Below are 115,343 nucleotides of genomic sequence, written 5' to 3'. Positions count from 1 at the left end.
CAGGCACTCCACAGAGTTCGCAGTCGATTGGTGACGCAGAGAACGGCGGTCATCAATCAAATCCGAGGCTTTTTGCTTGAGCGAGGGCTACCAGTGCGGCAGGGAGCGGCAGCACTCCGATTGGCGCTCCCCCAAATCCTATCAACATCTTCGGAAAGCCTGTCACCTCGGGTGGTTCGGCTCATCCAGGACTTGGCCGAGGACTGGCGTTATCTCGACCGTCGCGTCGCGTTAGTCACCAAGGAGATCAACGAGATCGCGGAGCAAGATGCGCATTGTCGCCGCCTGATGAGTGCGCCAGGCGTCGGGCCGATCATCTCAAGCGCGATGATCGCCGCGATCGGAACTGGTGATGCGTTCCAGAAGGGCCGCGACTTTGCGGCATGGCTTGGTCTGGTACCGAAACAAATCTCGACCGGCGATCGAACCATTCTCGGTCGCATATCAAGACGCGGCAACCGTTATCTACGGACACTGTTCATTCAGGGAGCCAGAGCCGTACTGCTGCAGCGCCAAACCTGGGCCAGGCACGGCTTCGGAGCCTGGCTGGACGCAGCATCGAAGCGGCTCCACTCGAATGTATTGGTTGTTGCCTTGGCCGCAAAACTCGCGCGGATGGCCTGGAGCATGCTCGCAAAAGGCCGTGACTACGAAGCGAGTTTCCTGGGCCACGCTGCGTAGGACGTCCGACCCGGGAAGGGGAAGGAGGGAAGATCCACGATCCGATCGGGGAATAGATAGCGCACTATCCCGCCGAGGTTTGCGAGACGGAAAGGACGAATGGAGAAACGGTTCCACCGACACTTCTGAAGCCTGGTTCACGCCATGGCCCTCCTTGAGGCCGGCGAGTTATTGAGGACAGAAGTGAGCGGATATCCATAATGGCTCGGGGCGACAGCCTCACATCGAAGCCGGATAGATTGGCGCAAACCGCATCATCCCTTTGTTGATTCCTCTTGCAACGCGGGCGTGGTCCATAGATCGGTGTGAAGGCCTCCATCGTCACCAACAACCGCCAGGCCCCCGGCGGCCTGTTCGTGCTGCACGCCAGCGCGATGCCCGACAACCCGTACGACGGTCACACCTTGCGCGGCGTTATCGATCGCACCGAGACACTCACTGGCTGTCCGATCGAGCGGGCCTATGTCGACAAGGGGTACCGCGGCCACGACGCTCAAAATCCACGTCGCGTCTTCATCTCCGGCCAGAAACGCGGCGTCTTCGGCGTCATCAAGCGCGAGCTGCGCCGCCGCTCCGCCATCGAGCCCATCATCGGACACATGAAAGCAGAAGGTCATCTCGGCCGCTGTTACCTCAAAGGCCGTGCCGGCGATGCCGCCAACGTCATCCTCTCAGCCGTTGGCCACAACTTGCGCCGCATCCTCGCCTGGCTCAGGGAGTTCTTGCGCCTACTCCTATGGCGAACGCTCGCCTGTCCCGCAAAGCTCAATCCGGCTTCTTAACGAACGACTATTTATCGCTACGAGACTGGCACGGCCAACGTGATTGGCGCTGCGATTGGCCAACAGTCCCGGCCTAATCTTCGCTGAGCTGGTGTTGCTGTTGCTGTTGTGGCTTAGTCCTGAACGCTTTGCTCGGCTAGTCGTTACCCCAACCCGCACTTATAACCGAAGACCGTCGTTGCCGGACGTTGGAAGTCATCCCTCCCGTTCGGGAGGCATATTAGTCCTGACAACGCATGTTGATGGAGCCACCCCTCGAACTCGCAGACGTATTGGACCGGCGCGTCATTATATCACAGTTCCAATCGGCCATTTTCCGCGAGCGTCCGTAGCGATCTCGTGCACAGCCTTGCATGCAGCTTATCCAATCTCGCTAATCCCTCCTCAATCAAATTCGTCGAAAGGTAGCTAAAGCAAAGGCGTATATGTTGGCCACTTCGTGGGCCATAATGACGGCCGTGCACAAGGTGCACGTCGTGCTCGCAGCGCGCAGCCTCAATGAAAGCTTCAGCCTCAATTCCAGGGGCGAGCCGTACCCAAAACGAGAAACCGCCGCTTGGAAGGAGATAGTCTGGCTCGCAAAACCGGCTATCCTGCAGCAACGTGTTCAAGCTGTCGCGCTTGGCACGATAATGCTGGCGTAGTCGTACAATGTGCGTATCAAGTGCGTCGGACTGTAGCAACGACAAAACGATATTGCTGACAATAGGGCTGACCCCGCCGTCGCATTTGAGGCGTGCCAACCTCGTGATGACATGCGAGTCTGCAAGGACCCAACCCACTCGCAATCCCGGTCCAGCTAGCTTGGAGATGCTGTGGATATTTATGACGTTGCCGCCCGGCGGCAGCCAATCAGCTGCACCATTGTACGGTAACTCCGAATAGACGAGATCCTGTACCAAGGCCACGCCATGCTGGGCCAACATTGCTGAAACTCGGGCCATGTGGGTGCGCGATATCTGGCGCCCAGTCGGGTTATGAAATGCTGGCGACGTGTAGAAAAGTTTCACGCGGGCATTGCGGCGCAAGGTCGATTCAAGCTCGTTCAGATCGACGCCATCGGCGCTCATCCCAAGCTGGAGGATGGTTGCCCCCGCGATCGAAAAGATGCGCAGTGCACCCAGGTAAGACGGGTCCTCGGTCAGGACCATATCGCCCGGGTCGAGCCAGGTATCGCCGATCAGTTGCAGAGCCTGTGAAGCACCAGCGGTAAGGATAACCTCCTGATGCTGCACATTATAACGCTGTGCGAGCCTTGTTCGGAGCTTGGGCAAACCGACCGCATCCGTATATTGAAGCAGATCAGCGGTGGCGACGCCAGTATTTTGGCTTAATGCGTCCGGCCAGGCCAACTCTGAGAACATCGCCGGATCGGGGAGCCCATATCCGAAATTGATCGCGTGCTTCGCACTTGAATAGTTGAACGGCGCAAAGCCCTGAGCGAGGGAGCTGCGCGTCGAGACAGGCGAGTTCATGGCTTGCTCATTCATATCCTGCTATCTTACTTAGCTGGCGCCTGCGAAAACGCTCATTGTACGCTGCGATGAAATGCGTGGGTACCGCGGCGCTGAGGCGTGGGAAGTCTATCTTTGGTGGCAGGCCAGCTTTCGCTGCCAGCTTCCCGAAGGACGGCTGCCATGCTGCACCGAAGAAATGCCGGCCATATCGGATCGAAAGCTCGGGTACCACAGGGTACAGTAGGCTCAGGAACAGCGAGATCTCCATGGCATTCCACATGCCGCTGTTGTCACGCGCAAAATCGGCTACCTCGAAGTACCCATCGACGATATCAAGCGCATCCCAAAATCGGAGGTCCTCGATTGCATCCGCGTAACGCTGAGCCAGGATGCGCAAACGAGATCTCAGACGTCTGCTGTCCAATGTGCGTGCCTTGCTGGCATATTGGCGCAATGCATCTTCCCAGACCCGAAGGTGTGATGCAGCCGTGACCAGGCTCTCAACATTAAACTCGTTCTCGTCTCTGCCGAATGGCCGCGCAATTCGAGCGAGCGCGTACCTAAGTACATTGGGGTCCACCTCGCGCGCCACTTCGTCAGCCCAAAGCGCATGGTCGCGACTGGTCGAAAACTTTTCCCCCTCGAGCTTATAGAAATCCTGTATCGAGTGGTTTGCGGGAATTGGATAGCCACGCGCGAGCAGGGCGCCCGTCACACCTATCGTGTAGTAGAAGCGATTGTCCTGGCCCATGAAAAACACAAGCCGCGTGCTAGCGTCCTGCATGGTTGATTTGGCGTCCAGAAAATCATTGGCGCATTGCTCACGAATTCCAGTGTCGTAGCACCACAAACCTTCGAACCATGTGAGCAGCGTTTGGCCGAACAAAGCGTCAGGCTGCACTAACTCAACACCATGACTGAAGTGGCGCGACATCGGCAAAACATGCATATCGCTGGTGAGCCAATCGCGCGCCTTCTCCCGCACGGCCTCGGGCCATGCGCTTTGTCCAATGGCTGCGTCCAGCGCCTGGGCGAGGCGAGGCGTATCGAACACGGCCTGCTCAACGGGCCTTAGTACAAGATTGTGGCCGCAGGTGGTGTGCCGGGCATTGCATAATGTGTCGTGGCGAATTGCCAGACCACAGTTCTCACACAAGTTACTGTCGGTCGCTGAACCGCAGGCTGGACAATTTCCAACGGCCAGCGAGTCCGCGACAAATTCGTCGCAATGCTCGCAATAGAGTTGAACACCATTGCGGACTTCGACGTAACCAGCCTCTTGCAGCTCGCGGAAAATCGCGAGCGCGTTCTCCTTATGTATCTCGCTGGACGTGCGAACGAAAACATCGGGCGTGATGTGAACCGCACGCAGGCACTGCAGGATCTCGTCAATGTGCTTTTGCGCGACATCGCTAACGGGCTGCCCGAACTTTCGCGCCTTCACGAGCGTATATGTACCATGCTCATCCGCGCCCGTGATGTAGTGCGCGCGATGCCCGGCCATACGCTGAAAACGCACGAAGATGTTGGCGAGCAAGTATACGCCGCCGACGTGACCGAGATGCAATTTGCCGTTAGGGCAGGGGGGAGCCGGACATACGAAATAGGTGCGCATGTCAATCCCACCAGATGGAGAGGAATTTCAGAGTATTCTCCTGGCTGAGATTGCGGATGGCATGGGTCTGGTGCGGGGGCATGTAGAACAAAGTTACGTCCTTCACCGACCGGATCTGCCCGCCGGCCACGAACTCTCCCTCACCGGAAATCAGCACCCATAATTCGTGCTCGTGGTGCGCGTGCAGATCGACCGCGCCACCGGGGGTGACCTCAACGACCGAGGCACCGAACTCGGGGCTGAGATCATCCGGCAAATGCTCCAGCAAGCGACAAACCAGCACACCATATTCGGTTCGCATCAGGGAGCGATCGATCTGCTTCGTGTACACGTCGTCTTTCCTTAGGCGTTGCGATCACTCGCGATAAAAGATGCCGTTAGGCGTCTTTAGATCTTGGAGGTCAGCTACCTTGCCCTCCGGTGGGTTATAGGCACGCTTCATCCGATTGTATTCGGCACGATCAGGACCGGCAGTGGATGCCCGCTGGAACACCAAATAGAGCATGCGGCGAGAGCGATCGCTCTTGTTCGGGAGTGAGTAGTGGGGCGCGTAGTCGTCGAAAATGAACACGTCGCCGGCTTTCCAGGGCACCGGTTCCCATTCAAAGCCCTCGGCCACTTCCGGGTTGATGACACCGCCGGCATCCATGGGAAATACTCCCTCCTTGTGGCGCCCCGGAGTGAAGAACAGACCTCCATTGTCAGGAGCCGAATCGTCGATCGCAACGGCTGCAATGGCATGCACCATTCGATCCGGGAGCTTGTGGGGGATGTGATATATGTCCTGATGTGGGCGGTACCCGCCGCTATCGGGGTACTTGAAGATCAGCAGCTCCTTGAGCATCCGCGTGGCTTCATCGAGTAGCTTCTCTATCGCGGTGCAAATGCGACCGTCGGCCAGCAGCGTCTGGCGTAGCGCATCATGGTAGTCGAGGAAGTTCTCGACCTTTGAGATGATCTTGCGATCATCTGTGGTCTTCTCGAACCACATCATCCATTTATCGATGCTTACCTCCCAGCGCGCGACGTCCTCCACGAAACCAGAGATCCTGTCGCGCGTAGGTGCATCAAAGAAGCCTTCAAGCCGAAGATATCCATCCTGATGCCATTTCGCCTTTTGTGCGTCGGTCAGCATTTCGCGAGCTCCTTTCTCATGTTACAGAGAGCCAATTGTTGCCTTTGGGCGGAGTGCGATTGCGAGCACTCCATTAAAGGCGGTCGCACCCAATAGCGTGAGCAACATCGCATCGGGGCCAAATTCGCGGATCAACTGCCCCCCAAGGAACGGAAAGCCGAACAACCCGAGAAAATAGGCTAAGGTGAAGATCTGCGAGGTAACCGGGACGGAGAGCCCACGCTCGCCAGCGAGATTGACGGCCATTCCGTTAAGGATGGAATAGCAGAGCCCGTAGCCTGTGGCGAAGATTGCGGCGGCCAGGATATAGAGCAGATCGTCGCCTTCATTGACAATGAACAACGCCAATGAGGCGCCGGTCGCGATAAAGAGCGTGAGCGCAAGCCGGTGTACGGGCACTCGGTCCAGCGTATGGGCGACAGAAAAGCGAAGCGCCACGCTGGTAATGGTGAATACCAGGAAAAAGAGGTCGGGATTGAGGTCACGTGATGCTGCATAGGCACTCTGATAGGTCGATAGCCCCGAGAAGATGCAGGCCGCAACCGTGATCATGAGGATCGGTGCGGCCGTCGCGTGTCGAAGCAGGGCGAGCGTCGTGGTGAGGGTGATCTCGATGTGAGGCATCGGCACCGAGGGGATGCTCAACATGGCATTTCGTGCGACGCCTATGCAGATGGCCGCGACTGCGCAGGCCATGGCGAACAGCGCGTACATGATCGCCATTGACCCCGTGTAGTCTGCCAGAAAGTGGCCGAGCGGAGCCGCTAGGCCAAGCCCGGCCATCTGTGCGCCAGACAAGATCGTCAGATGTTGGATACGGGCTGTGGGGCGTAGATGGCGGATGATCTGCAGCGGCGACAGGATGAACAACCCAGACCATCCCACACCGACGAGCATGCCGCCTAAATACGCTATTCGCGTGTCGAACACTGCGGCGGCAAAGGCTGCCATGGCCAGCGCCATCACGACCGAGGCGGCAGCCATCGTCGGCAGAATGCCAATACGTTGAGCCAGGCGGCCTGCCAGGCAGCAACACACGATGGTCGCAACCATGCCACTTGAGATCATGGAGCCCGCGACATCGCGCTCCATACCGAGGGTTTCCACATATTCCGGCAGTACGAAGCTCGTGCCATAGGCTGCAGCGATGACACCAGATGCGAGCAAAAATGGTCCGAAGGCGCGGTAGGACAGTCTGCTAGCGAGGCGATCCGCAGCTCCAGGGGGCACATCGACAATACGCAAGATAGAGGACCGTGCCGCGTTCATGTGATCGCGCTCATGTTTTCTGCCGATGTCATTGCATCCGATAGGTCGTTCAGTTCTGCATCGTCTGGGCTCTCGTAACCACCCAGGAGTTGCCCAGATTGATCGAGGTAAAACGGCTGCCCGAGGAGGCTGTTGATAATGAGGCTGTTGCGGTACGCCACCAGCGACAGATTTGCGCTCTGCAATCCGTGCTGCAGACGGCTTTGATTCTGCAAATAGACCGGTCCTGGCATTTGCTGCATGAAGCTGACCGCGTAGTCCGGGCCGAGCACGGGCAGGTCGTCCTCCATGTGGGCGCTGCCTAGGAGCGACTGCAGAAAGCGGGGCGTGCGCGGTTGGAAGCCCGTCGCGAGCACGATGCGATCAACGACGATACTGTGAGGCTGCTGCCCGAAAAGACCGGTCAGATCGACCCGCCAGCGCTTGTCGAGAGGCGTGATGTGCTTCACGACGACACTGGAGAGTAACTGAAAGCTCTCAAGAAGCGCACCCTCCACGTCTCGTTCATACAAAATGTCGTAGAGGCGATTGCACAATTCGGCAGAAATGCCATCGCTGGTCAGCTTTTCGCGCTCTATGATGGCACGACGGTGCCGAAGCGGCAGGGTGTGAAAGCGCCGGCTGTAACCGGGCATATAGGCCTCGTTGACGAAACTGGTATCGTCCATCGCAAACAGGTTCGAGCGCGAAGTGACCCAGGTAATCCGGGGGGTATCGGGGCGAGTGAGCATGTGCTCGACAATCTCCGCGCCGCTTTGACCGCCTCCCACCACGAGCACATGCTCGTCCCTGCGTGGTGAGTCCCGGTCAAGATAGTCAGCCGCATGGTAGACAGTGTCGCAAATTAGAGGCTTAGCGCACCGGGGGATCTTTGGCTCGACGCCAACTGCGATCACCACGGCGCGCGCAAGGTATGTGGTTGTGCTCGTACTGACGCGATAGGCGTCCCTGAAGGGGGCGATGTCGACCACTTCCTCGTTGAAGCGGACCGTGCCGAGTTGACGGGCGACCCACTGGTAATAGTCAGTGAACTCCCGCCGAGAGGTCGAGGCGTTGCGTTTGTTGATGAAACTGTAGAGCCGCCCGTTTTGTGCGAGGTAATTCAGGAAAGAATAGGGACTGGTGGGGTTGACCAAGGTCACGCAATCCTTGAATGGCGACACTTGCAGGCGGCTGTTCGGCAGCGCTAGTCCCGGATGCCAGCAAAATGTGTCGCGCTTCTCCAGGAATAGTGCGCGTAGCGGGGTAGGTTCAATCAGCGCTGCCAGGCTGAGATTGAACGGACCGATCCCGACGCCAATGACATCCAGCGTATCCACGAAGCTCTCTCTCGTGCCTGTGTAAGGTCATCCCCGCTTGAGCAAGGCGGTCAGTTGCTGCGTATGGAAGCCTACAATCTGACACTGCGTGAGATACAAGTTGTTTTATGTCGCAGTGAACCGGATGCTTTGGAGTACGGCGCGTCTCCTCTCAGACCGAAAAGCGCGCTTATCCTGCGGAGCATTTTCATGGAAAGCGAAACGATGGAAAGACCGTGTAAAGCGCTGCCCGGATATAGGTTACGGTGGTGACCGGTCGTGTCCTAAGCGCGCGCCTCGGCTGTTGAAAGCGCGCTCTATGGGCGGCTGGCCGAACCAGATGGCCGAGAATGCGATACGATTTGCGATGTTGGGGATGCCGCCGCCTGATTGCGGCGGAGGCGTACGAGAGGAAAGCCCGCCGTCACGCTTGGAAATATTCTGCGAGCCGCAAAAAGTTTCTAAGCAGAGCCTCGCCCTGGTGGGTCAGTATTGATTCGGGATGGAACTGCACGCCGTAGGTAGGTTGATCGCGATGTGCAAGCGCCATGATCTCGCCCTCGTCCGAACGCGCCGTTACCATCAGATGCGACGCGTGTAACTGATCGATCTCCACAACGAGTGAATGGTAGCGCCCCACGCAAAGGGGCGAAGGAAGTCCTTCGAACAGCCCTCTGCCATCATGCGTAACGTATGAGGACCGACCGTGCATGGGGCGACGTGCACGTGCCACCGTTCCGCCGAAAACGCTGCCAATGCATTGATGCCCAAGGCAGATGCCCAAAATCGGGAGACGACCTGAAAGGTCGCGAACGACCGAGGTCGATAGTCCGGCTTCTATTGGAGTGCAGGGACCGGGGGAAATGACCACGGCGCGCGGCTTGAGAAGAACAATATCGTCGATGCAAATCGCGTCATTCCTGATCACTTCCGTTGCTTCACCGAGCCTACGGAAGTAGCGGGCAATGTTGAAGACGAAGGAGTCGTAGTTGTCGATGATGACAATCACGAATCACCAGAAGAATTGGCGCAAAATGCGTCAAACATTCGCTGTGCCTTGACGAGTGTCTCCTCGTATTCGGCCACTGGATCCGACATTGCTGTTATCCCGCCACCTGCGTGAAACACAGCGAAGCCGTCGTCAATGGTGACAGTGCGAATCGTAATATTCGTATCCATGTGGCCGCTGAACGCGATGAAGCCGATCGCTCCGCAATAGACCTCTCGTGCGACTCGCTCGATTTCCGCAATAATTTCCATCGATCGTACCTTCGGCGCCCCGGTAATGGAGCCGCCTGGAAAACACGCGCGAAGGAGGGTGACGGCGTCCTGGTCTCCTGCAAGCTCACCAGTTACGACCGACACGAGGTGGTGCACCGAGGCATAGGTTTCGAGATTGCACAGCGCAGGAACGTCGACCGAATGCGGAGTGCAAACACGTGAGAGATCATTCCGTAGGAGGTCGACGATCATGATGTTCTCGGCACGATCCTTGTCGGATGTGACCAGGATTTGAGCGCGACGCTGATCTTCCCTTGGATCAGTGGAGCGCGCGATCGTGCCTTTGATGGGGCGCGTTTCGACCTGTCGTCCGTCGAGTTTCAGGAATCGCTCCGGCGAGCTCGATGCAATGGTGAGATTGCCGTAATGTAGCAGCGCTGCGAACGGGGCGGGGTTCAGTGATCGCAGTTGGCAGTAGAAGGCAACAGGATCAAATGAGGTCGGCAAGCGCGCGCTAAAGCGCTGCGCAATGTTGGCTTGAAAGACGTCTCCAGCCAGAATCAGGTCAATAACACGCTGTACAGCCGCAATGTAGCCGGAGCGGCTGAAATTCGAGTGCCATGGTCCGACCGCGCCGTGGGCCTCATTTCGCGGCGAGGTTGAGTTGGCAAGGAGAGCTGCAAACTCGTCGGCTCGATGGCGTGCACGCGCGGCGCGGCGTGCGGGATCCTCTTCCGGCCAGCCTGTAGACACGATCCAGCATCTCTTCGCATGGTGATCGTAACTGACGACCACGTCATAAAAATGCAGATTGGATTGAGGCAAGCGGTGTCCGGAACTTGCTGGCACTGGCAATCGCTCCAGTGTCCTGTTTAGATCGTATCCAAAGAATCCGGCTGCTCCTCCCTGAAATGGCGGGAGATCCGGGTGATACTCTTGGGGATACTTTGCGAGCAGTGCGCGAAGGACTGCCCAGGGGTCGCCGTCAATGGCCTGTCCGTTCCAACTCGCCTGCCCGTCCGCGATTATGTAGGTGCCGAACGGGTCGCAGGTCAGATATGAGTAGCGCCCAAGGAGCTCGTGGCTTGCTGCGCTATCGAGAAATGTAAGATGAGGCCTCCGGGCGAGGCGCCGCATTGCCGTGACAGGGGCAATCCATTGCGTTTCGCAGACGTGCATCGGGCTATCAGTTGACCTGCGAGTGGCGCTTGCGCGCTTCCGGATATGACCTGCCAAAGGACCGCGGCCTTCGATCGGAAAATTGCAAGCTCGTGAGACCGATGGTCAGCTTAGCTTCAGCCGGCGGACACCGTGCGGCGAGTGATGAGCCGCACATCAGTCGATACACAGTAGTCTGCCGCGAACCGCAGCTCGCGCAGTGGCCGTACCCGCCTGATCGATTCTTGGTAGAGGTGATGCGCTTTGTAGGCTGCGAGTTCCGCCTCGTTCTCGAACTCACCATAGACAACAACATCGATGTCGTTGCCAAGCTGGTCGCTCTTACGGTTGCGAGCGACCTCGAGCCGGCGTGCATGCGGGATTTTCGTGAGAACCGATAGGCCTTCGATTATACGATCGATGTCGGCCTCATCTTTGGCACTGAACAAGACGATGTGACGAATCATGGGTAACTCTCGGAGTGCTATCAGAGATGGGGCGCATAACTAACCTGGGATCGAGCTCTCCGCAACGCTTCGCTGCTGCACCCCCGGTTGATGATAGATTGTGTGACTGTTGCACCTCGAAAGTCTGCAACTGAACTCCCAAGAGGCTCTGCCCGATCAGGACGTCGGAAGGGCCAGGCGTTCGATGGTTTGAATGTGACGCGCGAGCAGGTTACAGGCCTGATCAAAGTTGCGGCTTCGCAGGGCCTGCAAAATCAGGCGGTGATCTTGGTTGGACCGTGGACGCCAGCCGGCCGTCCGCGCCATCGCGAACACCAGCCGAGAATTTGCAAGCTGAAGTTCGTCAAGGCTTGCAAGCAGGCGCGGCATCGCACAGGGCGCTACCAGGGCGTAGTGAAAGGCCCGGTTGGCCATCTCAAACTCCTCAATCGTCTTGGCATTGTCTCCTTCAATCAGAGCAAGTTCAATGCGTGCCAGGTGGATCGATGAGAGCTTTGGAGCTGCATTGCGTAGCGCGACCACCTCGAGCGCCGCACGCATCTCGGCGATCTCTTTCACCGAATTGGTGTCGAGCGGAGCGACCCGCACGCCGCGGCGAGGTGCACTCACGACAAGATGTTGAGCCTCTAATTGTCGAAAAGCCTCTCGCACCGGGACGTGGCTCGAATTGAATTCCCGTGCGACATGATCCTGCCGGAGCGGCGAATCCGGCTGCAAAGCGCCGTTGATAATGCGCTCACCAATCGACTCTGCGATGCGTCCAGCAGTCGTCCTGTTCTCGCTCATCATAGATTATCTATCGGAAAAATGGGTGCGCCCCGATGGCACATCGATTAGCATCGATCCAATGTCGATGACGATAGATAATTTACATGATTATCTATGATTACGGGTTCAAGGACTATGGATCTTGCAGTTGGAGCTGACCGGAACAGAAGCTGCGAGCTCGCGCAGCTCGGCGAAAAATGGAAGCGTTGCGAGGCCGAAGCGCTCTATGGTCTGCCGTTCGCTGAGCTGATGTTTCGGGCGCAAAGCGTTCACCGCGATAACTTCGATCCAAATCACGTCGAAACGGCAAGTCTGCTCAGTATCAAGACGGGTGGCTGCCCGGAAGACTGCGGCTACTGCGCGCAGAGCGCACACTACGAGACGGGGGTGAAAGCGAGCCGCCTGATGGATCGCGCCGATGTGGTCGCCGCCGCGCAGCGTGCCAAGGAGGCTGGCGCAACCCGCTTCTGCATGGCTGCGGCCTGGCGCAGTCCGAAAGACCGTGATCTCGATCGGGTCTGCGAGATGGTCAGCGCCGTCAAAGATCTTGGCATGGAAACCTGCGTCACACTCGGCATGCTGACGCCGAAACAGGCAGGACAGCTTTCCGAGGCAGGGCTCGACTTCTACAATCACAATGTCGACACCTCGCCTGAGTTCTACGGCAGGATCATCACAACCCGCACGCTGCAGGACCGAATTGACACGCTTGAGCATGTGCGCGAGGCGGGCATCAAGATCTGCTGTGGCGGCATTGTCGGCATGGGCGAGCGCGTTGAGGACCGTCTCGACATGCTCGTCCTGCTCGCCAATCTCCGAAAGCCTCCGGAAAGCGTGCCGATCAATCTTTGGAACGAGGTCAAGGGGGTTCCAGTCAATGACAGCGCGGAGCGTCCGGATCCGATCGCGCTCGTACGTCTTGTCGCAACAGCCCGGATCATGATGCCGACGAGCGTCGTGCGGTTGTCCGCCGGACGGCATGACATGACCGACGAATTGCAAGCGCTGTGCTTTTTGGCCGGTGCAAATTCAATTTTTATCGGGGACGTGCTGTTGACCACCAAAAATCCGAAAGCCGATCACGACGCAAAGTTGCTGACCAGGCTCGGCATCACATCCGGACTTGCCTGAACAAAACACGGCGGCGAGCTGCAAACTCTTTGTGCTTAGGTGAGAAATGCAAGTTACCTTGATGAAAGGCAAAATTCACCGCGCCTCGGTGACCGAAGCCGATCTGCACTATGAAGGCTCTATTTCAGTCGATCGTACACTGCGGGAGGCGGCAGGGTTCCTGGTCAACGAGCGCGTCGAAATCTACAACATCGAAACCGGAGCGCGCTTCGCCACCTATGTGATCGAGGCGCCGCAGGGGTCGGGCATCATAGGCCTGAACGGTGCGGCTGCGCGACTAGCGCTGCCCGGAGACAAAATTATCATCGTTGCATATGCCTCCTTTGACGAGGCGGAAGCAAAAACATTCAGACCGCGCGTTGTGTTGGTTGATCGAGAAAATCGAATATCGCCGGTTTGATCGCCGAGCGGCCATTCGAAGCCGTTTTTCTGCGCGCATGGTGAGAACTTTGCGCGATTTCAATGCCCTCAGAGTGCAGAATGAATTCAATCCACGCGGGAAAAGCTGTCCGATATACCTCGGCGTTGAACGTCCTGAAAGAAGACCACCGGTTGCGTAGCCTCAATCCGCGTGCAGGAATCGATTTCACGTCGAACGACTATCTGGCGCTCGCGAGCGCGCCGCGCATGAAGAAGGCTGTGTTGGCAGCGATCGAGGCCGGCACACCGATCGGAGCCGGCGGGTCGCGGCTCCTGCGCGGCAATTGCGAGGAGCACGAAAGTCTGGAAGCTGAAGCTGCCAGGTTCTTTGGGGCCGAGACGGCGCTCTTCTTTGGCGGCGGCTATGTCGCAAATTTTGCAGTGCTGACGACGGTGCCGCAGAGGGGCGATCTACTCGTTCTCGATTCTCTGGTGCACGCGAGCATTCATGAAGGCGCGCGGGCCGGCCGCGCTGACTTTCGGATAAGCGCGCATAACGACCCGGAGTCGGTCGAAAGCACGATTCGCGACTGGCGGGCAAATGGCGGAGTGGGGCGAATCTGGATCGTCGCCGAAAGTCTCTACAGCATGGACGGCGATTTTGCGCCGCTCCAAGAGTTGGTTGCGCTCGCCGACCGGCATGATGCGTTCATCATGGTGGATGAGGCCCATGCCACGGGTGTTTACGGCGAGAAGGGACGGGGGCTGACCGCGCCTTACGAGGGCCGAGAAAATCTCCTGGTCGTTCATACTTGCGGCAAGGCGCTGGGCGCTGCGGGGGCGCTCGTTACTACCTCGGGCGTCCTGCGAGACTTCATGGTCAATCGGTGCCGTCCGTTCATCTTCGCCACCGCCCCCTCGCCTTTGACGGCCGTCGCCGTACGAGAGGCGATTCTGATCCTGCAGCAGGAACCCGAGCGTCAGCAGCGTCTCATCGACTTGGTCGCATTCACACATCGGCAGATGAAACAGCGCGGTTGGACAAGTCCTTCGGTCTCGCAGATCGTACCGTTCATCGTAGGCGATAACGCAGGTGCGATGCGGCTCGGCTCGGCGCTGCAGGCTCGCGGCTTCGACATCCGCGGTATTCGGCCGCCAACCGTGCCGGCGGGCACGGCCCGTTTGCGAGTTTCGCTAACGCTCAACGTCGGCGAGGATGACGTGCGCGCAATGCTCGATGCCTTGGCCGAGGAGAAAGAAGGTGTACTTCGATGAGTCCAAGGATCGTGGTGACGGGCACGGATACCGGAATCGGAAAGACGGTGTTTTCTGCGGGGCTCGCGAACCTTCTCGGCGCGAATTATTGGAAGCCGATTCAGGCCGGTCTCGATGGAGAGACCGACACCGAGACTGTCGCGCGGCTCGGCGGCTTGTCGGCCGACCGCATCTTGCCAGAGCGCTACCGCCTTCGAACACCAGCCTCGCCCCACTATTCCGCCGAGGTTGACGGAGTTCGCGTGGAGGCAGAGTCGCTCGATGTGCCAGATACCGGTGGGCGGCCATTGGTTATCGAGGGCGCGGGCGGGCTCATGGTGCCGCTGACCGGCGATACTCTTTACATTGATGTGTTCGAGCAATGGCGCCTTCCAGTCGTGCTTTGCGCGAGCACGAAGCTGGGCACCATCAATCACTCACTGCTGTCGATAGAGGCGCTCCGAAAGCGTGAGATCCCCATTCTCGGGATGGCCTTCATTGGCGAAAGAAATGCCGAGACTCAGACCGTCATCCGCGAGATGGGGCGGGTGCGTTGGCTGGGACGATTGCCATGGCTCTCGCCCCTCACCGCGGACACTCTGCAGGCTACATTCAAAACCTCTTTCCGGGCAGATAGTTTCAAGTTGTATGCCAAAGAATAAATCTCCGATCTGGCATCCGTTCACGCAACACGCCCTTCAAGACGAGATGACGCGGGTTGTTCGGGGCGAGGGTGCCTATCTCCACACTGCGGACGGTCGCCGTATCATCGATGCAATCTCATCCTGGTGGGTGGTGACGCATGGTCATTGTCATCCACATATCGTGCGCGCGATTCAGGAACAGGCAGCCAAGCTCAACCAGGTCATCTTTGCCGGGCATACCCACGATCCTGCAGAGCAAGTTGCGACACGACTCTTGAAGTGCGCGCCCCCTGGGCTTGAGCATGTCTTCTTTTCCGACAGCGGCTCGACCTGCGTGGAAGTCGCGCTAAAAATGGCACTCGGCTATTGGCATAATATCGGCAAGCAGCGAATACGCATTGTCGTGATGCAACATTCCTATCATGGCGACACGGTAGGCGGGATGTCAGTTGGTGCGCGGGGCGTGTTCAACGAGGCGTACGAGCCTTTGTTGTTTGACGTCACCTCAGTCCCGTTTCCCGCAACAGGTCGAGAGCAGGACACGCTCGACGCCCTTGAGTCTGCATGTCGAAACGAAATTCCGGCAGCCTTTATTGTGGAGCCTCTGATATTGGGGGCCGGCGGAATGCTGATGTATCCAGCCTGGGTGCTCAGAGAGATGAAACGGATCTGCGAGGCATCGGAGGTCCTGTTCATTGCCGACGAGGTCATGACGGGTTGGGGCCGCACTGGAACACTCTTCGCGTGTGAGCAGGCCAATGTCACACCGGATATCGTCTGTTATTCCAAGGGAATTACGGGCGGAGCGCTTCCCCTCGCGGTGACGCTCTGCCGCGCCGATATATTCGATGCCCACTATTCGAAGGATCGCACGCGCACGTTCTTTCATTCGAGCTCATATACCGCAAATCCCGTGGCCTGCGCGGCCGCAAGAGCCAACCTGGATCTTTGGCAAGATCCCGAAACCCGCCAACGCGTGGCGGCGATCGCCGCGATGCAAGAACAGGCAATTGAGCCATTCCGGGGCGATGCGCGCTTCGGAAACGTTCGTCAAACCGGCACCATTACAGCGCTCGATCTGAAGACGAACGATGCGGGCTATCTGGCGGACATCGGTCCGAAGCTTCACGCCTTCTTCAAGAATCGAAATCTGCTGCTACGGCCGCTCGGCAATACGATCTACGTGATGCCGCCTTACTGTGCGACAGCGGCGGATCTTGATGAAATCTATGCGGGCATCTGGGATGCCGCCGATGCGCTGGCTGAAAGGAACGCTCTGCGGGCATAGGCACTCGAGCGCCAACTTCTTCTTATTATTCCGACCGATGGGGCGAGTATCGCGCTTACCCGATCCTGAGTCCGCGGTGGGCTTTGACGAAGGAGCCGGTAGATGTTCGTCACGCTCGCAAGATTGAAAGGGGCGTCTGACTTATGGACAGCTCTCGTTTGTCCGTGGGGCGCGGCAACCGCCGCCCGGAAGCTAGTTGAGATCGCCGCTGGCATTGAGCCGGTTCAGCAGGGCGCGATCTACACCACACTGATGAACCCGCCGTTTCACTGGTCAGGCGGGTCTCCCGAGTGTCGAAGGGGGGCTGACTGTAAATCAGGCTTCGCAGGTTCGAGTCCTGCCTCCCCCACCATTGATTCCATGTTAAAATCTGGCGTTTCGGTTCGCTGTAGCGCCTCACTTCCGCCATCCGGGTAGCAGACAGGGTAACGGATTCCGTCCGACTTTTAGCTCCTGGCCAGCTGTTTTCGTAACGCAGAAAGAAACTCCTTCCGCCCCTCTCAAGGATGAAACAGGGGCTCGATTCCCCTAGGGAGCGCCAGCGGCCTCAGAAGCGCTGAGATTTCAAAAACATCGTGCAAATCAACATCTTGCTGCTCTTGACTGGTAGCAATTGTTGGTAGTTTTTGATGCGCACGATGCCTTATCTCATAACGAACAGTGCAGGTGTCTGGTGCGTCCAAAGGAAGGTGCCAGAGAAGCTGCAACGCGCCGTAGCCCGTGTGCTCGGCAGCAACAAACCAACACAGAAGTTCCTCAAGAAATCGCTTGGGACGAAGGACCGTCGCGAGGCCAATCGCAGGGCAACACACGCCCTTGTCGATCTGGAGCGCACTATGCGCGCGGCCGAAGCGCTTGCGAAGCAAGGTTCAGAGCAGCCCAAGGCCATCCTCCGCACCACTCTGAGGCACCTCGACAATGCGCGCGTTCCGAGCGATGGTCACGCCGTTCAATTTAGGGATTCGGATGACTGGCCGATTGAGCGCCTTTATTGCGTCGGAAATCGCTTTAACTGTTTCGGACGGAAAGATGGTTTGCGCCAGAGCGGGAAACCGAGCCGTACTGCGTGATGAGCACAAAGGCTATAGGCTCGGCAAACACCTTTCAGGACAGCTGCCTTACCACTATCGCCCAACTAAGGGGATTGCGGATGATTTCACTTCCGAGAATTCCGCTCTGGAAGCCATTTTAGACCTGGCCGCGACCGCGCCCACATCAACGACATTCCGAAACAGCCATTGCGGCGAAATTCTTGCGGCGCATTTTGTCGAGAGCCAACTCAAGTACCGGCGTCTCTACAGCAAGCTCACGCTGACAACGTCTCAGAATACTAATGTTCATAAGATGGACGGCTTGTTTGTGAAGACAACTCAGCCTCAGTTCGAATATCTGTTCGTGGAAGCAAAGACGAGCATACTTCCAACAGAGAAAACGCCGACGAAAAAGCACAAATCTGGAATACTGAGCCAGATGCTCACGTCGTTGAATGCATATGCTGCAGACGATCCGCGGTTCGAATTTGCGCGTATCAGAGACAATCTCACCGCAAACTTTTCCGAAGCTGACCAAAAGCAGATACGATCAGATCTTACTCCGCCGGGACCATCAAATCTCAAGCTGCTGGGCGTAAGCGTCACCAACGCGTCGACGATGAACCCGGACGATGACGACTTTATTCTTACGGCGTCATGCGCAGCGCACTTCGACTACTACGCGCTTGTCGTCAGCGACCTCGCCTCGCTCGCGGCCGAGAGCTATGGTTACTGGGATGCGGTAAAGGCGGCGCTCGCCTGATGTTCAGCGCAACAGAATTAACGAACTGTCTCAATCAACACTGGTTTCAGGATGGGTACCGTCAACTCGAGCGCAATCTACTGCTGGTTCGACTAGGATTGAGCAGTGAGCCTTTGACCACCCAACAGCGCGCCAACCTAAAGCGCTTTTCACAAGCCGTTATTGGTAGCGCCCCCGCCTGGGATAACCCGAGAGTGGGACCGGCGCGCCGCTTGTGCCAACTGGCTGCGGATATCGAAGCTTCGCTGTCTATTTCTGAGGGAAGCGACCACCAACAGTCTCACGCTGCTCTCTTTAAGGCGATTGTGTTGTATGACCTTGCCGGTCTTCCAGGAGCGAGCGCCTCCCTTGTGTCCCGTAATGGTTTTGACCCGCGCGTTCGTGAGTTCTTTAATCGTTCCCCTGAATCTCTTTGGGGCACGACGGCGCAGAACTCCGAAGCCGCTCTCGCACGCCTCCGTGCAGAGCCGAAACTTACGGGAGCTGAAGAAACGATTTTCGAGCAAGCGATAGGTGACTTGGTTCAAGAGGCTGCTCTTCGACTACAGCAACGCAACGACAAGAGCCTATCTGAATACTTCGAAGTCTTGATGCACGTAGCGGGGCACTATTCAGTCGGACTTTCGGGAGACGATCTGCAGGCTATCTCACGGCTGATAAAATTGCGGGAGGCAAACAGCTCGCTAACATTGGTACCGACGCTATCGCCCCTTGATCCGGCCGGCTTGCGCACGATCGGGCTTCCACTGGAGCTTTGGCCAGCTCAAGTTCGTGCGCTAAAAGAGGGTCTTTTAGATCAAAGATTTTCAAGTTTTGGCTTTGCTGCGCCAACCGGCACCGGAAAGACAGCTCTCACAAGGCTGCTTATAGCAGACGCATTCGCAAAAAATCCCCAAAGGAAGGTGCTTTACGTCTGTCCGAGTCGTGCGCTCGTTCATCAAGTTGGAGATGATCTTCAGGCGGCACTTGTAGGTCTCGGTCTAACGGTCCTGAAAGCCGGCGCCCACCTCGTAGCGCACGACCGAATTCCAATTTCGTCAGACGATGCGGATGTTATCGTATTTACGCCGGAACGAGCAGATTTGCTGCTTCGGATTGATCCGGTATTTCTTAAACGCGTTTGCCTAGTCATAGTTGATGAAGCCCATCACATCGAGCAGGGGCCGCGTGGAGTCCTCCTAGAATTTTATCTTTGGCGACTTAGAAAGATGATCTCCGACGATGCGAGAATTGTTCAACTGTCGGCTGTAGCTCCGAATATCGAAGATCTGACGGACTGGATTTCGCTAAGAGGAACCTCGCATTCGGTAATGCTTGATTGGCGCACTAGCAAGCTCAGAGTGGGTGTTCTGGAGAGGACTACAACCGGTGCCGCAGTTCTGAATTTTAGCGGAGCTCCCTATCGGTTATTGTCCGACGGGACTTTGCCACAACATCCGCGGCGTGGGTTGGCGGTATTAGCAAATCACTTGGCGAAGAGCGGGATTGTCCTTGTGCTTTGCTCAAGCCCAGCCGCTGCAGAAGAGGTTGCGGGTTATGTTGCGGAGCTGCGAAGCGAAACCCAAGAACTTGAAGATGAAATATCCGAGCGGTTAGATGCTTGGATAGAACGAGAGCTTTATCCTGAATCGGAGTTGCGGGCGCTTTATCGAAAGCGGGTTGTCTTCCATCATGCGCAAATGCCGCCGAGAGTGCGTCAGGGGCTTGAGGAAGCCATACGCTCTCGCAAGGTTGACGTCATATGTGCAACAACCACATTGGCGGAGGGGGTTAACTTTCCATTCTCGACCGTGGTCGTCGAGACGCTCGTTTCTAAAAAATTCGAGCTTACGCCGCGATCCTTATGGAATATTGCGGGTCGTGCCGGCCGGTTCGGCGTGGACTCTGAAGGGCATTGTATTCTTTTCCGACCGAGCCTTTGGACAGACAATCTCAGTGAATATCGGCTCGACGACTATATGAAGGTCGCTTTGGTCGACATTCCGCCCGTGCGCTCTGCGCTTGCGTTTGGAATTGAACGCCTAGATCGTCTTGTGGAGCAAGGCAAAATAGATTTGCTCTCCCTCGAAGATGTTTCGCTGGCGGCAATCAAAATCGACAACAAGGCATCTGAAGAAGCAAGGTCGATCCGGGCCTTAATCAACATCGTGAGGGTAGGTTACGCGCACGCAAATTCTAGTGGCTTGATTTCGTTGAACAGGGACGAAGCCCCCGAGTTCGTAAATGAGTTGTTGGCCTCGCGTCAAATGCCAGAGGCAACCGTAAAATTTGCCACGGAGTTAGGTAAGCAGCAGCGCCGCGTTGTATCCCGGGCGACTGCAGGTGATCCAGATTTTGTGGAAATCGCCGCCCGAGTGGGTTGGTCGTTGGAAGCCCAGCAGATTCTCCATGGTTGGCTGAAGACAAGGGAAAACTGGCAGCTTGAACAGTTCGGTAACGTTGTCACCGCTGGGTACGTTAGGAATTTCGAGCGATTGGGCTACTTGATCGGGCCGGTAGCCAAGCATCTGATAGCGTTTGAGGGGGCTGCGCTTGGAGGTGCGATAGCGTTCCTAGCAGAAAAATGGATTCGCGGAATACCATTGGCAAGCTTTCAGGCCGACAGGGGGGCGTCATTCGGCCGAATGGTCAACAATGTTTATGGGCGAATGCAATATTTGCTGCCATGGGGACTCTTTGGAATGCATGAATTGCTCCAGTACGAGGCAAAGCTGCGTTCTATCCCAGTTGGTGATGGTTTGAACGCACTGTCGGTGCTTGCTGCGGAAGGGGTCTCAAATTTCGATGCCCTTAAACTGGTTCTCGACCTGGGCATCGAGCGCGTCGACGCAACGCGACTTGCGGAGCGCTATAAGCGCGAGCGCGTGTCCGCCGACATTTCAGCTTGGTTCGTTGCTAAAGATTGGTCCGAGATAGAGCGAACAGTTAGGGGAGGGGACGTAAGGAGAGTTGATCCCTCTCTGAGGGTGCTCCATCGGCGTCTCCGGGAGAGCGCGCCACAAGGATTGTAAATTCCGTCGAACGTCTTAGAAATTACTTGAGAAGGAATTCTTCAGTCTCGCGGAAGCGTTGCTCTTCCATCGCCGTGGACTTGGATAGGGACAAGCGCAGGCTAGGCGTTCTCGTTGATTGACGGGGGGCTAGGCTGGACGTTTGGTGCGCGGGAAAGTGGGCCCATAGTATTTTTGTCCCCATTCGTTGACGGCATTCAAGAAATGTTGGCGCGTCAGATCAAGTTTGAGGTCAAGACCTTGGTAGTCGGACAGCAATACGACCGCGGCATGCCCGAAGCGCTTGGCCATCTCTTCCAGCCAAGCTTGGAGTTTGGCTTCGTCGAGAAACGGTCCCAGCACCCCGAGGCCACCTTGGCTAGTCATGTGAAAACCGCGATATGTCGCGTGTGACGCATTCTCCGAGATAAGGTCATATGCAAATTTGCGCGCGTTTTCGACATACCCATCGCGTTTATCAAGCGCCTCGCGAATCTTCTTTGGACTGAACTCCGTCAGTCGCTGCTTCCTGGTCGCAGTCTTCCACACGGCAATTTGGTCCGGCCTACTGCGTAGGTAATCCACCAAGAAGTAGGTTTCCAAAATGTCGCGCACATGCACGAACGCCTTTTGGTAATAGCCAGAGAGCGCCAGTTTCAGAGACACCGCGGCCGCGTTGAAGAGACGAATGCCCAAAAGTTGAATCGTCAGTTCTTCGTCGCCATTTCCAATATGTTCTTGCGTGAATGCGTAAATCACATTCATCGCCTCTCGGACCAAATTTAGATGGTCGGTTAGGTCAGGCCGTGCAGCGATCAACGTTAGGCCTTGCGCGCGCAAAGACTCCTCGTGAGCATGAAGTGATTCAAGGTTGTCGCATGGAGCTTGGTCGGTCACGGCTAGTTATCCGCCATTCACCATTCGATTTAGCCGCTCGAGCGCGGCGTTAAGCGCGCCGATGTCTCTGCAAGCTTCGTCAGCCGCCCTGGCTATATCAAACCCGCATTGATCATCCCCCGGATGCTTCTCATGTGCCTTATGCATTTCAACAATTCTCTCGATGTTCTCCCTAATCGCGAATTTTCCCTGCGGGCTGTTCATCACTCGATCTATCTGTTTTGCGATTGGCGCTCCCGACAGCTTGTCTCGCGCGCTTCTCAGCCGTTTCATCGCTTCGGTGACCCGCTCGTCTGACTCTTTGAAATTGTCTTCAAGTTGTTTGAATGTGGCGGCCGTTGCGTTGCCCGAGGCAATTTCTCTCAATTGGCGAAACATTCCATCATCCCAAAACATGAGTGATCCGGCATCCTTTGCCGCCCTCCGTTCATCTCTGTGGAGCCAGATTTCCAGAAGCGGGAAAATCAATTCCTTTATCAATGTTTGCTGAGAGTCCGACACATTTCTCTCCATGATTTGCAGAAAGAAATACTCTATCTCAGAATGTGCGCAAGGAATAGCGGCTGGCGCGTGGCGGAGGAGATAACCGATGACGAAGATTGATCCGTTTTCACTGGCAGCGGTCCCGATCGATGTGTGTGCCAACGGCATGGTGCTTGGCAACGCCACAGGCTTCGTTTGGAAAGAGGCCGCACAACACTACCTAATCACAAATTGGCATGTCGTCACGGGCCGCAATGCGCAAACTAATGCTCTCGAAGCGAAGGTTCAGCCCGACATGCTTCGCTTGCTGTTCAATACGCGGATCACGAACTTTGGGAAGCAGCAGTACGATATCAAAATCCGCGATGAGAATAACGACCCAATTTGGTACGCGCACCCTGTTCGCAAGCGCGGGTCTGATGTCGCAGCGATTCCGTTGCCGATCCGAGAAAATGATCCAATCGTCAATATGTATCCTATCAACCTCTTGAAATCCGAAGCTGACCTTGCGGTCAGAATTGGAATGGACGTATTCATTCTGGGATACCCGTTCGGTTCGCCGCCTCCGGGCTTTCCCGTGTGGAAGAGAGGAAGCATCGCCTCCGAACCAGACCTAACTAGATTGGGCGCTGGCTATATGCTTGTTGACACTGCCTCGCGCCCGGGAATGTCCGGAGCGCCGGTCATCCGTCGGAGTTGGGCTTCTCACCTACTGGAGAACGAGGCCATTTCGGCTGACAGTACCCCACAGAGTAAATTCATCGGTATCTACTCGGGTCGACGACACACGTCTGACCAAACGGACGCTCAGCTCGGGATGGTCTGGCCCGTTGAAGATATTCAAGAAGTGGTGTGGGCCAAGAAGTTAGATGAATGAGCGTGACAGTGGTCAACGAGCCGGATGAGGATGCTTGCTCGTGGTCGCACTAGATGGTAGCAATCTCGCCGCAGTCGAGTCGATTTTCGCTTGTTTTTCAGTGCCTTCTCAAGTCTCCCGTCGTCTCCCCTAGGGAGAGCCAGCGTTCTCAAGTAGTTAGCTGGAGTTTCGCGCTGTCGAGTCGGCGCTTCTCCAACTTTTCTCCAACTCGCTAAAAGCGATCTGAGAACGCTGTTGTGTTCCTGGAGCGGCGTGTTCGCAGCTCTGTTTCGCCAACGACTTACCCCCGCCACCACCTCCGAGATGGCCGTCCCGATCTCACTGAAGCGCGTCAGTCGCTCGCCGACTTTTTCGTCCATGTAAAGCCGTCGGTTCTTGCGCTCCAGCTCTCGGCACTGCTGTTCGTGCGGCCCGGCGAAGTGCGACAGTGCGACTGGCGCGCTGGAAGGAGATCGATTTCGAGAAGGCCATCATCTGGGTCGTGCCGGCGGCGACCATGAAGATGAAGGGGCCGCATCGTGTGCCATTGTCGCGCCAGGCGATCGTGATCCTTCACGAGCTGCACGGCATGACCGGGCAGGGCGAGTTCGTATTCCCGGCCGTTGACTCGGTCCGCCGCTGCATGAGCAACAACACTCTCAATGCTGCGCTGCGCCGGCTCGGCTACTCCAAGGAAGAGGTCAGCGTCTCAGGTTTCCGGGCGACGGCCTCAACCTTGCTGAACCAAATGGGACGGTGGAATCCGGATGCGATCGAGCGGCAACTGGCACATATGAAGAGAATGACGTGCGCCGAGCTACACGCAAGCTGCGGAGTTCTGGAACGAGCGGATCGAGATGATGCAAGAATGGGCCGACTACCTCGATCAGCTTCGACATTGATCGTCGGCCGATCAAGGCATCCGGCCGTTTGTCCGCGCTCGAGGCTGATGCGGAGGGCGATCCCTAATCTTGAGTGGCGCCGTCGAACTTCGCGGCAGCGCGATTGGGATGCGGCGAAAATAGCTAATCGCGCCGTTAGGATCGAATGATCGCCACGCTAGCCACTGTGATATTCAGCCATTAATTCAGCCTGCTCAATGACCAGCAGCGTAGCTGCCTCCTGCGCATCTGGGGGATAACCATATTTCGTGAGCAAGCGTCTGACAGTCCTTCGCATATCCGCGCGAACTGCATCCCGTTGAGTCCAGTCCAGCGTTGCTTTGCGCTTGATGCTCTCGGCCAATTCTCGCGCAATCAAGCGAAGAGTGTCATCCTTCAAAACTTCGCGAGCAGATTTATTGTCGCCTAGCGCTTGGTAGAATGCGACTTCTTGGTCACTGAGTCCTGTTTCATGTCCTTTCTCAATTGCCGTTGTGATCGTCTCGGCGAGCCAAATGAGCTCTTCGATAACTTGTGCCGTTGAAATTGCCCGATTTGAATATCGCGACAGCACTGCCTCGAGCGACTCGCGGAACGACCGCGATTGCACGATATTGATGCGCTCCCGGCTTTTGATCTGGTCGTTCAGCAACTTTTTTAGTGTCTCAAGCGCCAAATTCTTCTGCGGCAAAGCAGCAAGCCGATCGAGAAACTCGTCTGAGAGAATGCCGACATTAGCTTCTGGCAAACCCGCGACTTCAAACAAATCGATGATGCCGTCAGCTCGGACTGCGCCTGAGATTACTTGACGCACAGCCGACGCACCCCCGCTGCCCTTCGTATTCAATCCGTCATCCAGCCGCTTGCGAATGGACGCGCGTACATTCTGGTAAAACGACAGAGGTTCACGGACGGCGCTGGTCTCGGGGCGGGGAACGGCCAAAGCAAAGGCTTTGGAGAGAAGTGCCACCATGTTCATGAAGCGCTTCTTGCCATTCTCTTGTCCAAGCACATAGTTTGCGCCTTCAATGACTGCCCGTAGCTGATCTGCGTCGGAACCACCCAAGAGCGCGCCATAGTCGAAACGGTTGAAGAAGGTCGCAAGCTCCTCAGCGTGCCGCAGCATGACCGGCACGGCTTCTTGTTGGATGCGTTCGACCGGCTTTCCTTCACCGCCAGCCTGAGTATAGGTTTGGATGGCGTCGCGGAGCTGATCAGCGATTCCCAAGTAATCGACGACAACCCCACCCGGCTTGTCACCAAATACCCTATTCACCCGCGCGATAGCCTGCATCAGATTATGCCCTGCGAGCGGCTTGTCGAGATACATGGTGTGCAAAGGTGGGCAATCAAAGCCCGTGAGCCACATATCGCAGACGATAACGAGCCTTAGCGGGTCCGCGTTGTCCTTCAACCGGCCGGCGAGCTTTTCGCGGCGCGCTTTAGTCCGGCCATGTTTCTTTGTCCGTTCACTACGTGTGGCATAAGCTTGCTCGCTCTCTCCAGGGCGCTTCTTGCCAATATTTGCGTCCATCACAGTTTTGATGGAGCCGCGCTCGTCTTCCTCGGCGTGCCAGCCGGGGCGAAGAGCGATGATCTGGTCATAGAGGTCCATGCATATATCGCGGCTCATGCAAACGATCATCGCCTTGCCGTCGATGACTTCAGACCGGCCCTCGAAGTGCGTTACGATCTGGCGTGCCAGCGTCTCCAAACGGTCTTTCGCGCCCGCCAGCTCTTCGAGTGGGACTTCAATGTCATCGTCCCTGGAGCCAAGCTCATCGGCTTCAGCGGCTTCGGCGATCATCCGCTCCGCCTCCGATATTCCCGCTTCGTCGGGCAAGAGCTTGATGAGTTGCATCTCGTAGAAGATCGGGACGGTCGCGTTGTCGTCGATGGCCTGCTTTATGTCATAGATATCGACATCTTCGCCGAACACGCCTCGCGTGGACCGATCGTCGCCCTCGACCGGTGTACCGGTGAAGCCGACGAAGGTCGCATTAGGTAAATTTTCCCGCATCCAGCGGGCGCCGCCCTTCAAAAAGCCGTACTGGCTCCTGTGGGCCTCATCTGCGAGAACGACGATGTTTGGCCGCTCGCTCACCGGCTCAGCGCGCGCTTCAAATTTTTGGATAGTGGTGAAGATGACCCCACCTGAGGCGCGGTTCAGCTTGGCTGCAAGGTCTTCACGGCTTTCCGCTTGCTCGGGAACCTGACGAAGCAGTGCGCGCCCGTCCGCAAACGTACCAAACAGTTGGCCATCAAGATCGTTTCGGTCCGTAACGACCACGATTGTCGGGTTTTGAAGTCGCTCATCGGCAATGAGGGCGCCTGAGAGCATCAGCATAGTCAGGCTCTTGCCGGAACCCTGCGTATGCCAGACGACGCCGCCGCGACCATCTCCGTCAGGCTTCAAGGCAATCTTCACGCATTCGCGCCCTTTTCTGACAGCGCGGAACTGGTGATAGCCTCCGATCTTCTTGGCGATGCGCCCTGAGCGTTCGTCCTCCTCGAAGACAATACAGTGCGTGAGATAATCCATCAGGGCATCAGGACGGAACAGCCCGGTAATGACATTCTCTAGCGTCGGCTCGCCGGGGAAGCGACCATCCTTGACCGAGCGCCAAGGGGTAAACCTGTCCTGATCAGCGGTGAGTGAGCCAACGCGCGACTGGTCGCCATCGCTAATGACAATAACTTCGCAAAATGCAAACAGCCCCGGGATGGTCCCTTTATAGTCTTGAATCTGATCGTAAGCCGTCCAGAGCGTCGCTTCTTCGTTGGCTGGGTCTTTCAGCTCAAGGACAGCAACAGGCAATCCGTTCAAAAAGACGACGAGATCAGGCCTTCGGGTGGCTTCGCCGTTCTTGATCGTAAGTTGTCGGACAACCAGAAGGTCGTTCGCCGAGACACTATGAGCGTCCAGAAGCTTTGCTTTGTCGCCGCGCGTCTCGCCATCATGTGTACGATACTCGACGGGCACGCCGTCCGTCAGGAGCGTGTGGAACCAACGATTGTTCTGCTCTAGCGTTGGGCCTGGCGGTCTTGAGACTGTGGTCACGGCCTGGACGATGGCCTCTTCGGGCATATTCGGATTGAGTCTGCGCAGTGCCGCCTTGAGGCGCGGGAGCAGCACCACGTCCTCGTAGCGGTCACGCAGGGCGGAATCCGCGCCGGGCGAAATATCTGCGCCGCGCGCCGTGTGATAGCCAAGAGCCTCAAACCAGCCGAGGGCAGCCTGTTCGACGATTTTCTCATTCATGTCTCGCCCCCTGGCACCTGACCACCTTCGACCCGTGCCGCCTCCTGCTCCAGCCTGTAAGCGACCAGCGCCGTTCGGTATGCATTGATGTCCGTTCTGAACAGCGCTTCGCTTGCGACGAGCGGCGTTTCGAGCACGAGAAACGGCCCGAAATCGTTGTCGATCCACTCGTCAAAATCCTTTTGATCGCCATACCGCAACCGGGCTAGCGGCGCTTTCGCAGAGCCATTCAGATGCGTCTTGAAAAGCAAACCGACAACCGCATCCGTTGCCCGCGCAAGGATCTCCGCATAGCGAGCATCGAGCATGGGGGCGTAGGCGTCCGACCCGTGCGCCGCCGCGCCGTACGCATTTCGTATTTGTACAACGCCATCAATGATGCTGTTAACGCCCCGGACCAACTTTTCTGCACCTTGTCTGAGGTCCGCGTCCGCATGCCCGTCATCATGCACGCCGAGATGCAAAAACTTCGTGGTTTCTGCTATAAGCTTCGGCGCTTCCCATCCGTCGTCGAGCGTTTGCCCACGATCAATCAGGATTGTCTTGCAGGTCGTCTCGATCAGCGTGCGGCAGAATGAGACTGCAATGCCGGGCTTGTCGGGCAGCGCTTCCTCGAGCGCCTCAACCTGTTGCCGGATGACAAGGGACTCCGGGTGGCTCTCCATTAGCTCCCTGCAAGCGACCAAGCGGAACGAGTAAGCCTCATCCGCCATGGCTTACCGCCTCGAGGCCAAGGGCCCCCAACCTCGGCGCTTCCAGCTCGCCGGAAATCAGCTTGGGGAGAAGGGTATCTCTGATCGAAGTTAGCGTTTCAATTTCGCGAAGGTTGGTCACCTTGCGTGCAATCAACGGAAAAACCAATGAAGCAAATGCGTTCTGGGATTTCCAATCTGGAACTATGATCGGCAAATCACCAAGCTTCTGCCGACTAAGCTCAGTCTGGCCAGTGCTGCCATGACCTAGACGTTCGATTTCCCGCTCTCTATTTGTGAGATCAAATCCCAAAACCAAGGGCGCAATCTTCTCGGAGTCAGGTTTGACGAGGGAGACGTGGCTATCAGCCGTAGCGACCTCGGGCAGTTCATAGACTTGCGCCACACGCCCGAGCGTTCCAACTCCAGTTGAGTTCACTAAGACGTCGTATTGCTCAACTGTCTTCTCCTTTGGTGGCTTTGTATTGTGATCGTGCCGTCGCGCGAGGGTGAAATCGACCTCCCAATTTCGAATACACCTCTGATTCAGAACTGCTATTCCGCCGGCCTCAATGTATTTCGGCGCTAATCCGCGACCTATTGGCTGCCTGACAAGACTTGCTAAGCGGTCGGTACGCCATCCATTTGGAATTGCCCCAGCGTCAGAGCTCTCAAATTCGGCAGGAAGATCGTCAAAGACGTCCTGCGGCATGCCACGAAAGCTGGTGGCTCCGGCGGCCTTGGCGCGCACAGGATCAAAATTGACGAACCACGCCCGGAACAGAGCCCGCGCGATGCCCTCCAACGTCTGGTTAATCTCCCGCACCAAATTGACCTGATCGTCCAACGACTTGAGGATCGTACCAATTGAAATTTGAGTGGCGACATCTGGCAAAACGATCTGCAAGTGAGCAAGCATCGCCTCGTTGAGACTTGCTCTCGTTGACAACGTTGAGATCGCGGTGACTCGTTCTCGGAATTCGGGGGAACGAAAATAATAGGCGGCGTACTCGGGTACGATCTTCGTTCCCGGTTTTGGCCTTAGCCTCTTTGTAAAGCCGTTGAACGTGCCATTCGACACATCGGATAGCGCAACACAACTCATCCCCAGCTCGTGTTGCGTTTCACTCGTGCGCGTGAGGAATACGTCGCCTCGCTTGATGTCCCCGTTGGCCTGCTCTGCTGCAGAGGACTCGACCAAATCACCTAGCTCCTTAGGAACAAAGATGTTGTAAAAGACATCTTTGAAAGTAAGAAATGGATATCCCTTTCCGAAGGCACTTCTTGGCTTCGATAAGCCAGAGCGAAAATCAAAAACTTCATCCAGATTAAAAAACTGCCGATCAGAACTCATAGCCGAGCGCTCCAAGATTTTTTCTGATCTCAGCCGTTAGCGTGTCTGATGCACTTAGCTGATCGCTTAGCTCATTAACCAGCCGCTCCATTTTTTCCTCGAACGGTTCGTTGTCGGCCTTGCGGGACGCGCTACCGACATAGGTGCCGGGCGTCAGCACATGGTTGTACTTGCGGATATCCTCAAGCTTAACTGCCTTGCAAAATCCTGTGGTGTCGCCGTAGTCGCCCGCGCCCTTCTCGCCACGCCAAGCGTGATAGGTGCGCACAATCCGCCCAATGTCTGTGTCCACCGGGGGCGGCGAGGACGGATGGTCCCGGCCCGTTAAGAAGCGTAACGTGCGTGTTTCCATCTGGCCCATGTCGCGGGCGTCAATAAATAGCGATTCGCCCGCACGATTGCGCCCGCCGCGTCCCTTTTCCAGATGCTTGCCCGACTTGTCACGTGTAACGAACCAAATGCAAACCGGAATCCCAGTCGTCAGGAAGAGCTGCGGTGGCATCGCGATAATGCAGTCTACCAAATCAGCTTCGATGATGGCCTTGCGGATATCACCTTCGCCGCCGGTCGTAGACGACAGAGAGCCGTTCGCCATGACGAATGCAGCGATCCCCCCACCCTTGCCGTTAGGTGGGGCGAGATGGTGGATGAAGTGCTGTATCCACGCATAGTTGGCGTTGCCGATTGGCGGCGTTCCGTATTTCCAGCGCACATCCGTGCGCAGCAACTCGCCGGACCAATCCGAGATGTTGAAAGGCGGATTGGCGAGGACGTAGTCGGCCTTCAGGTCCGGGTGCAGATCACGCGTAAAGCTGTCGGCGGGCTGCTCACCGAGGTTTGCCTCTATGCCCCGGATGGCGAGATTCATGTGCGCCAGCCGCCAGGTTGTTGGGTTCGACTCCTGACCGAATACGGAAAGATCGCGCTTGGTTCCCCCATGCGCCTCCGCGAAACGCTCCGACTGAACGAACATGCCGCCTGAACCGCATGCGGGGTCGTAGACACGCCCCTGATAGGGTTCGATCATCTCAACCATCAACCGAACAACGGAGCTAGGTGTGAAGAATTCGCCTCCCAGCTTGCCCTCGGCGGCGGCAAATTTTCCGAGGAAATATTCGTAGACGCGGCCGAGGATATCTTTTTTCTGCGCCTCTTTTGTGCCAACTGCGATTGAGGCGATCTGGTCAATCAGTCCACCGAGGCGTTCCGTCGCAATGCCCCGACGCGCATAATCCCGAGGCAGCTTACCCTTAAGCTTCGGGTTATCCTTTTCGATGGCATACATGGCATCGTCGATCAACTTGCCAATGTTCGGGGTCTTGCCTTTGGCTTGTATCTCCGCCCAGCGCGCATCTCGCGGAACCCAAAAGACGCTTTCCGCTGCATATTCGTCACGGCTTTCCAGAAGCCGTTCTGCCTCCGGCCCGCTAATGCCATCTGCAGCAAGCTCGAGCTTTAACGCTTCGCGCCGCGTATCAAAGGCATCCGAAATGTACTTCAGAAAGATCAATCCGAGAACGACATGTTTGTACTCGGCGGCGTCAATCGAGCCGCGCAGCCTATCGGCGGCCTGCCAGAGCTCTTCAGGCTCGATCCCCAGCTCCTTAACATCGAGTTGCGCTGCTCCGTCTGGATGGGATTCACTACTTGTCATGCGCTAGATTCCTGGAGAAACTTCAACGTCCTTATTGTGGCGATCCTGGCCGCCTTGAAAGCTGGTCCCGCCGACCGACCAACGTCTTACGTGAGTAGGACGCAATCTCTGATTTAATCATCTTTTGCGAGCGAGGCGAACTTTGTTAACCTATCGCGGGGAGAGGAATAGTCCATTGCACGACCAATGGCTCCAGGCAAGCGAGCATGAAATATTTGGCCTAGCGGGTCGGCTTTCGTGGTGCCGCCAGGATTGCACGGAGCGGGCGTGCGACACATAACGATTCGAATGGCGTGGCACGACAGCGGCTGGGACGGCACGATCTGCCGTGATCCGGCCGGCCGCTCCTACGGGCGAGATGCAAAGCACAAGAACACGGTGCGGGACGCGAGGGCAGGATTCCGCGATCACCGCGCACTCATCCCCGTATTGAAGAAGCTGAGCCTGTTTTCGCTTACGCCCCGTCAAGTTGCGCGAATCCTGTTCCCTGATATCGACGGACCGCATGCGCTTGGCGGAAAGACCTTTACGACCGCAGAGCTAGCCGCAAATCCGTTTCTCCTGTGCGAACAATACGTCGCCTCCATTGAGGTTGATAAGGAACGCTCCGCCGATCTCGACCGCGAACAGCGCACGGATGGCCCGATCGACTACTTTACCATCGATATCGGGATGTTCCCCGACAGCCGCTATATGGAGAAGAACGACGAGCTGCAGGACTTCACCGTGGCGGGTCCCGAAAGGCTCCGGGCTTTCTCAATCGAGGCTTTGCGTCGCAACGAGAGTCTGGGACACAGCTTCGCGCCGCTGTCCGTGCTTATTGAAGAGGCGTCTGCTCACCCGCTCTTTTATCGTGATAAGATCGCCCTGCGATCCGATCAGTTTCTGTCGCCCGAAGCGATGAAGCATTTCGCCGATCGTATCTTTGTCAGGGAAATCGGTGGCGATCAGTTCTTCTATCTGCACGAGACGAAGCAATCCGAGGAGATCGTCAACAGGTGCGTCACCGTATGTCTCGCCGCTCCTGACCGCCGTGTCGATGTCAAATGGATCGCTGCGCATCTTGACGCCGAGGCATCGCAACTCTCGGGTAAGATCGAGCAGTTCGATGTCGAGTCCTTCAAGGGGGAACGCCGTCAGCTGATGGAAGGCGTCTTGCGCCGCCGCTTCTACTGTGTGACGGGGCGGCCCGGTTCGGGCAAGACGCAGGCACTTCGCGCGCTGTTAGACCGTCTGGAGAGCATCGGTGAGACCGCGACGGTACTGGCACCCACCGGAAAAGCAGCCCTGCGCCTTAACGAAGGATCGGCTCCCGGCACGAACTGGAAGGCCGAGACGATCGATCACTGGATTTTCCGCGCGGGTCTGGCGTCCTATATCGATGGCCGCGCTGCGCTGAAGGACATGCAGCGCAGCGAAAAATTTCAGACCACCGACAACATCATTATCGACGAAATGTCGATGGTTGACTTGCCCCATCTCGCGCTCGTGTTCCGCGCCCTTGAGGTCCATCAGGCCGACTCGATCAATCGCATCATTCTCGTGGGCGACGAGAACCAGCTTCCGCCCATCGGATGCGGGCGGCCGTTCTATGACATCATCAATTTTCTACGCGAGGGACGCGGGGCGAGAGACGCGCAATCTCATCCGGCTCACAACAAACTGCCGGCAACAGTACGACCAGACGGTGCTTGATGCGGCACATCTTTTCGCGGGAAAGAATCGCTATCACACCGATTTATGGGAGCGCTTGCTTGCAGGCGGGCGCATAAGCGACTTTCTGCGTGTCGAATATTGGGAAGACGCCGAAGAGCTTCAAAAGATGGTGCGGGAGCATATGGACGATCTCCTTGCTCGCGTCGTTCGCCGATCGCAAGGTCCTTTCAGACGAGAAAGCCTTCAATAAGATGCTCGGCCTCTACGATAACGGCTTTGTCCCGCAAGCCGACGCGCGTCGAGCTCGCGCTCGACCGCGCGCAACTGCTATCGCCTTATCGCGGAGGACCGTCGGGCTCATTGGGCCTGAGTGATTACATGCGCGGTCAATTCCGCCACGATGTGTGGCCGGATAAGCGCTTTCGCGATACGGCCCTTCGCGCATTCCGACAAGGTCATCAGGATCAAGTACTGGTACGCCTGGAACAATGAACGTAGGGGTATGGAACTGCGGCTTTCGAACGGATCGATAGGCGTTCTTTGCAACAACAAGGATGAACGCAAGGCTTATTTCCCCGAATCAAGATGGCCCGTGTCCTGGGACCGCATGGACGAAGAGGATTTCGAGCTTTCTTACGCTATTACTGTGCACAAGTCGCAGGGCAGCGAGTTCGATGAGGTGCTGGTGGTTCTGCCCGAGCGGCACGCGCTGTTGTCACGCGAGCTGGTTTACACTGCGCTGACGCGGTCGACATCGAGGCTCACGCTTCTCGTTCAGAAAACCCCGCGCGTAAATCCGTTGCGGGTTGCTAGAGAGCATTCAGATCTGCTCCTGCGAAATAGTTCTGTGTTCGCTGATCCTGTTGACGCGCGGATTTACGAGCCCGAACCCGAGCGTAACAGTGCAGTCGAAGGTCGAGTATGTGATTTACAAGGCCCTTCAGGAAGCGCGCGTGGCAGGCCGGCTCAGCTTCGAATATGAGGGCGAGTTGGAGCTTGAGATCGACGGGCGCCGGATCGTGGTGCATCCCGATTTCACCGTCACCTGTGGTGGGAGGACAGTGTTCTGGGAGCATCTCGGGATGCTTGATCGCCGGGATTACGCGGCCTCTTGGCGGAGCCGGGTTGCCGGATATCGTGCCGAAGGACTTGCAGACACTCTCTTGACGACGGATGACCTTGAAGGCTTGCGCGACGAGCGTCTACTGGCAGTCATCGAAGATATTGTGAAGAGCACGCTGAGCGGTGATCCCGACACCAAAGAATTTTCAGAACATCATTATAGTTTGTAGGCGCGACGGAAAGTGTTTCCTGCAGGGCAAGTAGACGAGCGCCTTGCCCGACCTCGCAACCGCGCAGCACGCGCAGAGTCGTGTGTTCGGCTAGTGCGGCTCTTTCCGCTCCAGTATCACCATGGTACAAGGATAGAATAGATTGCGAGCGCTCGGAAACCGGAGCTGTCTCGCTTCATCAGGCTCGGGGGACCTTCAACGTTGGATACCAGCGTCAATACGGCCGCAGGTTCAATGATCGCCGGCCGTTACGTTCTCACAAATGAGCCAATCAGACACGGAGGAATGTCGACAGTCGCCAAGGCCTTCGACCTGCAGACCAATAGGTTTTGTGCAATTAAGCGAATGATGGGAGACTCCGAAGGAGACTCGCGGTGGAAGGACAGCTTCAATCGGGAGTACAGAGCACTGAATGAGCTCTCCCAGCATCCGAATATTGTCGAGCTGCTAGATGCTGGGTCTGACGATGTCGGCTTTTATTTGGTGCTCGAATGGGTGCCCGACAATTTGGTCGACCTGATTGCAAATCGCGGACCATTGGAATGGCGGGAATTTTATCAGGCGATTGGACGCCCCATTCTCGATGCTTTGGTGTATGCGCAAAGTCGGAGCTGGAATCATAGAGACATAAAGCCGCAAAACATCCTCCTCGACCAGCACGGAGTACCCAAGCTTTCTGACTACGGAATCGCAAAGCAATTCGAACAACCGCAAACGGCGCGGGCTTGGAAAGCCGGAAACGTTCGATTTCTTAGGGTTCACCCTTGTTTGTAGTAAATCACGACGAGGGCGATTTCTCCTCAATCAGCGCTCTCGTAGCGACCGCTTGAAGGCGAAACTCAAGGATGTGTCGAACGAGCTGCGGCACCGAATGCATCAGTCAATCCCAGAGCAGGGGAAATGGCTGAAGCAAATCATTACCGGCTACTTCGCGTACCACGCAGTGCCGACGAACTCGGCTGCACTGGTCGCCTTTCGGGACGAGATCATAGCGCGGTGGCGACGGGTCCTCCTTCGCCGGAGTCAAAAGAGCGCTCTCACTTGGACCCGAATGACGAAGCTGGCGAATGACTGGCTCCCAAAGCCGCGAATCCTTCACCCCCTGGCCAAACCAGCGATTCGCCGTCAAACACCCGAGGTAAGAGCCGTATGCATCAACGTGCACGTACGGATCCATCCGGGGGCGCGGGGCAACTCGCGTCCCTACCGGGACCCACGAAAATGCTCGACTAGTTAGCATTCTGGCCAGCACGTCCAGCAGCAGTGGCTGCGGCCAGGTGCTTCTGCCTGCAAAGCCAGAGCCAGGATGTTGATGCTGCTGCTGGTGGCGATGATCAGATTGCGATGCGCTCCCTGATCCCGATGACGCCGGTTAGGGCGATGATCGCGGCGATCATCGCGGTAACCACAGAGCAGCGCATCCCCGCGCGCTTGCTTAGTCGAGTTTAGCCGGTGCCTGGACTTCTCCCGGACGGCTCCGCCGCGGAGGAGGTGGTTCAAGCCGGCAGCAATCTGCCAGGAAGGCCGCGAACGAAGCGATGTTGCCTTGTACGCTCGCGCTCTCCAACGCCTTCATGTACTCGTCGCGTCTGTCGACGGGGATGATGGTCCAAGGCAGTCCTCCCGATGCCATCATGACATTCATGAGAAAGCGTCCTGTTCGACCATTACCGTCGGGAAGGGGATGTATGAAGGTGAACATGAAGTGTCCGAGGACGGCTCTCACGCGCGGATCCTTCTCTTCCTTCAGGCAGTCCAGAAAGGCCTCCATGGCGTCGGGCACCGATTCCCATGCGACCGGCGTATGACCGGAGTTCCTGATGAAGACGAAGTGAGTGCGGTAGCCCGCAAGATTTTCGGGCTTGACGATGCCTGCCTGGACTGAAGGCTGAAAGAGAGCCCGGTACCAGTTGAGGTGCTCCCGATCGGTGATCTCGGCCGCATCCTCGCCGTTAAGCACGCGAACCACCGAGGCGCGGACCAGTTGAAACGCATCCCAGTACCCCTTCGCGGCCATCGCATCCTTTTGCTTACGGTCTCCATCGCTGCCGTCAGGATCCCAATTCCCGGTCCTGACCTTCTCGATCAGGTCCTCGGTGACCGAATAGCCTTCGATGGAAAGCGAGTGATATGCATCCGAGGTGTACCGCTCATCGATTGCCGTCAGATATCCGTCGTGATCGTTGATGCGGCGCGGCTCGATCTTGAAATTCTCAAGCACCTTCTCACGCATTTCCGCCCACATGAGGCGGACCCGCGTCATAATCGGCGGCGTGGCCCGGATGGGGAGTTGCATCGGGACCGATGCCTTGAACGGATCGGTGTCTTCCCTGACGTCGTGGCCGGCCGATGTCATCGTGGTGATGATCTCGTCGGCGGCTCGAGCATTGCCCAGCAGTCGGTACGCCCCGGCAATCCGCCCCGCCACGGTCGCATGTCCGCCCTCAAGGAGAACCTTCGAGATCGGGCTCACATTCCTCAGTGATCCGAGCACGGCGATGAGGTCGTTCTTCTGAGTCTGCCAGAAGACGGGCGCAGCAGCGCAGATAGCCTCTGGCGCCGGGAAGGTCCGCACGCCGGCGGTCTCGATCGGCGTCACCGGTAGTTGGGGCACTTTGTAAAGATAAAGAGAAGTGCCGTGGAGGAGGGCCTGTGTCTGGTTATTGGCCGACGGCGCCGCAACGACCACCTGTTTGGGAATGTTAAGATTTGCGGCCAGCAGGGGAATTGAGCTTTCCGCCGAGAGGACCCAGTCGCTCTTGAAGCGCTCGTCGCAATAGGCCCGGCAGAACTCCCAGAAAGACGAATACCAGAAGGTGCTGTCGCCCGACCTTTCCTCCAGGCGCGTCATCAGGACCCATCCCTTGATGATCTCCTTCAGGAACCCGGCCCCCAGCAGCCGCTCGCGGTGAGTGCGCGAAAGCTCCTCACTTTGGAAAATTCGTCGCTTGCCGCCATTGCTGAGGTTCTTCAGTTCGGTGAGGGACTGAGCGAGTTTTTCGTGGAGGGAGGGCATTTTGAACTCCCGGGGTTCGATAGTTTGGTGTTGTGTTGTTACAATAACATTATGCTGATCAATTACAATAATAATATGTTGCGCGATCTCAATAAAAATATGTTGTGCAATTACAATAGCTCTCTGGAACAGTGGCCAATAGCCTCGCCCGAGATGGGATTCCGGGACGATGAGACTCAAACTCTCTCTACAGTTCCAACCTATCCAAAGCATCTGGGCGCCAAAAGGCGGCCAACATCCAGCCGCGTTGCCCGCCCACATCACTACCAAAATACCTCAAAGTAATACGCCGTTGGCGCCCACACTGGCCGGAAAGGGGGGCTCAACGGGCCCAAAATGGCATGAAAACGGATCAAGCCCACAATTTTCCAGATCCTGTTGAGTACGCGAGCGCGACCGTTCTATCAGCGCTTCTAGTGCCGCTGGCACGCCCTAGCGGAGGGAGTGAATCCTGCGCAACCATGCCAAAAATCGCTCAATTTATGCGCGAGCTGCCACCCGCGGTACGAGTCTGCAGCTAGATGACGTGATATGCCGATCTCGCAATCGTTCTTTGCATTGTCGACGATCGGTGAATCGGCGAAGCGAACACGTTGAGCCTGCGGACGCGAAAGAAGACCGCAAAAGCAAACTGCCCCTCCACTCTTCTCACGGGACGCGATCGATCCCGGTCTCTTCGTCAACCTTGTGTAACAAACCCAACCTAGAGGTTGCGAATGGTCGGCATCTCCCCGAGCTCACGTTTCGAGCGTGCTGATCAGAAGCGCGCCGGAAATGTTCACGGATTGATTTGCAATTTGATGTCCGCCTCAACGGCGACGAAACGGTTGATATTTCCAATTCTTCGTCGACTTCGGCCAAGCCTGCGAACCAAGATCGCCCTGCTTGGAATAGTGGGCGTGCTTGTCACAGGGGCCACTTGCATCGTTGGGCTCAACTATGTTGCTCAGGTACAGCGCGAGGCAGATCAGAGCATCCATCTTCGCGCTCACTTGGCTGCGCTCTCAGAGGCGTTTCTTGAATCGCAGCAGCTCGCGCTGGAGTTTCTTCGAGGGCACGATGAAGCGTTGATCGCGCGGCACGCCCAAGGCATCAGGAAGGAACTAGCCGACCTCGATCAGATCGAGAAGTATGTTGCCTCCTTGCCAGAGGGCGATCCCCTGAAGGACGTATCCTTCCTGCGCGCCGGAATCGGCCTTTATGCAACGCGTTTCAACAACATCGTGTCAGCCCAGCGCGTGCTCGGGTTCGCCGAGAGTGATGGCCTCCAGGGCAGGCTGCGCGATGCCGTGCATCAGGCCGAATCCCGGCTTGTGCAGTTCAATCAGCCGCAGCTAACCGTGTTGATGCTGATGATGCGACGCCACGAAAAGGACTTCATGCTGCGGCGCGAGGAGAAATATGGCGATGAACTGGACAAGCGGGTCGCCGAGTTCGGAACCGCACTGGCGTCTTCCGAGTTGGCGCCAGCCACCAAAGTGGAACTGAAGACGCTCATTGATTCGTACCGAGCTAGTTTCGTAGCCTTCTTGGTTGCCCAACAGGCATTGGATGACCAGGTTGATGATCTCGGGCAGATCTACGGTCGCAATCATCCTCTCCTGTTGAAAGCGATCGCTGCAGCTGATGCCAGTTCTGCCGCATCGCAAGAGCGTGCCTCGCGAATCCGCCAGATGCTGGGCTGGGGAATTGGGCTTGCCACACTCGCAATCGGCTTCATTGCGATTTTTGTCGGGCAGGGCATGGCTCGGCTGATCACTCGCATGACTCAAGCGATGCGCGAGCTGGCGGCTGGGCAATTCGAGGTGACCCTACCTGGACTTGGCCGCTCGGACGAGATTGGTGAGATGGCGAGGGCCGTGGAATCGTTCAAGCACAAATTGAGAGAAAAGGCGCAAGCCGAGCTTGTAGCGAGTCGTGAACAGGATCGCTTGGCGGGAATGCGACGGAAGGCGGACCTTGAGAAGATTGCCAGGACCTTTGAAAATGCAGTAAGCGGCGTCATCGACACACTGTCGTCCGCCTCGACCGAGCTGGAGGCGTCCGCTAGTAGTCTGACCGACACGGCGCACAATACGCAGGAAGTCTCGCGCAAGGTCGCCTCCGCCTCGGAGGAAGCGTCAGGCAATGTTCAGATTGTCTCTGCACTTACCGTGGAGATGATCGCGTCTGCTACGGAGGTTACACGCCGGGTCGAGCAATCTGCAGAAATCGCAAGAAGCGCCGTGCTTCAGGCGGAAGAGACCGACCGACGAATAAAGCACCTGTCGGCTGCTGCGCTAAGGGTTGGTGGCGTGGTCGAGGTGATCGCCGCAATTGCCAGGCAAACAAACCTTTTGGCTCTTAACGCAACGATCGAGGCGGCACGCGCGGGTAAAGCCGGCCGCGGCTTTGCCGTTGTTGCGCACGAGGTAAAGTCGCTGGCAACACAAACAGCCAAGGCGACTTCGGAAATTGCAGAGCAAATCGCAGATATCCAAGCCGCCACAGAGGAGTCGGTCAGCGCCATCACGCAGATCAGCAGCAGTATTGGCAGGATCTCGCAAATCGGATCGAGGATTGCTGCTGCAGTCGAAGCGCAGGGTGCGGCAACCAAAGATATTGCGCAGAATATCCAACATACGGCAGAACTGTCGTCGCAGGTCGCCAGCAACATCCGGCAGGTTGCATTGAGCGCCTCGAGCACAGGCGCGTCATCCTCGCAGGTGCTGGCATCTGCGAACGAGCTCGCCCAAAGCAGCCATCATCTCAAGCTCGTCGTCGATGGCTTTCTCGCCGAGGTCAGGTCGTGATCATTTGAAATTCCTGCAGAGCTATCTGACGGTACGATTATTGTTCTCACAGGGGATTTCAGAATGCCCGCCTATCTTGCGTCATATGATTTGAAGGAGACCAATCCTGATCCGCATCCCACTTTTTTGAAGCAGGCAGCGGCGCAGGGCTGGAAACTGTGGATCCTTGGCTCGAACAACGTGCGGTATCGACTGCCGAACACAACGTTGGTGGGCATATTTGATGCTTTGGCCGTTGCCGAGGCCAGGCTCGAAGCAGCCCGCTTGGCAACAGAGAATGAAATGGGCGGCAGCGTCACGACGAGCAAGTGGATCGTTGCCGAGTACGGACCCACTCGGCTCTATTCTGACGAGCGGCAGAGCGCGTAAGACAAAGGCCGACTGAGCTATGCTGGCTGCCGAACGCTCATCACAAGCCCGGTCGGCGTCAGCGGACTCGTCGGCCAGAGGTCGCCCCTGTGCCAGCCCGCTTTCTGCATCGTTAATCTGTTAAGGCACCAATGGGCTATTTGGCAGACGGCGAGCCTTGGGGCGTTGCCGAGACGTCTCTCTATCGTATCCGCATCAGATGAATGTTGCACGGCATTCCCGGTGTGGCGGCACAATCGCAGCTCTTCTTTGCACCTGAACCAGCTTCACTGTTGATCCTGTCGGATCCCGAAAGGAAAAATCGTGCCGACGTGAAGAGCAACACAAGTGTCGTACCAAGTGCACAAAGAGACTCCGGAAAAAGCGTTCTTCATTCTATTCAATGGCTTAACCGTCAGCGATGGGGCCCGACTGCGCATCATTGTGTGCCGCACGCGACAACGCCGGCAACACGGTAGCGTACCGTACGTCGAGAGAGTCGCAAAGTTAGATCAAGAGATCCAGGACGATCAAGATGCGTTCTCACGGGCTACGACTGACTACACAGAATGCGCACCACTTCGAGTCCGGAAACAAACGGTGCCGAGTACCGGTGTAACCGAGGCGTTCGTAACGCGACTGCTTGCCCTGCTGGGCTGGACACCGACAACGAAACCTCATGAGGTGTAGTGGTCCGATTGTCTGTTCGGGGCCAAATGTTGGTAAATTGACATATGTACTGTGTCAGACAACTCGCAAGGATTGGCTACTTCACGTCGGCACGCGGCTTGCTTCGTTCACGGCATCATGCCGATCGCTCTCCGAGAGCGGGGCCGATCGATCGGCAACGTTGAGCAAAGACGCGGAGATCAGCCATGTCGCAAACTGACGTAGAGCGTTTCGTCAACGATTTGGGCAAAAGGAGCACTCTGCTTAAAAGCATCAAATCAGGTGCTACAGGTCTTGCACCGATTGTGGCGATGGGACAGAGCCTCGACTACGACTTCACGCTTGATGAGGTTAAGAGCTACATCCGAGTGGACCGCCGACAGAAGTCGATGGAGAAAAAGAACCTTGAGGCGACTGCAGGCCGTAAGCATGGTTCGAGCATTGAAACGTTGAGCTGCCTTGTACAAACCAGTGAGTTGGAAAATTCCGATACGGACCTGCCCACGAGCACTATGGAAGTCGCGGAAGTATTCCCTAGCTTCGCCGCGGTCGTTCTAGTTGTTGTTGTCGTCGTCGTGGTCGCATGAAAGCAAACCTCTTCAGGAGAGAGGCGATGCCATCAGGCCTGCAAGGTGCGGCCCTATGGGCTCACCCTTACGGTCAAGGCGAACACTGTCGACGGAGTGTTGACCGGCACACCCCCGCGCAGCGGCGCACGTTGTCACACGTCAAGCGCTTCATTGAGCGGCTGGCCGGTGACGTCGAGTTCCGCAAGGCACTTTCGGAGAACCTCGAGGCCCCTAGATCGGTAACAGAACGCTACGGCATCGAAGTCGACCCGATTGAGATGCTGCCGCTCTGGCGCTGTGGCTACCTGAAATACCGCTTCAAGCCGCAGTCGGCCCCGTGGCCGCTGGCTATGATGTGGGACGAGTTGTGCGCGAGATGTTGCGGCATCGCGACCTCCTGCGCGACCTAGGCGGAATGTCGACGATCAACCCCCGCTTTCACGCCTGGCGCGAACGCCAGATCCGGCGCTGCGACGACGAATTGGGCAGATCGGCGCGGTCGGTCACACATCCCATTATCGCTTTCGAGCTGAGCGAGGGTTGCAGCATTGGTTGCTGGTTCTGTGGACTCTCGGCCGATAGCTTCAAAGGCTATTACGAGTATAGCAAAGAGCACGCAGAGCTTTGGCGTGGCGTGGTTGGCATCGTGAGCGAGATGTTTGGTTCGGCAGCACGTACCGGCTTCTGCTACTGGGCTACAGATCCCATGGACAACCCACACTACGACCGATTTCTGTTCGACTACTATCAGATCTCGGGCGCATTGCCGCAAACAACGACGGCGGCTCCACTCAAGGATGAGGCACTCACTAGGCATGTGCTCGAGCTTTTCAATTTTCATGGCACCACGACGAATCGTTTTTCCGTGCTGAGCACAAGACACCTCAATCAGATTCATGCGGCCTTTTCGCCTGAGGAACTGATAGGGGTCGAACTCATCCTGCAGGGCAAGGAGGCGCCGATCGCAAAAGCTCTCACCGGGCGGGCGCGCGAGCGAAAGGAGAAGCTCAGGGTCACCAACAAAGATAATGCAATCGCCTTGCTGGAGCGCGACCACACGACGATCGCCTGTGTTTCCGGCTTCCTCGTCAACATGCGGCAGGGACGTTTACAACCCGTCACCCCGACACCTGGTAGCGAACGCTGGCCTCTCGGATACCGGATCCTGGGTCAAAAGTTTTTTAGGACGCCTGATGAGTTTCGGAACGGGCTGCAGAGCATGATTGACCAACATATGCACGAAAGCCCAGCTCCCGACTTGCCGATCCGCTTCCGCAGGGATCTGCAATACAAACCAGGCAACCGTTACTTCCATCTCCGCTCACGCAACAGGGAACACCGGGTGCTCGACGACGTCGCTCCGATTTCCGTCGGCCAGCAAATAGCGTCCGGCAACTACACAGCCTCGGAGCTGGTCATGCAGGTCACGACAGACGGAACGAGCGTACTTGCAATCGCCGACCTGCTCGATCAGCTATATGCGGCTGGGGTAATCGAAGAGGACCTCGATGACGCCTCCCCTGAAAGGCTGGCGACGGGATGACAAGTCAAATGGAAGGGCCATTGATCACTTCGCTTCCCACTGAGGTACTGCATCGCGTCCCTTGAACGAACTGCAGCATCTTGCCGTCTGACGACGTGCGGCCTGGTGATCAACCGCGCAAGTCGGTGAGACGCAAAGCCCACGGTGCGCATTGGTGGTGATGGCCTTGCGCTCGGCGTGTCGCCTGGCCTGTTGCTGGTGCTGGTATCCAGGCCTTTTGCGGACGTTCAGAGGGGAGACTATTTCGAGGTGTCTCGGCTGGAGGCTGTCTCGACCGGTACTGACGCCACCAGACATTCTAAGGGAAGCAGCGGCTCGTTGCCGAGAACTACGACGGGCCGACGATTGGTGTCGGTAAGCGCGGCGCAACGGGTCCTCTGCGAGGCAATTGTTCACGTGGGCGCCAGTTGGCACGCGAGGGCCACCTGAGGAATGCCTTGCCGGCGCATGTTCCTATGTAAAACCTCTCCACACCGGCTCTGGCAACGTCCCGTGCGCAGAGGCCGTCGTCCGCGTCTCCTGCCACGCGCACGAAGGCCAGAAAGGATCGACCTCGAGCCTGGGATTCATATCTATGAGGCGAGATGCCGCGGCTTCGAGCTAACACCTAGGCGAAATCCTGCCGTCAAAAAGACAGGCGACGCGCACACTGCCACGGAACAGGTCCACTATTTCCATAGTGGCCAGTAAGCGTCCTTTGATGGTCGCGCAATCATTGGATGTTTAGCGCATCTGTTCTTGACTTTTGGGGCGCACGTTAGTTGTTTCAGGCAGACATCGACAATGTTTGGTGTCTTCCCTACGAAACGACGGCTCTGGGTATGTGGGTCGGCTGACGGATTGGACCTAAGATGAGCCACATTTCGGACCGGCCTGTTGAACGCGTCACGATTCCGGTGCTGCAGCGGTGGAAGGGAGAGGGACGGCGTGTCGCAATGACCACCGCTTACGACGCTGTCACGGCACGCATCGCTGACCCCATTGCCGACATTATCCTTGTCGGGGATAGCGTTGGCAATGTCTGTCTCGGATTCGATAATACGTTGCCGGTCAGCGTGGCGATGATGAACCATCATCTCGAAGCCGTGTCGCGGACAAGGCCTCATGCCTTGCTTGTAGCCGACATGCCCTTTCTTAGCTTTCACCTCAGTCCCAAGGAGACGATCCGCAACGCCGGAGGCTTCTTGCAGCGTGGGGCCGACGCCGTGAAACTCGAGGGTGGGGCCAAGCGTGCCGAAATCGTACGCGCCTTGGTCGATTGCGAGATTCCGGTGATGGGCCATCTCGGCCTGACGCCGCAGAGCGTCAATGTTATGGGTGGTTTCAAGGTGCAAGGTCGCAACGCCGATGATGCCTTGCGTCTGCTCGACGATGCCCATCGTCTACAGGAGGCCGGATGTTTCGCTCTCGTCCTGGAAGGTATCCCGGCAGAACTCGCCGCCCGAGTGACCGAGACCCTGACTATCCCGACGATTGGAATTGGCGCTGGCCCTAGTTGTTCGGGCCAGGTACTTGTGTTCCATGACGTGCTTGGCCTGACTGAAAGCCACCGGCCAAAATTCGTTCGCACCTATGTCGATGGTTTTCAGCTATTGCAGGAGGCGCTGTCACGCTGGGCCGCAGATGTCCGCAATGGTGCATTCCCGACGCCACAAGAGTGCTATCGGCTTCCCGAAGGCTTGGGCGATGCTATCGCAAGCTGGGCGCCGTCCAATCCAACCTGAGATAAAGCTGCAACATGCAAACAGTTACGACGGTCGCTGAGCTACGGGCCGCTCTTGCAAAAGCTCGCAATTCACATCAGCGGGTCGGCTTCGTTCCGACAATGGGCTACCTGCACGACGGTCATCTGGCATTGGTCGAGGCGAGTCGTGCGCAATGCGACGTCACGGTTGTAAGCATCTTCGTCAATCCCACTCAGTTCGGGCCGAACGAAGATCTCAGCACCTATCCGCGTTCCTTTCTGCGGGATGAGAGCCTGTGTCGTGATGCCGGCGTAACCATTGTTTTTGCTCCGGATGCACGGGAGGTCTATCCGGCTCGGTTCGAGACCTTCATCGAACCCGGCGAACTCGCAAAGCCCTTGTGCGGGGCTTTCAGGCCTGGACACTTTCGCGGTGTCGCAACCGTCGTCTGCAAGCTGTTCAGCATGGTGCAGCCGGATGTCGCGTTTTTCGGACAGAAGGATTTTCAGCAATGCGCGGTCGTCCGTCGCATGGCAATTGATCTCAATCTTCCCATCGAGATCGTCACCGTGCCAACCGTTCGGGAGCCGGACAGGCTCGCCATGAGCAGCCGCAATCGCTATCTTAATAAGGAAGAGCGCCGGCGGGCTCTTGCGATCAGTCGCGGTCTGTTCGCAGCGGAGGCCGAATTTCGTGCAGGCGAACGCGAATGCGAGAAGCTTATTGCAATCGCAAGGCGGCATTTGGATGAAGTCGACCGGCTGCAATATCTCGAGCTCGTGGATGCCGACACGCTTGAGCCGGCCTCGAATCCTTTGAGCAATCCTGCTGCTCTGTGCGCGGCGGCCTATGTCGGCTCGACGCGGCTGATCGATAACGTCATCCTTAAGCCGCAAGTGAGCCCCTAGTCCGAGCGAACGGGATCGACGACGTCGCTGACAGCTCTGGAAGCAAAAGAGGGGCAACCAAGGTGCGCGATGCCCACTGGCGAGCACAAGTGCGAACGTCACAACATCAAGCATATGGTGAAGCAGGCGACCGATTGAGGGGCGGCCATACTGTTTTCTGCTCACCCAATGGGGGCGGCCCACTGTTGCAAGCGACTATGAACGGCTGAAGGTCCTCCGCCTCACAAGCTCCAATTCGGCCGGTCTTTGTCGCGTGTGTATGACGGTGATTTCTCTGCCGCCCGCAATCTCGCCTGTTCTGCATCCTGTTTTACGGAAATGCAGCAAACGCACCCGGCGGACCACGTTTGATCCGCGGTATCATCCGCATTCCTGAGGAACGTGAACCGCCTCGCCTTCGCCAAGCCAGCCACAAAGGCAACATTTCGGCCGGCCCGCAGTGACCATGCTGATCGAGCAGTTCGAGACGGATAGAACGCCACCGTTTGACAGGCGAAGGCAGCGTTAGCTCCAAGCCAGTGCTGTGACATGCATGTTCTCGGTCAATATCGTTAAAATTCGTCGGATATTGGCGATTTGGCGCCGGATTTAGGCTCAACTTCGTTATTGATTGCACTAATCAAGATTGGATGACGCTTATAGTCAGCGATCGGCGAAGCCCTCCCAATGGAGTGGTTGCTTCGCCAAAATCGGTGCCCATCAAGCGATTGCGCACGGTATGCGTACAAGCCGGAAAGCTTGGCGACCGGCCAAGTCGCGCGCGGCGTGCGCATGTAGTGCTGCGCGCAAAGCGAAGACTATCCAGCTAACGCCGACAGGAGGCTGACAATGCGAAACAGCTCGCATAATTCGGAGCATGGTTCAGCAAGGTGCTGTGCGATCTGCGGTGGAAGGTTCGGTCTGATCCGCTACTACTGCTGGCAAACGGCTCTTTGTTCCAAGAGATGCGTCGACCGCTTCAGGGGGCGGCGGGAGGCCGATTATAAATGGCTCAGCTGGTTGCGAGCGGCCTAGCACCTGGCAGCGTGTGCTACGCGGACGTTGAGAAAGACCACGCTCTTCTTTCTCGGATGCCCCAGTGGGATGCCGGATCATAGGCATTCGTTGCTGCAAGACGACCTTAAATATCCATCCAGACCGGCTCGGGACCAAGATCGGCGCGATTTCGAACGCTCGGATCGCCGACAAGATCTCAGGCCGGATGGAGACCCAAAACGGGCGCAGACTATGAAATTCATCCTCGTGAATCACAGGACCCCGCACGGCGATAAAACCTGCAGCGGATGTTCTCGGTCCTTAGGTCCAGGTTACGTGCGAGATATGCGAACGGGGCGAGGATATTGCGACTACGATTGCTATCGACGCCGTCACCTCACAGATATCGCCTTCCCTTACCTTGTACCGCGAGCCTTCTTTAGGCGCGATACGCAAGATCTCGTTCCTGTCGGACTCGGGGCCTTGCTGACTGCCGCTTCATGTTGGCTTGAGGTCGGGGTCGCCACAATGTCATGGATCAATACGGTGGCGCGTCCTGGCGAGCCCTCTACGTCCAAAAGACCTCCTTTGGCTTAAGCTCGGAGGAGTCGTGGAGACCGCGCCCGACTGGTGGTGAGTGCAGAGTTGAACTGGTTGGGAGCTTGAGTGAGCGCGCGGGAGGCAAGACCTCGACGGCTATTCGGTCCGAGCTTGTTTTGAGCTCGCTTGCAGCCCAAGCGACGTCTGCGTGGCAAGCACCATCTTTCCTTCTTTTCGATGACACGAGATGCGTATAAAGGTGTATTAACAACTTAAGCGAGCTTTTTCAATTTTCCATCAGTGAGGATTTTCCATGAAGATTCGTTTCTTGATCGCGCTGGGCTGTGCAGTGCTCGTTGGATCGTCCGCCAACGCCTGGAATAATTTCGGACATATGGAGGCAGCTGCGCTGGCCTGGAGCCAGCTGACGCCTGCCGCCAAGCAGGAAGCCACGCGCCTTCTCAAGCTCAATCCTCAATACGATGGCTGGATCCAGGGCGTGCCGGCGAGCCAGCGCGACCAGGTCGCGTTCGTCAAGGCGGCGACGTGGCCGGACCAGATCAAATCGCTCAGCGACTACCACAACGATGGCGACAGAAACGGCGATGTTGCGCCGCAGACCCCCGAAGCGTCGCAGAACATCGGCTATGCCGATCACTTCCGTCACAAATATTGGCACTTCATTGACGAACCGTTCTCGACGGATGGCACCCCATTGCAGCAGCCGCAATCGCCTAACGCGCAGACTGAGGTCGCTGTTTTCAAGAAAACGCTTGCGGATAAGACGGCATCGGACGACGTGCGCTCGTACGATCTTTCCTGGCTGCTGCATCTCATCGGTGACCTGCACCAGCCGCTGCACGCGACCTCCCGCTTTACGCACGCCGAGCAGGATGGCGACGCCGGAGGAAACGACGTCAAGATCAGTTGCACAAAATGTGGAAGCGCGAGGGAACTCCATGCGTTCTGGGATGGGTTGTTAGGACCGACCAGCGCGCCACCGCAGGATGCCATCGACGCCGCGGCGGATCTTCGGACAGTGGATAGCGGTTCGACGGATGAGAACGACTGGATCCAGGAGAGCTTCGAGATCGCCAAGAGTTCAGTGTACGCGCCGCCGATTCGGGGCGGCGACGGCCCGTACAAACTCACACGGGCTTATCAGTCAAGGGCCCACAGGATCGCCAATCAGCGGATCGCACTCGCCGGCGCCAGGATTGCGGCGATCCTCAACGATGCATTCAAATGAGCGTCCGTCACGGTGCTCATCTTAGCTCGTTGCGTACGGTGGCTCGGCACCTACGTTGTGACCGTTCGATAGGCGAGTGTTGCAACTAGATCTTATTCGCGTCCACGGCAGCTCGCCGCTTCATTTCGAGTCAGAACCTACATGCCCGCACGATGGTACGTCCATCCATTGAGGCGGTATGCTAGTGCCTTTGGAACAGCCGCGAATGATACGGTGGCGTGTTTCCCATGATCCGGCACACGCTCTGGCATTTTTCGCTTCCGTTGGGCGGGGCCGCCGCTTCTGGAGGCGGCGGCCCCTTGCCGCGAAGACGCAGGTTACGCGAGACATCGGCACCTTCGCGACCACCGCCAGGATGGGCGCGGTGAATGTACGGCGACAAGGAGCTTTGCTCGTTAGTCTTACCGATCAAGGTTTTTGCTCTTGGGATGCTGCATTCAGCTGCGTGGGCAATTATATTGGCCAATTCAGGCCAATTTTCTATTTGAGAGATAGATGTCGCATTCAGTTGAGTTGATCGTCAACGGCTATGTCAGACTAAAGGATCGTGGCGCGCTGGAGGGTCTTCTTGCGCATCGGCGGGAGCTGCTGAGGCAACTAACGAGCGTCACCGGCATCGATCCAAGTCGAGCCGTCGCGCAAGTAAGCCAAGAAATCGCAGTCATCGAAGCTGGACTTGCGACGATCGCGCCCGAGTGACGCGCGGGGCCGCCCGTTCAGTACAGGCGAGCAACGGGTGTTGGCTACCTCTGTTCATGGCCTCCACGCTCATGCGGGCTAAGCCAGCGACGCGCGAGCAGGTGATCTAGAGGCGGTAGAAAGCGGCGGACAGCGGCTTACGCTACGATGACGCTTTCTAATCAAACGAAGCGCCTCGCCGAGTATATATTGGCGCGACGACTTCGCCTTGGGTGGACCCGGACGGGGCAATGTCCGGTGTGCGGAGCCGAACGCCCTGTAGTACTATGGCAAGCAAACCCTTGCATTAAGCTTGATGTCGCCGCCGCAGGTTAATTCTGGAACCTGTATCTGCAGTCGACGTTGGCTGAACGCGAATGTCAGCGGGGGGCGAACAGCCATGGCCCGTTAGGAGAATTGATTACGACGCTGAGGCACGGCGGACATGATCCAGAGTTAAAGCTTGCCAAGCTTGCTGGAAAGCCAAGAAGTTCCCCCTCAAGATCGCACCGGGCGTCGGTCGCGCGTTCTCAGTCGCTCGGCTGCTTAGGCCGATCGAGAAGGTCGAGCGCCGTGTTTACTTGCCCAAGTTGTTGCTCGATCTTCTCGCGCTGCTTAACATCTGTAGTCGAATCGAGTTGCTCAATCAGCTTCTGCTTTCGAGCGAGCAGATTTCTAATGACCGTTGTCATCTGACCTCCGTGACGGCTCCCGATCGACCGCGCGATGCTGCATGTTCTTCGCCATGATCCCGTGCTTCTGCCGGCCGGGATAGAGACGGTCGCGATGCTTCGGGCTTGCGACGCCGCTGCCGAACGCAGCAGCGGCGTTGCAAGTAGACTGAAAAAAGGATCGACCTGACGCATAGTCCATTTGACAATGTGCGTGATCCCGTTTGGAGAAGAATGATACTATCTGGCTAAGGATGGTGGCGGCGTCTCCTTTGTGCGCATTGGCAGTATCGGATATTCGATCTTGGGGAGGCGCCCGCTCAGTGAATTAAGAAAAGCAACAATATCGTTGTTCTCCTTCTCGCTGAGCTTGGCGCCGAGCTGTACTTCGCTCATGATTTCTACGGCTTCCTTGAGAGTCCAAACTTGACCCGAATGGAAGTAGGGAGCTCGCAAGGCAACGTTGCGCAAGGGGGCGACGCGGAACACGTATTCGTCGCCGGGGGCATTGGTGACTGCGAACCGTCCCTTATCGGCTGTAGGAAGCAGTTTGATATCGGGCTTTTCGATTACACCAAACGGGAAATAATCCTGGCCGCCAATATTCAGTCCGTTATGACAGGAGGCGCAACCTTTGTTCATGAACAGCTTCAATCCCGCCTTTTGCTGGTCATCCAGAGCGTTCACGTCGCCATTCAGGTACTGGTCGAACGGAGCCGCCGGTGTCGTAAGGGTAGCTTCAAAAGCCTCGATCGCTTTGGCGAAATTGTCGAAAGTGACCGGCGGTGTATCATTCGGGAAGGCTTGCTTAAACTTACCGACATAACCTTCCATCGAGTTCAGCGTGCTCGTCACGCGGTCCGGGGTCGCATTCATTTCGACGCTCGCCTGAACGGGTCCCTTGGCTTGTGCCTTGAGATCCGGCGCGCGTCCGTCCCAGAATTGCGCGGCATTGAATACCGAATTGTAGACGGTTGGCGCTCGACGCGCCCCCTTCTGCCAACCGTGACCGACCGAGGTCGGGCCGGCGTCGACCCCGCCAGTGCCAAGATTATGGCACGTGTTGCAGCTGATGATCCCGCTCGCCGAGAGGCGAGGGTCGAAAAATAGCATCTTGCCGAGTTCAGCCTTCTCGACAGTGACAGGATTGTCCTTGACTGCGGGGATAGCCGAGGGGATCGGTTTGAAGATCTGTCTGGCCGCCCTCATCAACTCGTCATTCGCAATCGCTTGGGATGAGACGAGCACTAGGAGGGTAGCAATAGACAACTTGCGCATCACGTGAGACTTCCGCTTCTTTTGGCGCCGCTACCGAACAATAAGTCTTCAGGGCACCCACGATATGATCGCCCGCAACCATGCAGGAACTGAGCCAGCCGTCGCGCGTGAGCAGGTGTCGTGTTTCCCTGCCCGATGTCGGGTTCGCGACACGTTGGCAGTAGCGCAACACTCGTACGTTCGGCTTGGTTCGAAGCATATGGTTTCGCCGCGCTTCGAGGAGGGCAAAGCGGCACGTCAATTGCAGGACTACTGTGACAGCGCGAGACACCCGTCTTGCGAGCTCAAATTCAACTACTCAATTGGATCCGATCGATGTCACAGACGCTGCATCATTGATCTGGTCCCGTTGATTGCAGCGTCGCCGAGTTCGTCGAAGAGGGCCGCCGTCGCTCTCAACAGGTGGCTTTGGTCCCTAGCGTGTCTGGCAAATGTTGGCGAGATGAGGCCTTGGGTTCTCGCAGTTCGACAAGCCTGGCTTCCTGAAGGCCTGGATGGGTTGGTGGCGCGTCTTGGGTGTCGCAGCGCCAGCTGCTTGTGACTTGCTACATCCATGGCGCGCTTCACGCGCAGGCTGCCTCCTGATGGAGGCAGAACAAGAGCGGATGGAGAGATGTCTTAAGCGAAGTGACTTAAAATAATCACCCCGCCACCGCGGTATAGCAAAATTGCCCAGCCTGCGCGTCGTCACTCGAAAATCTTGGGGTCCCAGAGAGTTGGGTGGACTTCACCAGAGGCCCCGCAATCGCGATGTGCGTGCCGATGGCGTAGCCGGGATGGTGAGCGCCACCGAGCACTCCTCTGTCCCGCAGGGGCTGGGCTGCCTGACGGCGGACATCTACCTCGGCTTGGCGGACTTTCTTCAAATGCCCATCCGACAGTTACGAGGCAAACCATGAAGTATGTATTTCAGCGCTGGTCCAGTGCACTCTTCGGCGGCGCGGCATCATTGTTCGCCGCTGCTAGCGCGCACGCGCAAGGCCGCCTTACTGAACCTGCCTCACGCGTCGTGCTCTGTGCCGAGCACAGGAATATGGACTGTCCAATCGATTTGTGGAGGGCAAACGCGATGGAGGGCGGCAAATTCTTTCCCGCCACCAAGGGGGGTCTGCTAGACCCGATCGCACCGACCGATGTGCAGAACGCGGCGCCGCCAGCGGACGGGCACATTGCCGGCAGCAGCGTGCGCGGCGATGTGCCCTTGCTAGATGAGCAGACGCCGACGCGCTGGGAGAAGATTCGCTTGCACTCTGGCGCGAAGCAGAAGTTCAAGTGGGAATATGATGCGCCTCACCTGACACGGCGTTGGAACTACTTCATCACGCGGGCGGACTGGAATCCGTCCTCGCCGCTTACGCGCGCGCAGTTCGAAGTGAAGCCATTTTGCACAATCCAGAATGGCGGCCAGCCGTTTTGGGATCCGAATGCCAACCTGATGCCAACGGCGCCCACTGTGCACATGTGCGAGCTGCCAAGGCGCACCGGCTACCAAGTGATTTTGGCTGTGTGGGAACTCGCCAACAGCCCGATGGCGTTCTATCAGATCGTCGACGCGACCTTCGAGGAACGGAGATCGTCGAGCACCAGTGGTTCCGATTGAAGGGCGCTCTAGGCGGATCTCGCCGCCGAAATGCGGCGGTCGCTTGGCTGACCTGCAGAGATCCACCAAAAACAGTAGCCGCCGTTTAGCAAAAAAGACGCCGAATGAAGCTGATTGTTTTCGACGTCGAAGGCGCGCTGCTCATGGTCGGGTCTTGATCTTGGAATGTCTTACGCCTTGCCTTTGTTCAATGTTGTGCGCCTCTTCCATCACATCAGGGCTAGGCTGCGGACTCATTAAGGCGCAGCCAGAGCCTGATTGACGCAAGCTGAATGAAGGCAAGGTAGTTGGCGGCGAGCCTGTCGTAGCGCGTCGCTATTCGACGACATTGTTTGATCTTGTTGAAGAACCGTTCGACCCGATTGCGAGCGCGGTAGAGATACGGGCTGAAGCAGATCGGATCGCTGCGGTTGCTTTTCGGCGGGATATTGGCCCACGCGCCCTTCTTCATCACAAGCTCCCTGATCCAGTCCGCGTCATAGCCACGGTCGGCAAGCAGCATTGAGCCGGATTTCAGACGAGACAGCAATTTTCCGGCGAGTCGAACGTCATGGACCTCACCCGGGCTCAGCGCCAGTCGGACCGGCAGACCATTGCCATCGACTACCGCATGGATTTTGCTCGTCAAGCCACCGCGTGATCTTCCCATCGACTGGTGCTGGTTCCTTCTGATACAGGCCCCCTGCTGATGCACACGGACAATCGAGGTGTCGATCATCTGGACAGCGGCATCATAGGCAGTCGCAAGCGCATCTATGATACGGCCCCAGACACCAGCCCGCCGCCAACGGACGAAGCGGTTGTAGCACGTAGTGTGCGGACCAAATCTCTCGGGAAGATCACGCCAAGGTGCTCCGGAGCGCAAGACCCAGAAGATACCATTGAGGACACGACGGTCGTTTACCCGAGGAACGCCACGCGGCTTGTTCGGCAGCATCGGCCTTATGGCAGTCCATTCATAGTCGGCGAGTTCGTAGCGCATGATCGGAGCCCCCAGTTTGGGAGTTTGAATCACAGGGGTCCAGCCAACGCAACGCTTCGGGGCAGGCCCCAGTCGTACGCTTACGGGGTCGAAGCGGACATCAGCCAGCCGACAATCTCCGCCGGAACTGTCGAAAATGACCCGAAGCAGTCCACTTGCAGGGCCGTGGTGCACAAGCGGGGAAGACCAAAGCGCAAATTTTATGAGTTTAAGCAATCGAAACGTGACCGACGCCAAGCCAGGTCCCCGTCGTTAAAGTCGCTTTAATCCCCTGCGCTGCAGTCTCCGGCAGCAGTCCTGAAGTAAGACCATCCGTTTAAGATTCATCGTCGCTGCGGCAGTGGACGGATTTGTCGCTTACGTCGCAGCTGAACGATCGGAAATTGCATTCGCGCGACATTCCCAGGGTGCTTGCGAAGGACCGGGCAGACAAAGCGCCCGAACTTTAGGCGGGTGCGACCCGAAGCAGAGGTATGAGCATGACATGGGTCGAGCGCCAGGTACGCTACACGAGCTTGCGTCAGCTCGGCGCATGCCTTCTGCTGTTCGCGTTTGCGGCCTTCGCCGCGCTGGAAAACGGACAGTTTCTCGGCAACTACGCCAGAGGCGTCGTTGCGATGTCGCAAGACCAGGTGCGCGCGGTGAAGAGTCTTCCGCAACTGTCGCGCAACTGGGTCGCGCTGCAGGCCGACAAAGTCGTTTCGACTGGCGTCTACGCCGGGGGCAAATATGACCACGCGATCTTCTCTCTTGCTCAGCTCGGGGATCGCTTGCTCCTGATCAAGGCGGCTCCGGAACGCGTTCTCGACGCGAGAGCGCTGAGCGGCGGCCTAGTTGCCGCCGACATGGAGACAATCGACCGGATCGGTCGCCTCGCCAAGCGGAGTGGCGATGCCGGCGCGGTGTTCCTCCCTGTCATGCTCGACACGGAGAAATACACCTCCGCCGCCGTCGCGGCCGTGCTGATCGTGATTGCGGTCCCATTGGCGCTCGCCCTCTTGATCGGCGGGCGAGCACTACCGCGATTGAAGGCGCCATCATTGCATCCCGATTTGCGTGCGGTCTGCGGGCAGTCTGCCAATGCGTTGGAAAACCTCAGCGCGCGGCTGGAGCCCGACATTGCGACAGCCAGACCTGCCTTGAAGCTTCGCGGCCACGTGCGGATTACTGACACGCACGTGTTGCAAAGGGGCTGGTTTAGATTCCGACTGATGCCGCTGTCGGACATGCTCTATGCCTATAGCATGACGACTACGACACTGATGTACGGCGTGATACCGATCGGCCGCTCGCATTCGCTGATGCTCTACTTCTCCAACCAGAAGATGCGGGCTTCTGCCTGGAAGGCGCAAACTGCTCGGCCACGCTCGTGAACTCGACAAGGCGTACAAGAAAAACAGGTCCAGGCTCATTGACCTCGTCGAGGCGCGGCGCAAGCTAGTCGCAGCCGGTTCGCCATAAACGAGGCCGCATTCCGGGCGGCTATTTGTTTCGAACTTACCGCTTTTGACCCATCGCGACATATTTCGCTGCCGCACTAACTTGGTCGCTAGGCAAAGCGACGTAGTCACCAGTCACGTCACGCGGCGTTTATAGGTACACGGCCTAGTTCGCACCAATTAGAAGGTCGATCGGACTTATCCGAACACATCTAGCCGGCAGTTTGCTACGCAACGAGGAGGCTTGTCGCACACATGGTGAGTCGCGGCGTCTCGAGCATGGCCACGCCCCAAGATGGACAAGCGGGAAGCACGATCGGCGCTCAGCCGCGACCATATCCGGGGTGGCGATGCCGGGCGTCGCGATGGGCGATGCGCTCGCGACCTTGAAGACCCTGGCAAAATCCCTTCCGGCGGGCTACTCGACCGATTTCGCAGGCGCCGCCAGCTCGAGCAGGAATCGGGCGGCTTCGTCACCATGTTCCTGTTCGCGTTGATCATCATCAACCTTTCGCTTTCCGCGCTGTTCAGTAGCTTCCTGGATCCGGTCATTATTTTGATATCGGTACCGATGTCGCTCGCCGGTGCGCTGATCTTCATCAGCGTCGGCATCGGCGGCGCCAGTATCAACATCTACACTCAGGTCGGCCTCGTCACCCTGATGGGTCTCGTCAGCAAACATGGGATCTTGATGGTGGAGGTGGCGAATGAGTTGCGCGCCGAAGGGAGAAGCCGCACGGAGGCCATCATCGAGGCGGCGACAATCAGGCTGCGGCCCATTCTCATGACGACGGCGGCCATGGTGCTTGGCGTGCTGCCGCTGGTCACAGCGAGCGGCGCCGGCGCGGTGTCCCGCTACAACATGGGCCTTGCGATCGCCACGGGCCTGTCGATCGGAACGCTCTTCACCCTGTTTGTGGTGCCGGTCGCCTACTCGCTCATCGCCCGTCGCGGGCGAGAGGACGCAGTAGGGGCTTCGAATTGAAGCGCTCTGATCAGGGCGTGCGTCGGAGAGCTGCTGGTCGCGCGCGTCCGGCCAAATCAAATGACTACCGCCGGCCCTGATCCGACCGGTACGCACCGCCCCTCCTTTTATGGATGCATGCAGCGGTTGCCACTTTTGCGGCCTGGTTGCTGGCCACAATTAAAGGCATCGACAAGAGCCTCTGCGGCGCTCGAGAGGCGAGAAGATTCGCCGGACGCGGTCCCGCTAATGATGGTCGGCATGTTCGCGGCGATCATCGCCGCGCCGAACCGGCTACGACTGCTACTGTTGCTGGTGCTGACGATGATGATCGCCCCGACGCACGGTGGACCGGAACAACCGGCGCGAGCGACCGACGAAGAGGCGATAGGTTCCGGACAGCTCCCGCGTCCCCCGTCGCGGAATGAGCGAATCTTCCCGATCGGGATCTTTTCCAGGAAATGAGATGTTTTTTACCGGGAATATTTCAGCGGTCCCTCATCCCAGAACCGGTGTTTGCCGAGCGCGGACCAGCGAGGTCCGGCTTTTGCCGGCAGTGGGCGGACATCACGACTGCAGGAGCCCGCACGCAGCTAAGCATTCCTGAAAAAATGCGATTTACGAGCGTGCTATGCCTCGAAATGCCGGTGCGCCTGCTTTCTTGCATTGGAAATTGTCCAATAGAATCATGCCACGGAAATTTGGATTGCTGGCTTGGTATGGGGCCTTTTTCACACGCGTCCGATGATCGCAATTTCCATTTGAGCTGCGATTTTCGCCTCAAGCCGATTGCGAACGTCGTTCAGGTTGCTGGACGTGACAAATCAAGGTCGGTCGTAGAAAGCGAACATTTTATTCAGATGGCTCTTTCGATAGATTGAGGCGAAACGCTCGGCTCTCCAATCAGCTATGCGACGTCTTGTGGTCTTGCGCCATGCGGGACGCCTCCTGTAACATGATCTCCCTCATCCAGATGCTTGCCTGATCATCGTTGTGAAGAGCCGGCCATTGCACGGCTTCCGTAAAGGCCGGTCGCGGGATTGGAAGGTCAACGATCCGTAGCCGCATCGTCGTTGCGAAATGTCGCGCCAGCCGTGAATGCATCGTCGCGATGCGCTCGGTGCCCAACAGCAGGGGCGGGATCAAGCTGAAGCTCGGCACTGCAACCTCGACACGCCGCTTGTGACCATGCTCGAGCAAGAGCCATGCCTCGATCGAGGGCTTGCCCGTTCGTCCGAACTGCGCCGCAACGTGACCCATCGACATGTACCGATCGAACGTGAGCTTGCGTGAAAGCTGCTTGTTCGTGTGACAGCCCACGCACACCAGCGTCTCGTCAAACAGCTTTGCCTTGGGGTGCGCGTTTGACATGTACATTTCCGGAAAGATCAGGAAATCGACCTCGCCGCGATGAAGTGGCTCGTCCGGTTGGTCGTCAAACGGAACAAGCTCGAACGTAATGTTGGGGGCCTCGCGCGCAACACGCGCGATCACCGTCCGGAAGAACACCAATGCTATGAAATCAGACAGAATGACCCGGAAGCGACGGTCCGATTTCGCTGGGTCGAACGTGTCACGCTCGGTCATGGAAAGTCGGATGTGCAGCAGCGCTTCGCGGGTCGGCGCAGCCAGAGCTCCGGCAAGCGGCGTCGGAACCAGTTCGCGGCCGCGCATCGTGAAGAGGTCGTCGCGGAAATAGGCACGCAATCTTGCAACCGCCGCGCTCATGGCCGGCTGGCTCAAACGGATGCTGCGCGCCGCCGCAGTTAGGCTGCGCTCGGTCATCAGCGCGTCGAACGCGACGAGGAGGTTCAGGTCGAGACCTTTGAAGCGCATGATGAGGCATCCACGCTATAGATATGGCTCATAAAGACAATCGATTGTACCAATGCCTCTCAGTATCACAAGCTGCAAAAAAAACCGGAGGACGTTCATGGCTCAGACCGACTTCGATGTGGCCGTCATCGGATATGGGCTGACAGGCCTGACGGCGGCATCGCTCCTGGGGCAGCTCGGCCACCGCGTCCTGGTCGTCGAGCGATGGCCCTCTCTCTATGGTCTTCCGCGATTGACGCACATCGATGGAGAGACCGCGAGGCTGCTCAGCTTCGTGTGCGACATCGAGGAGGCGCTCAGGGACTCATCGCCGATCGAGTCCTACATTTTCTATAACGCGAAAGGAAAGCGGCTGGTCGATGTCGTCGATATTCCTAGCCAGCCGATGGGATTTCCGGCGCATATTTCGATTCATCAGCCTGATATCGAGGCGGCGATCGACCGCAGGGTGCGCAGCTTGCCGAATGTAACCGTGCGCCAGGGGGTGGAGCTCACCGGCTTGAAGATTTCAGCCGGCAAGGTCGAACTCGCACTAAGGGCGGGCGACGCCGCGGAAACCGCGCACGCGCGCTACGTCTTTGCGGCCGATGGTGCCAGGAGCTTCGTGAGGGCCGCGCTCGGGATTGAGCGCGACGACTCCGGCTTCAACGAGCGCTGGCTCAATATCGACGGCGAGCGCAAGCGGCCGCTTCCCGCAACCTTCGAACAAACCAAGCAGTATTGCGAGCCGGCGCGAGGCCACATGTTCCTGCCGATCGGCGCAAATCGGCAGCGGTTCGAATTTGAGCTGCTGCCGGACGAGGACACTGACGAGATGGAGCGGGCAGAGAGCGCGTGGAGAATCTTGAAGCAATATCACGATGTCGGCCCGGACGACCTTCGGATCATCAGGCAGATCGTCTACACTTTCGAATGCCGTATGGCGCAGAGCTGGCGCAGCGGGCCGGTGTTCCTGGGAGGCGACGCCGCGCATACCATGCCGCCCTATCTCGGGCAGGGCGCTTGCTCTGGTATCAGGGACGCCGCGAATTTCGCCTGGAAGCTTGATCTCGTGCTCCGGAACGTCGCTTCACCGGAAGTCCTTGAGAGCTACGAGCCCGAGCGCCGTCCACATGTCGCCCACATCATGCGCACGGCGGTGATGTTGGGGAAAATCGCCAATACACATAGCCGCACGGTCGCGTTCTTCCGTGATCTTGCTTTCCGGTTCAATCTGTTCCCGCCGCTTCCGCAGTTTCCGTCCCTTTCCGCCGGCATCATCCAGGACGACCGTCGCGGCCCCTGGGGCAAGGCCGTGGGCTCGGTACCGCCGCAGGGGCGTGTCAGGATCGGCGATCGCATTGCAGGGCTCGACGACCTGGTCGGCTACAGTTTCGCACTCATTGCTGAACGCAATCCAGCGGCTATTCTTGGCCCATCGCGGATGGGCTTTCTTAGGAGTCTCGGCTGTCGCGCATTCACGCTCGCCGAGGATGCCGGCGCCGGCGTTGAACGTATGCTCGATATCGATGGAACCTATTCGTCTTGTCTCGCTGGAAAGAACGCTCCCGCGATGGTCACCCGTCCGGACACCAATCTGTTTGGCTTTGCCGCCGGGCTGAAGGACGTCGCCGACCTTGTAGAAAATCTCCAGCAGAAGCTGTCGTGGCACGCGACGGCCTTGGCAGCGTGAACATGGCCATATCCGAAGAACAGGCCAAAGAAATCGAGGCCCTGTGCCGCGCGATGTCGGTCACGCGCATGGTCGACTATGGCATGCCGCGCGATAAGGCACAGCTCGCACATCGGCGGGTGCACGAGGGGAGGCCCTGGGACCTCGTGCTTGAAGAGATCGCGCACGAGGAGGAGCGCCTTGCCGAGGTGGCCGATGACGCAGCGCTTGCCCGCGAAAGCTGGCACGCCGCTGCTGTGAGCCTGATCTTTGCTCAAATGGCCTTCAATGCGGATGGCGACCGTAAGCGGGAGCTCTATCGCCGGATGACCCAGTGCTTCGCGCGCTTTGCTGCGCTGTCGAATTACCCGGCGATGAAGGTGGAAGTGCCATACCGGCAAGGGACGCTGTTCGGATGGCACTTTCAACCGATCGAGGAGCGGACCCCTGCGAGCGTGATCGTGTTAGGGGGCATGAGTGGCTGGTCCACGGCCTATCGCTCGATGGCGGAAGCGCTGTGCGCGCGAGGGATCGCGTGTTTCCTGGTAGATGGTCCCGGGCAGGGCGAGAGCAGGCTTGAGGGAGGCATCCTCGCCGATGAGGACGTTGCAAGCGGTTTGAGCCGCTTCGTCGATCTTGCTCTGATGCGCTCGCCTGGTCAGAGGATTGGGCTGTGGGGCAACAGCTATGGCGGGTTGTTCGCGGCACACACCGCCATCCGCGACACCCGCGTGCGCGCCTGCTGCATTAATGGTGCTCCGGCGCGCACGGAGGTGCCGCCGTTCCGAACGGCGCAAGCGCAGCTCGTCGCGATGTTCGGCTGCCACGATCCGGATTTGCTTGCCGAGCGCGTTTCCGCGCTTGTCTTCGACGGCCGCGTTTCTATCGCCTGCGCGACGCTGGTGCTGGAGGGCGGCGCCGATGCGCTGGTCAAACCGGGATCTCAGAGTGTGTTTCTCGAAGGCAACACCGATCCCCGATCGCGCCTCAAGTCCTGGCCAGACGGCGAGCACACGCTCCATAACCATCGGGACGAGCGAGACACGCTAGCAGCGGACTGGTTTAGCGCGGTGCTCAGATTGTAGCCGGAAGCGGCTGGAGCGAGATTCGCATCGGGCCAAGCCGGTTCGAGGGTCGGGTCCACGAGCGGCGCGGCCGCCTGCACTCAAGCAGGGTCGCCTGCACTCAAGGTGTGCCTTTCTGCGTTGGAGGGCGGGGCTCGTCAGCTTCTCGACAGCCAGACGGGGTAGGCAACCTGATCTGATTTGACTTCGGACACGGAGGGTTGGTGTGGACCTAAACTATTCCAATCGATTCGATCCAGGTCATTGGCAGACCGACGATGCCACGTTGCAACAGCAGGAAGTGGGGCGGTCCGGGTCAGAGGACTTTGAGCAGCACTTGCACGAGGCGCGCCGAGCCGACTCTCTTGGCTCCGTATTCGCCGGCTCGCGGCGTTAATCAGCCAGGCGCCGGCCCAGTTCTAGGACCTCGGGGCCCTGCTTCCCGTGCCTCAGCACAAGCGCCGTCCTCATTGTTGCCTCCTTTCAAATGAGAAAATCAGTCAAAGATGCTGCTCAGCCCCTCCTGCCGCTGCGCAAAGAGAGAAACTCAAGAGTCGTGCCAACTGCGCAGAAAGAGCCCTGGAAATGCCGTTCTGTATTTTTTTCAACGGCTTGATTGCTAGCGAGCCGGCCCGCCGGCCTCGTCGGTCAGATATGCTCGGCAAATGTCTCGACGCGGCCGTGCCGCAACTGTGGGCTCCGGCGCGCGCGTGGGATGCTGTCGCCCCTCGGCGATGAAGACAGGCTTCAGTTGGAAAGTTCGGCGAGAACAGCAGGAGCATCGACGAACGCGAACGCATTAAGGAATTGGCGTCCCCAGAGGAAATTGCGGTCGACCTCCGTCAGCGATGCGGCGTCGCATACCTCATTCCAGGATGTCTTGATTGTCATGATCTGGCGAGCGATCAGGTCGACGGCATCATTCGTGTTGAGCAGAAACAACGGAGCCGCTTCAAGGCAAACGGAAATCTGGCTCGTGCGGTGATTGCCTACAATAAGCATCGCCTGTGTTGTTTCTCCTACCGTCCTGGTTTGTGGACAGATGTCGTAGACAGGCGTCAGCGTAAGATCCTTTCCATTCCAGAACGCCGCGTGGTTGCGGGCATGATCGTCCGTGTTGCCGCACAGGATGTTGAACACCATCCGGCCGTACAACTCGCGTAGCGTCTCCTTGGGCGAGGTGAACCGGTGGCGGATAATGATGGCAAGATCTTCATAGCTTGCGTAGCGCGCCATCAGTTCATCGAGCCCAAGCAAGGTCAGGGCTGACACCATGGCACGGCGCTCCCATCCGCCATTGGCCTTTTTCCGATCAAAGCGCTCGATCAGAAGCACATCTCTGCCTGCGGCGCGATCGAGGCTGACCGAAGCTGCGGCAAAGGCAATTCCGGATCGTAGAGTGCAATCGCGTTGTTGCGCGCGAGATAGCTTTGGCCGTAGTTGAAGAGGAACTGATTGCCCGAAGCGAACAAGCGGCCGGCTACGACCGGCGCCGTCTCGCCGGGCAGCCAGACCCACACATAGGTTTCAGTCGGCTTCTTGTCAGAAGTTGTCATCGGGTTTCGCGCGCGGTGTGTGGACGGCTTTCGGCATCAGCGTCATTACGGCTGTATTCGATGCGAGAGCGCTGGTCAGAGCGCGTTCATCGGCAGCAAACAGCGGCACGCCAACGATAGCGGCGGCTTCGAAGACGGCACCCAGCGTGCAGCCGAGATCTCCGCTCTCAATTCGCCGCAGGAGTCCGCGAGAAAGGCCCGCGCGGTCGGCGAGTTCTTCGGTCGTCATCTTCCGGTCGATGCGCGCCTTACGAATGAGCTGACCTAAAAGGACAGCCGCCTCCTTTGCGTAGCGGGAATAGGGTCTCGTTTTCTTCATCATCACTGAGCCATTAATGGACCTCATGGGCCCTATTGGGCCATTTATTACCCAAATCGAGATTTTTAGTACGCCAATAGATTCATGGACAAAGCCCATTTTGGAATCCCTCCGTCTAATGAGTGCGGCGATGCGGCGGCGATTTCCCCCTAACTTGTATGGGTTTTGCTAGGCTGTTAACGCGAGCAAGCTACTAGCAAGCTAGCCCACCGAACGGATCAAACAAGAGCGCTCTTTCTGGTTCTGGCTCTTGTCGCGATAGCGTTGATGTCGACGCGGGATTTGAACGCGCTAGGACTGATTGGTTCGTCCCTTGCATCCAGGCCAAAGCCCGAGGCGCCGAGGGCTCGGAGCACCAGTCGCACCTCTGCACGGCGTGATCGTGCTCGGCTGCGATCACCACCGATGCGTTTGGCCAGGGCTGACTGATCAAGCTTGAGGCGCTTGCCCCGCTCGCGGATGAGAGCGCCGATGTCGGCGGGAGCGCAGACGAGCATAGACGCCACCGCGATCCAAAGTTGCACGATCCGCTCGCCGTCGGCGGCGGACATGGTTCGTCCGCTATCCTTCATGATTGTGTCCTATGGACGGTCGCTAATGTTCCGTGAACGATGGACATCTCAAGGCGCGACGCCGCGAGGCGTCTGCCTGTCATCATGGGGCATGGCATGAGTTAGCATCCAGCCACGGCGGTACGAAGGCATCTCACCCCTCGTCGAGCGCCCAGATGTCTGTTTTGCTTGCGACAGCTGGTCTTGATGTGCTGCATACGGACCTCGGCAGGCAGTCAAAAGGCCGCTCTACCATGCAGACGAAATCGCGAGGACCAGTGATCCTAGCGGCGCGTGCATTGCCCCGAGAGGGGGCATGGCGAGGGTTTTAGAAAAGCTTATGGGACGATAAGCAAGAGTGCCCCTGACTGTCAGAAACTCGGCGAAAGTCCTTTCGACGAACAAGAGAGACCTTTGGTTGGCCGTCGTGAGCTTTGCGACAAGGTCGTCGGCATTCAGCCAGTGAGAGTTCTCATTCGCGCAATGAAAATCGCGTCTGATGAAAAATTACAAAATCGCATTATCTCCAACGTCGGAAAAATAGTTCGTCTTCGACTCGCGTAGTCGAGGCTTCTTTGAGACGATGGTCACGCAATGATGACAGCCGGGGACGCTCATGATGCGCAACAACATCGTCGACAAGTTGAGTGATTTGACCAAGCCCACAGCTGGTCGATGCTGTTGCGCGTGCCTGTGTTGAAGCGGCTGAAATCCGCGCGCACAGGAATGTATCTGAGACGGCTGTAGCGCTTCTGAATCAATAGCCTAAACGACGACCATGACTACACGTGAGCCGCGCCCGTCTTGATGGGCGTGATGGCACAACGCTGCCCAACTCAGATCGTCGTTCCTATCCACGCAAGCCTAATTCTTGAGGAACAAGCAGGATGACTGTGAGCAACAATCCGATCAAATTCGCTTACTGGGTGCCGAACGTATCCGGCGGCCTTGTGATTTCTTCGATCGAGCAGCGCACCAGCTGGGATATCGATTACAATCGCAAGCTTGCTCAGATCGCCGAGAAGGCTGGTTTCGACTATGCCTTAAGCCAGATCCGATTCACTGCAGGTTATGGTGCCGACAAACAACACGAGTCCGTCAGCTTCTCTCACGCGCTCCTTGCCGCGACCGAAAAGCTCAAGGTTATCGCCGCTCTCCTTCCCGGACCATGGAACCCAGCGCTTGCGGCAAAGCAGATTGCGACGATCAGCCAGCTCACCAATGCGCGCGTTGCGGTCAACATCGTCTCGGGCTGGTTCCGCGGCGAATTCCATGCGATCGGCGAGCCCTGGCTGGACCATGACGAGCGCTACCGCCGCTCGGAGGAATTCATCACCGCGCTACGTGGGATCTGGACCGAGGAAAGCTTCACCCTGAAGGGCGACTTCTATCGGTTCAACGACTATTCGCTCAAACCAAAGCCGCTCGATCCGTTGCCGGAGATCTTTCAGGGTGGCTCTTCGCGAGCAGCCCGCGACATGGCTGCCCGGGTGTCCGACTGGTATTTCACCAATGGCAATACGCCGGACGGCCTGAAAGCCCAGGTTGAGGACATTAGGACCAAGGAAAAGGCCTTCGGCAAAAGCTGGCGCACCAAAATCGGAATCAATGCCTTCGGCGTCGTCCGGCAAACAGAAGACGAAGCCAAGGAGGTCTTGCAGGAGATTATCGATAAGGCGATCCCCGATGCGGTTCGCGGATTCCACCATGAGGTCCAGAATGCCGGCAATGCCAGCCCCGAGCGCGAGGGCAATTGGGCTAAATCCACCTTCCAGGACCTCGTTCAATACAATGATGGCTTCCGATCGAACCTGATCGGAACCCCGCAACAGGTCGCCGAACGCATTACCGAGCTCAAGGGCGCTGGTGCCGATCTGATCCTGCTCGGCTTCCTCCATTTCCAGGAAGAGGTCGAATATTTCGGCAAGCATGTGATCCCGCTCGTTCGGGAGCTCGAGGCGAGCGCGCCCGTGCGGGCGCAAGCTGCCGAATAGGCGAAACCGTCGGGGAGGGGGCCAAGTGGCGGGGATTGCGAGGGGAGCGGCTGCGCTTTGTCTGGAGGACGGTTCTGCCGGAGAACATGTCCATCACTTGAGGCAAGAGCGCGGCGAGACGATTGTGAGCCGGGCGGAGCCTGTTACGCTTCCACGCCCGGTCCTCGGACTTACGAACATCTCGCTGAGCTTTGGCGCTGTCGCAGCACTGCGCGAGGTTGAATTGCAGGTCGCTCGGGGCGAAATCCTAGCGGTCATTGGGCCGAACGGGGCCGGCAAGAGCTCGCTACTCAACGTCGTCAGCGGACTCTACCGGCCCGATGAAGGCGAGGTGTGGTTCGGCGAGCATTCGTTCCGTGAGGTGCCGACGTCGAAGCTCGCCGCCTATGGCTTGGCACGGACGTTTCAGAATCTTGCGCTGTTCAAGGGGCTTTCCGTCTTCGACAATGTGCTGATGGGGCTTGCACACCGCGTGCGCGCGGGGTTCCTGCGGCAGATCGTCGGCTCGCCATTGGCGCGGCGGATCGAGGCGGAAAACCGCGCGGCGGCGGAAGAGGTCATCGGCTTTCTGCATCTTGACGACGTTTGCGACCGCATCGCCGGAACGCTGCCTTACGGCGTGCAGAAGCGGGCCGAGCTGGCGCGGGCGTTGGTTGCCCGGCCAGAACTCCTGCTGCTGGACGAGCCATTCGCCGGCGTGACTCTGACCGAGAAACATGAGCTGTCGCTGCATGTACGCAACGCCCGCGACAGCTTTGGCGCCACCATCGTCCTGATCGAGCATGACATCGGCGTCGTGATGGGGCTGTCCGATCGCGTGGCCGTGCTCGACTACGGACGAAAAATCGCCGACGGCACGCCGGAGCAGGTCCGCGCCGATCCGGCGGTGATCGATGCCTATCTCGGCGTCGCGCATGAAGATGGCACGGAGCTCGCAATCTGATGTTCGATTATCAGTTTCTGATTGAGGTCTTGATCGGCGGCCTGCTGTCGGGGGTCATGTACTCGCTGGTCGCGATCGGGTTTGTATTGATCTACAAGACCTCCGGCGTGCTGAACTTCGCGCAAGGAGCGATGCTGTTGTTCGCGGCGCTGACCTTCGTCAGCCTGATTGAGCGCGGCGCGTCGTTTCCCGCGGCGCTGGCGGCAACACTAGCGATCATGATCGCGCTGGGTCTCGTCGTCGAGCGCGCGGTGCTTCGGCCACTGGTCAACCAGCCGCCGATCACGTTGTTCATGGCGACGCTCGGGCTCTCCTACGTCATCGAGGGTGCTGCACAGCTTCTGTGGGGCACGCAGGTGCATGGCCTCGACATCGGGATCAGCGACGTGCCGTTCGAGGTGGCGGGCGTGCTCATCAGCCAGTTCGATCTGTTCGCGGCCGGCGTCGCAGGCAGCTTGGTCGCACTGTTTGCTCTGTTCTTTCGTTATACCCGCACCGGGCTCGCTTTTCGCGCGGTAGCTGACGACCAATTTGCCGCCCTTGCGGTGGGCTTGCGGCTGCCGCGCGTTTGGGCGGCGGTCTGGACCGTAGCCGGCATCGTCGCCCTGGTCGGTGGCCTGTTGTGGGGGGCGCGGCTCGGCGTGCAGTTCTCGCTGTCGCTCGTCGTCTTGAAAGCGCTGCCGGTCCTGGTGCTGGGTGGCTTCGATTCGATCACTGGTGCGATCGTCGGCGGCCTCTTGGTCGGTGCGATCGAAAAATTGGCGGAGGTCTATGTCGGGCCGTTTTTCGGCGGCGGCATCGAGGCTTGGGCGGCCTATGTCGTGGCACTTGCGCTCCTCTTGATCCGGCCATCGGGCCTGTTCGGACAGAAGCTGGTGGAGAGGGTGTAGACAATGGCCATTCTTGCTCCCGCCAAATCGAACGGGCCTTCCGCCGAGACGTTGTGGATCGGCATTGCCATCGCAGTCGCCTACGGGGTCGTTCCGCTCGCCGGGTCGGACTATCTGCTCGATGCCGTTCTCACGCCGTTCCTGGCGCTGGCGCTCGCCGCCGTCGGACTCAACGTCCTCACCGGCTATGCCGGGCAGGTCTCGCTCGGCTCGGCAGCGTTCCTCGCGGTCGGCGCCTACGCCGCGTACAATCTCCATCTCCGCGCTCCTGGATTGCCGCTGCTGGTCGATCTGGTGCTGGCAGGCGGCATCGCTGCGGCCATCGGCATTGTGTTCGGGCTGCCGAGCCTGCGGCTGCGCGGGTTCTATCTCGCAGTATCGACGCTGGCCGCGCAATTCTTCGTCCAGTGGGCGCTCACCAAGTTCGGCTGGTTCTCCAACGACAACCCATCCGGAGTGATCGATGCGCCGGCTCTCACCGTCGCCGGCGTCTCGTTCACCACCGCCGCGCAACGTTATGTCTTCTCGCTGACGATCGTGGTCGTCTTGACCTTGCTGACGTTGCGACTACTGCGCTCCCAATCCGGCCGCAACTTCATAGCGGTGCGCGATCACGAGATCGCGGCCAAGGTGATCGGCGTGCCGCTGCTGCGAACCAAGCTGCTCGCCTTCGGCATCTCGTCGTTCCTCATCGGGGTCGCCGGCGTTCTCTGGGCTTTTGCGTACCTGCGCACCGTCGAGCCGGCCGGCTTCAATCTCGATCGCTCGTTCCAGATCTTGTTCATCATCATCATCGGCGGGCTTGCTTCGCTGCGCGGCTCCTTCATCGGCGCGGCCTTCATCGTCGTATTCCCGCTTCTGCTGTCGCGCGTCGGTGCGGCCTTGCTTGGCGGCGTCTTCGATTCCGGCGTGCTGGAGATGAGCCAGCGTATCGTCATCGGCGCGCTCATCATTGCCTTTCTGATCGCAGAGCCGCGCGGGCTGATTGCCCTGTGGGATCGCACTTGGTCCGCTGTTCGGCCCGCCAGGCGCCCAACGATCCCGACTTGAGATCTGATTAACCCAGAGGAGCTTGTAATGAACATGTTCAGCCGTTTGAAGGTGACAATGGGCGCGGCACTCGCCGTGGGCCTTGCCAGTACGTTGGCGGTGCACGCCGACGAGCAGTTCTTCCCGCTGCAAAGCTATCGCGTTGGTCCCTATGCCGCCGGCGGCACCGGGTTCTTCGGTGGCTTCATCGACTATCTCAATCTAATCAACATCCGCGATGGCGGCGTCAACGGCGTGAAGCTGACCTGGGATGAGGGCGAGACCCAGTACGAGGTCGAGCGTGGCGTAGAGGTTTATGAGCGGTTGAAGAGCCGACCTGGGATCGCAGCCTGGAATCCGCTGTCGGTCGGCATCGCCTATGCCATGATCGACCGTATCACCAAGGACAAGGTGCCGCTGATTACGATCAATCATGGACGCACCGATTCGACCGATGGCCGCGTGTTCCCTTACGTTTTTCCGCTGCTGCTCAATCCCTACAGCGAGACCTCCGGGATCGTGAACTACATCGCCTCGAGAGAAGGCGGCCCGGACAAGCTGAACGGCAAGAAGATCGTCGTGCTCTATCATGGCTCGCCCTATGGCAAGGAGACGATCCCGATCTATAAGCTGCTCGCGGACAAGTACGGTTTTGGCCTGGAGCAGATCGAGGTCCCGCATCCCGGCAACGAGCAGCAATCGCAGTGGCTGTCGATCCGACGGGCAAAGCCGGATTATGTGGTCCTGCGCGGCTGGGGCATGATGAATCCAGTGGCCTTGAAGACCGCCCAGAAGGTCGGCTTCCCAGCCGACCACATCATCGGCAATGTTTGGTCCAATTCCGAGGAAGACGTTATTCCCGCGGGTGATGCGGCCAAGGGCTATATCGCGATTACGACCCAGGCGTCCGGCGCCGAATATCCGGTGCTGCAGGAGGTGATCAAAACCGTCTACGGCGCGAACAAGGGCAATCTCGACGACAAGAAGCGGATCGGCAGCGTCTACCACAATCTCGGGATTGTAAACGGTATCCTCAATGTCGAAGCTGTCCGGATCGCGCAGGCCAAGTTCGGCAAGCGCACCCTAACGGGCGACGAGGTTCGCTGGGGCTTTGAGCACCTCCAGCTGGATCCGGCGCGGGTGGAAGCACTGGGCGCGAAGGGGCTATTCCATTCGATCAACGTTACCTGGGACAATCATGAGGGTGACGGCCGTGTCACGTTTCAGCAATGGGACGGCAGCAAGTGGAAGGTCGTCTCGGATTGGATCGCGCCCGACTGGGCGTTCCTCCGGCCGATCATCGAGAAGTCGTCGACGGCCTATGCCAAGGAGCATGACATCAAGATCCGTACCTCCGGTGATGATCCGGTGAGCCAGTAGTGAAGCGATAGGCGGTACCTTTCGGGAGCGTCAGCTTACGAACGGTACCGCCTTGGAATGGATGGATCCGGCATGAGTGACATTCTGCTTTCAGTCGAGGGGCTTGCGGCGACCTACAATCACGTCATCCGTGCCGTGAACGAGGTATCGTTCGCGGTTCGGCGCGGCGAGATCGTCGCTCTCCTCGGCGCCAATGGTGCGGGCAAATCGACAACGCTTCAGGCGATCTCGGGCCTCTTACCCGCGCGGCGCGGTCAGATAGCTGCCGGGCGAATCGCTTTTGAAGGCCGCGACATCATATCTGCGGCGCCCGCCAAATTGGTCCGATCCGGGATCGTTCCGGTGCTTGAAGGTCGGCATTGCTTCCTATCGCTGACCGTCGAAGAGAACCTTATTACGGGTGCCATTGGCCGAGACGCCAAGTCTCACGCGATCCGCACGGATCTGGAGGACGTCTACGAGCTTTTCCCGCGACTGAAGCATCATCGCAGGTCTGTCTCAGGGCTGATTTCGGGCGGGGAGCAGCAGATGGCTGCGATTGGCCGCGCACTGATGTCGCGGCCGCGGCTGTTGGTGCTCGATGAACCATCGATGGGACTTGCTCCGCTTGTCGTTGAGGGCATTGTCCGAGCACTAAAGCAGCTCAACAGAGAGCAGGGCCTCTCGATCCTGGTAGCTGAACAAAATTCGACGGTCGCGCTACGCTTTTCCGACCACGCGGTCGTTCTCGATAACGGCCATAGCGTCCTGTCCGGCGCATCAGTCGCCTTGCGCAACCGCGACGATATCAAGGCGCTTTACCTCGGCGGTTCACCGCAAACAGACTCCACAAAGAAAGTGCTGACGCACGCCGTTGCCTGAACTCGTCAGAAAAAAGGAGAGACCAACTATGGCCGTAGCCAAGCTGGCACACAATTTCGACCATGACCTCTATTCCCGGCTGGATGCCGCCATCGATGCGACCGTAAGGGTCAATGCCGATCGCAACGATCTCGAAAGCCGCTTTCCCAAAGAGAATCTGGAGGCGTTGGCGGAAGCGGGCTGGACCGGCGTCTTGAACGAAACCCGGTTTGGCGGCCTTGGCCTAGGCCATGTCGATTTTGCCGAAGCTGCCTATCGTATTGGCCAGGTTGATGCATCGACTGGTCTTATCTACGTCATGCATGTCGGCGCGGCTCAGACCATCAATCTATATGGCAGCGACGACCAGAAGGAGCGCTGGCTTAAGGCGAAGGACGGTGCTTTGCTAGGTACATATTCGACCAGCGAACGCGCGACCGGGGGACACTGGTGGTATAATCTGTCGGAGGCATCGCGCGACGGTGACGACTATCTGCTCGATGCCAAGAAATCATTCACAACGAGCTCCGGCCAGGCTGACTTCTATGTCGTGCAGACACGTACTCCCGGCGCCAAGGATCAGGCCGACATTGTCTTTTTCATCGTCGACGGCAAGTCTCCCGGGATCGAATCGAAGCCTTGGAACGCCCTCGGCGTGCGCGCCAATCACTCGGGGCCCATCCAGTACACCAGCGTGCGGGTACCGCAACGGGATCGGCTCGGCGCAGAAGGACAGGGCAAAGAAATCATCTACAACGGTGTCTCGCCCGTCTATCTGATCGGGCTCGGCGCTGTCTGGGAAGGCCTGGCGAGGGGCGTGTTGAATGCGGCCGTCAAGCACACCGCAAGTTTCGTACACAAGGATCGGAACAAGAGAGTTGCGGACTATCAGGCAATCCGACAGGAGCTCGGTGCGGCCAAGGTGCTCGTCGAGTCGTTGCGGCCGTGGCGCCTTGAACTAGCAGCAAGGCTGGACGAACTCTGGCGCGCCGGCAAGCCGCAAAGTGAAATCCTGATCCCGCTGACCGAGTTCAAGGTGCACGCCGCCGAGGTCGCGAACAAGGTCGCCGCCGCTGCACTGACGGTGACCGGAGGTTACGGCTATCACCGAGGGCCGATTGAGCGTTCCTTCCGCGACGCGCGTGCTGCCATCGCAATGGGGCCGTCCAACATCATTGCTCGGGACTGGATTGGCAAATCGCTGGTCGGCCTGCCGCTAGAGCTGTTCTACGAAGGCGGAGAATAGTTCGAACTGAGCCTATCCGGTTGACGCCCACACCGGCTAGTGCTAGTTTCAGACCACTGGAGATGCCGCAATGAACGAGACTTTTCGAAGTTCGGAAATACTGCGGCTTGCGGCCAAGTACGTGTGGTGGACGCCGCCCGATATTGTTGCGTCCGACGGAATGTCTAGGCTTGTTGCTAATGTGATGGAGATGGGTACCTGGGAAGACGCCTCCGCGCTGATCGAATGCGTCGGAATTGATATGTTTAGGGAAGTTCTAAAATCTCCCCCAGTTGGCGTAGTCTCCAACCGATCGCTCGCTTTTTGGCATTATCGATTGGGCGGGCATGGAACACCGCCGAAGTCGCGTCGCCGGTTTTCCTGACGCTGGATTTGCTTATGGTGTTTACGCCGCGCCTCGACATTCTACCCCTGCTCAACGTAGCCTATGGCCTCATCTCGCCCAAGTGCCCGGCCACTTTGTTCTATATGGCGGTACGGCGATTGCGCTTCGCCTCGGACGTCGTCAATCCGTCGATTTCGACTTTTTTTCGGACGCGGATCTCGACGACGGACAAAAGTACAACCTGCTGAACGAAATCGCGTGGCTCAAAGGCGCCTCCGTACTGCAAAACGAGAAGGATACGTTGACAGTCAGCGTCGATCATATGGGCGCGCCGATCAAGGTGTCATTCTTCGGGGGCGTGAAGAACGGTTGCGTATGTGAACCGGACAAGACCGACGACGATGTCCTGTGCGTCGCGTCGATGTACGACTTGTTCGCACATAAGCTCAAAGTGATTCCTGATCGGGGCGAAGTCAAGGATTACCAGGATATCGCTGTCATACTTGCAAACGGGCAGAGCCTGCCGCGCGGACTAGCCGCGTTGGAGGCCATTTTCGGGTCGAGTGTGCCTCCGATGATCACGTTGAAGTCGCTGACCTACTTCAACGACTTGAACGAGCCGTGGCGCCTTACCGACGATATGAAGTCCACGATAACGACGGCCACAAGCGGTCTCCCGAAATCCTGGGGAAGGATTTCCATTTTCTCGCGGACGCTCTGTTGCCAGGAGTCCAAAAATCCGAAGCCATAGTCGCAGCTTGATGGATATTTTTCAGCGCGACGACCTGCCGTTCCCGCAGTCTCTGCCTGAGTTTCAGCGATTGTTCCCCGACGACGCGGCTTGCGCTGGCTACCTCGAAAAGGTCCGTTGGAAGGATGAGTTCGTTTGCCCTCATTGCGGAGTTTCCGGTTCACCATTCCGTTTCACCAACCGCCCCGGGGTCTTACGCTGCCGCAACTGCCGGAAGAATACAGGGCTAACTGTGGGCACGGTGATGGAGCGCTCGCATACGCCGCTCAGTGTTTGGTTCTGGGCAGCGTATCTTGTCTCTAGTCAAACGCCCGGCACGTCCGCCGCGCAGTTCCAGCGCCAGATTGGATTAAAGCGCTATGAGACGGCATTCCAGATCCTGCACAAGTTGCGCGCCAGGATGGTGCGGCCGGCCCATGACCGCATCGGTGGGCGCGCCAACGAGCATGTCGAAGTCGACGAAACTTGGGTTGGCGGACGCACGCGCGGCGAAGGCGGCGGCGTCCACCACAAGACGCTAGTTGCGGCCGCTACCGAAGTACGTCAACGTGTACCGGGGACCAAACGCGACGCGCGCAGGAACGGACGCTACGCCGGGCGGATCCGACTCGCGGTCATTCCGGACCGCAGCGCCGGATCACTGTGCGGCTTTGTTGAACAAGCCGTCGCGCCTGGGGCGAAGGTCGTCACCGACAATTGGTCCGGGTACGCAGATCTCACCAAGCTTGGGTATGACCATCATGCAGTCGCGGAACGGAGTGATCCGCGAGTCGCCGAGGAGCACCTGCCGATAGTTCATCTGGTGTTCGCCAACTTGAAGACTTGGCTGATCGGCACCCACCACGGCGTCAGCCCGCAGCACCTGCAAGCCTACCTCAACGAGTTTACCTTCCGGTTCAATCGGCGATTCTATCCATTCAACGCCTTCCGCTCCCTACTCGGCATCACCGGCGAAGTGACCGCGCCGACCTACGAAGCGCTTTATTCCGGCGAATGGCGTCACCCTACATGTCGCAACGATGGGTGAAAACCGAATAGGCATAGTTCGAACATCGCAGGGCAACCCGCGGAGCATTGGAACCTCGTGCATGCCGCGGGAGATGCGGCGATCAGGATTGGATAGTGAACGGCACGTTACGGCGCCGACCAGCCGGGGTGATGAGCAGGCGTTGGGAGTTCTTCATGAGCGCACGAGTTGGACGGGCCGACCGATCCGGGCCGGGATCGGAATTCAGCGTTGTACCGAAAGCGCAGATCATCAGGTCCGAGCCGTCCGCCCGGCGCGTTTATAGGTTCACGGCCCAGCGAAATACGATGAGTTTTCTTCTGCCTATCGCGAGGCCTGAGAAACCGCTCGACCTCGCGAGCGGCTTCGACGCTCAGCGCGTCGGCCTCTGAAGCAGCGAAGGAAGTGCGGTAGTCAGCGTGCGGGAATCATAGTTCGGCTTTCTTGCCTCGGCGGCACCTCTGCAGGAACGTTTCATGCGCGATGACAAAGCGGTCGGCTTCGCCAAAAGCGGAAGCCGACAATCGACCAGCGGAATCGATCGAAAAAGAGCAATCAGTCGCCGAATTTATGCGCTGCGGAGCGATTCGTTGCATCAATCAACATCAATAAACCATTACTTTGCAGGGCTAGGCAGGGCGATCTTGGGTCGGCGAGTACAGGGACATATGTGCCCAGATCAGGTCGGCGCAGCGGCATAGGAGCAGAACATGGCCAGCCATTTCTACCGCCTCCGTATGGGCACGTATGCCGAGACTTTGTTTCGGTGCAGCAAGCGCGACCTGCAGCAAAGGCTTTGGCTGCAGTACAACCTGATGCGGCTCGGGAATGAATTGACGCAATCGGAGCACAGGTTCGGTGCGGCGGACCAGCAAGTTCTGGATGCATGCGATGCGGCCGAGGCCGTGACCGGCTGAATTGACTTCATCAGAGGTAAAACGAAAATCGTTCTAACGCCGCACGCCCGTGGAATTTCCTTCGCGCATCGGGCAATCAGCCCCGTCGCATGCGGTCGCGGCGTGCGCGCGGGTCCTCGATAAAAGTTTGCACGAACACGAACATGCAAAACATGAAATCGACGTCTGCGGCTCACGTCACCTCAGGGCTCTTGGAAGCGTCTGCCAGGGGCCACACCACCGCTCGACGACCTCAAGCGCGCGCAACGCGCTTTGTGAGACACCAGACCATCTGTCCGCTATGGTACGCAGCTGCGGATTCGTTACGATCGCGCGGTCTAGCAACACGGACGTCCCACACTGCGGATGGTCTTGATGCTCAGTGGGGACTCTGGCTAAATCGCGCGCGTTCAACTTGGAGTTACTGTGGTGGCGATAGGTACTGTGAAATGGTTCAGCGCAACTAAGGGCTACGGCTTTATCAAGCCGGATGATGGCGGCGCTGATGTCTTCGTGCATATTCGTGCCGTTGAAAGGGCCGGCTACAGCGAGCTGGCAGAGGGTGCAAAGATTAGCTATGAGATAACGACCGGACGTTCTGGCAAGGTATCCGCCGAAAATCTCCGACTTGGATAGTCTTCTTCGCGCAAACGAAAATCAGCCAACCATTCCTCGTTCTGGCTCCGCCTCCGGCTTGTCCGCGAGGCGTAGGTTCGGCCTCAGCATATCCCCCGGAGCCGCTGAGGCCGTTTCCTTGTTTGGCGCTGTCATTCCTTGAGCCCTGAATAGCGCGGCCAATTGTGCGGGGTTCGTTAACGGACGATACCCCGAAGCAGTCCGAGCGCTGTTTTTGGCTTGAATCTCAGTTCGCCGCGACCAGGAGCAAGGAGCCCTGAACGACCTCTCTCGGAACTCCCGAACGCATCATCAGAACGGCTTTTGCCGCTCGTTTTGCCAACTCACGAACCAAGCTCCGCTTTCACCGTGACGCTGACGCCCGGTCGCCGCCAATTCATAGGATGCGAGCATCATCTCGGTCGCGGAACATCTGATGGCTTTATTCGGATGAAAAGCTGCGCGGTTCCGACGACAAAGAGCAGAATTTCGGCGGTATATCGCCTATTTGCATGAAGTTTCGTCTGTGTTGCCGGCCTACTATTTGTGCATATGGGCCCAAGCTGGCGCTGAAGAACCGGCTATCCCTAAAAGATCGGCACTCAATCAATTGCTGGTCTTAAGTGTTTTGATGCATCGCGTTGCCTGAGCCCATTTTCGATCACACAAGGAGGTTACGTACGTTTCGGCCGAAGTGAACACCAACCGTGATTGGCGACACCGAGACCTGCCGGAAACAACAAGATGTCAGATGCAAATGAAAGAAAGACTCGATCGAGCCGTTAGTGACTTCATCTGGAATATCGTCGAGGTGCATTCCATTCTCGAGGAAATACACAAGAGTTGGGCTCAGCTATTAGGCATAACTGAGCCGCAGTGGTTGATCTTGATGGCCATCGACGAACTCGACGAAGGTGGCGGGGTCTCGGGAATAGCGATTGCGAACAAGCTGCGTATCCATCCCGCCTTTATCAGCCATCAAACAAAGCGACTCGAAAAACTGGAGCTCCTTGCCCGCGTGACCTCGCCTGATGATGCGAGATGCCTGCGGATATCGCTGACTGAAAAGGCGCAGGCGGACATCAGGAAGCTGTCGATCAAAAGACAAGCTCTCAACTCGACAATGCTTGACGGGCTCGACGAGGAATCTCTTCACTACGTCAACAAACGGCTAACCTTGCTTGCCAAGAACAGCCGATTGGTATCTCAAAAGCTAAGTATCGGAATATTGTAACGCAATGTCGAGCATCAGAGCCCGCTCGCTGGCACCGTACGGGCTCTGCTTGGTGTGAACGTCTGGAGACCACCACGATCTCGGATACGGAGGCAATCCACTCCATCAATTCAAACGCGCCAATCGGGCACTCAAGACGCTCCAAATCTTGTCCTCCGCGCCATTGGCCGCACGACTGGGCGTAACGGCGGTCCCTAAGCGGCGTTCGCAAAACTGCCGGTGCGACGCGCGCGAGCGAAGCAGCATCCGCTGCTATTTCAAGGAGATCGACCATCTGCTTCAACGGTTGGCTTGATTGACGCGCATCTGCGGAAACGACGAACGTCGGACTGTTCGGGCTGAAAGGCCTGAACTAGAACTGGCACGGCGCTCGCAGGATCGCTGTTGCCACATGCGAAAATATCAGCGGCGGCGTAGGACCTCTCGGGCCAAGTATGCAAGGTGATGTGCGATTCCGCCAACAAGGCTATTGCGGAGACACCGTGACCCGGACAAAACTCATGAATATGAAGGTGGAGTAAGGTCGCACTCGCCGCACGGACGGCTTTTCGGATTGCGTCTTCCGCAACAGCCGGGTCGTCAAGGTTCTTCGCTCCCCATAGGTCGATGAGGATATGCGTCCCACCCGAGGACAGAGCCGGCGGGGCTGCCTTCTCGCCATCAATAGTCATTGAGAAATCTCCATTGAATCATCGGCCTATTAGGCTGAGCTATTCGGGGTTTGGATGGCGAGGTGATCAGGCGCGCTCGGCACTTGGATGATTTCAATGCCGTTATTGAATCTGACATACTGCGATCTTGGGCGCCTATTTGTGCCTCAAGCCGCCGCTAGGTCCCTTATGGCTGCGATCACCAGCTCGAACGCCATCGGCCTGGCGGTGGTTGGCATCAAGGAGCCCTTCGTCCGCATGCTCCTTAATTGCCCGGTGCCGAACAGGCTCTCGATGGGATTGGTGGTTAGCAAGAGGTCCCTGTTCGGAGTGCGTCGCGATCCTTAACCGGGCATTCGAACGCCCGGCCGTAGTTGGCGCAACGCTTGTCGGCGAAGACGTCGATCGCCCCTTCGGTAGACGCTCGGTTCGCGCCCAATAAACCTCGCGTCTTGCAAAAGTCGAGCGCGCCGTCGCCGAGATTTGCATTGCCAAGCCACCCTTCCCTTGACGTCGGGCATGGTGTGGCCCTGCGTACCCAAAGCGTAAACCGAGGCGACCGGCTCCAGTGACAAGGTCGCTTGGACCCGCCTTGCAGTTGACCCTCACTGCTATGCCGTAGCCGGCAAGACAGGTATTTATGCAGTTGGAGACAGGGCCGTGGGCATCGCGTTTGAAGCCAAACACCCAACCATTTTTCTGCGAGTTGTAGCCGATCTGGTCGCCTTCAGAGAACGCGGGGGTATCGGCGCGGCCGCGATAGACAGACGGAACGTCGGGATGACTGAAGCATGTTTGAGCGCTGATACTGCGGGCGTGCCCGCCTGTATATTCTCCGGACCGGCTCCACGGGGCCGATGACAGCTGTACTGCTGGCTCAAGATCCGCCGAATTGGCTACGCCGCTTGCTTCCAGCGCAATCGTTGTCGCTCCCCCAGAACGAACTCCAGATCGCATCAAACACTCCGCGGCGCTATCCCTATCCACAACCGAGCATTTTCGAGCTGGCTTCGGTGGTGGCACCGCGAATGAAGCAAGCAGCGTGCCGCTTGGGAATTGAGGGGGGCACCAGTTGCTTGGTACCGGGTGCATGCGTCAACTTATGGACAATGGTCTTAAAGCTGACAATCGCTTTGTAGCGTAGCGTACGACAGCAGGCTGCCCTGCAGGAAATCGCTTTCGTTGCTGGCTAGCCTGCGGTTATCGAAGTCTGGCTCGTGGCAAAGACGTCACGAGCGATCGGTTGCGCGATGCGGCACGGGAGGAAAGGCTCATCATCAGCCCTTCAAGCTTACCACCGACACCGCGCGATGCTAACACTCCGGCTTCGCCTTGGTGCCAAGCGGCACCGCAACATTGTTTGTATCGGATCTTCTGTCGGCGGCGAGACGCAAGCTTGCTTTGACGCGCTGAAAGGAGTTGTCGAGCGTGCACCTCGTGGCGGCCAAGCAGCGCTACCCCACGTTCAATCCCGATTCGGAAATCGTATTGGAGCGACGCCCTTTCGGGCAGCCTGCACGTCCAGAATAGACATTTCTGGGTGCGTTTTCGTGTGGACCAGGGCGAACGCCTGCGAACAACATATCAATCGTGGTGGGTGGTTCTGCAAGCCCACGATTCGTTACGCTGCTCAAAGCCATTTCGTGAGCGAAGAACGACAAAAAGTTCGAGCACCTAACGACTGCCCCTCAGCGCCTACCGGAACGACGTAGGCCTCGCGGACGATGAGGCGTTTCTGTCTTGGTTCTTGCGCAATCGATATCATCGCTTTCCGCACCGCGGGCGACCTGCAGGCCGGCTAGGGCCACGTCTTGTTTCACGAGACAGCACCAAGCTACAGCCCAGGCGCCTACAAATGTAGGAAATCGCAAGCCGGGACCGAGTCTCTGGACGCGCTGATTGCGGGTGTCATGCAGATTAGCGCGTGTCTACTACAAGATCAGGTAGATGCCACCGCCAACTTGAGGCCCTAGCGTTCGGTCGTGTTCCCTGCCGATTAACGAGGACATCGTGAACGCAAAAAGCGAGAAGCTAGCAAATAGGCAAAACGGCGTATGATGACTGGCAGAACCAGGGTGGCTAAGCAACGCACAACCCATTCAGGACCCTCGATGTTCTGGCTGAAGGGCCGCACAGGTTGACGAATGGCGGCAGGCGTATGCCTACGGAAAATCGGTCCGGCAAAATTCCGCTTGTGGAAGGTTTACCGATAGACCCGATCACGGCGATCGATCGGCTTGCACGCTCGGATCCGGAAAGGGTTGCGCTCAGGTACGGCGTAGACGCACTCACCTACAAGGCACTGCGATCAAGATCTGATGCGCTCGCGAGGACGTTACGAGAGAAGGTGGCTCACGGCGCGGTGGTCGGCTATTGGGGTGAGCGAGACCTCGACTGGGCGACGGTGGTCGTCGCAATTTTGAAGGCTGGATCAACCTACCTGCCGCTCGATCCATCGTTACCGGTTTCCCGTACATCATTCATGATCGAGCAGAGTCGCTGCGCTCTGATTATTGGCCCGGACCAACTAGAGCCGCTCAGCCTATTCAAGGCTAACAGCAAGCCCACCACCCAATTCGTGACGATAGAGGCGGCGTTGCGCGAGGGCCAGACTTCGTCTGTTGTACCATCACCGAGCAAGGATGGAATAGCCTACATTCTGTTTACGTCCGGTTCGACGGGCCAGCCGAAGGGCGCAATGGTTGAGCGCGCGGCCCTCAATAATCATCTGGTGGCAAAGATTGACGCTTTAACTCTCACTCGGACCGACTGCGTCGCGCAGACAGCGTCGCACTGCTTTGACATCTCGCTGTGGCAGCTTCTGGCGGGACTTTGCGTCGGAGGCTGTATCGCGATCATCGATGATGCGACACTGAAATCGCCAGTATCACTTCTCCAAGCCATTCAACAATACGGCGTGACGGTCGTTCAATTCGTGCCGTCGATGCTTGCCGTATTTGTTGAATATCTGCAGTCGCTTGCGGCCTCTGAGCGAGCTCTGGATGGTTTGCGAAGTATTTCTACGGTCGGAGAACCTCTAACACCCGGCCTGGCGCGCGCGTGGCTTGCCTTATATCCCCTGGTTCCCATCCTCAACCACTACGGGCCGACCGAGTGCGCGGACGGCGTGACGCATCATCTGCTTTCCGCCGCTCCCGCGCTGGCTGACACTTATGTGCCGATCGGCAAAGCGATTTCTAACCTTGAGGTTTATATCGCGGACGGACCGCGGCTATGCAACACGGGAGAGGTCGGCGAAATCTGTGTTAGCGGCGTTGGTGTCGCTGCGGGTTACGTCAATGACGATGACCGCACCAAGGATGCCTTTGGGCTAAACCCGTTCTCGAACGATCCTTCGTTCCAGCGCCTATACCGGACAGGCGATCTCGGGCGAGTTCGTTCCGACGGCCTCTTGGAATGTCTCGGTCGACGGGACCGTCAGGTCAAAATTCGCGGGCACAGAATTGAGCTGGGGGAAATCGAGGCCCGCCTTTCCGCTCATCAATTGGTACGTGGCGCCGCCGTGGTCGCCTCGGTCCGCGCAGGCGTAAAGCTTACGGCGAGAGACATAACCAGGGCCGAGGGGGAAACTGGATCGCGTCGACTCATCGCGTATGTGTCAGCCCCGCCTGAAGTGGGGGAAGGCGAGCTTCAGAGCTTTCTGGCCGAAACGCTTCCTACCTACATGCTCCCAGAAAGGATCATCCACGTCGGCTGTATTCCACTGACCAGCAACGGAAAGGTCGATTTTGGAGCCTTGCCAGACCCGACCGGTGTTCGCCCTCTCTTGCCGACTCCGTTCCAAGAGCCGCAAACAGAGCTCGAAGCTCAGCTGTGCCAAATTTGGTCCGAAATTCTGCGTATTGAGAACATTGGCGTCAATGACGAGTTCATAGGCCTCGGTGGAGACTCGCTTCGGGCCATGCTCATATTGGGCGAGTTGCAGACCCTGCTTGGAGTAAGAACGGATTTCAGGCTGGTTCTGAATGGAACGATCCGGTCTCTTGCGGCGTCGATCTCGGCCCGAGTCGAATCGAAACCGTGCACAGCCCCGGAGCACGGCAAGCTTATGCGAGCGCCCCTGACGCGAGTTCAGGAGCACCTATGGTTTCTGTCGCAGCTCGATCCATCTGCCAGGAACTACATCATTCAAGGCGGCCTGCGAATAAGAGGCATCATCGATCTGGCTGCGTTCAATCGCGCCTGGACCGATGTTGTTCACTCCCATCAGGCACTTTCTGCACGTTTCACAGACGAAAACGGTCCGGTTCAGCTTTTCGATGGTCCGCAATGCGCAAGCCTTCAACTGGTTGATGCATCTCATCTCACGGCGCAGGAAGCTGAGGAGCTGATAGCAGAGTTACGGCGAACAGAGCTGAACGGCAGCTTTGATCTCGGCCAAGGACACCTGTTCCGCGCGCGCATGATCCGTTTTGGCCCCGACAACCATCTCATACTGATCACCGCTCACGAAATCATCATCGATGCCTGGTCGATCTCCGTTCTGCTTAGGGACCTTCGACAAAGCTACGTAGATCCTGCGTCGTTCTCGCCAGAGAACCGCGCGTCACTTTCGGCCTACGCGCTCTGGGAAACGCAACACACGACTACAGAAACGCTGGCCAGCCAACGTAATTATTGGCGTCGTCAGATTGGTGATGATCCGCCGGTGCTTTCGCTTGGAACGGGACGAGCGCGGCTGCAGACAAATTTCTACCGCGGCGCCTCGCATGCGGTGCTGCTTGGCAGCGAGCTCTCCAATCAGGTCCGCGAGTTTGCCCGTCGACACAGGTGCACCACGTCGACAACACTCCTCGCATGCTTCAAGCTGCTGCTGCGGATGTATTGCGGCCAGGACGATATTATCGTTGGCATACCGCACGCCGTACGGGATCAACCTGGCAGCACGGAAATCATTGGCTTTTTCTTGAATATGCTGCCGATCCGCACCGCGATCGATGTCGACCAGTCCTTTGTGGCTCATGTCTCGCGCGTCCAGGGCCTCGTCAGCAGTGCGATTGCAAATTCGGCATATCCATTCGGCTGGATGGTAAAAGATGCCCGTGTACATCGCGAAGCGGGACGCTCCCCGATCTTCCAGGTCATGTTCAACATGTACTCCGAGGCCGCCGAACCACCCGGCCAACATGTGTTGGATCTGACATTCCGTGAATATGAGACCGGCTATGTAAAATTCGATCTGACATTGTACGCACAAGATCTGAGCGATGAAATTGCCCTTCAGCTGGCGTATGCGGAAGACATATTGTCGAGCGATCTGATTGTCCGCATGGCCGACAATCTGCGCTGTCTGATTGCAGCCTGCATTGAGAAACCGCTTGCGCCCATTAGAGATCTGAACTGCCTCAGCGCGTTAGACATCGCTATGCTGGACTCGCTAAATGGCTCGGCGCAGCCATACGAGACTGAATGCTCGCTTGTCGAGGCGTTCGAGCAAATCAGTGTCTCCAATCGGACACAGGTAGCATATTTTGGCAATTTCGGCGAGATCACATTCGGCCAACTGCGCGAGCGCGTCACAGCTATCAGGTCGCTACTGCGAGCTTCGGACGTGGGGGCTGGCGATATGATCGCCATACTGGTCGACCGGTCGCCTGACGTGGCGGCGGTTATTCTTGCGACACGAGCCTTGCAGGCCGTGGTTGTCCCAATATCGCCGGATTGTCCGCGTGATCGGATCGAACATATCCTGCGAGATAGTCAGGCAAAGCTTTTGATTCACGCAAATACCGCTGAACCTGGTTTTGACGTGCCGTCGGTCTGTCTATTGACACTGGAAGCGTCCAGCGTGGGCGCGCACGATTTTGGGCGCAGCGACAAACCATCAGATCAGGGAATTGCAAGCCTCATATACACCTCGTCCTCAACCGGGAAGCCGAAGGGGGTTCTCATACCGGAATCGGCTACTCTCAATCGGCTGAACTGGATGTGGCGACGTTTTCCCTTCGACAGTGCCGACGTTATGGTTGTCCAGAAATCCGCTTCCCTTGTTGCGTCCGCCTGGGAGTACTTTGGGGGGCTTTTGAAGGGTGTGCCCACGCTGATCCTGACCCAGGAGCAGTTGCTGGATCCAGATCTGCTGTTATGCACGTTGGCGAAACGTCGCGTGACACATTTATTTGCCTCGCCACTACTCCTGTCCGGCATCATTGCTGCGCAAGAACAGCACCCGCGACCGACAGCCTTGCGGCTGGTTACGAGCAGCGCCGAACCGATGCCTTCCTCGCTCCCCGGTCGCTGGCGTGCACATTTCCCGGACGTGCCGTTGTGGAACTTCTACGGTGCTACGGAATGTGCGTCCAATGCAGCAGTCTATGAAACGTCGGATGTCGGCGACGGCTCGTCGCTTATCCCCGTTGGACGCCCAATCGACAACGTCAAACTCTATGTTCTCGATGCCCAATTAAAGAGAGTCCCTGTCGGAGCTGCCGGCGAACTCTGCATCGCCGGACGCTGCGTGAGCGCTGGGTACTGGCGGGATCAGGATCGGACCAACCGCTGTTTCGTCCGCAATCCCTATGATGACGGCCAATACAGCGTTCTCTATCGAAGTGGCGATATCGCACGCTTCTCAACCAGCGGTCTGCTCGAAATTTGCGGCCGGTCGGACAATCAGATCAAAATACGGGGCTTTCGCATCGAGCTGGAGGAGGTCGAAACAGCTCTTGAGTCTCATCCTGCAATCGCAAAGGCCGCCGTGGTCGCAGAAGGCATGGATAATCATCGTCGCTTGATCGCTAACGTGGTTCAGGCTCGCGACAGTCTGAGCTCTGGAGATATCATCACTCACCTGCGCCACACCTTGCCGTCCTACATGATCCCTGCCGCCTTCCGTTTGGTTGACAGCATCCCCCTTACGGCAAGTGGGAAGATAGATCGTTCTCGCCTGTCGTCCGTTCCCTCCCGCGAGGTCGGGCCAGTTCCATGTGCTGAGCCCCGCACAAGAAACGAGCGCATTCTTGCTGAGATCTGGCAGGACCTATTCGGCGCCAAGTCGGTCGGACTAGATCGGAGCTTCTTTGATATCGGCGGAAATTCTCTTCTCAGCGTGCGCTGCGTCACGCTGGCGCGCAGAGCCGGGCTGAATCTCACCGTCGAGCGGCTCCATCGAACACCGACCATCAGGGAATTGGCGGCAGACGAAGCGGTTACACGCGATGCCGTCCGTTCCCCAGACGGTTCATTGCCAGTGACCCCCGCAATCTCATCTTGGAACCGTCTTGCCGGCTTCGATGAGCATTTCAACATCGGCGATCTGTTCTTTTTGCCCGCCGGTATCCTGAACGTCCGAACGCTGGAGCGTGCCCTCGCCCATGTCATGGATAGGCACGAAGGCCTCAGACTCCATATTGCTCGAACGGTTGAGGGCCTACGTCTGACAATCGGACCGTCCGTGGCCGAACGCCTCGTGGAAGAGATCGATCTTGTCGGAATGGACGTCCTTCAGCAGCGCAAGATAATCGAGAGCATCTCAGCAAGACGTCAGCACATGTTTCGGTTTGACGGCCAGAGGTCGCTTGTTAACGTCACCGCCTTCCGCACCGCGGAAAGCGGCGATTACTATCTGCTGGTCCTGATGCATCATTTTGTAGCGGACGGGATAGGCTATCGACTGTTCCTGGAAGCATTGGATGCGGCGTACAACGCCCTTGCTTCGGGCCATATCGAGAGCGGTGCCGAGAACATACAAATGCTCTCTCCATGGTGGAAGCGCCTTGAGCACTACGCGAACAGCGAAGCGCCAGCCGAACTCAAATACTGGGAGGGAATTGACTACCATCAGTTCAATTTCCACGTCAGCGACACTTCATCAGGCGGCGCGAGCTTTTCGAAAGTGACCGCCAGAGAGCTTCACTATGCGCGACTTGAACGTCGCATGGACGAAGCGAACTGCCGCGCCCTTTGGGAAGATCAGGCCAAATACTATCTTGAGATCGACAAAGAAGCGACAGCCGACCTCTTCAATATTGCAGCGAGATGGGCGCATTGTCAGGACGTGGATGTCTTTCTTGCCGCCATATCTGGCGCCTTCGGACGCGTTTGCGGCAACCACTCGCTTTGGATTGATAACCTTACCTCAATCCGAGGTCGGGTGTTTGACGATCTCGAATCATCTCAAATCATCGGCAATATCAGCGAGCTTGTTCCGCTTCCCTTGAGACTGACAGCAGCGGAGCGCCGCTCCGATCGTGCGCGCTCAATATACCGCCAGCGCAATGCCTTGCCGCGCAGGGGAATAGGGTTTCGGGCCATGAGATTCCTAAACCGAGATCCTGCCGTGCGGAGCCGGGTCGATCGCCTGCCCCTACCAAGAATTGGATTGAATTATCGAGCGGGTGTGCAGCGCCATTTTCCACGCCGTCTCCTAGCCAAGGAACCCTCGCCACTCTGGATCGGCGAAGACATGGATGAAGCGTCCGTGGGTCATCTCTTCTGGTTCGATGTCGGATATCAAGCCGGCCAGATACAGATCGAAGCAAGGTACGATTCAAGCCAAGTCGGTTATGAGCCGACCCGTAATCTCTGCACAACATTGCAACAGGAGCTGTTGGAGACGATTAGCGAATTCGGATCAATTCGCGGCACGTTCACCCATGAATGAGCCAGATGCGAAAATTCGCCGTCGAGAACGATCGCGATGTGATGACAAAGAAGAGCGCGCATATTGACCTTTCTGACCCAAATCTCTCGAGTCTGATTCTACGGCTCGCCATCCCCTCTGTTGTCGGCTTATCGATCAACGCGCTACAGCAGGTCGTCAACGCGATCTTTGTTGGCGCACTTGGCGCTCAGGCGATTGCAGCTGTCAGCATGGCCTTGCCAATCGTGGTCCTGCTCGCGGCGGCTGGACAGGGGATCGGTGTTGGAACAGCATCGATCATATCCCGTCATCTTGGCGCTGGTGAGTACCTGGAGGCGAGCAAAGACGCGAGCACCGCACTTGCGCTCGCCGCTCCGATCGGTATCACAATTACGTTCGCTCTGCTTCCAAGCCTGCAAGGGATCTTCCTAACGCTCGGCGCGACTCCAACCATCATGCCCATGGCGCTCGACTACGCAGCGACGCTCTTGTTCGGGTACACGTTGATGCTTCTCAATATCGTCAACGGATTTGTTGTCAGGGCAGAAGGCAATACACGATTCAGCATGTGGACGATGGTTACCGCGTTCATACTGAACGCGGTGCTTGATCCCATCTTCATATTCCTACTGGACCTCGGTGTGCGAGGTGCGGCCCTCGCAACGCTGGTGTCCCAGGTCGCTGCGATCAGCCTCTATATCACGTATTTTACGACGCTCCGCGGGAAAGTCCTCGTCAGGATGTCTCACGTCTCGTTGCGAGCCGATCGCATCAGACAGCTCGCCTCGATAGGTGCGCCGGCGTCCATGACCAGCATTTTATCTGCTATTGCCGTGATGCTCTTATACCGAGCTGCCGCACCGTTCGGGGACGAGTCCATCGCGGCCGTGGGAATAGCTGTGCGGATCTTGACGATCGGCGCCCTGCCTATCACTGGCTTCTGTATAGGCTCTCAAGCTGTGCTCGGTTTCGGCTGGGGCGCACGGGACTTTGCTCGAGTGCTGAAGGCTGCGAAGCTCATACTCTCCATAAATATCGCTTTTTCGGTTGCGTATTCTGCAGCCGTTGTGACTTTTGCCCGGCCTTTGGTCAACCTGTTCAGCGATAGCGATAAGGTCAGGGAAATTGGCATCTCGACCTGCATCGTCTTCCATCTGTTTTTTGGACTTTTTGGTATTGAGACGTTCGTGACGACGATGCTTCATTCGTTCGGGAGAGCGCGCCTCAGTGCGGTTGTGTCCTTCGCGAGGCAAGGCTATCTGTTCATCCCGGCCGTACTGTTATTCCCGGTCATATCGGGTTTCAACGGAGTGTTGGCTAGTCAAGCAATCGCCGAGCTGGGCGCCGGAATGATCGCGCTGTTTGTCATGTGCCACCAGTTCGCTGAGCTCAGACGGGCGCTCCGGCACCCTGCTTCAGGACCAATCGAGATTGTGGGGTGACCTGGCAACGCGTATCACCGGAGCCCAGAGCATGAGGCCTGGCCGGGGAGGTGTTGCGCTCCAAAGTCATGACGAGCGCAACGTGAAAAAGTCATGCGCAATAGTATTCGTCTTGAGCGTTGGCGCTGGGTGTTGCAGGCCACCGCAACGACAGTCGACAGCGGACGCCGAGCCGGACCTGCGAGCCAGCCGAGATTGGCACCGCGTGATCCCTTGGGTTATTCTAATTTGAGAAGGGGTTCGCTGCCTGGCTCGCCTCGGCTCGGCCTCGAACCATTCGCGCAGCTGGGGCGTAACCGCGCCACGTAGCCGAGAACGATCTGAAGCCGCGGCGCAAAAACATGCGGTACATTTCCCTACCGCTCGCAACGAGTGCAGCTGCTGCGCTTCCTCAAAAAAAGGAAATTCGGATCGCATATCGCCCCACGAGCACACCAAGCACGTGCCAGCTTTCAGCGAAATGACCGAATGCTATTGACGTCGTCTCAGGCGCACGACCGCGAGAGAAGGGGCTTGTCACATCTATGAAAGCGCTCACGACGTTAGGAGCCGCCATCGGCGCAGCTTTGGCGCACGATATCAGCTTTTCGGGCGGACCAATATATGATCCCGCTCCCCCTCTGTTTCCTCTTGAGGTGAAAATGTTGGGAAACGTAGCCCAGCGTCGTCGGCGTGAATTCGCTTGGGGGCGGCATCACGCTCACGAGGCATTGCGTCGCCTCGGCTTCACTCCTGTTGCCATTTTGTCTAGAAGTGATCGGGCTCCGCTTTGGCCTCTTGGAGTCGTCGGGAGCATTTCCCACTCTTCTTCCGACTGTGGCGCCGTTGCGGGACGCTCAAGGAACGTCCTCGCTCTGGGATTAGACATCGAAGATGAAGAGCCGCTCGGAGCCGATCTTCTGCCAATCATATGCACCTCCGCGGAACTACAGCGTCGGGAATGGTTCAGCAATCGCCTTGGCCCGAAACTAATCTTCGTCATCAAGGAAGCTGTATACAAGTCCTATTCGCCAGAAACCGGTGAATTCCTGGATTTTCAAGATGTCAGTGTCCGGACAAGTGACCAGAGTGGGTTGTTCGAGGCGGAGATCATCAATCCGGAAAAACCTACAAGTTTCGGCAGTCGCACTATCAATGGAATTTATCTCCCGTTTCTCGGAGGCATCCTTGCATTGGCGGTGCGATTTCGAGGCTCGGAGTGTAGCGCTACGAAGCTTGCAAACCTTGCCCGGGGCATTCGCATGGAAATGAGTTGATCCGGTAGGCGTTGGTGCCCGCTAGACAGTCGATGCGGCGGCCTGCCGGTGCCGACGATGATGGTCTCCTGCATTCACGTCAGACGTCGAGGAGGAGGAGGGGGCATTGACCGGGTTGTCCTCGCGCCTGAACGTATAAGCAGCTCTATCTGTTCAGCGGGCACAGCGGGCGGCAGCAGGGATCCTGTCGTCGTTTTCATTCCGAAGAATTGCTAGCGGCTTTGCGGTGCCTGCCACAATGTTTAATTCGACCTTGTCGACCCGCGTGAAAATCAGGCTGCGCTGCCTTATCGGCATTTCCGCGTCCACAATTCATGCCCGCGGCTCGTTGTTCGGCCATTGTCGGCCGGCGGCCAGCTCACAAACCGCTTCTGCATCCGCCGCATCCGTCGTGTTCGGCTGGACATGAGGCGTCACATAGGGGGGCACCATGCGGACCAAATGTCGCAGCGAGGTAATCTCTTGCCCAGAGCGGGCCCTTGCAAAACCCATGAAAAAAGTCTGAGAGAACTCTGATCCTTAAGCGAACGAACCCAATCCCTGAACCGTTCTATCGCGGCCCCAGAGTTGTGCTTTTGCTGGCAATGCACTATCGGGCGGCCGAATGCTCATATGCTTCAATCGGAGTCTGCGCCTTGCATCAGAGGATCGGTTAACCCAATGATCAAAGCTTGGCTGGACTTTCCGATATTTGAATTGTTCGCGGTCCTCATCACTCTTTACGCAACGACCGGCGCTGTCATTGTGATCGCGAGCTTCAGCCCTGCAACGGTTGTGCCGATGCGCCGCGTAGAAGGCGTGGTCGCTCCGTTTTTCGGCACGGTCGGAGTGTTGTTTGCGTTCCTCACCGGATTTCTGGCCAATGATATAACCGATCGGAACCGTCAAGCGGCCCGCGCGGTGCAGTCAGAGGCGGCGGAGCTGCGCAACATCTATGCTGTCAGTTACGCGTCCGTCTCGGACATGGCCAGCCTCCGCTCAGTGGTTGCGAAATACGTCGCCGCCCTCGTGGAGGACGAGTGGCCGGCGATGGCGAAGGACCAGAAGGCCCATTCGCCTGGTCCGGCCTATGACGCTTTGCTGCGAGAAGTGAGCGATCCGCAGATCGCTCAAGCAGCGGGCGGGGCAGTGCAGGCAGCCTTGCTAAATGCTGCAGTCGGAGCGGGCAGCGCGCGTTCCGAACGGCTCGCCTTGGCTTCCGACCGCACCATCGATGCCAAATGGATTCTCGTCCTCATCCTTGGCGTGGTCACACAAATATCGATCGGATTGGTGCACCTGAAGAAGGTCGGTGCGCAAATTACGGCATTAACCGTGTTCTCAATCGCCGTTGTGATAGCGCTTGGACTCATCGGCCTGCAAGAGCGTCCGTTTTCCGGTGATATCCGAGTAGAACCGGGACCACTGGCAGAGCTCACCAAAATCGCAGCGGAATGAAGATGCATCAGTGTCTTGCAGTGAATGCAAACCATTTCCGCGTTGATGCAGCCGAGAGATTTGTCGCACCCATGTTGTGGTGAGCTCGATCGCCGTACCGCTTTTTGGTATCGATGTCAGGTTCCTCGACGCCTTCGCCGCGCCATTTCGAAGCCCACCGCGGCAAACGCGAACGCGACCATCTCGCGCACCGACCGCAGCTCGCCGCGACATAGATGGATTTCCCCTTCAGCTCAAACGGTATGGCGGCCACCGGCGGCCTCCCGCTTCGCCTCGTCTAGATCGCTTGCCACCATCTCCTGCACGAGCTGCGCAAAGCTGCGCTTCGGCTTCCAGCCGAGCTGCTTGCGCGCTTTGCTGGCGTCCCCAATGAGAAGATCAACCTCTGTCGGACGGAAATAGGTCGGATCGATTCGGACCACGGTCTTACCACTCCTCGCGTCAGCGCCAGTCTCATCGACGCCCTTGCAGCGCCACTCGATGCGGCGGCCGACCTCGGCAAATGCAAGCTCGACCATCTCGCGCACCGACCGCGTCTCGCCGGTCGCGAGCACGAAATCATCGGGCTGGTCCGCCTGCAAAATCATGTGCATGCCCTCGATATAGTCGCGTGCATGCCCCCAGTCGCGCTTGGCTTCGAGGTTGCCGAGGTAGAGCGAATCCTCAAGGCCGACCTCAATGCGGGCGACGGCGCGGGTGATCTTACGGGTAACAAAGGTCTCGCCGCGGACTGGGCTCTCGTGATTGAAGAGGATGCCGTTACTTGCGAATATGCCGTAGGCTTCGCGATAGTTCACCGCGATCCAGTAGCCGTACAGTTTGGCCACACCATAGGGCGAGCGCGGATAGAACGGCGTGGTCTCCTTCTGGGGGACTTCCTGAGCCAGGCCGTAAAGCTCGGATGTAGAAGCCTGGTAGAAGCGTGTCTCTTTCTCCAGGCCAAGGATCCGGATCGCCTCGAGCAGGCGCAGCACGCCGATCGCGTCGGCGTTTGCAGTATATTCCGGACTTTCAAAGCTCACGCCGACATGGCTCTGGGCGGCAAGGTTGTAGATCTCGGTCGGTCGGATCTGCTGGATCAGGCGGATCAGATTGGTCGAGTCGGTCATGTCGCCGTAGTGCATGAGAAACGGCACATTCCCGGCATGCCGGTCCTGATAGAGATGATCGACGCGCGGTATTGAAGGAGGAGGACCGCCGCTTGATGCCATGCACGACATAGCCGAGCGATAATAGATATTCGGAGAGATAGCCGCCATCCTGCCCGGTCACGCCGGTAATCAAAGCGACCCGCCGTTGAGAGTTCTGACTTGTCAAATTCTACCCTGGCGCAAACGAACCGATCGGTTTTACGTGCCCCTCAGTCACCCTCCGCCCGTACCCCGACAGAAGCTCTGTTCAAGCTCTCAAAACTATCCACGGTGATAAAGAAATGAATGCCGAAGGACAATAGACGCTTACTACATTGATTTTACGGAGTTTTCGCCTGGCGCTCGGTTTTCTGACGCCGTGATGACGTTCGGAACGTCTACGCCAAAGGCGTCCCGAGGCGGCTTAAGGCCTTAAACCCAGCTTCAACCGCTTATCTGCAATCGCAGGCTCGTCATCCTGTTATTCGGACAGCGCAATCTTCGGAGCAATCAAAGATAGATGCAAATCGTGAGGAGCGCCGTGAGCGAAACAAGTGAAATCCGTCGAAAAATGCAACCTGACGCGGAATTTGTGCGCCGAAGTACGAACTCGTTGCACTCATCGAACGCGAAAGCTGGCTACCATGCACTGCAAGCTCTAACCTTTTTCACGCGCCGATTGTTTGAAAATCGTTGAAGAATCACAAGGTCAAGCACATTTTCAATTCGGCAGGCGACGGCATGACTGGCCATCTCTACCGCCGCAGAAATTGTGCTGGACTCCAAGCGAAGATAAGTCTGCTCGTAGGACTGTGTTGGAGTTCGACAGGGCGCAGGCTGGCGTGGAGCGCCGGATAGAAATGGCCGCCAAGTAAAGGAGCTCTAGCACCGCGCCGAAGCAGAAGTCCGAAAATTCAAGTGAGAGTAGATGCGGCGACAATTGCGATCGAAGCCGAACCGCCGCAATCGAACAACGAGCCCGCCAACCGCCCGGTGGCGTTGCGATAAGGGCGCAGGAAGCACGGTGGAAGCGAGGTCATTCATCCCACTTGAATTTCGGAACGCGCGATCCGTATTATCTTCCTCATGTAGGGCACGCGGGAGATCTCCAAATGGTGGATACGGCTACCGCCGAGCTTCTGCGCGCGGTCCTCGAGGAGGTCTGCGCGCGCATTTCGCGCTACGAGACTGGCGTCCGCGCGCATGTTGCCGCTAAGCTTCTGGAAGCCGCCACCAGAGGTGAAACTATACCCGACCGCCTCAAACAGATTGGCCTCGAAGCACTTCGCGATGCACCGACCATGTGGCGGTAGGCGCGGACAATATGATCTCCCACGCAGGTGAATTTCCAGGTTACCGTTCTTAAGATCCTTGTGAGCTACCCGGACGGATTCGCGTCAATGGCGGAGCTCAAACGCGACATGGCCATTCTAGCGACGAGTGGTCGCGACTGGACCGAGCGCACCAAGAGAATGGCCGCCCGTGTCCCGAACCTCGACATTTTTTCGCAGAAGCTCGTTGAGCGGGTAAATGGTGGCTGGCGCATCACAGAAAAGGGTCGCACCCTCCTCGATCTGATGGAAGCGCGCCAGGTCGGCACGGAGGCGCCGTCAAAGACGAGCGCATCTGCTTCCGAGCAACGCGAAGCGGACGATTGATCAATTGATCCCTGCCGGTGATATCACGCTGCGCCGCGCCGAAGTGCGATGTTTCGCCGCCCAGGTCCTCGGCGCGATCGGAATTTCAGGTCAGATCTGGCGAGGGTCGTGAAAGATCCCAGAAGCGCGCATCGTGCGCGTCGCCGCCGATCGACTATCGGAGAAGTCGGCTCATTCAGCGCACCGGGTGAAGGCGATGGTGAAATGTTTGTCACCCCGTTTCTGTATTCTGGGTTCGCGCGCTTTGCCCGCGATTTCCGGATGAACGACTGACAGGAGACGAGCTATGCCCCGGCACGTGAACTATGTTCCGCACGGCGTGATCCCGGCGGTCCTGCTACCGTTTGACAATAATCAGGCCATTGACGAGGCTTGCTTACGTAAGCGCCTTCGAGATGTGAGCTTGGTCGAAGGTCTTTCCGCCATCACCGTCAACGCTCATTCGACCGAGGTCGCATCCTGCAGTTTCGACGAGTAGCGCGGTGTGCTTGATATCGCGCAGGGCGAAATCGGGACCAAGCTGCCGCTGATCAACGGCATCTGGGCGGATGGCAGCCTCGAGGCGGCGCGCGTGGCCCGCATGGCAACGTTAGGTGGCGCCTCCGCGCTCCTGGTGTTCCCGCCGGCGGCGTTCGGCCTCGGCCAGACGCCGCAAATGGCTCTCTCTCATTTCAAGTGCATCGCTGATGCGACCGACCTGATCGTGTTCCAATATCCGCTCGCAACTGGTCAAACCTATCCGAAGGACACACTGCTGAAGCTGTGCGAGGAGGTGCCGACCGTTTGCGCCATCAAGGACTGGGTCGGCAACGTTCCGCATCATGACTGGCACGTGCGCACGCTGCAAAATCTGCCGCGATCTGTGAACGTGCTTACGACCCACAGCGCCTGGCTGTTCTCTTCGCTGGTGCTCGGCTGCAATAGATTGCTATCGGGCTCCGGAAGCGCTATCGCGGAATTGCAAGTGCGCCTATACCGCGCTGTGCAGGGCAACGATCTCGCCGAGGCCAAGCGGCTCAATGATCGTATCGAGCCGTTGACGCGCGTGTTCTACGCCGCTCCGTTCGTCGATATGCACAACCGCATGAAAGAATGTCTTGGTACTGCTCGGCGGATTGCCGCGCGCAGTGGTGCGGCCGCCCTCGGCGAAGCTCGATCCCTCGGAGATCATGGGTATTGAACAGGCGCTGATCGAGGCCGGGTTGCTCGACAAGAAAGCGCCCAATACGGCGCAGCCGCTCATAGCGAGACGGATGAACGGGGGCCATCGCACTTCCCGGTAGATCGATCCGAATATCAGTGTTCTTGGCTGAGTCCTTGGTCGCAGCATTATCGTGAAGAGATACAATATGCGAGCGATTTGGTCGTTGACGCACTCTGGTGTACCAGTTCATCGGCCATAGCCTCGTGTCAGGGAAAGCCGCGGCGATGAGCCGTTCCGGCCCGCACTGTATGTGATTATGCGTGTGGCAGCGCCGTTTGCCGGGCGAGCTGCGTTATAAAGCAGTTGCGCCGGCTTCGCTGATGCGCGCAAAGGGGCGGCTGAGGTTGACGACAGTTCGGTCGCATCAGTGACGCAGGACCGCAGCGGTGGTCACGTCAAGCCTGTTCTGGCCGAGACGTAAACCTTTCGTCGCACGCCAAGCAGCAGAGGAGACGATGCTCCCCCCGGAGAAAGGAACATCAAGTTTGAGTTATGTCGGACCGTGCGGTTGTTCGATGTCCGCTTCCTGCACGGCTGCCGCGTTGAGCTCACAGAGATCCTTTAGATCAATCATCAGGGCACCAAGCCTCGCGGCATGGGAGTTGACGCTCGTGAAGATCTGGCGGCGGCGACCCTCCTCGCCAGCTTGTCGCACTCTGCGTGGATGGAGGCACATAACTGCTGTCTCGGGAAGGGCTCGCGGCTAGCGGCAGCGTCGTGCCCGGACTTATGCTGTCTAATTCGACGCCGCGGTCAGCCTCAGCGTCAACCATCTTATGGGCGATAATGCAGAGCAGCGCGATTGCGGCAGCCCACAATGCGAGATGCTTCCACCAGCAAAACTCGCGCTCAGACCCTTCGCGTGCGATGGCCGCAGCCAATCCTCCCAAGGTCATCCCTGCCATGACCAAGACAAACAAATCAATGCCTTCCATAGGCGCTCCGTTCAGCGGGGCGCGCAAATCGTGCCATGATATATCCTGTTAGTTTAAAGGCGATCACGCGAGCGTCCATCCGACAGGACTATTGAACGTCCAACTCTGCAAGCAACTGCGTCCTGTCGAGCAAGCCAAGATCCGTTTAACTCTGCCCACCATCATGGGTTTTCCGGCGTCTAGCGAAAGTGCGCCGCTAGCGTGGGCACAAAGTCGGAGGCCGCAGGACCTCATTCAAGAGGATGCAACTCCGTTGAACTATCCCTACAACCTGACGCTACGTACGGTTCAACCCCCGGCGTAAAAGGAGTCTTGAATTTTGGATGGCATCAGATCGTACGATCTCAAGTCGGTCGCTATTCACACATGCGAGTTGCGCGACCGAACTTTCCGGTACGGAGCTCTTGAGCGACATCAATGCGTTTTCCGAGCGTCTCCATCAACGTCGTATTTGTAGCCGAACAACCGGCTCGCCGGATTGCTGAGGCTATGGGCTCGGATTGCTGGGCAGTCCGGGCCCGCCACTTATGAATCGCGTTCAAAACGCGAGTCTCCAGCTCGCACGAACTTCTCTTCGGTGATCGCGGATACCCCAGGTAAGTCCGAACGCCGAAAGACGCCTCTGATGAAAAACAACAAGCAGAGGATCACTATGATTGCGGACTATCGCCAGCCCATCGCGACGGATCACGAAGCAACCAATTGTTGCGTTGCTGACGATTCGAACGATTTGATGCTCGGCAGCCCTTCCTTGGAAGGTGCTGGTGCGAGTTGTTCTCCATTGCGGCACGTTGCTTGCTTTGTTCAGCGTAGCATCGCCACCCAGCCTGGTGATGTAGGGGCGGGCCAGGTGCGCCCCTGCTCGTGCGTCAGGCCCGCTCCGTTCTTTCTCTGAGCCAGGAACGTTCATCGACCTGGCGGCAATTCGCAATAACACCGCCCAAGCTCAAGGGCGCCCGGAGGATACGCGTATGGAATGTCTTCATGAATCGCAGCCGCAACATCGCTTCGTCGTATGCGGCCGTAACTTGCGAAAGACATTGTCCAATCTGCGACGTTCCGTCGGAATTGTTGAACTTGAGACACCAACCGTTGTCCTCGATGACTCGGACGCATCCCTACATCGACGCCAAAATTCGGACGTCGGTTCACAGGCATGAGACTTGTTTCAATTCAATTCCCTGCAGCCTTTGGAGAGATCGTCGATGCACAACGTCGTCTGTATAAAACAGGTTCCGGACTCCGCGCAGATTCGCGTGCATCCCGTGACCAACACCATCATGCGCCAGGGTGTGCCGACGATCGTCAATCCTTACGACTTGTTCGCGCTCGAGGCAGCGCTAGAGTTGCGCGACAAGATTGGCGGCGAGGTCACTGTTCTCACCATGGGGCCGCTAGCCGCCGAAGACTCGCTGCGAAAGGCACTGACGTTCGGTGCAGATCGCGCGGTGTTGCTCACCGATCGTGTTTTCGCGGGGGCCGATACGCTTGCGACCACTTACGCGCTGGCAACGGCCATTCGTAAAATCGGAGAGGAGTATGGGCCACCCGACCTCATCTTTGCCGGCAAGCAGACGATCGATGGTGATACCGCGCAGGTTGGGCCTGGTATTGCCAAACGGCTCGGAGTGGTGCAGCTCACTTATGTCGCCGCGATCACGAGCCTGGATCTCGCGTCGCGCGCGATCGAGGTTGAGCGACGCTCGGAAGGCGGTGTGCAGGTGCTGCGCACAAAGATGCCATGTCTCATTACCATGCTAGAGGCGACAAACGAGATTCGGCGAGGGAGCATGATGGATGCGTTGCGTGCGGCACGCACCGACATCGTCAAATGGAACGCGCAGGACGCAGGCGTTGCAGATATCTCGAAATGCGGCCTTAAGGGCTCGCCGACTATCGTCAAGCGTGTCTTCGCCCCCTCCAAGCGCGCCGAGAGAGCAATGCTGGTGGAGGACGCCGAGCTGCCTGTACCGGCGTTGATCGACGCGATCTTTAAGCACCGGCCAAAGCTGGAAACTGAACTTGCAGCCCTGTCGCGCGCTTCTGATCTGAAGCCGTAGCGATGAGCCGTTGAAATCTCCCGCTATTGTCGCGCCGTGGTGCTGCCCATGAAGCCTTGGTACAAGATTCTATACGCCCAGGTGCTGATCGCCATTGTCATGGGCACCGTCGTCGGTTGGCTGTGGCCCTCGCTCGCCACCAACGACTGGATCAAGGCGATGGGCGACGGCTTCGTCAAGCTGATCAAGATGGTGATCGCCCCGATCATCTTCTGTACCGTGGTCTCGGGCATCGCCCACATTCAGGACGCCAAGAAGGTCGGCCGCATCGGCGTCAAGGCGCTGGTCTATTTCGAGATCGTTTCGACGTTTGCGCTCGTGATCGGGCTCGTCGTCGGCAATCTGGTTCGCCCGGGCGCGGGCTTCGGTAGCGCAGCGGCGAACGCAAAGGCGGTCGTCAACTACGCCAAGCACGCTGAGGGACAAAAGACCGTTGACTTCATTCTGCACATCATCCCGGACACTGTGGTCGGCGCGTTTGCGCAAGGCGAGATTCTCCAGGTTCTGCTGTTCTCTGTGCTGTTCGGCTTCGCCATCATGGGGCTCGGTGAGCGCGGCCACGCAATCCGAAACTTCATCGACGATGCCGCCCATGCCGTGTTCGGCGTCATCTCGATCGTGATGCGCGCAGCGCCGATCGGCGCATTCGGCGCGATGGCCTATACCATCGGCACGTTCGGCACCAGTGCGATCCTCAATCTGATCGGGCTGATCGTGACGTTCTATGCCACCGCTGCGCTGTTCGTGTTCATCGTGCTCGGAACCATCGCGCGTCTTGCCGGCTTCTCGATCTTCCAGTTCCTCGCTTACATCAAGGACGAGCTGTTGATCGTGCTCGGCACCTCGTCGTCGGAAAGCGCGCTGCCGTCCTTGATGGAGAAGCTCGAGCGGCTCGGCTGCTCCAAGTCTGTGGTTGGCCTGGTGGTGCCCACGGGCTACTCGTTCAACCTCGACGGCACCAACATCTATATGACCCTGGCGAGCCTGTTCATCGCGCAGGCGCTCGGCTTCGATCTCACTTTGGGCCAGCAGCTCACCATCCTGGTGGTGGCGATGCTGACCTCGAAAGGCGCCTCCGGCATCACCGGAGCGGGCTTCATCACGCTCGCCGCGACGCTGGCGGTAGTCGATCCGCGGCTCGTGCCGGGCATGGCAATCGTGCTCGGTATCGACAAATTCATGAGCGAATGCCGCGCGCTGACCAATCTCTGCGGCAACGGCGTCGCCTGCGTGGTCGTCGCTTGGTGGGAAGGCGAACTCGATCGCAAGGAGCTTAGTGGGCGGGTCTGCCGCTAAATCGATCGGACGAGTATCAGAGAACTACGACGAACTATGCAGGCCTGACGCCTTTGATGCAGTGCGATGGCGACCAGCTCGTGCTGGCTCGGCAGCGAGGCTAATCTCTGCGCCGCTGGTGGAAGGAGTAGCAGCAGCACGTCGAGACCCGTCGTTGGATTTGCACAATCATGCAACTATTGCCGAGGGAGGCTCGACCGGAGAGCGACCCGCCGGTCCAATTGTTCTCCGCCAGAACGAGATGCCAGGGGACTTCACGGTCAAACCATGGACAGATTGTGGTTGGGGGCTCTCGAACATCGGATGCGAGCTGGCGAAGAGGCCGAAGGGCATGTGGAGGCGGCGGCATCGCGTCTTCGCGGTGGCAGAACTGCGTTGCTACGACGCCGCAACGAGCCCAGACTATCTTCGGAGAAGTTCTGTTAACGCGTCAATCCCGCTCGCCGAGCAACGGATCTCGTCAATTTCCCGAGATAGCGTAAGTGCTCTTGCCCGAATAGCCGCTACATTCGACCGATCTAGAACGGGACATCTAAGTTCGTTCAGGCGTTGGTTCAGTTCGTTCATCTGAGCCTGAAGTCGTTCGATGTCCGCATCTCGATGTGTTAGCGATTTGATGGTCCAAGCTCGCCGCGCTTGCATGACTAGTCCCCTTCTTTAACTCGCGCCAACTGCTTAGCAGAGTTCGTGGCCGGAATTGGCAATCCCTCTCCGAGCGCCTGGCGGTTTAACGCCGCACCGAAGCTGCTCTTTTATCTGCCAGTTTCATCAATCGCTACCATCTTGTTGAGCGGCAAATGTCGCGCCGACAGCAGAGAGTGCGTTGCTCGCCGGTGGACAAATAAGGCTTGGCTGCGTTGTTGGAATGACTTGAATCTAACGTAGCGTCAGGTTGTAGGACTAGCGACAATCGTGAACAAGCGTACTGCCACACGCGAGTCGATGTAGTCCGCTCTCGAGGAGAGTTGGCTGCCCGCGAAGTCAACGCATGTGCGGAACGTTCCAGTCGAATGCGCGATGAAGGGAGGACAAGCGATGTCAGGATTGCCATTGGTCCAAACGCGCGTTTCGAAGCGCTCGCTCATGGCCGGCAACTCAGGAGAGGGCAGCCTTGAGGGAAGACGGCGCATCCAGTGCGCCCGTCACCCTTGCTTGGCGACGTCGGCGACTAGCAGAATGAGGCCTGCATTGAATAACATCGATACCGCCGTCGGGCCAAATAACGACAGAGTTGTCTCTCGCCGGTCGCCTGCGCAACCGTCACGGTCTTCCCCAACTGCTGCGAAACGACTTGATGTGGTCGAATGACGGCGACGGTGAACATATGGTCTTGAAGGCAAATGCCGTAAAGACGCTGCTGCTCGGTTCAAACGACGAAGCGCTGGTGACCCGTAACGCACGAGCAATGGAGCTCGGCGCGTGGTCAGTGATGACTGAACTAGCGCTTTACTTCATGCGCGCCTGATAGGCTCGAATCGAGGTCGTGTTCTGCAAAGTTGATCAAGCGATCGAGCCGCGGGAATTGCCGCTGAGTTGTAGCGTTCAAAGTCGCTGGGTTTGGGGCGCTTCCATCTTCGGCGCGATCGTTCCTCGCACCAGGTTGAGACGCGTCCACGCAGCGCCGAGCTGTCGGTGAGGACACAATGGCGCATCTCATCGATGCAGGACGTGAACGGATCTGGAAGTGGCCGTCTCGTCAATCGGGAGAGCGGTGCAGCTTTATCGAGGGCAGGGTACCTAGCGACATGCGCCCGTAGGTCGTGACAGTAGAAGGGGCAGGCTGGCACTGCGCAGCAGTGCCAGCCTGGAACGAAGAAAGTTCGAGCAGAGCGTGATCTACATCAGATCCGATGTATCTGCGTGGCAAAGGAGGTAGCATGAGAGCGCAGATTGTGGACCAGCTCGAAGCTGGTCGCGTACGATATGGACAATTCGCCAGCGCACCAGGATCAGGCCCTTGCGGTCTCTTCTTTGTGCAGGGACCCTGCGGCTGCAAACTAAGAATCATTGGATTGCTCCGTCCGCGCTGGGAGCATGTCTCCGTCTCGACACCGCGGCGTTGTCCGAATTGGCAGGAGATGTGCTTCGTCAAGGATCTGTTTTGGGAGGAGGAAGAGTGCGTGATGCAGCTTCATCCGCCCCAGTCCGAATACGTGAACAACAGCCGTTACTGTCTGCATCTCTGGAGGCCGACTAGCCAGGAAATTCCGATGCCGCCCTCGGGGTTCGTTGGTATCGTCGGAATTGGCCCATCTGAAGCGGCCACACTGGCTGCGCAAATACGGATCAAGTGACACTGACCGATTGGACCCGCCTCAAACTGGAGCTCGCACGATCAAGGACAAGCTCATCCTACTCGTGAAAGATAACGGGCTGCACGCCGATCCGCCGGCGGAATGCAATTGACCGGCCATCGATCCATTTTGAGGGTCTTTAAAAACTCCGCCCATGGGTCCATAACCCAGTGTGCGGAGCGGTCCTTCCCTCCTTGTCATTCGCCCGCGTTGCCCCGATCTAAGAAAACCCATCCACTGTTCGGATATGTTCTATCGATATAATTGATTTTACGAACTTCCGAGAACGGCGGATAAAACGGACCGGTCCGGTGAGACGTCAGGGCGTATCAGGATGGTTAGCCGCGAGAGGAATTCTCAAGTCTGCGTCGAGCATCGAGGGCGGATGCCAATTTCAGTAACGTGTATTCGCCGACTCGTACCAAATATTGCCGGAGCCACGTGGTCGGCGACGTCAGCAAACCTTCGTATAGGTCTTCCAACCTCTTCGATGTGGACTACCTACCACCGTACACTTGAGGCGCGCCTCGATGTCACCTTAGCCTCCCGACGAAGGCGAGAGCTGTCGAGTGTAGGTGTCTGATGCTTCTTCAAAAGGATCGTGCGCAGTGCGATCAAGTTGCGCCGAAGGGTCAAAATAGGTCCCTGTTAGATCTGGTGCGAATGGCCCACACGCTCGATATCATCTCGGTCGTGTGTGACGATCTGGCGTTGTCCGAACTATTATTGAATATGCTGATTTCAGCGGGCTGCGTCCCATATCTGTTCCAGAGTGCACATGAATTGCTGAATTCAAAGCATTTCATCAGCACGTCTTGCTTGATCGCGGACATGCAGCTGCCGAGCACGAATGGGCTAGACTTGCATGAGCTGCTCGTCGCGTCCGGAAACGAAATTCCCACCATACTTCTTTTGGCCGAACTCGACGACGACAACCGAGCTCGCGCGCTGGAAGCCGGTGTGTCGCATTTCCTGTGCAAGTCATTCAGCAATGGCGAGCTGCTCGCGTGCATCAAAGCGGCCCTCAAAGACCGGACGACGCTTCGGAAGCGCCCCTTAATATGATCGGGGCCTCCGGCTTGGCGACCTCTTCGCGCGTAACCACCGGAGTCGGCTCCTGGCCCGCAAATCGGATACGAGTTCTAATCTCGCCGAAGTTAAATCGTTTCGGGCAACAAGCCCGCCTTCCAAGGCATAAGACGATCAACGCAAGCCACCAGAGTTCGGTTGATATCATCGCATGGCAGGCGCCGCATGTGCATTAAGGAGTTCCGACGTTCAACCGAAATGCTGCCCTAGTTCAAAGAAGTCGACCGAAGCTCAGAGCGATCCGTGCGAGAGGCCTAAAGCGCATGCTAGACCCTAACCCTTTGGAAGTTCACCACCAGATCGTTTCACTTCTGGAAAGTCAAAGCCCCGTTATCTTGGACATCGGCTCTTATGACGGAACCGATGCGAGACGTTTTCTCCAACTTCGCCCGGAAGCACAGTTCTACTGCTTTGAACCTGACCCGCGAGCGTTGGCTCGCTTTAAGAGGAACATGCAGGACGTCAAGAATGTGAGGCTGTTTGAGTGCGCGATTAGCGATCGAAACGGGAATATTGAATTTCATCCAAGTAATGGAGATGGAGAGGCGGAGGGATGGGACCTCTCGGGCTCAATACGCCGGCCAAAGAATCACCTTGCCGAGTATGATTGGGTTCGATTCGATCATCCGACCTCCGTTGAAACGCGAAGGCTGGATGACTGGAGCAGCGAAGCTAATCTGAACAAGATTGATTTGATCTGGATGGATGTTCAGGGAGCGGAGTCCGATGTCATCGCTGGCGGCAGACGGACCTTGAGCAATACGCGCTTCATCTACACGGAATATATCGACCGCGAGCTTTATGAAGGGCAGCTGTCCTTGCGAGACATCCTTGATCTCTTGCCATCATTCGAAGTGGTAACGGTCTATCCTCGCGCAGTGGAGGGTGACGTATTGCTTAGGAATACAAGCTGTTAGCTCGGCCTCTGCTTTTCTTTACGGTCCGAGGTGCTTCGGTAAATCGAACCCGAACAGATGCGCCAGATTCCGAAATAGGCTTGTTCGCCAATCAGAGGTCCGTGGCGCGGTAACCCGTCGCCAGTAGTTGAAGGGCATAGAAAATCCATGCCCTAGGCGCTTGCCGCACGCGGCTTTTCTTTCGAGTTGCACGATCGGTGAGCGGGAAATGGGCGAGCCGAGACCCCTGGCGTGGCCGGGATATTGAGCTTTTGCGACATAGGCAGGAAGAAAACCGCAGTCGTTCAGCGCCAATTGGCCCCACAGCCGCATAGATCGAAGCAGGCATTGCTAACCGGCTTGCGAAGCCTTGTGGCGGCGCTTGCGAGCAGATCGGTCGATAAGGAAATCATCCAACTTCCGGCCGGCACGAAGTTGCGGGCTGAGCCATCGCGGTGGTTTCCCGCGCCCCGACCAAGTTTGCTCCGGGTTCTTCGGATTTCTATACTTTGGCCGCACGGGCGGGTAGGGCCGACGCTCACGGCCTGGCCGGGCGAGCTTATCGCCCCTTCCGATGGTTCGCAGCCGCTCCTCTAGTTTGACCTTTTCCGCCGCAATCCGTTGAGCGAGAACTGCGGACACCTTCTCGTGGAGACTCCACAGCTCATCGACAGTCATCGACTTCAGGTCATTCATCTTCATTGCGATCTGCCATGCTCGAAATTTCATCGCATTAAATAGTCGCGTGCGAAGTAATAGACAAGGCGCGATTTTCGAGGAGCGAAACAAATGAGCTCGCTAAGGCCGCAGAAGAGCCTGGGAGCTGCCCTACAGCGTTGTCGGAGAACAACGAAGACAATCGATGGCTAGAGTATCAACGACATTAGTTGCTTCTTTCTGGGCAATCTATTGGATTGCCAGGACAGGTCCACATCTCGGACCGAGCAACCTCACTCCACGAGCTATATAGCTACCGCGCGGCGGTTCAGCATAGTCGAGACCGTCAATCCAAAATGACATATCCTCGACCGCAAGCTGTGGATTATAAATCCAACCAGTCTGGACGGCTTTCACCACTGCGAAAGCCTCGCGTGGCGAAGACGAGTCCGGAATGATGACATCAGCATCTTGCTCACATCCTGACAGAAGCTCGATAAGCTCTTTGACCTTCATTTCGCAGCCTTCGGATTGTAGTCGAGAGGAGCCTCCATCTAGGAGTTCTGAGGAAGCGGTCAACCCTGTGCCAACCTGCAGGCGACCGCCGCAACAGGCAGGGCTCTCCTTTCTGACTCGAAGAGCCGCACCATCTCCGCCTGCCGCGCCAAATTATCAAGACGGCACCGCGTTTCAGGTGCCTATCGTGATCAATCCATAGCGAGTTGATCTGGCGGCCTAGTCAATGCGTTCGGGTGATTTGGTGTTCGTTTCTCATAGCACGGCTGGCGAGAGACGAGCGTCGCCGCATGGGCCGTTCAACCAACCGCAAGTTTGTCGAGAGAATACGGACTTTGAGTGAAGCTATGTCGGCTACGGTTTCTGCGGCAAAATATCGTTCCGGGCGAGAGTCTCACAGGGCTTGAATCGGACGTTGGGTCAAGTTGTATGGTCGCAGAGTGGTTTCAATACGCACAAGGAATAAAGGGCCGCTCATGATGTCCTCGCCGCTCATTCGAAAAAGCGCAACCGCTCTGCAAGCTGAGACTTCTCGATGATGCCATTTCTAGTGCTGCTTCCGATTTTGTTTGTTGGCTTCGCAGTTGGGTACGCCGTGCGCGCGTGGCGCTCTCACAAGCGGCGTCAGCGCTATCGTTTGCACGCGGCTTACCTTCGGCCGATCTCCCGCGTTACGGAACGTCCCATAGAAATGCCCAAGCGCAGATCGTTCTGATGTGTCATCAAGCCGGAACTCAAAAAGACAGGGGACCGCCGGATTTCGGAAGATGTGCCGGCTAGGCGGTTTATTGGATACCGCAGATGGCGGTTTCAGGTCATCGGCACAAATCTACCGATGATAAGCGATTATGGACGCCCAAGGGCCGGCACGGACAATGAAGTCCAGCTTGCCGGTGGCGAGGGCGTTCAATGAGCGCGGGTCCTTGGTGCGACACCTCGTTCGCGAGCCTCGCGTCATCCACCTGCGGGGCCCCCGCCGCGTGCACCGGCGGGGGGATCTTCTAAAGGCCGTCGAGTTAAACACGGCACGGAACGAGATCGAGGCAGGGCATAGTGAGAAAGGAAGTGTCGTTAGATTTGAAAAGTCGGTCGCTTTCCCACGCGCTCATGCATTTTCTCACTTGAGCGTCAAAAGTATACGCTGAACGATTTAAGACTAGGGCGGTTCCACTCCGAGCGCATTTTGTCTCGAGAATTGGCATCCTCTGCCCTCGACGGTTGCGTCCGCCCGCTCCTGGGCAAACTTCGCCGAACCATCCCCGGTGTTTGGGCATGCGGCTTCGCTGTGTTCGGTGGCACGTGTTGCTGCTCAACACTCTCGCGACAGAGTTATTGAACAAGGTGCAGTGTGCGGGGCGGCGTGGTCGCTAGGCGCAGACCGCGACTGGCGGCACAACTGCGGAAAGTTCAAGCGACATCCGGCCATTCCAGTCGACGCCGTAACGAATCACATCGTATCAAAAGCGTCGAGTTCTGAAGAAGGGACGTCGAGGGTGAGCAGTGTAGCAAATGTTAGCCAGACTGATCGCCTCCCGCTTTTAGCGCGAGTCCACGCTTGCAAGCGTGCCGCCTCCTCGTTCGCTGAAATGGCTTGAAGCTGTCGCAGCGTCAAGTTGTAGGTTTCCAGAAGATCGTAGCCAAAACGAGGTCCTCCAATGGAGCAGGCTGCGCTTGTCAGTGCGCGCGAATGCCAAGGTGAAGGTGGCGGGTTTGGTTGAAACGAGATCTGAAGCATCTTGCAGACTTCGCGCATTGCGTTGGACGGTACCGACGATATTTGCGGCGGCGTGGCGGCAGCCACAAACGGCATCGGACAGGCAGAAAGCCGTCACGGCACCGAAGCTCTGATCGTCTCGATCGCTGAACTCGTCCTGCCCCACCCGAAGTCCCGAACTGACCAAAAGCGAAAAGGAAGGCATTCAATGCGCCCTGAGCAAAGAAGCGCCGGCGGCATCTCTCAACAGGGCGGCAGGCCGCATTGGGAAATAGCCGCGTCGATCGACAGGGCCGCTCGTGCGCGGGTCGAAAGCGCGACCAACAATTCCGTCTGGCTCGAGAGTGCGTGATGGATCTAAAGGTAATCATGGGCAAAGTCGCTAGCGGCGTCCCCTTGGGCTACCAGGAAATGGCCGAGGCGTTCGACAGTATGCTGTCGGGCAAGGCGACGCCCGCGCAGATGGGCGGGTTGTTGCTGGCGCTGAGGGTACGCGGCGAGACAGTGGAAGAAATTGCCGGCGCGGTTTCCGCGATGCGCGGCAGAATGCGACCGGTCAATGTACCGCCCGATTCCGTCGACATTGCGGGCACAGGCGGTGATGGTTCCGGCTCGGTCAACGTCTCGACATGCGCCTCTTTCATTGTCGCGGGCGCCGGCATTCCTGTCGCCAAGCACGGAAACCGCGCGCTGTCCTCACGCTCAGGCTCCGCCGACGTACTGGCATCGCTCGGAGTAAAGATCGCTTTGGAGCCAGATGATGTCGCCCGCTGTGTCCGGGATGCCGGGATCGGGTTCATGTTTGCGCCGACCCATCATCCGGCAATGAAAAACGTGAACGCGACCCGGGTCGAGCTCGCGACCCGCACAATCTTTAATCTCCTTGGACCGCTCTGCAATCCTGCCGGCGTCAAGCGGCAGATGATCGGTGTGTTCTCGCGCCGATGGGTGAAGCCTCTAGCGGAGGTCTCTAAGAGCCTCGGTGCGGAATCGGTGTGGGTGGTGCACGGCTGCGATGGACTTGACGAGATCACGCTCACCGGCCCCACCTCTGTCGCCGCGCTGGAGAAGGGCGAAATTCGCAGCTTCGAGATGACGCCGGAAGAAGCCGGGCTCCCTCTCTGCGGAAAGGAGGAACTGAAGGGCGGAGATCCCGATGCGAACGCGATTGCACTGCAGAGCGTGCTGGATGGCATGCGAGGCCCATATCGGGATGTTGCTCTCCTGAACGCAGCAGCGGCCATTATAGTAGCCGGTCGGGCCACAACGTTGAAGGAGGGCGTGGCCGTCGCGCGGGCATCACTTGATAGTGGCGCCGCCGCCGCCCGCTTGAAGCATCTGGTTGCAATTTCCAACGCCAAATAGACGACATGATCGAATCCGACATTCTGACGAAGATCGAGATATACAAACGCGAAGAGATCGCGTCTGCCAGACGCGAGCTTCCGCGTGCTGAGCTCGACGCGCGCGCACGGCGTGCGCCCTCTCCGCGCGGCTTTCTCAGCGCAATTAACAAGAAGCGCGCGTCAGGTAGCTATGCCCTCATCGCCGAGCTCAAGAGAGCATCGCCATCGAGGGGACTCATTCGCTCTGACTTTCATCCGCCGTCGCTTGCCAGATCGTATGAAGCAGGAGGCGCCGCCTGCCTCTCGGTCTTAACGGACAAACCATCTTTCATGGGTGACCTTGATTATATGGACACGGCGCGCGCGGCCACAAACCTGCCGGTCTTGCGCAAGGACTTCATTTTCGACACTTATCAGGTGATCGAGGCTCGCGCCCATGGCGCCGACTGCATTCTGCTGATTATGGCCGCGCTGGACGACGGGGCTGCCCGCGACCTCGAGGCTGCGGCCTTAACGTACGGCATGGACGTCTTGATCGAGGTCCATGACCGCGCAGAGCTCGATCGCGCCCTCAAGCTTCGCTCGCAGATGATTGGCATCAATAACCGCAACCTGCGCACGTTCGTGACAGACCTTAAGACAAGTGAAACCCTGGCGCCACTCGTCCCGAAGGATCGTCTGATCGTCAGTGAAAGCGGCATCTGCGCGTTCACTGATCTGACGCGGCTCTCGCGAGCCGGCATCTCGGCCTTCCTTGTGGGCGAAAATCTCATGCGTCAGTCTGACTTGACAGCAGCAACTCGCGCTCTGCTTTCACCAAACCAGGCGGCAGCGACCTGGGCGAACCAATGACCCGCAAAGTCTCCAATCAGCTGATGCGCCACACTCGTATCCACGCTGAAAGCGGCAGTTTTCGCATGATCGATAGATCGGGAACACGCGTCAGTGTGCAACCCGCCGCAACGAAACGTCGTGTATCGACAATTGCGAAATCGGCCTTAGGACCATGGTGGGATCGGCGAGTGTTGATCGCGCATCCGCATGTCACGGATCATCTGCATATTGCAGCGGAGCGCCAAAAGTCCCGTTTGCGCAGTTTTGCGACTATTCCAGCGGCGCGTCGGCGCCTAAGCCTTGAAGACGGATGGGCTAGTGTCAACCACGATCAGGCCCGCATTAGGCTTGCCGACAGAACCTGCAGGCGTGTTCATCACCACGAACTGGCTAGTCACAAGCTCGACCGAGTAGCTTGTCCGAGCGATAGAGTACAAATTGATCGGCCGGCCTGGGGAACCGAGAGCCGAGAGCGCGGCAATGTCCGCATAGCGCGAACGCTCGAACTTGAACGTGGTCGCGCAGGCGGGGCGCTGATCATCGGTTGCCTTGCCAGATGAGCGATATTCAATCCATCGAGGCGATCGAGTTTCGCCAAGCCATGCGAAATCTGGCCAGCGGTGTTGCGATTGTGGCGACAGGAACGGCATTTGAACGGCGTGGTTTAACGGTCAGTTCTATCACTTCGATTTGCATAGAGCCCCCCTGTTTGCTGGTCGGCATCAATAATAGTTCCGGGACTCACGATGCGATACTCGCGAACGGCAGTTTTGGCGTGAGCCTTCTTGCTATTGATCATCAGGACATCGCTCTGCGGTTCGCCGGCCGAGATGGCTCCAAAGGTCTCCAACGGTTCGATACCGGTCCTTGGGATCAGGGAATTCTCGACGTGCCTCTATTGCAAGGCGCAATTTGCGCTCTCGAATGCGTTTTGCACCACTATCAAGTCATTGGCACGCACGGAATATTTATCGGCCGAACCGTTGCGGTGCGCCCAGGCGAGGGCAATCCACTTATCAACTGTCGCGGCGAGCTTCGAACACTACCGCACGATTGAATGCAGCTTTTTCAAGCGGCATATCAACGCTCGAAGCTAGACTCGTGGTTGGAAAAAAGGCGATGGAGCCGAAGGCTGTGCACGATCCAGCAGTCTTTTTCGACCATGGCTGGATTAATGCTCTTTTCTTCCGCCACAATCCGGATCAGATCCGCAAACTGCGGGTGATTGTGGAGGAAGTCAGCCGGCATGCGGTCCGCCCGCCGTTAGCGCGTGATCAAAAAAGTTCTTGGTTCGTTCGTTTCCATACTCGCGAACTGCCCGACGCAAAGCGCCGTCGATCGGTCGACGCCGCACGCTGTTTCACCCGTTCAAGAACCTCTTCCTTTGCTTCGGCGAGCTGACCGACGTTATTGACGAGATCAACAAGCAGGAGTCAGTAACTTCGGAAAGCGCGGCTTCACGCGGACTGCAAATTTGCGATTGCCGAGCTGAAACTCGCAATGGCGCTTGTGATTGTGGACGAGTCGCCCGTGAACAAGCCTCTAAGCGATTGAGCCGGAGTCTGTTTTTGCGATTTGGTGGCGTTGGAGATTTGCAGGGATTTGACGCTTGAGCGCGCGAAACCTTGCAAATTCGATTCTGGATTCCCGATCGCTATGAACTGTGCTTTGTGTGGTGCATCGGAGGGACGATGCGGCCGAAGAAGCACAAGACGACGGGATCGAATGACCTGTTCCGGGCACGGCTGGACCAGATCATCAACATGAAGCACGAGTTGGTTCTGCTTGCCGGCAAGATCGATTGGGACTGGATCGACGGCGAGATCGCTCCGCTCTACAGCGAGAACGGCAGGCCGGGCATCGAGACCCGCTTCATGATTGGGCTGTTGTTGCTCAAACACATTTATGGGCTGTCCGATGAGGGGGTGTGCGAGCGCTGGGTCCACGATCCGTACTTCCAGTTCTTCACCGGCGAAGAGTTTTTCCAGCATGCTTTTCCGCACGAGCGCTCGGACCTGAGCCATTGGCGCAAGCGGCTTGGCGACAAGCTGGAGCAGTTGTTGGCCGAGAGCCTGCGAGTGGCGCACGAGGCCGGCGCATTGCGCAGCCAGGACCTCAAGCGAGTCACAGTCGACACGACGGTGCAGCCGAAGGCCATCACCTTTCCGACCGATGCCAAGCTCTTGCATGCAGCCATCAGGGGGCTCAACCGCCTGACGAGAAGGCACGGCGTCAGGCTGCGGCAATCCTATTGTCGCGTGGCCAAGGCTGCGGCGATGATGGCGGGTCGCTACGCTCATGCAAAACAGTTCGGGCGGCATCAGCGGCAGTTGCGCATCCTGCGCAGCCGGCTGGGCCGGATCGTTCGCGACATCCGCCGTAAGATCGAGGGCCAGCCAGCACTGGAGGAGGCGTTCGCCCTGCCGCTTGGCCGGGCCACGCAGATCCGCTCGCAGCAGCAGCGCCAGCGCGGATGGAAGCTTTATTCTTTCCATGCCCCGGAGGTGGAGTGCATCGGCAAAGGCAAGGCCGCTGCACCTTACGAGTTAATGGCATGGACCACGCCCGCTCTCAGCGGCAACGTGGAGCCCTCGGGGCAGCAGCAGGAGCGCAAGCCATGTCGAATACGAACATTGCCACGATCGGTATCGATCTCGGGAAGAACACATTCCATGTTGTTGGTCTCGATGCCAAGGGCGCAATCACGCTACGCAAGAAGCGGTCGAGAAATCAGCTTGATCAGTCGCTGGCCAATGTTCCGCGTTGTCTGATCGGAATGGAGGCGTGTGCAGGCGCACATCATCTGGGTCGCAAGCTCGAGAAATTAGGCCATCAAGTACGGCTGTTGCCGGCACAGTACGTCAAGCCATACCTCAAGGGTCACAAGAATGATTTTCGGGATGCTGAAGCGATCGCCGAGGCCGTTCAGCGGCCGACAATGCGGTTCGTCCCAGTGAAGTCGGCCGAACAACTCGATTTACAGGCACTCCACAGAATTCGCAGTCGATTGGTGACGCAGAGAACGGCGGTCATTAATCAAATCCGAGGCTTTTTGCTTGAGCGAGGGCTACCAGTGCGGCAGGGAGCGGCAGCACTCCGATCGGCGCTCCCCCAAATCCTATCAACATCTTCGGAAAGCCTGTCACCTCGGGTGGTTCGGCTCATCCAGGACTTGGCCGAGGACTGGCGTTATCTCGACCGTCGCGTCGCGTTAGTCACCAAGGAGATCAACGAGATCGCGGAGCAAGATGCGCATTGTCGCCGCCTGATGAGTGCGCCGGGCGTCGGGCCAATCATCTCAAGCGCGATGATCGCCGCGATCGGAACTGGTGATGCGTTTCAGAAGGGCCGCGACTTTGCGGCATGGCTTGGTCTGGTACCTAAACAAATCTCGACCGGTGATCGAACCATTCTCGGTCGCATATCAAGACGCGGCAACCGCTATCTACGAACACTGTTCATTCAGGGAGCCAGAGCCGTACTGCTGCAGCGCCAAACCTGGGCCAGGCACGGCTTCGGAGCCTGGCTAGAGGCAGCATCGAAGCGGCTCCACTCCAATGTACTGGTTGTCGCCTTGGCCGCAAAACTCGCGCGGATGGCCTGGAGCCTGCTCGCAAAAGGCCGTGACTACGAAGCAAGTTTCCTGGGCCACGCTGCATAGGACGTCCGACCCGGGAAGGAAGGAAGATCCACGATCCGATCGGGGAATAGATAGCACACTATCCCGCCGAGGTTTGCGAGACGGAAAGGACGAATGGAGAAACGGTTCCACCGACACTTCTGAAGCCTGGTTCACGCCATGGTCCGTCTAAGACCGGCGAATTATTGAGGACAGAAGTGGGCGGATATCCATAGTGGCTCGGGGCGACAGCCTCACATCGAAGCCGGATAGATTGGCGCAAACCGCATCATCCCTTTGTTGATTCCTCTTGCAACGCGGGCGTGGTCCATAGATCGGGGTGAAGGCCTCCATCGTCACCAATAACTGCCGGGCTCCCGGGGGCCTGTTCGTGCTGCACGCCAGGTCGCTGCCCGACAACCCTTATGACGGTCACACCTTGCGCGACGTCATCGACCGCACCGAGACACTCACTGGCTGCCCGATCGAGCGGGCCTATGTCGACAAGGGCTACCGCGGCCACGACGCGCAAAATCCCCGTCGCGTCTTCATCTCCGGCCAGAAGCGCGGCGTCTTCGGTATCATCAAGCGCGAGCTGCGCCGCCGCTCCGCCATCGAGCCCGTCATCGGACACCTCAAGGCCGAAGGCCACCTCGGCCGTTGCTACCTCAAAGGCCGCACCGGCGATGCCGCCAACGTCGTCCTCTCAGCCGTCGGCCACAATTTCCGCCGCATCCTCGCTTGGCTCAGAGATCTTTTGTGCCTGTTCCTGGTCCCGCGCTGGCGCGCGTTCAACTGTCCAGCCAGCTCAATCCGGGCTTCTTAACGGATGACGGACGACCGTCTTGTCATAGAGCTGGGTCGTGCCGACGCCCAAGCTATTATAGGCATTAGGCGAGGCCAGCAGAAACGTATCGTCCTTCAGGAATGCTCCCACGACATCCTTGTCGGATGCTGGCGCTGGGCCGAAGGCCGTTTCTTTTGGGTAAGCATACAAACCGCCAGAGAGCTTCTTGGGTGTACCGCTCTCGACCAACTGCTTGAGATGCCGATCGACGGACGTCGACCATCGGGCCAAATCGGCTCGTCGATAGGCTTGGCCTGGCTTCAGGTGGCGCGTTTGAGTTTCTCGAGCGTCGTCATGTCGTGAATATAAGTCAGGTTCGACTGTATTGTCGTTTTTTTTCATCGAAAAATCATGCACATATGATGATATCAATCTGATGAACATATGAAATTGTCGAGGCCTTAGTTTTGTTGGCTATGCCCAGGCCGCCGTTTAGACGAAGTTCCTTGGCTAATTACTACGACGCTTGCGCAGCTGATAGGAATGCTTGCGCTTTGCAGCGGCTCTGGACGCGAGCAAACTGAAAATCGACCAAGCGTTAAACGACGGAACGTTAATCGAGGTGCACGATGGCAAAGAAAGCAAGCAAGAAGGCAAAGACCAGCCGGCTCACAAAGGAGCTGCTGGAAACGGCGTATGATATGTGCAAGAGCGGCGTGCTGACGAAGGCAGCCCGCGACAAGATCACCATGCGGCATCTCGGGGCTTCGGATATACCCGCTGCTGTGACGGCGGAAATTTCGGGCGCCGACGTCAGGGCGATCCGCGAGGAAGCGAAACTGAGCCAAGCGGTTTTCGCACGGTATCTCAACGTCACGGCTGGCTACGTGTCGCAGCTTGAACGCGGCGACAAACACCCGACCGGCCCCGCCCTTGGGGATCATGGCCTTGGCCTATGAAGCACGCCTTCAATGGTGGGCCTCTACCTCGCTGCGGCCGCCTACAATCTGGTGCGGCTGCCCAAGCTCGTCGCGGAGGCTGGCTGATGGCCAAGGTGCCCAGCTTCGCCAAGGCCTTTGCCGGCCACTGGCGCATCGTCGAAATGGACAACTGGGACAGCGACTTCCTCGATCTTGTCGAAGAGGCGCATCTCACCTTCGGCGGCAAGTCCGATGGCGAAATCGCCTTTGGGGCTCTGAAGGGCTTCCTGGACGTGCGCTACGGCAGCCGCGACGGATCGGCCTGCGCCGAGTTCTCATGGGAAGGGCACGACGAGAATGATCCATCCTGTGGTCGCGGATGGGCCATGATCGGCACCGCGGGCAGGCTCGTTGGCCACTTCTACATCCACAATGGCGACGACTCAGCCTTCGTTTGCGAACGCGGCTGACTTCTTCAACAGCCTTGCCAGGCAAGTACCGACAGCACATGGCAAAGTTTGTGAGGCGAATGGAAGTGCTTCGCCTCGGCCAGATCCAGCGGACGCGACGCGCGGTTATGGAAAGCTTGAAACAGAGCTATGCCAAGGCTGAGGCGGCGTTCGCCACCTCGGTCAGCGCATTCGAGGCGGCCAGCACGAAGCGGCTGTCGGCCTTACTGGCGTTGCCTCCCCAAGAGCGGTTTGACCACCTAGCCGATCGGTCTCTCACGTCGGCGGACGCTCTCACGTTGACGCGCTCGTTGCACACCGAGACCCAGCCGAAACCGCGGAAGCGCGTCCCACCGAATACGAGCCGACCGCCCCGCCGTTGGGGCCTTAGACTACCGACCTCGCCGGCCATCGTCGCGATCCTGGCGATGGCCGCGCTCTACGGGGGCTTGGTTTGGCTCCGCACGCCGCACGCGGTCATCGTCACTCGCGAAGCAGAAGGATTCCGTTCTCACTCGATCAGAGGCCGTTAGACAGCTCGTTGAGACTGTGCTGGGTAGGGATTGAATCAGGCACGATCTTTTGCGCAGCTGGCGCGCCTTGGTTTGTGGAGACAGCACCAGCGTGTAGAGATGCGATTGGCCGGAAGGCCGCGCACGTATGCGACGCTCGGAGACGGATGCAGCTTCAACCGGATATGGCCTTAGTTAGGCCGCCATCGCTTTCTTGGCGGCTTGCGCAAGAAAACCCGATCGAGTGAAGCCATGCTGTTCGGCATAGTTGTCGATCTCACTCAGAACGTCGGCGGGAAGAGTGACGTTGACGCGCACACTCTTCACCTCTTCCGCAGGCGCTGGAATGAGAACGGCAACGCCATCTCTGTTCTCAGCGTTCGCCATGATATCCTCGAGAGAGGAGGGCTCAGGTACGGCTTCGCCGTCTGCTGCCATACCTTCCAGATGTAGAGCCAAGGCTTCCGCAGCCATAGCGCGTGCATCGTCCAGATCCGTGCCAGCGGTGATCACACCGGGAAGATCGGGAAACGAAACACCATAGTCGCTGTCCGCGTCCTTATGGATCAGTGCAATATAGTGTCGCATGTGAGTTCCCCTCCTTGGGTGGGCCGGTGGCCCTCTCTATGCGGTGTCATTTCAACTTCAGGTCGGCTTGCTTCTCGATGCTCTTTAGCGTTCCAACCGGGATGTCCCGCTTGGGGTGAGGGACTGTGACCCGGCCCTTCTTAGTCGGGTGTTTGAATTGAATGTGGCTGCCTTTCTGGGCAACCTGTTCCCAACCGTCGGCTTTCAGAGCTTTGATAATGTTCGCCGATTTCGTATGTGTATTTATACACACCGAAGCTTGACAGGAGTCAACACATAAATACACACTAATTCGAAGGTTCCGTTCCTCGAGCGCCGCGGGGAGAGGGGAACCTTCAAACCCTGAAAGCTATGGGCGGCGCACCTGCGGCGTCGCTGCAGTTCCGCCGCGCGATTAATAGCCAATAGTTGCGACGGCATCGGTCGCCCAAGGCCTGTTAAGCATTTGAGCTACCTTGTAAAAAAATGCATCGCGACGCCTTTGGCGTTCGCGATCGGCGGAGACCAAATACGCGCGCGAAATGACCGAGCAGCGTATGATTTGGATGTGCGAGCTATTTTCCTATCTTGAGCGGGACGTGAATTTCCCGGTGCTTAATCTGCCTGATCTGAAGCTACCGGACTTTCGAGCTCTGACGCCCGCATCGATCGAAGCGGCCGCCGGAGCGGTGAGGCAGCATTGGAAGCTTCGCGATTTGCCGATTCCGGACGCATGTTTGGCGCTGGAGAACGCCGGAATTCCGGTCGTGAACCTCGAAATCACTTCGGAGGAACAAGATGGTTTTTGCTTCAATTCGGCGTCACTGGGACGTCCATTCGTAGGCATCAACACACTGCACATCAGCGCGGCTCGAGCTCGATACGACGTTGCTCACGAACTCGGTCACATCGTGCTTCATCGGGGCGTGACACCGCAACAGCTGCGGGATCCGTTGTTGAACAAGCAGATTGAGCGTAAGCGGCGTGTCTCCCACACCTTGTTCGGCGTGAGCTGACCGGCAACATGCGAGCCGTCATATACAGTTAAGGTTCGCATATATGGTTGACCATATAGTTGACGCTTCGGAGCCACGGGGCCGGG

General features: G+C 57.8%; 89 protein-coding genes and 10 pseudogenes (1 of these 99 running past the window's edge). 68 read left to right on the top strand and 31 right to left on the bottom strand.

Features of this window, described 5'->3' with window-relative positions; genetic code table 11:
• Both ACV1FX_RS29990 and ACV1FX_RS29985 read left to right on the top strand, forming a co-directional pair.
• On the top strand, positions 1 to 681 hold the 3' portion of the coding sequence (locus tag ACV1FX_RS29990) for an IS110 family RNA-guided transposase (protein WP_473121163.1). It extends 363 nt beyond the left edge of the window; the window shows 681 of its 1,044 coding nt (coding positions 364-1,044); its start codon lies beyond the left edge, outside the window; its stop codon occupies positions 679 to 681.
• Between the two features lie 302 nt (positions 682 to 983).
• A pseudogene (locus tag ACV1FX_RS29985) lies at positions 984 to 1,463 on the top strand (transposase); the annotation flags it as partial.
• Positions 1,464 to 1,756: 293 nt separating this feature from the next.
• Here ACV1FX_RS29985 and ACV1FX_RS29980 read toward each other — a convergent pair.
• From ACV1FX_RS29980 to ACV1FX_RS29935, 10 genes are all read right to left on the bottom strand, one after another.
• Complete coding sequence (locus tag ACV1FX_RS29980; protein ID WP_473121156.1) at positions 1,757 to 2,953, bottom strand: aminotransferase-like domain-containing protein; 1,197 nt, start codon at positions 2,951 to 2,953, stop codon at positions 1,757 to 1,759.
• Entirely contained in the window at positions 2,946 to 4,535 is a 1,590-nt protein-coding gene (locus ACV1FX_RS29975; RefSeq protein WP_473121155.1) for a class I tRNA ligase family protein, read from the bottom strand. The genes ACV1FX_RS29980 and ACV1FX_RS29975 overlap by 8 nt, the downstream gene beginning before the upstream one ends.
• 1 nt (position 4,536) lies before the next feature.
• The gene (locus ACV1FX_RS29970; RefSeq protein WP_473121154.1) at positions 4,537 to 4,866 is read right to left on the bottom strand and encodes a cupin domain-containing protein; all 330 of its coding nucleotides are present in this window, start codon (positions 4,864 to 4,866) and stop codon (positions 4,537 to 4,539) included.
• 24 nt (positions 4,867 to 4,890) lie between these two features.
• Complete coding sequence (locus ACV1FX_RS29965; RefSeq protein WP_473121153.1) at positions 4,891 to 5,670, bottom strand: phytanoyl-CoA dioxygenase family protein; 780 nt, start codon at positions 5,668 to 5,670, stop codon at positions 4,891 to 4,893.
• Positions 5,671 to 5,691: 21 nt separating this feature from the next.
• Positions 5,692 to 6,939 carry an MFS transporter gene (locus tag ACV1FX_RS29960; protein ID WP_473121152.1) on the bottom strand — a complete coding sequence of 416 codons (1,248 nt, stop codon included), beginning with the start codon at positions 6,937 to 6,939 and terminating at the stop codon, positions 5,692 to 5,694.
• The gene (locus ACV1FX_RS29955; protein ID WP_473121151.1) at positions 6,936 to 8,258 is read right to left on the bottom strand and encodes a lysine N(6)-hydroxylase/L-ornithine N(5)-oxygenase family protein; all 1,323 of its coding nucleotides are present in this window, start codon (positions 8,256 to 8,258) and stop codon (positions 6,936 to 6,938) included. The genes ACV1FX_RS29960 and ACV1FX_RS29955 overlap by 4 nt, the downstream gene beginning before the upstream one ends.
• Before the next feature lie 403 nt (positions 8,259 to 8,661).
• Positions 8,662 to 9,246: an anthranilate synthase component II gene (locus ACV1FX_RS29950; protein ID WP_473121150.1), complete on the bottom strand. Its 585-nt coding sequence runs from the start codon at positions 9,244 to 9,246 to the stop codon at positions 8,662 to 8,664.
• Positions 9,243 to 10,637 (bottom strand): aminodeoxychorismate synthase component I, encoded by a 1,395-nt coding sequence (gene pabB / locus ACV1FX_RS29945; RefSeq protein WP_473121149.1) that lies wholly within the window; start codon positions 10,635 to 10,637, stop codon positions 9,243 to 9,245. The genes ACV1FX_RS29950 and pabB overlap by 4 nt, the downstream gene beginning before the upstream one ends.
• 116 nt (positions 10,638 to 10,753) lie before the next feature.
• Complete coding sequence (locus tag ACV1FX_RS29940) at positions 10,754 to 11,083, bottom strand: Dabb family protein (RefSeq protein ID WP_473121148.1); 330 nt, start codon at positions 11,081 to 11,083, stop codon at positions 10,754 to 10,756.
• A gap of 156 nt (positions 11,084 to 11,239) precedes the next feature.
• A complete protein-coding gene (locus tag ACV1FX_RS29935; RefSeq protein ID WP_473121147.1) occupies positions 11,240 to 11,872 on the bottom strand; it encodes a GntR family transcriptional regulator in 633 nt (210 codons plus the stop codon).
• 114 nt (positions 11,873 to 11,986) lie between these two features.
• Here ACV1FX_RS29935 and bioB point away from each other — a divergent pair, with 114 nt between their 5' ends.
• The 8 genes and pseudogenes from bioB (at position 11,987) to ACV1FX_RS29895 (ending at position 21,333) form a co-directional block, all read left to right on the top strand.
• Complete coding sequence (gene bioB, locus ACV1FX_RS29930; RefSeq protein ID WP_473121146.1) at positions 11,987 to 12,982, top strand: biotin synthase BioB; 996 nt, start codon at positions 11,987 to 11,989, stop codon at positions 12,980 to 12,982.
• Positions 12,983 to 13,028: 46 nt separating this feature from the next.
• Positions 13,029 to 13,382 (top strand): aspartate 1-decarboxylase, encoded by a 354-nt coding sequence (gene panD, locus ACV1FX_RS29925; RefSeq protein WP_473121145.1) that lies wholly within the window; start codon positions 13,029 to 13,031, stop codon positions 13,380 to 13,382.
• A gap of 80 nt (positions 13,383 to 13,462) precedes the next feature.
• Positions 13,463 to 14,617, top strand: coding sequence for an 8-amino-7-oxononanoate synthase (locus ACV1FX_RS29920; protein WP_473121144.1), 1,155 nt, complete (start codon positions 13,463 to 13,465; stop codon positions 14,615 to 14,617).
• On the top strand, positions 14,614 to 15,258 hold the full coding sequence (gene bioD / locus ACV1FX_RS29915) for a dethiobiotin synthase (RefSeq protein WP_473121143.1): 645 nt from the start codon (positions 14,614 to 14,616) through the stop codon (positions 15,256 to 15,258). Before ACV1FX_RS29920 ends, bioD begins: the two co-directional genes overlap by 4 nt.
• Positions 15,245 to 16,528 carry an adenosylmethionine--8-amino-7-oxononanoate transaminase gene (locus tag ACV1FX_RS29910; RefSeq protein WP_473121142.1) on the top strand — a complete coding sequence of 428 codons (1,284 nt, stop codon included), beginning with the start codon at positions 15,245 to 15,247 and terminating at the stop codon, positions 16,526 to 16,528. Before bioD ends, ACV1FX_RS29910 begins: the two co-directional genes overlap by 14 nt.
• Before the next feature lie 629 nt (positions 16,529 to 17,157).
• Positions 17,158 to 17,316 (top strand): annotated as a pseudogene (locus tag ACV1FX_RS29905) (DUF6538 domain-containing protein); the annotation flags it as partial.
• Positions 17,317 to 17,446: 130 nt separating this feature from the next.
• A complete protein-coding gene (locus ACV1FX_RS29900; protein ID WP_473121141.1) occupies positions 17,447 to 18,322 on the top strand; it encodes a Hachiman antiphage defense system protein HamA in 876 nt (291 codons plus the stop codon).
• Positions 18,322 to 21,333, top strand: a complete 3,012-nt coding sequence (locus ACV1FX_RS29895) for a DEAD/DEAH box helicase (RefSeq protein WP_473121140.1) — start codon at positions 18,322 to 18,324, stop codon at positions 21,331 to 21,333. The genes ACV1FX_RS29900 and ACV1FX_RS29895 overlap by 1 nt, the downstream gene beginning before the upstream one ends.
• A 129-nt stretch (positions 21,334 to 21,462) precedes the next feature.
• Here ACV1FX_RS29895 and ACV1FX_RS29890 read toward each other — a convergent pair whose 3' ends face one another.
• Complete coding sequence (locus ACV1FX_RS29890; protein WP_473121139.1) at positions 21,463 to 22,209, bottom strand: hypothetical protein; 747 nt, start codon at positions 22,207 to 22,209, stop codon at positions 21,463 to 21,465.
• A 6-nt stretch (positions 22,210 to 22,215) separates the two neighbouring features.
• Positions 22,216 to 22,710 carry a hypothetical protein gene (locus ACV1FX_RS29885; RefSeq protein ID WP_473121138.1) on the bottom strand — a complete coding sequence of 165 codons (495 nt, stop codon included), beginning with the start codon at positions 22,708 to 22,710 and terminating at the stop codon, positions 22,216 to 22,218.
• An 88-nt stretch (positions 22,711 to 22,798) separates the two neighbouring features.
• Here ACV1FX_RS29885 and ACV1FX_RS29880 point away from each other — a divergent pair, with 88 nt between their 5' ends.
• Both ACV1FX_RS29880 and ACV1FX_RS29875 read left to right on the top strand, forming a co-directional pair.
• Positions 22,799 to 23,569 (top strand): S1 family peptidase, encoded by a 771-nt coding sequence (locus tag ACV1FX_RS29880; protein ID WP_473121137.1) that lies wholly within the window; start codon positions 22,799 to 22,801, stop codon positions 23,567 to 23,569.
• 409 nt (positions 23,570 to 23,978) lie between these two features.
• Positions 23,979 to 24,599: pseudogene (locus tag ACV1FX_RS29875) on the top strand (tyrosine-type recombinase/integrase); the annotation flags it as partial.
• 8 nt (positions 24,600 to 24,607) lie between these two features.
• On the opposite strand, the gene ACV1FX_RS29870 reads toward ACV1FX_RS29875, so the two are convergent.
• Genes ACV1FX_RS29870 through ACV1FX_RS29855 form a run of 4 tightly spaced genes read right to left on the bottom strand, consistent with a single transcriptional unit; the run spans position 24,608 to position 31,391 of the window.
• Positions 24,608 to 27,691: a type I restriction endonuclease subunit R gene (locus tag ACV1FX_RS29870; RefSeq protein ID WP_473121136.1), complete on the bottom strand. Its 3,084-nt coding sequence runs from the start codon at positions 27,689 to 27,691 to the stop codon at positions 24,608 to 24,610.
• Positions 27,688 to 28,404, bottom strand: a complete 717-nt coding sequence (locus ACV1FX_RS29865; RefSeq protein WP_473121135.1) for an abortive infection family protein — start codon at positions 28,402 to 28,404, stop codon at positions 27,688 to 27,690. Before ACV1FX_RS29865 ends, ACV1FX_RS29870 begins: the two co-directional genes overlap by 4 nt.
• Positions 28,394 to 29,737, bottom strand: a complete 1,344-nt coding sequence (locus ACV1FX_RS29860; RefSeq protein ID WP_473121134.1) for a restriction endonuclease subunit S — start codon at positions 29,735 to 29,737, stop codon at positions 28,394 to 28,396. Before ACV1FX_RS29860 ends, ACV1FX_RS29865 begins: the two co-directional genes overlap by 11 nt.
• Positions 29,727 to 31,391, bottom strand: a complete 1,665-nt coding sequence (locus tag ACV1FX_RS29855; protein WP_473121133.1) for a type I restriction-modification system subunit M — start codon at positions 31,389 to 31,391, stop codon at positions 29,727 to 29,729. Before ACV1FX_RS29855 ends, ACV1FX_RS29860 begins: the two co-directional genes overlap by 11 nt.
• Positions 31,392 to 31,679: 288 nt before the next feature.
• On the opposite strand from ACV1FX_RS29855, the gene ACV1FX_RS29850 reads away from it, so the two are divergent.
• From ACV1FX_RS29850 to ACV1FX_RS29835, 4 genes are all read left to right on the top strand, one after another.
• Positions 31,680 to 33,086, top strand: a complete 1,407-nt coding sequence (locus tag ACV1FX_RS29850; RefSeq protein WP_473121132.1) for an AAA family ATPase — start codon at positions 31,680 to 31,682, stop codon at positions 33,084 to 33,086.
• Positions 33,087 to 33,447: 361 nt separating this feature from the next.
• A complete protein-coding gene (locus ACV1FX_RS29845) occupies positions 33,448 to 34,029 on the top strand; it encodes an ATP-binding domain-containing protein (RefSeq protein WP_473121131.1) in 582 nt (193 codons plus the stop codon).
• Positions 33,950 to 34,339 carry a hypothetical protein gene (locus ACV1FX_RS29840; protein ID WP_473121165.1) on the top strand — a complete coding sequence of 130 codons (390 nt, stop codon included), beginning with the start codon at positions 33,950 to 33,952 and terminating at the stop codon, positions 34,337 to 34,339. The genes ACV1FX_RS29845 and ACV1FX_RS29840 overlap by 80 nt, the downstream gene beginning before the upstream one ends.
• Before the next feature lie 201 nt (positions 34,340 to 34,540).
• Positions 34,541 to 35,113: a serine/threonine protein kinase gene (locus tag ACV1FX_RS29835; protein WP_473121130.1), complete on the top strand. Its 573-nt coding sequence runs from the start codon at positions 34,541 to 34,543 to the stop codon at positions 35,111 to 35,113.
• A gap of 661 nt (positions 35,114 to 35,774) precedes the next feature.
• Here ACV1FX_RS29835 and ACV1FX_RS29830 read toward each other — a convergent pair.
• Positions 35,775 to 37,355 carry a Fic family protein gene (locus ACV1FX_RS29830; protein WP_473121129.1) on the bottom strand — a complete coding sequence of 527 codons (1,581 nt, stop codon included), beginning with the start codon at positions 37,353 to 37,355 and terminating at the stop codon, positions 35,775 to 35,777.
• A gap of 716 nt (positions 37,356 to 38,071) precedes the next feature.
• On the opposite strand from ACV1FX_RS29830, the gene ACV1FX_RS29825 reads away from it, so the two are divergent.
• The 8 genes and pseudogenes from ACV1FX_RS29825 to ACV1FX_RS29790 all read left to right on the top strand — a co-directional run bounded on the left by ACV1FX_RS29825 (position 38,072) and on the right by ACV1FX_RS29790 (position 49,332).
• Positions 38,072 to 40,147, top strand: a complete 2,076-nt coding sequence (locus ACV1FX_RS29825; RefSeq protein WP_473121128.1) for a methyl-accepting chemotaxis protein — start codon at positions 38,072 to 38,074, stop codon at positions 40,145 to 40,147.
• A 63-nt stretch (positions 40,148 to 40,210) separates the two neighbouring features.
• On the top strand, positions 40,211 to 40,516 hold the full coding sequence (locus ACV1FX_RS29820; RefSeq protein WP_473121127.1) for a hypothetical protein: 306 nt from the start codon (positions 40,211 to 40,213) through the stop codon (positions 40,514 to 40,516).
• An 854-nt stretch (positions 40,517 to 41,370) separates the two neighbouring features.
• Positions 41,371 to 41,751 carry a Nif11 family protein gene (locus ACV1FX_RS29815; RefSeq protein ID WP_473121126.1) on the top strand — a complete coding sequence of 127 codons (381 nt, stop codon included), beginning with the start codon at positions 41,371 to 41,373 and terminating at the stop codon, positions 41,749 to 41,751.
• 131 nt (positions 41,752 to 41,882) lie between these two features.
• Positions 41,883 to 43,341 (top strand): annotated as a pseudogene (locus tag ACV1FX_RS29810) (radical SAM family RiPP maturation amino acid epimerase).
• Between the two features lie 786 nt (positions 43,342 to 44,127).
• Positions 44,128 to 45,000 carry a 3-methyl-2-oxobutanoate hydroxymethyltransferase gene (gene panB / locus ACV1FX_RS29805; RefSeq protein WP_473121125.1) on the top strand — a complete coding sequence of 291 codons (873 nt, stop codon included), beginning with the start codon at positions 44,128 to 44,130 and terminating at the stop codon, positions 44,998 to 45,000.
• 14 nt (positions 45,001 to 45,014) lie between these two features.
• Positions 45,015 to 45,869: a pantoate--beta-alanine ligase gene (gene panC, locus ACV1FX_RS29800; RefSeq protein ID WP_473121124.1), complete on the top strand. Its 855-nt coding sequence runs from the start codon at positions 45,015 to 45,017 to the stop codon at positions 45,867 to 45,869.
• Between the two features lie 1,828 nt (positions 45,870 to 47,697).
• The gene (locus ACV1FX_RS29795; protein WP_473121123.1) at positions 47,698 to 48,633 is read left to right on the top strand and encodes a S1/P1 nuclease; all 936 of its coding nucleotides are present in this window, start codon (positions 47,698 to 47,700) and stop codon (positions 48,631 to 48,633) included.
• 495 nt (positions 48,634 to 49,128) lie between these two features.
• Positions 49,129 to 49,332 (top strand): hypothetical protein, encoded by a 204-nt coding sequence (locus tag ACV1FX_RS29790; RefSeq protein ID WP_254103373.1) that lies wholly within the window; start codon positions 49,129 to 49,131, stop codon positions 49,330 to 49,332.
• Between the two features lie 509 nt (positions 49,333 to 49,841).
• Here the strand turns inward: ACV1FX_RS29790 and ACV1FX_RS29785 are convergent.
• Positions 49,842 to 50,003, bottom strand: a complete 162-nt coding sequence (locus ACV1FX_RS29785; protein WP_473121122.1) for a hypothetical protein — start codon at positions 50,001 to 50,003, stop codon at positions 49,842 to 49,844.
• Between the two features lie 219 nt (positions 50,004 to 50,222).
• Positions 50,223 to 51,260, bottom strand: coding sequence for a cytochrome-c peroxidase (locus ACV1FX_RS29780; protein WP_473121162.1), 1,038 nt, complete (start codon positions 51,258 to 51,260; stop codon positions 50,223 to 50,225).
• An 895-nt stretch (positions 51,261 to 52,155) separates the two neighbouring features.
• Here ACV1FX_RS29780 and ACV1FX_RS29775 point away from each other — a divergent pair.
• Complete coding sequence (locus tag ACV1FX_RS29775) at positions 52,156 to 52,860, top strand: lytic polysaccharide monooxygenase (RefSeq protein WP_473121121.1); 705 nt, start codon at positions 52,156 to 52,158, stop codon at positions 52,858 to 52,860.
• 220 nt (positions 52,861 to 53,080) lie between these two features.
• Here the strand turns inward: ACV1FX_RS29775 and ACV1FX_RS29770 are convergent, their stop codons facing one another.
• Positions 53,081 to 53,842: an IS5 family transposase gene (locus ACV1FX_RS29770; protein WP_473121120.1), complete on the bottom strand. Its 762-nt coding sequence runs from the start codon at positions 53,840 to 53,842 to the stop codon at positions 53,081 to 53,083.
• Between the two features lie 473 nt (positions 53,843 to 54,315).
• Here ACV1FX_RS29770 and ACV1FX_RS29765 point away from each other — a divergent pair, with 473 nt between their 5' ends.
• From ACV1FX_RS29765 to ACV1FX_RS29755, 3 genes and pseudogenes are all read left to right on the top strand, one after another.
• Positions 54,316 to 55,215, top strand: a complete 900-nt coding sequence (locus ACV1FX_RS29765) for a hypothetical protein (protein ID WP_473121119.1) — start codon at positions 54,316 to 54,318, stop codon at positions 55,213 to 55,215.
• A 389-nt stretch (positions 55,216 to 55,604) separates the two neighbouring features.
• Positions 55,605 to 56,266: pseudogene (locus ACV1FX_RS29760) on the top strand (efflux RND transporter permease subunit); the annotation flags it as partial.
• Positions 56,267 to 56,506: 240 nt separating this feature from the next.
• Complete coding sequence (locus ACV1FX_RS29755) at positions 56,507 to 56,710, top strand: hypothetical protein (RefSeq protein ID WP_473121118.1); 204 nt, start codon at positions 56,507 to 56,509, stop codon at positions 56,708 to 56,710.
• Positions 56,711 to 57,148: 438 nt separating this feature from the next.
• Here the strand turns inward: ACV1FX_RS29755 and ACV1FX_RS29750 are convergent, their stop codons facing one another.
• Positions 57,149 to 58,081 carry a LysR family transcriptional regulator gene (locus ACV1FX_RS29750; protein ID WP_473121117.1) on the bottom strand — a complete coding sequence of 311 codons (933 nt, stop codon included), beginning with the start codon at positions 58,079 to 58,081 and terminating at the stop codon, positions 57,149 to 57,151.
• A gap of 97 nt (positions 58,082 to 58,178) precedes the next feature.
• Between ACV1FX_RS29750 and mhpA the strand changes: the two genes are divergently transcribed.
• Together mhpA and ACV1FX_RS29740 are read left to right on the top strand one after the other, a co-directional pair.
• Complete coding sequence (mhpA, locus tag ACV1FX_RS29745; protein ID WP_473121116.1) at positions 58,179 to 59,753, top strand: bifunctional 3-(3-hydroxy-phenyl)propionate/3-hydroxycinnamic acid hydroxylase MhpA; 1,575 nt, start codon at positions 58,179 to 58,181, stop codon at positions 59,751 to 59,753.
• On the top strand, positions 59,726 to 60,817 hold the full coding sequence (locus ACV1FX_RS29740; RefSeq protein WP_473121115.1) for an alpha/beta hydrolase: 1,092 nt from the start codon (positions 59,726 to 59,728) through the stop codon (positions 60,815 to 60,817). The genes mhpA and ACV1FX_RS29740 overlap by 28 nt, the downstream gene beginning before the upstream one ends.
• Positions 60,818 to 61,543: 726 nt before the next feature.
• Here ACV1FX_RS29740 and ACV1FX_RS29735 read toward each other — a convergent pair.
• The 4 genes and pseudogenes from ACV1FX_RS29735 to ACV1FX_RS29720 all read right to left on the bottom strand — a co-directional run.
• Positions 61,544 to 62,194: pseudogene (locus tag ACV1FX_RS29735) on the bottom strand (type II toxin-antitoxin system HipA family toxin); the annotation flags it as partial.
• Positions 62,122 to 62,352, bottom strand: a complete 231-nt coding sequence (locus ACV1FX_RS29730) for a hypothetical protein (protein WP_473121164.1) — start codon at positions 62,350 to 62,352, stop codon at positions 62,122 to 62,124. The gene ACV1FX_RS29730 and the pseudogene ACV1FX_RS29735, both read right to left, overlap by 73 nt.
• Positions 62,339 to 62,674 carry a helix-turn-helix transcriptional regulator gene (locus ACV1FX_RS29725; protein WP_473121114.1) on the bottom strand — a complete coding sequence of 112 codons (336 nt, stop codon included), beginning with the start codon at positions 62,672 to 62,674 and terminating at the stop codon, positions 62,339 to 62,341. The genes ACV1FX_RS29730 and ACV1FX_RS29725 overlap by 14 nt, the downstream gene beginning before the upstream one ends.
• Before the next feature lie 215 nt (positions 62,675 to 62,889).
• Positions 62,890 to 63,243 (bottom strand): helix-turn-helix domain-containing protein, encoded by a 354-nt coding sequence (locus ACV1FX_RS29720; RefSeq protein ID WP_473121113.1) that lies wholly within the window; start codon positions 63,241 to 63,243, stop codon positions 62,890 to 62,892.
• An 866-nt stretch (positions 63,244 to 64,109) separates the two neighbouring features.
• Here ACV1FX_RS29720 and sfnG point away from each other — a divergent pair.
• The 13 genes from sfnG to ACV1FX_RS29655 all read left to right on the top strand — a co-directional run bounded on the left by sfnG (position 64,110) and on the right by ACV1FX_RS29655 (position 76,371).
• Positions 64,110 to 65,216 carry a dimethylsulfone monooxygenase SfnG gene (gene sfnG, locus ACV1FX_RS29715; protein ID WP_473121112.1) on the top strand — a complete coding sequence of 369 codons (1,107 nt, stop codon included), beginning with the start codon at positions 64,110 to 64,112 and terminating at the stop codon, positions 65,214 to 65,216.
• Between the two features lie 121 nt (positions 65,217 to 65,337).
• Positions 65,338 to 66,159, top strand: a complete 822-nt coding sequence (locus ACV1FX_RS29710) for an ABC transporter ATP-binding protein (RefSeq protein WP_473121161.1) — start codon at positions 65,338 to 65,340, stop codon at positions 66,157 to 66,159.
• Positions 66,159 to 67,049, top strand: a complete 891-nt coding sequence (locus ACV1FX_RS29705; RefSeq protein ID WP_473121111.1) for a branched-chain amino acid ABC transporter permease — start codon at positions 66,159 to 66,161, stop codon at positions 67,047 to 67,049. The genes ACV1FX_RS29710 and ACV1FX_RS29705 overlap by 1 nt, the downstream gene beginning before the upstream one ends.
• Positions 67,050 to 67,052: 3 nt before the next feature.
• Positions 67,053 to 68,099, top strand: a complete 1,047-nt coding sequence (locus ACV1FX_RS29700; RefSeq protein WP_473121110.1) for a branched-chain amino acid ABC transporter permease — start codon at positions 67,053 to 67,055, stop codon at positions 68,097 to 68,099.
• A gap of 27 nt (positions 68,100 to 68,126) precedes the next feature.
• Positions 68,127 to 69,458, top strand: a complete 1,332-nt coding sequence (locus ACV1FX_RS29695) for an ABC transporter substrate-binding protein (RefSeq protein WP_473121109.1) — start codon at positions 68,127 to 68,129, stop codon at positions 69,456 to 69,458.
• Between the two features lie 72 nt (positions 69,459 to 69,530).
• The gene (locus tag ACV1FX_RS29690; RefSeq protein WP_473121108.1) at positions 69,531 to 70,319 is read left to right on the top strand and encodes an ABC transporter ATP-binding protein; all 789 of its coding nucleotides are present in this window, start codon (positions 69,531 to 69,533) and stop codon (positions 70,317 to 70,319) included.
• A 28-nt stretch (positions 70,320 to 70,347) separates the two neighbouring features.
• Entirely contained in the window at positions 70,348 to 71,544 is a 1,197-nt protein-coding gene (locus ACV1FX_RS29685; protein ID WP_473121160.1) for an acyl-CoA dehydrogenase family protein, read from the top strand.
• 70 nt (positions 71,545 to 71,614) lie between these two features.
• On the top strand, positions 71,615 to 71,908 hold the full coding sequence (locus tag ACV1FX_RS29680; protein WP_084801539.1) for a hypothetical protein: 294 nt from the start codon (positions 71,615 to 71,617) through the stop codon (positions 71,906 to 71,908).
• A complete protein-coding gene (locus tag ACV1FX_RS29675) occupies positions 71,871 to 72,620 on the top strand; it encodes a nucleotidyl transferase AbiEii/AbiGii toxin family protein (RefSeq protein WP_473121107.1) in 750 nt (249 codons plus the stop codon). Before ACV1FX_RS29680 ends, ACV1FX_RS29675 begins: the two co-directional genes overlap by 38 nt.
• Positions 72,621 to 72,630: 10 nt before the next feature.
• On the top strand, positions 72,631 to 73,647 hold the full coding sequence (locus ACV1FX_RS29670) for an IS1595 family transposase (RefSeq protein ID WP_473121106.1): 1,017 nt from the start codon (positions 72,631 to 72,633) through the stop codon (positions 73,645 to 73,647).
• A gap of 689 nt (positions 73,648 to 74,336) precedes the next feature.
• Complete coding sequence (locus tag ACV1FX_RS29665) at positions 74,337 to 74,543, top strand: hypothetical protein (protein ID WP_473121105.1); 207 nt, start codon at positions 74,337 to 74,339, stop codon at positions 74,541 to 74,543.
• Positions 74,544 to 74,951: 408 nt separating this feature from the next.
• A complete protein-coding gene (locus ACV1FX_RS29660) occupies positions 74,952 to 75,158 on the top strand; it encodes a cold-shock protein (RefSeq protein WP_473121104.1) in 207 nt (68 codons plus the stop codon).
• Positions 75,159 to 75,888: 730 nt separating this feature from the next.
• Positions 75,889 to 76,371, top strand: coding sequence for a MarR family winged helix-turn-helix transcriptional regulator (locus ACV1FX_RS29655; RefSeq protein ID WP_473121103.1), 483 nt, complete (start codon positions 75,889 to 75,891; stop codon positions 76,369 to 76,371).
• 257 nt (positions 76,372 to 76,628) lie between these two features.
• Here the strand turns inward: ACV1FX_RS29655 and speD are convergent, their stop codons facing one another.
• Complete coding sequence (gene speD, locus ACV1FX_RS29650) at positions 76,629 to 77,042, bottom strand: adenosylmethionine decarboxylase (protein WP_473121102.1); 414 nt, start codon at positions 77,040 to 77,042, stop codon at positions 76,629 to 76,631.
• Positions 77,043 to 79,179: 2,137 nt separating this feature from the next.
• On the opposite strand from speD, the gene ACV1FX_RS29645 reads away from it, so the two are divergent.
• The 4 genes from ACV1FX_RS29645 (at position 79,180) to ACV1FX_RS29630 (ending at position 89,758) form a co-directional block, all read left to right on the top strand.
• Positions 79,180 to 85,644 (top strand): amino acid adenylation domain-containing protein, encoded by a 6,465-nt coding sequence (locus ACV1FX_RS29645; RefSeq protein WP_473121101.1) that lies wholly within the window; start codon positions 79,180 to 79,182, stop codon positions 85,642 to 85,644.
• 5 nt (positions 85,645 to 85,649) lie between these two features.
• The gene (locus tag ACV1FX_RS29640; protein ID WP_473121100.1) at positions 85,650 to 87,065 is read left to right on the top strand and encodes an MATE family efflux transporter; all 1,416 of its coding nucleotides are present in this window, start codon (positions 85,650 to 85,652) and stop codon (positions 87,063 to 87,065) included.
• Between the two features lie 524 nt (positions 87,066 to 87,589).
• Entirely contained in the window at positions 87,590 to 88,321 is a 732-nt protein-coding gene (locus ACV1FX_RS29635) for a 4'-phosphopantetheinyl transferase family protein (RefSeq protein WP_473121099.1), read from the top strand.
• Positions 88,322 to 88,981: 660 nt separating this feature from the next.
• On the top strand, positions 88,982 to 89,758 hold the full coding sequence (locus ACV1FX_RS29630) for a bestrophin-like domain (RefSeq protein WP_473121098.1): 777 nt from the start codon (positions 88,982 to 88,984) through the stop codon (positions 89,756 to 89,758).
• 233 nt (positions 89,759 to 89,991) lie between these two features.
• On the opposite strand, the pseudogene gmd reads toward ACV1FX_RS29630, so the two are convergent.
• A pseudogene (gene gmd, locus ACV1FX_RS29625) lies at positions 89,992 to 91,075 on the bottom strand (GDP-mannose 4,6-dehydratase).
• Between the two features lie 925 nt (positions 91,076 to 92,000).
• On the opposite strand from gmd, the gene ACV1FX_RS29620 reads away from it, so the two are divergent.
• From ACV1FX_RS29620 to ACV1FX_RS29575, 10 genes and pseudogenes are all read left to right on the top strand, one after another.
• Positions 92,001 to 92,201 carry a hypothetical protein gene (locus tag ACV1FX_RS29620; protein WP_084801537.1) on the top strand — a complete coding sequence of 67 codons (201 nt, stop codon included), beginning with the start codon at positions 92,001 to 92,003 and terminating at the stop codon, positions 92,199 to 92,201.
• A gap of 27 nt (positions 92,202 to 92,228) precedes the next feature.
• Positions 92,229 to 92,504, top strand: a pseudogene (locus tag ACV1FX_RS29615) (hypothetical protein); the annotation flags it as partial.
• A gap of 328 nt (positions 92,505 to 92,832) precedes the next feature.
• Positions 92,833 to 93,024: a hypothetical protein gene (locus ACV1FX_RS29610; RefSeq protein ID WP_473121097.1), complete on the top strand. Its 192-nt coding sequence runs from the start codon at positions 92,833 to 92,835 to the stop codon at positions 93,022 to 93,024.
• 6 nt (positions 93,025 to 93,030) lie between these two features.
• Positions 93,031 to 93,726 (top strand): dihydrodipicolinate synthase family protein, encoded by a 696-nt coding sequence (locus tag ACV1FX_RS29605; RefSeq protein ID WP_473121096.1) that lies wholly within the window; start codon positions 93,031 to 93,033, stop codon positions 93,724 to 93,726.
• A gap of 2,164 nt (positions 93,727 to 95,890) precedes the next feature.
• Entirely contained in the window at positions 95,891 to 96,745 is an 855-nt protein-coding gene (locus ACV1FX_RS29600; RefSeq protein ID WP_473121095.1) for an electron transfer flavoprotein subunit beta/FixA family protein, read from the top strand.
• 48 nt (positions 96,746 to 96,793) lie between these two features.
• Positions 96,794 to 98,041 (top strand): dicarboxylate/amino acid:cation symporter, encoded by a 1,248-nt coding sequence (locus ACV1FX_RS29595; protein WP_473121094.1) that lies wholly within the window; start codon positions 96,794 to 96,796, stop codon positions 98,039 to 98,041.
• Positions 98,042 to 99,335: 1,294 nt separating this feature from the next.
• Entirely contained in the window at positions 99,336 to 99,506 is a 171-nt protein-coding gene (locus ACV1FX_RS29590) for a hypothetical protein (RefSeq protein ID WP_473121093.1), read from the top strand.
• Between the two features lie 385 nt (positions 99,507 to 99,891).
• Complete coding sequence (locus ACV1FX_RS29585) at positions 99,892 to 100,335, top strand: DUF7694 domain-containing protein (RefSeq protein ID WP_473121092.1); 444 nt, start codon at positions 99,892 to 99,894, stop codon at positions 100,333 to 100,335.
• A gap of 663 nt (positions 100,336 to 100,998) precedes the next feature.
• The gene (locus ACV1FX_RS29580; protein ID WP_473121091.1) at positions 100,999 to 101,400 is read left to right on the top strand and encodes a response regulator; all 402 of its coding nucleotides are present in this window, start codon (positions 100,999 to 101,001) and stop codon (positions 101,398 to 101,400) included.
• Between the two features lie 287 nt (positions 101,401 to 101,687).
• Positions 101,688 to 102,341 carry an FkbM family methyltransferase gene (locus ACV1FX_RS29575; protein ID WP_473121090.1) on the top strand — a complete coding sequence of 218 codons (654 nt, stop codon included), beginning with the start codon at positions 101,688 to 101,690 and terminating at the stop codon, positions 102,339 to 102,341.
• A 330-nt stretch (positions 102,342 to 102,671) separates the two neighbouring features.
• On the opposite strand, the gene ACV1FX_RS29570 is transcribed toward ACV1FX_RS29575, so the two are convergent.
• On the bottom strand, positions 102,672 to 102,998 hold the full coding sequence (locus tag ACV1FX_RS29570; RefSeq protein ID WP_473121159.1) for an H-NS histone family protein: 327 nt from the start codon (positions 102,996 to 102,998) through the stop codon (positions 102,672 to 102,674).
• A 2,231-nt stretch (positions 102,999 to 105,229) separates the two neighbouring features.
• On the opposite strand from ACV1FX_RS29570, the gene ACV1FX_RS29565 reads away from it, so the two are divergent.
• From ACV1FX_RS29565 to ACV1FX_RS29530, 8 genes and pseudogenes are all read left to right on the top strand, one after another.
• Positions 105,230 to 105,559 carry a hypothetical protein gene (locus ACV1FX_RS29565; RefSeq protein WP_473121089.1) on the top strand — a complete coding sequence of 110 codons (330 nt, stop codon included), beginning with the start codon at positions 105,230 to 105,232 and terminating at the stop codon, positions 105,557 to 105,559.
• On the top strand, positions 105,556 to 106,572 hold the full coding sequence (gene trpD / locus ACV1FX_RS29560; protein WP_473121088.1) for an anthranilate phosphoribosyltransferase: 1,017 nt from the start codon (positions 105,556 to 105,558) through the stop codon (positions 106,570 to 106,572). Before ACV1FX_RS29565 ends, trpD begins: the two co-directional genes overlap by 4 nt.
• A 5-nt stretch (positions 106,573 to 106,577) precedes the next feature.
• The gene (trpC, locus tag ACV1FX_RS29555) at positions 106,578 to 107,405 is read left to right on the top strand and encodes an indole-3-glycerol phosphate synthase TrpC (protein WP_473121087.1); all 828 of its coding nucleotides are present in this window, start codon (positions 106,578 to 106,580) and stop codon (positions 107,403 to 107,405) included.
• A 538-nt stretch (positions 107,406 to 107,943) separates the two neighbouring features.
• Positions 107,944 to 108,444 (top strand): flavin reductase family protein, encoded by a 501-nt coding sequence (locus tag ACV1FX_RS29550; protein WP_473121086.1) that lies wholly within the window; start codon positions 107,944 to 107,946, stop codon positions 108,442 to 108,444.
• Between the two features lie 62 nt (positions 108,445 to 108,506).
• Positions 108,507 to 108,788 carry a hypothetical protein gene (locus ACV1FX_RS29545; RefSeq protein ID WP_473121085.1) on the top strand — a complete coding sequence of 94 codons (282 nt, stop codon included), beginning with the start codon at positions 108,507 to 108,509 and terminating at the stop codon, positions 108,786 to 108,788.
• A 290-nt stretch (positions 108,789 to 109,078) separates the two neighbouring features.
• A pseudogene (locus ACV1FX_RS29540) lies at positions 109,079 to 109,984 on the top strand (IS5 family transposase); the annotation flags it as partial.
• A gap of 20 nt (positions 109,985 to 110,004) precedes the next feature.
• Positions 110,005 to 111,048: an IS110 family RNA-guided transposase gene (locus tag ACV1FX_RS29535; protein ID WP_473121084.1), complete on the top strand. Its 1,044-nt coding sequence runs from the start codon at positions 110,005 to 110,007 to the stop codon at positions 111,046 to 111,048.
• Between the two features lie 295 nt (positions 111,049 to 111,343).
• Positions 111,344 to 111,832: pseudogene (locus ACV1FX_RS29530) on the top strand (IS5/IS1182 family transposase); the annotation flags it as partial.
• Here the strand turns inward: ACV1FX_RS29530 and ACV1FX_RS29525 are convergent.
• A complete protein-coding gene (locus ACV1FX_RS29525) occupies positions 111,815 to 112,195 on the bottom strand; it encodes a hypothetical protein (RefSeq protein WP_473121083.1) in 381 nt (126 codons plus the stop codon). The pseudogene ACV1FX_RS29530 and the gene ACV1FX_RS29525 sit on opposite strands and share 18 nt — an antisense overlap.
• 227 nt (positions 112,196 to 112,422) lie before the next feature.
• On the opposite strand from ACV1FX_RS29525, the gene ACV1FX_RS29520 reads away from it, so the two are divergent.
• Together ACV1FX_RS29520 and ACV1FX_RS29515 are read left to right on the top strand one after the other, a co-directional pair.
• Complete coding sequence (locus ACV1FX_RS29520) at positions 112,423 to 112,752, top strand: helix-turn-helix domain-containing protein (protein ID WP_473121082.1); 330 nt, start codon at positions 112,423 to 112,425, stop codon at positions 112,750 to 112,752.
• 86 nt (positions 112,753 to 112,838) lie between these two features.
• Entirely contained in the window at positions 112,839 to 113,183 is a 345-nt protein-coding gene (locus ACV1FX_RS29515; RefSeq protein WP_473121081.1) for a hypothetical protein, read from the top strand.
• Between the two features lie 686 nt (positions 113,184 to 113,869).
• Here the strand turns inward: ACV1FX_RS29515 and ACV1FX_RS29510 are convergent.
• Positions 113,870 to 114,262 (bottom strand): type II toxin-antitoxin system HicB family antitoxin, encoded by a 393-nt coding sequence (locus tag ACV1FX_RS29510; protein WP_473121080.1) that lies wholly within the window; start codon positions 114,260 to 114,262, stop codon positions 113,870 to 113,872.
• 46 nt (positions 114,263 to 114,308) lie between these two features.
• Positions 114,309 to 114,509, bottom strand: a complete 201-nt coding sequence (locus ACV1FX_RS29505; RefSeq protein ID WP_473121158.1) for a type II toxin-antitoxin system HicA family toxin — start codon at positions 114,507 to 114,509, stop codon at positions 114,309 to 114,311.
• Between the two features lie 274 nt (positions 114,510 to 114,783).
• Between ACV1FX_RS29505 and ACV1FX_RS29500 the strand changes: the two genes are divergently transcribed.
• Positions 114,784 to 115,257 carry an ImmA/IrrE family metallo-endopeptidase gene (locus ACV1FX_RS29500; protein WP_473121079.1) on the top strand — a complete coding sequence of 158 codons (474 nt, stop codon included), beginning with the start codon at positions 114,784 to 114,786 and terminating at the stop codon, positions 115,255 to 115,257.
• Positions 115,258 to 115,343: the final 86 nt, after the last annotated feature.

The organism is Bradyrhizobium ingae (genome assembly GCF_055791185.1).
This window is presented reverse-complemented; position numbering and strand designations above follow the sequence as displayed.

Excerpts from the sequence above, each read along its gene's own strand:
- ACV1FX_RS29670 (WP_473121106.1), top strand. The coding sequence starts at position 72,631 with ATGGATATTTTTCAGCGCGACGACCTGCCGTTCCCGCAGTCTCTGCCT.
- ACV1FX_RS29730 (WP_473121164.1), bottom strand. The coding sequence starts at position 62,352 with ATGACAACTTCTGACAAGAAGCCGACTGAAACCTATGTGTGGGTCTGG.
- panB (WP_473121125.1), top strand. The coding sequence starts at position 44,128 with ATGAGCCACATTTCGGACCGGCCTGTTGAACGCGTCACGATTCCGGTG.
- ACV1FX_RS29880 (WP_473121137.1), top strand. The coding sequence starts at position 22,799 with ATGACGAAGATTGATCCGTTTTCACTGGCAGCGGTCCCGATCGATGTG.
- pabB (WP_473121149.1), bottom strand. The coding sequence starts at position 10,637 with ATGCACGTCTGCGAAACGCAATGGATTGCCCCTGTCACGGCAATGCGG.
- ACV1FX_RS29755 (WP_473121118.1), top strand. The coding sequence starts at position 56,507 with ATGTTCGCGGCGATCATCGCCGCGCCGAACCGGCTACGACTGCTACTG.
- ACV1FX_RS29575 (WP_473121090.1), top strand. The coding sequence starts at position 101,688 with ATGCTAGACCCTAACCCTTTGGAAGTTCACCACCAGATCGTTTCACTT.
- ACV1FX_RS29940 (WP_473121148.1), bottom strand. The coding sequence starts at position 11,083 with ATGATTCGTCACATCGTCTTGTTCAGTGCCAAAGATGAGGCCGACATC.
- ACV1FX_RS29705 (WP_473121111.1), top strand. The coding sequence starts at position 66,159 with ATGTTCGATTATCAGTTTCTGATTGAGGTCTTGATCGGCGGCCTGCTG.
- ACV1FX_RS29525 (WP_473121083.1), bottom strand. The coding sequence starts at position 112,195 with ATGAAAAAAAACGACAATACAGTCGAACCTGACTTATATTCACGACAT.
- ACV1FX_RS29690 (WP_473121108.1), top strand. The coding sequence starts at position 69,531 with ATGAGTGACATTCTGCTTTCAGTCGAGGGGCTTGCGGCGACCTACAAT.
- ACV1FX_RS29775 (WP_473121121.1), top strand. The coding sequence starts at position 52,156 with ATGAAGTATGTATTTCAGCGCTGGTCCAGTGCACTCTTCGGCGGCGCG.
- ACV1FX_RS29830 (WP_473121129.1), bottom strand. The coding sequence starts at position 37,355 with ATGCCCTCCCTCCACGAAAAACTCGCTCAGTCCCTCACCGAACTGAAG.
- ACV1FX_RS29965 (WP_473121153.1), bottom strand. The coding sequence starts at position 5,670 with ATGCTGACCGACGCACAAAAGGCGAAATGGCATCAGGATGGATATCTT.
- ACV1FX_RS29960 (WP_473121152.1), bottom strand. The coding sequence starts at position 6,939 with ATGAACGCGGCACGGTCCTCTATCTTGCGTATTGTCGATGTGCCCCCT.
- sfnG (WP_473121112.1), top strand. The coding sequence starts at position 64,110 with ATGACTGTGAGCAACAATCCGATCAAATTCGCTTACTGGGTGCCGAAC.
- ACV1FX_RS29515 (WP_473121081.1), top strand. The coding sequence starts at position 112,839 with ATGGCCAAGGTGCCCAGCTTCGCCAAGGCCTTTGCCGGCCACTGGCGC.
- ACV1FX_RS29680 (WP_084801539.1), top strand. The coding sequence starts at position 71,615 with ATGAACGAGACTTTTCGAAGTTCGGAAATACTGCGGCTTGCGGCCAAG.
- ACV1FX_RS29630 (WP_473121098.1), top strand. The coding sequence starts at position 88,982 with ATGATCAAAGCTTGGCTGGACTTTCCGATATTTGAATTGTTCGCGGTC.
- ACV1FX_RS29785 (WP_473121122.1), bottom strand. The coding sequence starts at position 50,003 with ATGACAACGGTCATTAGAAATCTGCTCGCTCGAAAGCAGAAGCTGATT.
- ACV1FX_RS29815 (WP_473121126.1), top strand. The coding sequence starts at position 41,371 with ATGTCGCAAACTGACGTAGAGCGTTTCGTCAACGATTTGGGCAAAAGG.
- ACV1FX_RS29700 (WP_473121110.1), top strand. The coding sequence starts at position 67,053 with ATGGCCATTCTTGCTCCCGCCAAATCGAACGGGCCTTCCGCCGAGACG.
- ACV1FX_RS29910 (WP_473121142.1), top strand. The coding sequence starts at position 15,245 with ATGCCAAAGAATAAATCTCCGATCTGGCATCCGTTCACGCAACACGCC.
- bioB (WP_473121146.1), top strand. The coding sequence starts at position 11,987 with ATGGATCTTGCAGTTGGAGCTGACCGGAACAGAAGCTGCGAGCTCGCG.
- ACV1FX_RS29820 (WP_473121127.1), top strand. The coding sequence starts at position 40,211 with ATGCCCGCCTATCTTGCGTCATATGATTTGAAGGAGACCAATCCTGAT.
- panD (WP_473121145.1), top strand. The coding sequence starts at position 13,029 with ATGCAAGTTACCTTGATGAAAGGCAAAATTCACCGCGCCTCGGTGACC.
- ACV1FX_RS29590 (WP_473121093.1), top strand. The coding sequence starts at position 99,336 with ATGTGGTCGAATGACGGCGACGGTGAACATATGGTCTTGAAGGCAAAT.
- trpC (WP_473121087.1), top strand. The coding sequence starts at position 106,578 with ATGATCGAATCCGACATTCTGACGAAGATCGAGATATACAAACGCGAA.
- ACV1FX_RS29550 (WP_473121086.1), top strand. The coding sequence starts at position 107,944 with ATGAGCGATATTCAATCCATCGAGGCGATCGAGTTTCGCCAAGCCATG.
- ACV1FX_RS29695 (WP_473121109.1), top strand. The coding sequence starts at position 68,127 with ATGAACATGTTCAGCCGTTTGAAGGTGACAATGGGCGCGGCACTCGCC.
- ACV1FX_RS29655 (WP_473121103.1), top strand. The coding sequence starts at position 75,889 with ATGCAAATGAAAGAAAGACTCGATCGAGCCGTTAGTGACTTCATCTGG.
- ACV1FX_RS29580 (WP_473121091.1), top strand. The coding sequence starts at position 100,999 with ATGGCCCACACGCTCGATATCATCTCGGTCGTGTGTGACGATCTGGCG.
- ACV1FX_RS29675 (WP_473121107.1), top strand. The coding sequence starts at position 71,871 with ATGGAACACCGCCGAAGTCGCGTCGCCGGTTTTCCTGACGCTGGATTT.
- ACV1FX_RS29860 (WP_473121134.1), bottom strand. The coding sequence starts at position 29,737 with ATGAGTTCTGATCGGCAGTTTTTTAATCTGGATGAAGTTTTTGATTTT.
- ACV1FX_RS29610 (WP_473121097.1), top strand. The coding sequence starts at position 92,833 with ATGCCCCGGCACGTGAACTATGTTCCGCACGGCGTGATCCCGGCGGTC.
- ACV1FX_RS29720 (WP_473121113.1), bottom strand. The coding sequence starts at position 63,243 with ATGAAGGATAGCGGACGAACCATGTCCGCCGCCGACGGCGAGCGGATC.
- ACV1FX_RS29640 (WP_473121100.1), top strand. The coding sequence starts at position 85,650 with ATGCGAAAATTCGCCGTCGAGAACGATCGCGATGTGATGACAAAGAAG.
- ACV1FX_RS29725 (WP_473121114.1), bottom strand. The coding sequence starts at position 62,674 with ATGATGAAGAAAACGAGACCCTATTCCCGCTACGCAAAGGAGGCGGCT.
- ACV1FX_RS29685 (WP_473121160.1), top strand. The coding sequence starts at position 70,348 with ATGGCCGTAGCCAAGCTGGCACACAATTTCGACCATGACCTCTATTCC.
- ACV1FX_RS29595 (WP_473121094.1), top strand. The coding sequence starts at position 96,794 with ATGAAGCCTTGGTACAAGATTCTATACGCCCAGGTGCTGATCGCCATT.
- ACV1FX_RS29855 (WP_473121133.1), bottom strand. The coding sequence starts at position 31,391 with ATGACAAGTAGTGAATCCCATCCAGACGGAGCAGCGCAACTCGATGTT.
- ACV1FX_RS29850 (WP_473121132.1), top strand. The coding sequence starts at position 31,680 with ATGGCGTGGCACGACAGCGGCTGGGACGGCACGATCTGCCGTGATCCG.
- ACV1FX_RS29895 (WP_473121140.1), top strand. The coding sequence starts at position 18,322 with ATGTTCAGCGCAACAGAATTAACGAACTGTCTCAATCAACACTGGTTT.
- ACV1FX_RS29500 (WP_473121079.1), top strand. The coding sequence starts at position 114,784 with ATGACCGAGCAGCGTATGATTTGGATGTGCGAGCTATTTTCCTATCTT.
- ACV1FX_RS29600 (WP_473121095.1), top strand. The coding sequence starts at position 95,891 with ATGCACAACGTCGTCTGTATAAAACAGGTTCCGGACTCCGCGCAGATT.
- ACV1FX_RS29765 (WP_473121119.1), top strand. The coding sequence starts at position 54,316 with ATGAGCATGACATGGGTCGAGCGCCAGGTACGCTACACGAGCTTGCGT.
- ACV1FX_RS29520 (WP_473121082.1), top strand. The coding sequence starts at position 112,423 with ATGGCAAAGAAAGCAAGCAAGAAGGCAAAGACCAGCCGGCTCACAAAG.
- ACV1FX_RS29980 (WP_473121156.1), bottom strand. The coding sequence starts at position 2,953 with ATGAATGAGCAAGCCATGAACTCGCCTGTCTCGACGCGCAGCTCCCTC.
- ACV1FX_RS29790 (WP_254103373.1), top strand. The coding sequence starts at position 49,129 with ATGTCGCATTCAGTTGAGTTGATCGTCAACGGCTATGTCAGACTAAAG.
- speD (WP_473121102.1), bottom strand. The coding sequence starts at position 77,042 with ATGACTATTGATGGCGAGAAGGCAGCCCCGCCGGCTCTGTCCTCGGGT.
- ACV1FX_RS29510 (WP_473121080.1), bottom strand. The coding sequence starts at position 114,262 with ATGCGACACTATATTGCACTGATCCATAAGGACGCGGACAGCGACTAT.
- ACV1FX_RS29845 (WP_473121131.1), top strand. The coding sequence starts at position 33,448 with ATGTGTGGCCGGATAAGCGCTTTCGCGATACGGCCCTTCGCGCATTCC.
- ACV1FX_RS29780 (WP_473121162.1), bottom strand. The coding sequence starts at position 51,260 with ATGCGCAAGTTGTCTATTGCTACCCTCCTAGTGCTCGTCTCATCCCAA.
- ACV1FX_RS29535 (WP_473121084.1), top strand. The coding sequence starts at position 110,005 with ATGTCGAATACGAACATTGCCACGATCGGTATCGATCTCGGGAAGAAC.
- mhpA (WP_473121116.1), top strand. The coding sequence starts at position 58,179 with ATGGCTCAGACCGACTTCGATGTGGCCGTCATCGGATATGGGCTGACA.
- ACV1FX_RS29645 (WP_473121101.1), top strand. The coding sequence starts at position 79,180 with ATGCCTACGGAAAATCGGTCCGGCAAAATTCCGCTTGTGGAAGGTTTA.
- ACV1FX_RS29585 (WP_473121092.1), top strand. The coding sequence starts at position 99,892 with ATGTATCTGCGTGGCAAAGGAGGTAGCATGAGAGCGCAGATTGTGGAC.
- ACV1FX_RS29935 (WP_473121147.1), bottom strand. The coding sequence starts at position 11,872 with ATGATGAGCGAGAACAGGACGACTGCTGGACGCATCGCAGAGTCGATT.
- ACV1FX_RS29545 (WP_473121085.1), top strand. The coding sequence starts at position 108,507 with ATGGAGCCGAAGGCTGTGCACGATCCAGCAGTCTTTTTCGACCATGGC.
- ACV1FX_RS29665 (WP_473121105.1), top strand. The coding sequence starts at position 74,337 with ATGGCCAGCCATTTCTACCGCCTCCGTATGGGCACGTATGCCGAGACT.
- ACV1FX_RS29750 (WP_473121117.1), bottom strand. The coding sequence starts at position 58,081 with ATGCGCTTCAAAGGTCTCGACCTGAACCTCCTCGTCGCGTTCGACGCG.
- ACV1FX_RS29900 (WP_473121141.1), top strand. The coding sequence starts at position 17,447 with ATGCGCGCGTTCCGAGCGATGGTCACGCCGTTCAATTTAGGGATTCGG.
- panC (WP_473121124.1), top strand. The coding sequence starts at position 45,015 with ATGCAAACAGTTACGACGGTCGCTGAGCTACGGGCCGCTCTTGCAAAA.
- ACV1FX_RS29620 (WP_084801537.1), top strand. The coding sequence starts at position 92,001 with ATGGTGGATACGGCTACCGCCGAGCTTCTGCGCGCGGTCCTCGAGGAG.
- ACV1FX_RS29870 (WP_473121136.1), bottom strand. The coding sequence starts at position 27,691 with ATGAATGAGAAAATCGTCGAACAGGCTGCCCTCGGCTGGTTTGAGGCT.
- ACV1FX_RS29975 (WP_473121155.1), bottom strand. The coding sequence starts at position 4,535 with ATGCGCACCTATTTCGTATGTCCGGCTCCCCCCTGCCCTAACGGCAAA.
- ACV1FX_RS29825 (WP_473121128.1), top strand. The coding sequence starts at position 38,072 with ATGGTCGGCATCTCCCCGAGCTCACGTTTCGAGCGTGCTGATCAGAAG.
- ACV1FX_RS29795 (WP_473121123.1), top strand. The coding sequence starts at position 47,698 with ATGAAGATTCGTTTCTTGATCGCGCTGGGCTGTGCAGTGCTCGTTGGA.
- ACV1FX_RS29920 (WP_473121144.1), top strand. The coding sequence starts at position 13,463 with ATGAATTCAATCCACGCGGGAAAAGCTGTCCGATATACCTCGGCGTTG.
- bioD (WP_473121143.1), top strand. The coding sequence starts at position 14,614 with ATGAGTCCAAGGATCGTGGTGACGGGCACGGATACCGGAATCGGAAAG.
- ACV1FX_RS29570 (WP_473121159.1), bottom strand. The coding sequence starts at position 102,998 with ATGACTGTCGATGAGCTGTGGAGTCTCCACGAGAAGGTGTCCGCAGTT.
- ACV1FX_RS29635 (WP_473121099.1), top strand. The coding sequence starts at position 87,590 with ATGAAAGCGCTCACGACGTTAGGAGCCGCCATCGGCGCAGCTTTGGCG.
- ACV1FX_RS29770 (WP_473121120.1), bottom strand. The coding sequence starts at position 53,842 with ATGCGCTACGAACTCGCCGACTATGAATGGACTGCCATAAGGCCGATG.
- ACV1FX_RS29865 (WP_473121135.1), bottom strand. The coding sequence starts at position 28,404 with ATGGCGGATGAGGCTTACTCGTTCCGCTTGGTCGCTTGCAGGGAGCTA.